General features: G+C 61.3%; 102 protein-coding genes, 2 tRNA genes, 3 rRNA genes and 2 pseudogenes (2 of these 109 cut by a window edge). 36 read left to right on the top strand and 73 right to left on the bottom strand.

Annotated elements, in window-relative coordinates:
- From DYST_RS11180 to DYST_RS11225, 10 genes are all read right to left on the bottom strand, one after another.
- A protein-coding gene (locus DYST_RS11180) for an efflux RND transporter periplasmic adaptor subunit (protein ID WP_239951907.1) crosses the window boundary here: on the bottom strand, positions 1 to 581 show its 5' end (the start). 616 nt of this gene lie to the left of the window's left edge; only the first 581 of its 1,197 coding nucleotides appear in the window; it begins with the start codon at positions 579 to 581; its stop codon lies beyond the left edge, outside the window.
- The gene (locus tag DYST_RS11185) at positions 574 to 3,783 is read right to left on the bottom strand and encodes an efflux RND transporter permease subunit (protein ID WP_239951909.1); all 3,210 of its coding nucleotides are present in this window, start codon (positions 3,781 to 3,783) and stop codon (positions 574 to 576) included. The genes DYST_RS11180 and DYST_RS11185 overlap by 8 nt, the downstream gene beginning before the upstream one ends.
- A gap of 156 nt (positions 3,784 to 3,939) precedes the next feature.
- Positions 3,940 to 5,373 carry a sensor histidine kinase gene (locus DYST_RS11190; RefSeq protein ID WP_239951910.1) on the bottom strand — a complete coding sequence of 478 codons (1,434 nt, stop codon included), beginning with the start codon at positions 5,371 to 5,373 and terminating at the stop codon, positions 3,940 to 3,942.
- Positions 5,370 to 6,071 carry a response regulator transcription factor gene (locus DYST_RS11195; RefSeq protein WP_239952105.1) on the bottom strand — a complete coding sequence of 234 codons (702 nt, stop codon included), beginning with the start codon at positions 6,069 to 6,071 and terminating at the stop codon, positions 5,370 to 5,372. The genes DYST_RS11190 and DYST_RS11195 overlap by 4 nt, the downstream gene beginning before the upstream one ends.
- A 111-nt stretch (positions 6,072 to 6,182) precedes the next feature.
- Complete coding sequence (gene rpoH / locus DYST_RS11200; protein WP_102301921.1) at positions 6,183 to 7,040, bottom strand: RNA polymerase sigma factor RpoH; 858 nt, start codon at positions 7,038 to 7,040, stop codon at positions 6,183 to 6,185.
- A 186-nt stretch (positions 7,041 to 7,226) separates the two neighbouring features.
- Positions 7,227 to 7,928: a uracil-DNA glycosylase gene (ung, locus tag DYST_RS11205; protein ID WP_102301920.1), complete on the bottom strand. Its 702-nt coding sequence runs from the start codon at positions 7,926 to 7,928 to the stop codon at positions 7,227 to 7,229.
- On the bottom strand, positions 7,925 to 8,767 hold the full coding sequence (locus tag DYST_RS11210; protein WP_102301919.1) for a response regulator: 843 nt from the start codon (positions 8,765 to 8,767) through the stop codon (positions 7,925 to 7,927). Before DYST_RS11210 ends, ung begins: the two co-directional genes overlap by 4 nt.
- Positions 8,768 to 8,913: 146 nt before the next feature.
- On the bottom strand, positions 8,914 to 9,900 hold the full coding sequence (gene ftsX / locus DYST_RS11215) for a permease-like cell division protein FtsX (protein WP_239951912.1): 987 nt from the start codon (positions 9,898 to 9,900) through the stop codon (positions 8,914 to 8,916).
- Complete coding sequence (gene ftsE / locus DYST_RS11220; protein WP_102301917.1) at positions 9,897 to 10,574, bottom strand: cell division ATP-binding protein FtsE; 678 nt, start codon at positions 10,572 to 10,574, stop codon at positions 9,897 to 9,899. The genes ftsX and ftsE overlap by 4 nt, the downstream gene beginning before the upstream one ends.
- Before the next feature lie 120 nt (positions 10,575 to 10,694).
- Positions 10,695 to 12,413, bottom strand: a complete 1,719-nt coding sequence (locus DYST_RS11225; protein WP_239951914.1) for a DEAD/DEAH box helicase — start codon at positions 12,411 to 12,413, stop codon at positions 10,695 to 10,697.
- Between the two features lie 501 nt (positions 12,414 to 12,914).
- On the opposite strand from DYST_RS11225, the gene trxA reads away from it, so the two are divergent.
- The 3 genes from trxA (at position 12,915) to DYST_RS11240 (ending at position 16,372) form a co-directional block, all read left to right on the top strand.
- On the top strand, positions 12,915 to 13,241 hold the full coding sequence (gene trxA, locus DYST_RS11230; RefSeq protein WP_102301915.1) for a thioredoxin TrxA: 327 nt from the start codon (positions 12,915 to 12,917) through the stop codon (positions 13,239 to 13,241).
- A gap of 177 nt (positions 13,242 to 13,418) precedes the next feature.
- Positions 13,419 to 15,191, top strand: coding sequence for a transcription termination factor Rho (gene rho, locus DYST_RS11235; RefSeq protein ID WP_239951916.1), 1,773 nt, complete (start codon positions 13,419 to 13,421; stop codon positions 15,189 to 15,191).
- A gap of 413 nt (positions 15,192 to 15,604) precedes the next feature.
- Positions 15,605 to 16,372, top strand: coding sequence for a hypothetical protein (locus DYST_RS11240; protein WP_239951918.1), 768 nt, complete (start codon positions 15,605 to 15,607; stop codon positions 16,370 to 16,372).
- Between the two features lie 36 nt (positions 16,373 to 16,408).
- Here DYST_RS11240 and DYST_RS11245 read toward each other — a convergent pair whose 3' ends face one another.
- From DYST_RS11245 to DYST_RS11260, 4 genes are all read right to left on the bottom strand, one after another.
- Positions 16,409 to 17,353 (bottom strand): GGDEF domain-containing protein, encoded by a 945-nt coding sequence (locus DYST_RS11245; protein WP_239951920.1) that lies wholly within the window; start codon positions 17,351 to 17,353, stop codon positions 16,409 to 16,411.
- A 329-nt stretch (positions 17,354 to 17,682) separates the two neighbouring features.
- Entirely contained in the window at positions 17,683 to 18,174 is a 492-nt protein-coding gene (locus DYST_RS11250; RefSeq protein WP_239951922.1) for an SRPBCC family protein, read from the bottom strand.
- A gap of 19 nt (positions 18,175 to 18,193) precedes the next feature.
- Positions 18,194 to 18,454: a GlsB/YeaQ/YmgE family stress response membrane protein gene (locus DYST_RS11255; RefSeq protein ID WP_102301910.1), complete on the bottom strand. Its 261-nt coding sequence runs from the start codon at positions 18,452 to 18,454 to the stop codon at positions 18,194 to 18,196.
- Between the two features lie 392 nt (positions 18,455 to 18,846).
- Entirely contained in the window at positions 18,847 to 19,476 is a 630-nt protein-coding gene (locus DYST_RS11260; protein ID WP_239951924.1) for a response regulator transcription factor, read from the bottom strand.
- Positions 19,477 to 19,726: 250 nt separating this feature from the next.
- Between DYST_RS11260 and DYST_RS11265 the strand changes: the two genes are divergently transcribed.
- The 4 genes from DYST_RS11265 (at position 19,727) to DYST_RS11280 (ending at position 25,514) form a co-directional block, all read left to right on the top strand.
- Positions 19,727 to 22,441 (top strand): hybrid sensor histidine kinase/response regulator, encoded by a 2,715-nt coding sequence (locus tag DYST_RS11265; protein ID WP_239951926.1) that lies wholly within the window; start codon positions 19,727 to 19,729, stop codon positions 22,439 to 22,441.
- A 188-nt stretch (positions 22,442 to 22,629) separates the two neighbouring features.
- Entirely contained in the window at positions 22,630 to 23,019 is a 390-nt protein-coding gene (locus DYST_RS11270; protein WP_239951927.1) for a LysM peptidoglycan-binding domain-containing protein, read from the top strand.
- Complete coding sequence (locus DYST_RS11275) at positions 22,952 to 24,262, top strand: FecR family protein (RefSeq protein ID WP_239951928.1); 1,311 nt, start codon at positions 22,952 to 22,954, stop codon at positions 24,260 to 24,262. Before DYST_RS11270 ends, DYST_RS11275 begins: the two co-directional genes overlap by 68 nt.
- 28 nt (positions 24,263 to 24,290) lie before the next feature.
- Positions 24,291 to 25,514: a CHASE2 domain-containing protein gene (locus DYST_RS11280; RefSeq protein WP_239951929.1), complete on the top strand. Its 1,224-nt coding sequence runs from the start codon at positions 24,291 to 24,293 to the stop codon at positions 25,512 to 25,514.
- 53 nt (positions 25,515 to 25,567) lie between these two features.
- Here the strand turns inward: DYST_RS11280 and DYST_RS11285 are convergent, their stop codons facing one another.
- From DYST_RS11285 to DYST_RS11305, 5 genes are all read right to left on the bottom strand, one after another.
- A complete protein-coding gene (locus DYST_RS11285) occupies positions 25,568 to 26,149 on the bottom strand; it encodes an OmpA family protein (RefSeq protein ID WP_102301906.1) in 582 nt (193 codons plus the stop codon).
- A 249-nt stretch (positions 26,150 to 26,398) separates the two neighbouring features.
- Positions 26,399 to 26,596 (bottom strand): hypothetical protein, encoded by a 198-nt coding sequence (locus DYST_RS11290; protein WP_102302150.1) that lies wholly within the window; start codon positions 26,594 to 26,596, stop codon positions 26,399 to 26,401.
- A 143-nt stretch (positions 26,597 to 26,739) separates the two neighbouring features.
- Positions 26,740 to 28,413: a methyl-accepting chemotaxis protein gene (locus DYST_RS11295; RefSeq protein WP_239951930.1), complete on the bottom strand. Its 1,674-nt coding sequence runs from the start codon at positions 28,411 to 28,413 to the stop codon at positions 26,740 to 26,742.
- 169 nt (positions 28,414 to 28,582) lie between these two features.
- Positions 28,583 to 28,939, bottom strand: coding sequence for a GFA family protein (locus DYST_RS11300; protein ID WP_239951931.1), 357 nt, complete (start codon positions 28,937 to 28,939; stop codon positions 28,583 to 28,585).
- Between the two features lie 75 nt (positions 28,940 to 29,014).
- Positions 29,015 to 29,542 carry a GNAT family N-acetyltransferase gene (locus tag DYST_RS11305; protein ID WP_239951932.1) on the bottom strand — a complete coding sequence of 176 codons (528 nt, stop codon included), beginning with the start codon at positions 29,540 to 29,542 and terminating at the stop codon, positions 29,015 to 29,017.
- A gap of 126 nt (positions 29,543 to 29,668) precedes the next feature.
- Here DYST_RS11305 and DYST_RS11310 point away from each other — a divergent pair, with 126 nt between their 5' ends.
- Positions 29,669 to 30,505, top strand: coding sequence for an endonuclease/exonuclease/phosphatase family protein (locus tag DYST_RS11310; protein WP_239951933.1), 837 nt, complete (start codon positions 29,669 to 29,671; stop codon positions 30,503 to 30,505).
- A 49-nt stretch (positions 30,506 to 30,554) separates the two neighbouring features.
- Here DYST_RS11310 and rsgA read toward each other — a convergent pair whose 3' ends face one another.
- The 3 genes from rsgA to DYST_RS11325 all read right to left on the bottom strand — a co-directional run bounded on the left by rsgA (position 30,555) and on the right by DYST_RS11325 (position 32,661).
- Entirely contained in the window at positions 30,555 to 31,613 is a 1,059-nt protein-coding gene (rsgA, locus tag DYST_RS11315) for a ribosome small subunit-dependent GTPase A (RefSeq protein WP_239951935.1), read from the bottom strand.
- 379 nt (positions 31,614 to 31,992) lie between these two features.
- Complete coding sequence (locus DYST_RS11320) at positions 31,993 to 32,409, bottom strand: DUF3597 domain-containing protein (protein ID WP_239951937.1); 417 nt, start codon at positions 32,407 to 32,409, stop codon at positions 31,993 to 31,995.
- An 81-nt stretch (positions 32,410 to 32,490) separates the two neighbouring features.
- Entirely contained in the window at positions 32,491 to 32,661 is a 171-nt protein-coding gene (locus tag DYST_RS11325) for a hypothetical protein (RefSeq protein ID WP_239951939.1), read from the bottom strand.
- Between the two features lie 638 nt (positions 32,662 to 33,299).
- Here DYST_RS11325 and DYST_RS11330 point away from each other — a divergent pair.
- Complete coding sequence (locus DYST_RS11330; RefSeq protein ID WP_239951941.1) at positions 33,300 to 36,149, top strand: TonB-dependent receptor domain-containing protein; 2,850 nt, start codon at positions 33,300 to 33,302, stop codon at positions 36,147 to 36,149.
- A gap of 482 nt (positions 36,150 to 36,631) precedes the next feature.
- Positions 36,632 to 36,874 (top strand): TonB-dependent receptor, encoded by a 243-nt coding sequence (locus tag DYST_RS11335; RefSeq protein ID WP_239951943.1) that lies wholly within the window; start codon positions 36,632 to 36,634, stop codon positions 36,872 to 36,874.
- Positions 36,875 to 37,186: 312 nt separating this feature from the next.
- On the opposite strand, the gene DYST_RS11340 is transcribed toward DYST_RS11335, so the two are convergent.
- On the bottom strand, positions 37,187 to 37,540 hold the full coding sequence (locus DYST_RS11340) for a hypothetical protein (protein WP_239951945.1): 354 nt from the start codon (positions 37,538 to 37,540) through the stop codon (positions 37,187 to 37,189).
- A 75-nt stretch (positions 37,541 to 37,615) separates the two neighbouring features.
- Entirely contained in the window at positions 37,616 to 38,146 is a 531-nt protein-coding gene (locus tag DYST_RS11345) for a DUF6630 family protein (protein WP_102301897.1), read from the bottom strand.
- A gap of 246 nt (positions 38,147 to 38,392) precedes the next feature.
- Here DYST_RS11345 and DYST_RS11350 point away from each other — a divergent pair, with 246 nt between their 5' ends.
- Positions 38,393 to 39,115 (top strand): hypothetical protein, encoded by a 723-nt coding sequence (locus tag DYST_RS11350; RefSeq protein WP_239951947.1) that lies wholly within the window; start codon positions 38,393 to 38,395, stop codon positions 39,113 to 39,115.
- 106 nt (positions 39,116 to 39,221) lie between these two features.
- Here DYST_RS11350 and DYST_RS11355 read toward each other — a convergent pair whose 3' ends face one another.
- Entirely contained in the window at positions 39,222 to 40,058 is an 837-nt protein-coding gene (locus tag DYST_RS11355; RefSeq protein ID WP_239951949.1) for a hypothetical protein, read from the bottom strand.
- A 263-nt stretch (positions 40,059 to 40,321) separates the two neighbouring features.
- Here DYST_RS11355 and DYST_RS11360 point away from each other — a divergent pair, with 263 nt between their 5' ends.
- Together DYST_RS11360 and DYST_RS11365 are read left to right on the top strand one after the other, a co-directional pair.
- Complete coding sequence (locus DYST_RS11360; protein WP_239951951.1) at positions 40,322 to 40,927, top strand: hypothetical protein; 606 nt, start codon at positions 40,322 to 40,324, stop codon at positions 40,925 to 40,927.
- Positions 40,924 to 41,232 carry a hypothetical protein gene (locus DYST_RS11365; RefSeq protein ID WP_239951952.1) on the top strand — a complete coding sequence of 103 codons (309 nt, stop codon included), beginning with the start codon at positions 40,924 to 40,926 and terminating at the stop codon, positions 41,230 to 41,232. Before DYST_RS11360 ends, DYST_RS11365 begins: the two co-directional genes overlap by 4 nt.
- A gap of 14 nt (positions 41,233 to 41,246) precedes the next feature.
- Here the strand turns inward: DYST_RS11365 and DYST_RS11370 are convergent, their stop codons facing one another.
- The 3 genes from DYST_RS11370 to DYST_RS11380 form a co-directional block, all read right to left on the bottom strand.
- Positions 41,247 to 41,762 (bottom strand): hypothetical protein, encoded by a 516-nt coding sequence (locus DYST_RS11370; RefSeq protein WP_239951954.1) that lies wholly within the window; start codon positions 41,760 to 41,762, stop codon positions 41,247 to 41,249.
- 8 nt (positions 41,763 to 41,770) lie between these two features.
- The gene (locus tag DYST_RS11375) at positions 41,771 to 42,025 is read right to left on the bottom strand and encodes a hypothetical protein (RefSeq protein WP_239951956.1); all 255 of its coding nucleotides are present in this window, start codon (positions 42,023 to 42,025) and stop codon (positions 41,771 to 41,773) included.
- A gap of 167 nt (positions 42,026 to 42,192) precedes the next feature.
- A complete protein-coding gene (locus DYST_RS11380; RefSeq protein WP_239951958.1) occupies positions 42,193 to 42,612 on the bottom strand; it encodes a tautomerase family protein in 420 nt (139 codons plus the stop codon).
- 153 nt (positions 42,613 to 42,765) lie between these two features.
- On the opposite strand from DYST_RS11380, the gene DYST_RS11385 reads away from it, so the two are divergent.
- Complete coding sequence (locus DYST_RS11385; RefSeq protein ID WP_239951960.1) at positions 42,766 to 43,344, top strand: TetR/AcrR family transcriptional regulator; 579 nt, start codon at positions 42,766 to 42,768, stop codon at positions 43,342 to 43,344.
- A gap of 111 nt (positions 43,345 to 43,455) precedes the next feature.
- Here DYST_RS11385 and DYST_RS11390 read toward each other — a convergent pair whose 3' ends face one another.
- Together DYST_RS11390 and DYST_RS11395 are read right to left on the bottom strand one after the other, a co-directional pair.
- Positions 43,456 to 44,247 carry an N-acetylmuramidase domain-containing protein gene (locus DYST_RS11390; protein WP_239951962.1) on the bottom strand — a complete coding sequence of 264 codons (792 nt, stop codon included), beginning with the start codon at positions 44,245 to 44,247 and terminating at the stop codon, positions 43,456 to 43,458.
- A 75-nt stretch (positions 44,248 to 44,322) separates the two neighbouring features.
- Positions 44,323 to 45,498 carry a hypothetical protein gene (locus tag DYST_RS11395; RefSeq protein ID WP_239951964.1) on the bottom strand — a complete coding sequence of 392 codons (1,176 nt, stop codon included), beginning with the start codon at positions 45,496 to 45,498 and terminating at the stop codon, positions 44,323 to 44,325.
- A gap of 592 nt (positions 45,499 to 46,090) precedes the next feature.
- Between DYST_RS11395 and DYST_RS11400 the strand changes: the two genes are divergently transcribed.
- Entirely contained in the window at positions 46,091 to 47,362 is a 1,272-nt protein-coding gene (locus DYST_RS11400; RefSeq protein WP_239951965.1) for a peptidoglycan-binding domain-containing protein, read from the top strand.
- Positions 47,363 to 47,380: 18 nt separating this feature from the next.
- The gene (locus tag DYST_RS11405) at positions 47,381 to 47,950 is read left to right on the top strand and encodes a DUF4303 domain-containing protein (protein WP_239951967.1); all 570 of its coding nucleotides are present in this window, start codon (positions 47,381 to 47,383) and stop codon (positions 47,948 to 47,950) included.
- A gap of 20 nt (positions 47,951 to 47,970) precedes the next feature.
- On the opposite strand, the gene DYST_RS11410 is transcribed toward DYST_RS11405, so the two are convergent.
- From DYST_RS11410 to DYST_RS11420, 3 genes are all read right to left on the bottom strand, one after another.
- Entirely contained in the window at positions 47,971 to 48,291 is a 321-nt protein-coding gene (locus tag DYST_RS11410) for a hypothetical protein (protein ID WP_239951969.1), read from the bottom strand.
- A 31-nt stretch (positions 48,292 to 48,322) separates the two neighbouring features.
- Positions 48,323 to 49,564, bottom strand: a complete 1,242-nt coding sequence (locus DYST_RS11415) for a molybdopterin-dependent oxidoreductase (protein WP_239951970.1) — start codon at positions 49,562 to 49,564, stop codon at positions 48,323 to 48,325.
- Positions 49,565 to 49,732: 168 nt separating this feature from the next.
- Positions 49,733 to 50,470 (bottom strand): polysaccharide lyase family 7 protein, encoded by a 738-nt coding sequence (locus DYST_RS11420; RefSeq protein WP_239951973.1) that lies wholly within the window; start codon positions 50,468 to 50,470, stop codon positions 49,733 to 49,735.
- 211 nt (positions 50,471 to 50,681) lie between these two features.
- Here DYST_RS11420 and DYST_RS11425 point away from each other — a divergent pair, with 211 nt between their 5' ends.
- Positions 50,682 to 51,644, top strand: coding sequence for an alpha/beta hydrolase family protein (locus tag DYST_RS11425; RefSeq protein ID WP_239951975.1), 963 nt, complete (start codon positions 50,682 to 50,684; stop codon positions 51,642 to 51,644).
- A 121-nt stretch (positions 51,645 to 51,765) separates the two neighbouring features.
- Here the strand turns inward: DYST_RS11425 and DYST_RS11430 are convergent, their stop codons facing one another.
- From DYST_RS11430 to DYST_RS11440, 3 genes are all read right to left on the bottom strand, one after another.
- A complete protein-coding gene (locus tag DYST_RS11430; protein WP_239951977.1) occupies positions 51,766 to 52,596 on the bottom strand; it encodes an SGNH/GDSL hydrolase family protein in 831 nt (276 codons plus the stop codon).
- A 191-nt stretch (positions 52,597 to 52,787) separates the two neighbouring features.
- Positions 52,788 to 53,192, bottom strand: coding sequence for a hypothetical protein (locus DYST_RS11435; RefSeq protein WP_239951979.1), 405 nt, complete (start codon positions 53,190 to 53,192; stop codon positions 52,788 to 52,790).
- 199 nt (positions 53,193 to 53,391) lie between these two features.
- Complete coding sequence (locus tag DYST_RS11440) at positions 53,392 to 54,519, bottom strand: acyltransferase family protein (protein ID WP_239951980.1); 1,128 nt, start codon at positions 54,517 to 54,519, stop codon at positions 53,392 to 53,394.
- A 403-nt stretch (positions 54,520 to 54,922) separates the two neighbouring features.
- Between DYST_RS11440 and DYST_RS11445 the strand changes: the two genes are divergently transcribed.
- Positions 54,923 to 55,153: a hypothetical protein gene (locus DYST_RS11445; protein ID WP_239951982.1), complete on the top strand. Its 231-nt coding sequence runs from the start codon at positions 54,923 to 54,925 to the stop codon at positions 55,151 to 55,153.
- Positions 55,150 to 55,647 (top strand): hypothetical protein, encoded by a 498-nt coding sequence (locus DYST_RS11450; protein WP_239951984.1) that lies wholly within the window; start codon positions 55,150 to 55,152, stop codon positions 55,645 to 55,647. The genes DYST_RS11445 and DYST_RS11450 overlap by 4 nt, the downstream gene beginning before the upstream one ends.
- Positions 55,648 to 55,721: 74 nt before the next feature.
- On the opposite strand, the gene DYST_RS11455 is transcribed toward DYST_RS11450, so the two are convergent.
- A complete protein-coding gene (locus DYST_RS11455; RefSeq protein ID WP_239951986.1) occupies positions 55,722 to 56,411 on the bottom strand; it encodes a CDGSH iron-sulfur domain-containing protein in 690 nt (229 codons plus the stop codon).
- A 170-nt stretch (positions 56,412 to 56,581) separates the two neighbouring features.
- Positions 56,582 to 56,818, bottom strand: a pseudogene (locus DYST_RS11460) (integrase core domain-containing protein); the annotation flags it as partial.
- Positions 56,819 to 57,069: 251 nt separating this feature from the next.
- Here DYST_RS11460 and DYST_RS11465 point away from each other — a divergent pair.
- Positions 57,070 to 59,094, top strand: a complete 2,025-nt coding sequence (locus DYST_RS11465) for a site-specific recombinase (RefSeq protein WP_239951988.1) — start codon at positions 57,070 to 57,072, stop codon at positions 59,092 to 59,094.
- Between the two features lie 94 nt (positions 59,095 to 59,188).
- Here DYST_RS11465 and DYST_RS11470 read toward each other — a convergent pair whose 3' ends face one another.
- The 4 genes from DYST_RS11470 to DYST_RS11485 all read right to left on the bottom strand — a co-directional run bounded on the left by DYST_RS11470 (position 59,189) and on the right by DYST_RS11485 (position 66,108).
- The gene (locus DYST_RS11470) at positions 59,189 to 60,643 is read right to left on the bottom strand and encodes a carbohydrate-binding protein (protein ID WP_239951990.1); all 1,455 of its coding nucleotides are present in this window, start codon (positions 60,641 to 60,643) and stop codon (positions 59,189 to 59,191) included.
- Positions 60,644 to 61,160: 517 nt separating this feature from the next.
- A complete protein-coding gene (locus DYST_RS11475; protein WP_233202308.1) occupies positions 61,161 to 63,983 on the bottom strand; it encodes a TonB-dependent receptor plug domain-containing protein in 2,823 nt (940 codons plus the stop codon).
- A gap of 921 nt (positions 63,984 to 64,904) precedes the next feature.
- Positions 64,905 to 65,288 carry a hypothetical protein gene (locus DYST_RS11480; protein ID WP_239951992.1) on the bottom strand — a complete coding sequence of 128 codons (384 nt, stop codon included), beginning with the start codon at positions 65,286 to 65,288 and terminating at the stop codon, positions 64,905 to 64,907.
- A 10-nt stretch (positions 65,289 to 65,298) separates the two neighbouring features.
- Positions 65,299 to 66,108 carry a hypothetical protein gene (locus tag DYST_RS11485; protein WP_239951993.1) on the bottom strand — a complete coding sequence of 270 codons (810 nt, stop codon included), beginning with the start codon at positions 66,106 to 66,108 and terminating at the stop codon, positions 65,299 to 65,301.
- A gap of 287 nt (positions 66,109 to 66,395) precedes the next feature.
- On the opposite strand from DYST_RS11485, the gene DYST_RS11490 reads away from it, so the two are divergent.
- Genes DYST_RS11490 through DYST_RS11500 form a run of 3 tightly spaced genes read left to right on the top strand, consistent with a single transcriptional unit; the run spans position 66,396 to position 68,578 of the window.
- On the top strand, positions 66,396 to 67,259 hold the full coding sequence (locus DYST_RS11490; protein ID WP_239951995.1) for a DUF4189 domain-containing protein: 864 nt from the start codon (positions 66,396 to 66,398) through the stop codon (positions 67,257 to 67,259).
- Positions 67,260 to 67,293: 34 nt separating this feature from the next.
- Positions 67,294 to 68,001 (top strand): hypothetical protein, encoded by a 708-nt coding sequence (locus DYST_RS11495; protein ID WP_239951997.1) that lies wholly within the window; start codon positions 67,294 to 67,296, stop codon positions 67,999 to 68,001.
- Between the two features lie 16 nt (positions 68,002 to 68,017).
- On the top strand, positions 68,018 to 68,578 hold the full coding sequence (locus tag DYST_RS11500; protein WP_239951998.1) for a peptidoglycan-binding protein: 561 nt from the start codon (positions 68,018 to 68,020) through the stop codon (positions 68,576 to 68,578).
- 116 nt (positions 68,579 to 68,694) lie between these two features.
- Here the strand turns inward: DYST_RS11500 and DYST_RS11505 are convergent, their stop codons facing one another.
- Positions 68,695 to 69,126 (bottom strand): hypothetical protein, encoded by a 432-nt coding sequence (locus DYST_RS11505; protein WP_239951999.1) that lies wholly within the window; start codon positions 69,124 to 69,126, stop codon positions 68,695 to 68,697.
- Positions 69,127 to 69,315: 189 nt separating this feature from the next.
- On the opposite strand from DYST_RS11505, the gene DYST_RS11510 reads away from it, so the two are divergent.
- A complete protein-coding gene (locus DYST_RS11510; protein ID WP_239952000.1) occupies positions 69,316 to 69,744 on the top strand; it encodes a lysozyme inhibitor LprI family protein in 429 nt (142 codons plus the stop codon).
- A 386-nt stretch (positions 69,745 to 70,130) separates the two neighbouring features.
- On the top strand, positions 70,131 to 70,979 hold the full coding sequence (locus DYST_RS11515; protein ID WP_239952001.1) for an alpha/beta hydrolase: 849 nt from the start codon (positions 70,131 to 70,133) through the stop codon (positions 70,977 to 70,979).
- Between the two features lie 70 nt (positions 70,980 to 71,049).
- On the opposite strand, the gene DYST_RS11520 is transcribed toward DYST_RS11515, so the two are convergent.
- The 6 genes from DYST_RS11520 to DYST_RS11545 form a co-directional block, all read right to left on the bottom strand.
- Positions 71,050 to 71,886, bottom strand: a complete 837-nt coding sequence (locus DYST_RS11520; RefSeq protein ID WP_239952002.1) for a hypothetical protein — start codon at positions 71,884 to 71,886, stop codon at positions 71,050 to 71,052.
- 276 nt (positions 71,887 to 72,162) lie between these two features.
- Positions 72,163 to 72,609 (bottom strand): hypothetical protein, encoded by a 447-nt coding sequence (locus DYST_RS11525; protein WP_239952003.1) that lies wholly within the window; start codon positions 72,607 to 72,609, stop codon positions 72,163 to 72,165.
- A gap of 784 nt (positions 72,610 to 73,393) precedes the next feature.
- On the bottom strand, positions 73,394 to 73,765 hold the full coding sequence (locus DYST_RS11530; protein ID WP_239952004.1) for a hypothetical protein: 372 nt from the start codon (positions 73,763 to 73,765) through the stop codon (positions 73,394 to 73,396).
- 353 nt (positions 73,766 to 74,118) lie between these two features.
- Positions 74,119 to 74,862 carry an NrdJb gene (locus DYST_RS11535; RefSeq protein ID WP_239952006.1) on the bottom strand — a complete coding sequence of 248 codons (744 nt, stop codon included), beginning with the start codon at positions 74,860 to 74,862 and terminating at the stop codon, positions 74,119 to 74,121.
- Between the two features lie 214 nt (positions 74,863 to 75,076).
- Positions 75,077 to 75,706 (bottom strand): histidine biosynthesis protein HisIE, encoded by a 630-nt coding sequence (locus DYST_RS11540; RefSeq protein WP_239952008.1) that lies wholly within the window; start codon positions 75,704 to 75,706, stop codon positions 75,077 to 75,079.
- A gap of 114 nt (positions 75,707 to 75,820) precedes the next feature.
- Positions 75,821 to 77,968 carry an adenosylcobalamin-dependent ribonucleoside-diphosphate reductase gene (locus tag DYST_RS11545; RefSeq protein WP_239952010.1) on the bottom strand — a complete coding sequence of 716 codons (2,148 nt, stop codon included), beginning with the start codon at positions 77,966 to 77,968 and terminating at the stop codon, positions 75,821 to 75,823.
- A gap of 346 nt (positions 77,969 to 78,314) precedes the next feature.
- On the opposite strand from DYST_RS11545, the gene DYST_RS11550 reads away from it, so the two are divergent.
- From DYST_RS11550 to DYST_RS11565, 4 genes are all read left to right on the top strand, one after another.
- Positions 78,315 to 79,685, top strand: coding sequence for a Do family serine endopeptidase (locus tag DYST_RS11550; protein WP_239952012.1), 1,371 nt, complete (start codon positions 78,315 to 78,317; stop codon positions 79,683 to 79,685).
- 447 nt (positions 79,686 to 80,132) lie between these two features.
- The gene (locus tag DYST_RS11555; RefSeq protein WP_239952013.1) at positions 80,133 to 81,392 is read left to right on the top strand and encodes a LysM peptidoglycan-binding domain-containing protein; all 1,260 of its coding nucleotides are present in this window, start codon (positions 80,133 to 80,135) and stop codon (positions 81,390 to 81,392) included.
- Between the two features lie 14 nt (positions 81,393 to 81,406).
- On the top strand, positions 81,407 to 82,099 hold the full coding sequence (locus DYST_RS11560; RefSeq protein WP_343214875.1) for an HAD family hydrolase: 693 nt from the start codon (positions 81,407 to 81,409) through the stop codon (positions 82,097 to 82,099).
- A 573-nt stretch (positions 82,100 to 82,672) separates the two neighbouring features.
- Complete coding sequence (locus DYST_RS11565; RefSeq protein WP_239952016.1) at positions 82,673 to 84,052, top strand: leucyl aminopeptidase family protein; 1,380 nt, start codon at positions 82,673 to 82,675, stop codon at positions 84,050 to 84,052.
- A gap of 55 nt (positions 84,053 to 84,107) precedes the next feature.
- Here DYST_RS11565 and DYST_RS11570 read toward each other — a convergent pair whose 3' ends face one another.
- Positions 84,108 to 84,620 (bottom strand): hypothetical protein, encoded by a 513-nt coding sequence (locus tag DYST_RS11570; protein ID WP_239952018.1) that lies wholly within the window; start codon positions 84,618 to 84,620, stop codon positions 84,108 to 84,110.
- 62 nt (positions 84,621 to 84,682) lie between these two features.
- A complete protein-coding gene (locus DYST_RS11575) occupies positions 84,683 to 85,285 on the bottom strand; it encodes a DUF4126 domain-containing protein (protein WP_239952020.1) in 603 nt (200 codons plus the stop codon).
- 177 nt (positions 85,286 to 85,462) lie between these two features.
- Between DYST_RS11575 and DYST_RS11580 the strand changes: the two genes are divergently transcribed.
- A complete protein-coding gene (locus DYST_RS11580; RefSeq protein WP_239952022.1) occupies positions 85,463 to 87,202 on the top strand; it encodes a M1 family metallopeptidase in 1,740 nt (579 codons plus the stop codon).
- A 102-nt stretch (positions 87,203 to 87,304) separates the two neighbouring features.
- On the top strand, positions 87,305 to 87,898 hold the full coding sequence (locus tag DYST_RS11585) for a class I SAM-dependent methyltransferase (RefSeq protein WP_239952024.1): 594 nt from the start codon (positions 87,305 to 87,307) through the stop codon (positions 87,896 to 87,898).
- Between the two features lie 48 nt (positions 87,899 to 87,946).
- On the opposite strand, the gene DYST_RS11590 is transcribed toward DYST_RS11585, so the two are convergent.
- From DYST_RS11590 to DYST_RS11645, 12 genes are all read right to left on the bottom strand, one after another.
- On the bottom strand, positions 87,947 to 90,202 hold the full coding sequence (locus DYST_RS11590) for a carboxy terminal-processing peptidase (RefSeq protein WP_239952026.1): 2,256 nt from the start codon (positions 90,200 to 90,202) through the stop codon (positions 87,947 to 87,949).
- A gap of 26 nt (positions 90,203 to 90,228) precedes the next feature.
- Positions 90,229 to 91,227 (bottom strand): lipoyl synthase, encoded by a 999-nt coding sequence (gene lipA, locus DYST_RS11595; protein ID WP_102301520.1) that lies wholly within the window; start codon positions 91,225 to 91,227, stop codon positions 90,229 to 90,231.
- 10 nt (positions 91,228 to 91,237) lie between these two features.
- Positions 91,238 to 91,906 carry a lipoyl(octanoyl) transferase LipB gene (gene lipB, locus DYST_RS11600; protein WP_239945829.1) on the bottom strand — a complete coding sequence of 223 codons (669 nt, stop codon included), beginning with the start codon at positions 91,904 to 91,906 and terminating at the stop codon, positions 91,238 to 91,240.
- A 127-nt stretch (positions 91,907 to 92,033) separates the two neighbouring features.
- On the bottom strand, positions 92,034 to 92,324 hold the full coding sequence (locus DYST_RS11605) for a YbeD family protein (RefSeq protein ID WP_239945830.1): 291 nt from the start codon (positions 92,322 to 92,324) through the stop codon (positions 92,034 to 92,036).
- A 12-nt stretch (positions 92,325 to 92,336) separates the two neighbouring features.
- Positions 92,337 to 93,569: a D-alanyl-D-alanine carboxypeptidase family protein gene (locus tag DYST_RS11610; protein ID WP_102301523.1), complete on the bottom strand. Its 1,233-nt coding sequence runs from the start codon at positions 93,567 to 93,569 to the stop codon at positions 92,337 to 92,339.
- Positions 93,570 to 93,628: 59 nt separating this feature from the next.
- Positions 93,629 to 94,570: a septal ring lytic transglycosylase RlpA family protein gene (locus tag DYST_RS11615; protein WP_239945831.1), complete on the bottom strand. Its 942-nt coding sequence runs from the start codon at positions 94,568 to 94,570 to the stop codon at positions 93,629 to 93,631.
- Positions 94,567 to 95,580: a lytic murein transglycosylase B gene (mltB, locus tag DYST_RS11620; protein WP_239945832.1), complete on the bottom strand. Its 1,014-nt coding sequence runs from the start codon at positions 95,578 to 95,580 to the stop codon at positions 94,567 to 94,569. Before mltB ends, DYST_RS11615 begins: the two co-directional genes overlap by 4 nt.
- 110 nt (positions 95,581 to 95,690) lie before the next feature.
- A complete protein-coding gene (rodA, locus tag DYST_RS11625; RefSeq protein WP_102301526.1) occupies positions 95,691 to 96,809 on the bottom strand; it encodes a rod shape-determining protein RodA in 1,119 nt (372 codons plus the stop codon).
- Positions 96,806 to 98,821, bottom strand: a complete 2,016-nt coding sequence (mrdA, locus tag DYST_RS11630) for a penicillin-binding protein 2 (protein ID WP_239945833.1) — start codon at positions 98,819 to 98,821, stop codon at positions 96,806 to 96,808. The genes rodA and mrdA overlap by 4 nt, the downstream gene beginning before the upstream one ends.
- A 4-nt stretch (positions 98,822 to 98,825) precedes the next feature.
- Positions 98,826 to 99,311: a rod shape-determining protein MreD gene (gene mreD / locus DYST_RS11635; protein ID WP_102301528.1), complete on the bottom strand. Its 486-nt coding sequence runs from the start codon at positions 99,309 to 99,311 to the stop codon at positions 98,826 to 98,828.
- Positions 99,308 to 100,306: a rod shape-determining protein MreC gene (gene mreC, locus DYST_RS11640; RefSeq protein ID WP_239945834.1), complete on the bottom strand. Its 999-nt coding sequence runs from the start codon at positions 100,304 to 100,306 to the stop codon at positions 99,308 to 99,310. Before mreC ends, mreD begins: the two co-directional genes overlap by 4 nt.
- Positions 100,307 to 100,328: 22 nt before the next feature.
- Complete coding sequence (locus DYST_RS11645; protein ID WP_239945835.1) at positions 100,329 to 101,375, bottom strand: rod shape-determining protein; 1,047 nt, start codon at positions 101,373 to 101,375, stop codon at positions 100,329 to 100,331.
- Between the two features lie 261 nt (positions 101,376 to 101,636).
- Between DYST_RS11645 and DYST_RS11650 the strand changes: the two are divergent.
- Positions 101,637 to 102,573: pseudogene (locus DYST_RS11650) on the top strand (carbohydrate kinase family protein).
- Positions 102,574 to 102,647: 74 nt separating this feature from the next.
- Here DYST_RS11650 and glpK read toward each other — a convergent pair.
- The 9 genes from glpK to DYST_RS11695 form a co-directional block, all read right to left on the bottom strand.
- Positions 102,648 to 104,147 (bottom strand): glycerol kinase GlpK, encoded by a 1,500-nt coding sequence (gene glpK, locus DYST_RS11655; protein ID WP_239945836.1) that lies wholly within the window; start codon positions 104,145 to 104,147, stop codon positions 102,648 to 102,650.
- 80 nt (positions 104,148 to 104,227) lie between these two features.
- Entirely contained in the window at positions 104,228 to 104,788 is a 561-nt protein-coding gene (locus DYST_RS11660; RefSeq protein WP_102301533.1) for a TIGR00645 family protein, read from the bottom strand.
- Positions 104,789 to 104,967: 179 nt separating this feature from the next.
- A 5S ribosomal RNA gene (gene rrf / locus DYST_RS11665) occupies positions 104,968 to 105,080 on the bottom strand.
- Positions 105,081 to 105,208: 128 nt separating this feature from the next.
- Positions 105,209 to 108,088, bottom strand: a 23S ribosomal RNA gene (locus DYST_RS11670).
- A 233-nt stretch (positions 108,089 to 108,321) separates the two neighbouring features.
- Positions 108,322 to 108,397 (bottom strand) — tRNA-Ala (locus tag DYST_RS11675).
- An 11-nt stretch (positions 108,398 to 108,408) separates the two neighbouring features.
- Positions 108,409 to 108,485: transfer RNA gene (locus DYST_RS11680), tRNA-Ile, on the bottom strand.
- A gap of 191 nt (positions 108,486 to 108,676) precedes the next feature.
- Positions 108,677 to 110,221: ribosomal RNA gene (locus tag DYST_RS11685) — 16S ribosomal RNA — on the bottom strand.
- Together the 16S, 23S and 5S rRNA genes with 2 tRNA genes alongside form the textbook arrangement of a ribosomal RNA operon.
- A 769-nt stretch (positions 110,222 to 110,990) precedes the next feature.
- Entirely contained in the window at positions 110,991 to 111,191 is a 201-nt protein-coding gene (locus DYST_RS11690) for a hypothetical protein (RefSeq protein WP_239945837.1), read from the bottom strand.
- Positions 111,192 to 111,307: 116 nt separating this feature from the next.
- Complete coding sequence (locus DYST_RS11695) at positions 111,308 to 111,505, bottom strand: rubredoxin (RefSeq protein WP_102301013.1); 198 nt, start codon at positions 111,503 to 111,505, stop codon at positions 111,308 to 111,310.
- A gap of 96 nt (positions 111,506 to 111,601) precedes the next feature.
- Between DYST_RS11695 and thiE the strand changes: the two genes are divergently transcribed.
- Genes thiE through DYST_RS11715 form a run of 4 tightly spaced genes read left to right on the top strand, consistent with a single transcriptional unit; the run spans position 111,602 to position 115,090 of the window.
- Positions 111,602 to 112,225, top strand: coding sequence for a thiamine phosphate synthase (thiE, locus tag DYST_RS11700; RefSeq protein WP_239945841.1), 624 nt, complete (start codon positions 111,602 to 111,604; stop codon positions 112,223 to 112,225).
- Positions 112,226 to 112,235: 10 nt separating this feature from the next.
- Positions 112,236 to 113,522, top strand: a complete 1,287-nt coding sequence (gene hemL / locus DYST_RS11705; RefSeq protein ID WP_239945842.1) for a glutamate-1-semialdehyde 2,1-aminomutase — start codon at positions 112,236 to 112,238, stop codon at positions 113,520 to 113,522.
- The gene (locus DYST_RS11710) at positions 113,491 to 114,132 is read left to right on the top strand and encodes an HAD family hydrolase (protein WP_239945843.1); all 642 of its coding nucleotides are present in this window, start codon (positions 113,491 to 113,493) and stop codon (positions 114,130 to 114,132) included. The genes hemL and DYST_RS11710 overlap by 32 nt, the downstream gene beginning before the upstream one ends.
- A 58-nt stretch (positions 114,133 to 114,190) precedes the next feature.
- Positions 114,191 to 115,090 carry an ion transporter gene (locus DYST_RS11715; RefSeq protein ID WP_239945844.1) on the top strand — a complete coding sequence of 300 codons (900 nt, stop codon included), beginning with the start codon at positions 114,191 to 114,193 and terminating at the stop codon, positions 115,088 to 115,090.
- 63 nt (positions 115,091 to 115,153) lie between these two features.
- On the opposite strand, the gene DYST_RS11720 is transcribed toward DYST_RS11715, so the two are convergent.
- Positions 115,154 to 115,343: the 3' end of an acetylornithine transaminase gene (locus tag DYST_RS11720; RefSeq protein WP_239945845.1), read on the bottom strand. The gene runs 1,046 nt beyond the window's last position; only the last 190 of its 1,236 coding nucleotides appear in the window; its start codon lies off the right edge, out of view; its stop codon occupies positions 115,154 to 115,156.

The following is a 115,343-nucleotide window of genomic DNA, read 5'->3' on the forward strand; positions in this document are numbered from 1 at the left end:
GCGTACGACTTCAGCGCTTTCAGGCGATCAAGGTTGGCCTGCGAGGCATTGACCTGCGCCTGTTTGGCCGCAAGGTCACCGTTGTACTGGTCTACCGATTGCTGTGAAACCGAATCGGGGTCGGTCTGGCGCAACACCTGCCAGCGCTTGGCCGTGGTCGCGGCAAGCGCGGCATTGGCCTTGGCGGTGGCCAGATCAGCCTGCGCCTGCAGCAGCTGTTGGTCGAGGTCTGGTGTGTCGATGATGCCGAGCACATCGCCCGCCTTCACCGTGGCTCCAATGTCCTTATCCCAGGACTTCAGGTAGCCGCTGGTGCGTGCGTAGATGGGCGCGTTGGTGAACGCATCCATTTGCGCGGGCAGCTCGAGCGGCACCGAGCCGTTGGCGTTTTCCGGCTCGGAAATCACCACGGTAGGAATGGCCTGTTCGTCCGTCCACTGATGCAGATTGCGCGCCTGCACGATGCGCGTCGTGACGCCGACCACCACGATCGCACCAAACACCACGGCGGCGATCACGGCAGCCAGGCGCAGCCGGCGCGGGGACAGATGGACCTCAGGAAGTTGGGTATGTTCAGACATGAGCGGGCACTCCGGCATGGTCAGCCGAATCAGAGTCAGGCGCGTGCTTGTAACGCGCATGCACGATGGAGAAAACGACGGGAACGAAGATCAGCGTGGCCGTGGTGGCAAACAACAGGCCACCGATCACGGCGCGGCCCAGTGGCGCGTTCTGCTCGCCGCCATCGCCGAGGCCAAGCGCCATCGGCACCATGCCGATGATCATGGCCAACGCGGTCATCAGCACTGGGCGGAAGCGGACGAAGCCTGCCTCGCGCGCCGCCAACAAGGCATCGCCGTGGAGGGATAGTCGCTCGCGGCAGAAGCTCACCACCAGCACCGAGTTAGCCGTGGCCACGCCCATGCACATGATCGCACCCGTCAATGCTGGCACCGACAACGTGGTGTGCGTGACGAACAGCATCCACAGGATGCCGGCCAGCGCCGCAGGCAGCGCCGTGATGATGACGAACGGATCAGTCCACGACTGGAAGTTCACCACGATCAACAGGTACACCAGCACGATCGAACCCAGCAGTCCGAACAGCAGACCCGAGTAGGCATCGTGCATGGTCTGGACCTGGCCAAGCAGCACAGTGTTCGCGCCCTTCGGCTTGTCCTTGGCGGTGTCGTCGATCACCTTCTGGATATCACCGGCCACAGCGCCCAGGTCACGGCCCTGTATGGCAGCGAAGATTTCCACCATCGACTGGATGTTGTACTGGCTCACGACGGTGTTGCGATGCGTGCGCGTGATGTCCGCCAGCGCACCCAGCACCTGCGCATTGCCACCGCTCTTGGCCGTGATCGGCAAGTTGTTGAGCTGCGGCAACGAATCGAGCTGGTACTGCGGCACCTGCGCCGAGATCGGATAGGTAACGTTGTTGTCCGGATTCAACCAATACGTGGGCGCCACCTGCGCGGTGCCGGAAAGGTCCGCAATCAGACTGTTGGTCACGTCGGCTTCGGTCAGACCCAGCAGCTGTGCACGCGTGCGGTCCACGTCGATGCGGAACGCGGGCTGCGCCTGCGACTGCTGGAGGCGTGCGTCGACCACGCCTGGGATCTGCCGAACCTTGTTGAGCAGCTCGTTGGCGTACGCGAAGTCCTTGTCGAGCTTGCCGCCGCGGACCTGCAAATCGATCGGCGCAGGCGAACCAAAGTTCAGGATCTGGCTGACGATGTCCGCTGGCGGGAACGAGAACGTCGAGCCCGGGAACGAACGGGGCAGCTTCTCGCGCAGGATCTTCACGTACTCCGCGCTCGGGCGATGCCCCTCCTTCAACGAGATCTGGATGTCACCATCGGACTCGCCGATTTCGCCGGTGTTGTTGTAGATGGTGTTGATCGAGCTGGAGTACTGGCCGATGTTGTCGACTACGGCCTCCAGTTCATCGGGCGGAATCACCTGACGGATAGCCTTCTGGATGTCGGAGAACTCAGCCGACGTGGTTTCCACGCGCGTACCCACTGGCACACGCACGTGCACCAGGATCTGGCCGCCATCGACGTCCGGGAAGAAGTTGCTGCCAAGGCCCGGCAGCAGCGCGAACGACAGCAGCACAAACCCGAGGAAACCGACCACAAACACCTTTCGATGCTCCAGCGCCAGATGCAGTACGCCGCTATAGCCCGCACGGAACTTCTCGAAACGATTCACAAAGCCCTGCTGAAAGCGGCCCAGCACCGTCTTCGGCGCCGGCTGCTCGATGTGCTGACCATGCTCGTCCACCGTCGCGGGATGCGCGTGCAACAGGTACTTCGCCATGGTCAGCACGAGCGTACGCGACAGGATGAAGGAGAAGATCATCGCGAAGATCACCGCCTCCGCCATCGGCACGAACAGGTAGCGCGCCACGCCCGGCAGGAAGAACATCGGCACGAACACGATGCAGATGCAGCACAGCGACACGAATGCCGGCACGATGATCTGCGCCGAACCATCCACGATCGCGGTGATGACATCCTTGCCCTGCTCTAGGTGCCAATTGATGTTCTCAATGGTCACCGTGGCCTCGTCCACCAGGATGCCCACGGCCAGCGCTAAACCGCCGAGCGTCATGATGTTGAGTGTCTGGCCGATGGCCGACAGCGTGAACACCGAACCCAACACCGCGAGCGGAATCGATGTAGTGATGATCAGCGTCGAGCGCCAGCTGCCGAGAAACAGCAGGATCATCAAACTGGTAAGCGCGGCGGCGATGATGCCTTCACGCACGACGCCATCGATCGACGAGCGCACGAACACCGACTGGTCGCCAATCGGCGTTACGGTGAGATTTTCGGGCAACGCATCCTTCATCTGCGCGAGCTTCTCGCGCGCGCCGGCCACGATGGCCAACGTGGAGGTCGAGCCGTTCTTGAGGATGGACAGCAGCGTCGATCGCTTGCCGTCCACGTGCACGATGTTGGTTTGCGGCGGGTTGCCGTCGCGCACGTGGGCCACGTCACGAATGTAGATGGTGGTGCCGTTGACCTCCTTCACTGGCAGGTCTTCCAGCTCCTGCACATGAATGGCGGCGTTGTTCAGCTCCATCACGTATTCGTACTTGCCGATCTTCTGCGTGCCGATCGGGCTGATTTGCTGCTGGTTGGCCAGCGCATTCGCCACGTCCTGCGTGGACAGGCCGCGCGCCTGCAACTGCGCCGGATCCACGTCCAACTGCACCTGGCGCGTCTTGCCGCCGAACGGATACGGAATGGCTGCGCCTGGCACCGTCACCAGCTGCGGACGCAACTGATTGAGGCCAATGTCACCCAGCTGCTGCTCACTCAGGCCCGTGCCGGACAACGCCAGCTGCAGGATCGGCACGGTCGACGCGTTGTAGTTGACGATCAACGGTGGCGTGGCACCGGCCGGCATCTGCTTGAGGATCGTCTGCGCGATGGCCGTGACCTGCGCGTTCGCCGTGGCGATATTCACGCCAGGCTGGAAGAAGATCTTCGTGATGCCCATGCCATTGATCGACTCCGACTCGATATGCTCGATGTCGTTGACGGTCGTGGTGAGCACGCGCTCGAACGGCGTGTTCATACGGCCAGACATCTGGTCGGGCGTCATGCCGGTGAACTGCCAGGACACCGCGATCACCGGAATATTGATCTCCGGAAAGATGTCGGTAGGCGTACGCATGGCCGACATCACACCAAAGATGAGAATGGCCAGTGCAAGAACAATAAAAGTGTAGGGCCGCGTAAGCGCGATCCGGACGATGCCAAGCATGCGGGGGATTTCCGTGCGCGAAATGATGCGTCGCGGCAAATTTTCGCACGCACCGGATACCCTCAGAAGAGTCCGGCGGATGAAGATAATTTCATGTTGCCCAAACCAAGCGCCCTGGCCGGTTGCATGAAGATTTCTTCACGCAACCGTGCACGCTTAGACCGTCATGGGCGTGACTTCCGGCACAGAGCGCGACAGGCAAGTGCCGACTTTCTCATCGGGATCCAGGGCGTAACAGTACAGCGTGAGGCGTGCGCCACTGCTGCTGGCATCAGCGATGTCGAGCGCGTACCCGTGCAGGCGCACGATGGCACTGACGATACTGAGGCCCAGCCCCGAGCCACCCGTTGTACGGCTGTTGTCGCCGCGATAGAAACGACGCGTCACCGCATCGCGCTCGTCGGCCGGTATGCCGGGGCCGCTGTCGACCACATCCACGCGCGGCCCCCGTTTATCCATGCACGCACGCAGGCTAACCCTGCCGCCGGTCGGCGTGAACTTGATCGCATTGCCAACCAGGTTGGCCAATGCCTCGAACAGAAGATGTGCATCGGCGCGCACGGGCGCGAGTTGCTGGATGTCGACGTCGAACGTCTGCCCACGATCCTCCGCCACAGGTGCGTAAAACTCATGCACCTGGCGCAACACCTGCCCCACGTCCACTTCGTCGAAGCAGGCTACGCGATGGCGATCCTCCAGCTCCGACACGCGTAACAGGGCTCGGAATCGGGTCAGCACTTCGTCGATGTCGACGACGCACGATTCCACCAACGCCGCTTCCGGCTCACCGTCAAGCTGCTGCTGCGTGCGGTACAGACGCGCGCGCAGGCGCGTCAGCGGTGTACGCAGGTCGTGCGCGATGTTGTCGCACACACCCTTCACTTCGTTCATCAGGCGCTCGATTTCGCCCAGCATGGTGTTGACGATGCTCGCGAGCTGGTCGAGTTCGTCGCCACGGCGGCTCACCGGCAAACGCTTGGAAAGATCACCCTGGCGAATCGGGTCGGTCGCTTCCTGCAACTGGCGGATCCGCTTCTCCGGACCACGCCGCAGCAGGAACCCGCCGAGCAGACCAGGGATGATGGTCAGCGAAATACCCCACAGCAACGCACGGCGGATGATCGCGCCGATGCCGTCGATGGTGCTGATGTCCTTGGCGATAACCAGGATGTTGCCGTTCGGCAATGTCGTCGCCAGTCCGCGCGCCCGTACGCGCTCTGCGTCCCGATCCGGTCGTGGCAGGCCGTGCCTGAGCAGATGCACCTGGCCATCGCGCAACAGCGACGCCGGCAGATGATCGATGTTGCCGGCGACCGGCTGGTGGTCCTTGTCGAATAGGCCAACGGACATGATGCCGTGCGGATCGATGGCGGCCGCCGCATCAACCGTGGTGGCAAGCCGCGTCGGGTCCGTCGAAGCGATGTAATGCATGCGCTGCTGCAACATCTGGTCAATGACCGTGTTGAGGTAGCGCGTGGTTTCCCACTGGATCACACCGACCAGCACGGCGCACCATACAACGAACAGGGAGCCGTAGATCAGGATCAGCCGTGATGTGGTGGAGTGCCAGCTGTTTGGATGTCCGTTCATGACACCACCGAAGATATTTCGTTAGCGGCCGCGATCATGTAGCCGGTGCCGCGCACCGTATGGATCAGCGCCAGTTGCCCGGTGCCGTCGATCTTTCGCCGCAAGCGCGCGATGTGCACGTCGATCACGTTGGTGCCGGGGTCAAAATGGAAGCCCCACACCGTCTCGAAGATCATCGTACGTGTGAGCACCTGCCCCGAGTTGCGCATCAGGAACTCGAGCAAGCGATATTCAGTGGGTAGCAGCGTCAGCGGCTGGCCACCGCGGTAGGCCACATGACTGACCAGATCCAGCTCGAGATCGGCCACGCGCAGGCGCTGCACGACCGCCTGCGGCTGGCGCCGGCGTAGCAGTACTTCGGCGCGAGCGGACATTTCATCGGGAGCGAACGGCTTGGTGAGATAGTCGTCGCCACCGGCGCGCAGACCACGCACGCGTTCGTCCACGTCGCTCAGCGCGCTGATCATCAGCACAGGCGTATCGCGACCCGCACGGCGCAACTCGGCCACCACGTCGATGCCATCCATGCCGGGCAACATACGATCCAGCGTGATCAGGTCGTAATCGCGTTGCATGGCACGGTCGAGGCCGTCACGGCCATTGGCCACCCACTCGGCCTGCATACCGTGCACGCTGAGCTCCGCGACGATCTCGCGCGCGGTAGTTTCGTCGTCTTCGATGACCAGCACGTGGGGCATGGCAACCATAAAACCTGGAATCCAGTGATAGGGATGCGGGGGCAGCCATGTCCCCGCAAAGCCAAACGGCCCCAATCGGGGCCGTTTGTCATCTTACGCTTACACCGAAGATCAGGCGGCGAAGAGGCCGCGCATCTTCTTCATGGCGTTGGCCTCGACCTGACGGATGCGTTCGGCAGAGACGCCGTACTCGTCCGCAAGATCCTGCAGCGTAGCCTTTTCTTCGTTGAGCCAGCGGCGCTGGATGATGTCGCGTGAACGCTCATCCAGGTTCCGAAGCGCCGTCGACAGCGTATCGAGCTGATTGTCGGCATGGTCGGCGTCGGCCACGTTCTCGTACGGATCCGCGCCTTCGTCGATCAGAAACGCTTCCGGTGCCGGCTTGGCATCGTCCTCGGCGTCAGCCGGGGCTTCGAAGCCGATATCACGGCCAGATAGTCGCGATTCCATCTCGCGCACCGTTGCTTCCGGCACGCCCAGATCCTTCGCGACCACGCGCACTTCTTCGGCGTTCATCCAGCCCAGGCGCTTCTTGCTCTTGCGCAGGTTGAAGAACAGCTTGCGCTGCGCCTTGGTGGTGGCGACCTTCACGATGCGCCAGTTGCGCAGGATGAACTCGTGCATTTCGGCACGGATCCAGTGCACGGCGAAGCTCACCAGACGCACGCCCTGGTCAGGGTTGAAGCGCTTGACGGCCTTCATCAGGCCGATGTTGCCTTCCTGGATGAGGTCGGCGATCTGCAGACCGTAGCCGCTGTAGCCGCGGGCGACGTGCACCACGAAACGCAGGTGCGCCATTACCAGCTTGCGAGCCGATTCCAGGTCTTCTTGTTCGTTGTAGCGACGCGACAGCGTCTGCTCCTCGTCCTGGCTGAGCACCGGAATCCGATGGACCGCCGAGATATACGCATCCAGACTGCCGACGACACTCGGCACCGGCAGGTTGGCGGTCACCAAAGCTTGAGACATGGGTGGAACCTCCTGAATAGGGGATCAGCTTAGCACTCGGATAGTGAGAGTGCTAAAGGCCCCGAAAGGTTCCGGGACCTTTGATGAACTGAATAGTACAGGAATTTGGAACACCTGTCCAGCGAGGCGCCCAGGGGAGGCTCCACAGTGCCTAGTCGGCGGTTCAGCGACCGTGAAAAGGCCGTTTCAGCCGAGTTCTGAGCGCATTGGCAGGGACCAGTCGATCGGTGCGACCCCACGGCTTTCCAGATACCGGTTCGCCGCCGAGAAGTGCCCGCAACCGATAAAACCCCGATGCGCTGACAAGGGAGATGGGTGCACCGAGCGCAAAACGCAATGGCGGCGACTGTCGATCAGCTGGCCCTTTTTCTGGGCGTAGGAGCCCCACAACATGAACACCAGCCCTTCCCGCTCGCGGTTGAGGGCGTCGATGGCGGCGTCGGTAAACCCTTCCCAACCCTTGCCCTGGTGGGAGGCGGCCAAGCTCTGCTGGACGGTAAGCACGGCGTTGAGCAGCAGCACACCTCGGTCAGCCCAAGGCGTCAGACAGCCATGATCCGGCGCCCGAAAGCCCAGGTCCCGGTGGATCTCTTTGAAGATGTTCTGCAGCGAGGGCGGCGCCGGGATTCCCGGGCGTACCGAGAAGCACAGCCCATGGGCCTGATTCGGTCCGTGGTACGGGTCCTGGCCCAGGATCACCACTCGCACCGCGTCGAACGGGGTGTGATCGAAGGCGGCAAAGATCTCAGGACCAGGCGGGTAGATCACCTTCCCCGCCTGCTTTTCGACGCGCAGGAAGTCCCCCAATGCCTGCATGTCGGGCCGGCCCAGATAGTCGCCGACACGCGCCTTCCACGAAGGCTCCAGCTTCACACGATCGTCGGTCACGCCGCGTCGCCCCGCTCGCGCAGGTGCTGCGAAACGCGTAGTTGGAACAGCAACTTGGTCATCAACAGTTTTTCCTCAATGGGCTTCTCGACTAGGTCGTTGGCACCGGCACGCAGCAGCGCGGCTTGGTTGGCCGGATTCTCGTCACCCGTCATCACCAGCACGGGCAGTCGACCCTTGCCATAACCATAGTCGCGCCGGATGCGTTCAAGCAGGTCGCCACCGGTGAGCTCACCCTTCAAGCTGACGTCGGTAAGCACGATGTCGGCACCGACTTTCGCCTGCTCCTTCGCCTTGTCGAGCAGCACCAGCGCATCTTCGACGCTGACCACGTGGTACACGGTAAGGCCGTGCTTTTCCAGAATGCGGCGCGTCGCCAGCGCCACCACTCGGCTGTCTTCCACGTAGAGCACTTCACCCTCGGCGGTGTCGGAGGGTTTCACGTAGCCACGAATGAATTCCGCCAGCGCCTGGAAGCCCAGCGACTTGTCGAAGTAATCGGTAACGTGCTCGCCCAACGTGCGGTTATGCAGACGATCGTCGACGTCGCCGGATACCACGACGACAGGCACGTAGGCCTGCGCCGCAGATTCGCGCACGTGGCGCGCGAGCTCCAGCCCGTCCATGTCGGGCAGCCGCAATGCGATGGTGATGAAGTCGAACGCGCGACTTTCGAGCAGCTCCTTGGCTTCCGCACCGTTGCCCGCACCCACCACGTCACTGTCGGGCAGTTCGCTCTTCAGCACGCGGGCAATCAACTGACGCACCACCTTGGAACCATCTACTACCAGCACCCTGGGCGCCGTCCCTACCGTACGACTGCTGAAACTTCCACTCATCCCCTGTCACCCACGTGTAGGCCGGCACTCCCTGCCGGCAACCTATCGGTGCACCCTCCTAGCGCCCGGAGAGCCCGATCCGGATGCTGCACCATCCCCGCAAACCTTGCATGACAAGCTTGCCGTGGCGTGAGCCGGCGCACGCTTCACGCTGCCTTGCGCAGTTGCCACGCGCTGACCAGGCGAGCGCCCAGCCAGCCGAGCACTGCAGCAGCCACCGGCACGGCCGCCAGCAACCACAGCGGCAATACGTCGATCTGCAGCTTGCCGGCGTAGACCTGGCCCAGTCGCTGAACCGGCTCGGCCAGTGCCAGCTCCACCAGTACCGCAAAGCCCGCGGCGAGAATGCCTGCGAACAAGCCGTACCAGATGCCGGCATAAAGATAAGGACGGCGTACGAAGGCGCGGCTCGCACCCACCAGCATCAGCACACCGATTTCCTCGTGGCGGCTGGCGATGTCCACACGCACGGTGTTGCCAACCACCAACAGTACGGCCCCGGCCAACAGTGCGGCGAGGATCATCACGATGCGCTGGCCGACGCCGAGCAAGGCTTCAAGACGTTGGCGCCACGTGCCGCCATCTTGCACCTGGTCCACACCCTGCATGCCCCGCACGTCGGCGACGAGGTGATCGACGCTATCCGCACTCACGCCAGCCTTGGGCTGTACCTCAAGCACGAAGGGCAGCGGGTTGACGTCCAATGTGTGCAGCGCGCCAGAGAAGCCTTGCATCTTGGCTAGTTCGTCCATGCCTTGGTCGGGCGATTTGACGGTGACGCCGTTGACTTCAGCGCGTTCGCCCAGCTTCTTGGCCATCATGTCCGCCGACGAGACGCTCTGCCCCGGCTGCAGGAACACGCTGATGGTCTGGTTCTGGCCCAGCGCATCACCCATCTTCTGCAGGTTGCCCAGCAGCAGATAGAAGGTCAGCGGCAACGCGAGTGCGATGGCCATCACCGTCACGGTGAGCAAGGTGCCGATCGGACGCGACATCAAGCGGCGCAGGCTCGCCGCCGCACTCCAGCCGTGGTGCTCGCGCCAACTTGCCACTGGCCTGGGCTTATTGCGAATGCCGCGCGACTGGTCGGAAAGCAGCGGGCTTTCCATGGGGAATTCGGGCTGCGTGCTCATAGCACCTCCTGCGCGGCCACGTCAGCGACGAGGCGGCCGTGATCGAGCACGATCACACGCTTCCTCATACGCTTGATCAACGGCAGATCATGGCTGGCAATCAGCACGGTGGTACCCACGTTCTGGAATTCCGCAAACAGGCCCATGATCTCCACCGCCAACGAGGGGTCGAGGTTGCCGGTGGGTTCGTCCGCGATCAGCAGCGTCGGCTTGGCGACGATGGCGCGGGCAATGCCCACGCGCTGCTGCTCGCCAGCGGATAGCGTGGCCGGCAGCTGCCGCTCGTAGGCCAGCAGGCCGACCTTCTCCAGCGCCGCACGCGCACGCTTGCCGCGCTCGCTGGGTGCCATGCCGCCGATCATCAGCGGCAATTCGACGTTGGCGAACACCGTGCGATCCATCAACAGGCGATGGTCCTGGAACACCATGCCCAGGCGGCGGCGGAGTTTGGGGATGCCGGCGCGGCCTATCTTGGCCAGGCTCTGCCCATCCAGCGTGATCACACCGTGCGAGGGCCGCTCGATCAGGCCCAACAATTTGAGCAACGTGCTCTTGCCGGCGCCCGAATGGCCGGTCACAAAGGCCATCTCGCCTGTCGCTACTTCAAAGGAAAGTTGCGACAAGGCCTCGTGGCCACCTTCATAACGTTTACTGACTTGGTCGAAGCGGATCACCGCGCATCCCCGGTCCTGAGATGACAGAAGGATAAGGGATGCGTGCGTGAAGGTCAGTCGGTTTTATCTCGTCGAGCTGCCGCGGATTCAGCCCGCGGCAGTTCACGGCAAGCGGATAGCTCAGCGACCGGTGAAGAAACGGCTCAGTCGACGGAAGAAGCCCACCTTCTTCGGTGCTTCCTGCTCAGCCTGCTTGCCCGAGGTGATGGCAACGTGGCGCGACGGACGCGAGTGATTGTTCTCGGCGTTGCCACGCTCGCGCGGTGGGCGACGCTCGCCGCGCAGCTGACGATTACCTTCCCCGGCCGGGTTGGCGGCGGCCTCGGCGGCCGGCGCATCGCCTTCGCGACGACGGTTACGACCACCACGGCGACGGCGGCGCTTGCGCTCTGCACCATCCGTAGCTTCGCCCTGCGCCGACGCCTGTGCCGGTGCGGTTTCCGTTTTCACCGGTTCTTCAGCGCCTTCAGCAGGCGCTTCATGGCGGGGCTTCCGAGGTCCGCGAGGCTTGTCGCCGCGCGGACGATCGCCACTGCGACCGCTGCCGTTACGCGAACCCTTGCGCGGGGAACCGTCTTTCTCGCGCTGCTCCACCTTGTCGCCGAACGCGGCGCTGTCGGCAGCCACCTCGGCCATGTACTGCGCGTCCTGCTCGCGCGGCTGCGGCATCACCAGCATCTCGGCTTCGATATTGGCCACCGGGATGCGCTGGCCAATATAGGTTTCGATATCCGGCAAGCTCATCGCGTAGAGATCGCAGGCGAAGCTGATCGCGTCGCCCTCGGCACCAAGGCGCGCGGTACGGCCGATGCGGTGCACGTAGTCTTCCGCGTCCTGCGGCAGATCGAAGTTGAAGACGTGGCTGACGGCCGGGATGTGCAGGCCGCGCGCGGCGACATCGGTGCACACCAGAATGTCGAGCTGACCTTCCTGGAAACGCTGCAACAACTTCTGACGCTTCAGCTGCGGCACATCGCCCGACAGCGCGCCCACGCGGTAACCGTAACGCTTGAGGCGATCGGTGATCTTTTCCGCGGCGGCCTTGGTGTTGACGAAGATGATGCTGCGCTCGGCCTTGGTACGGTCGAGCAGGTTGAGCAGCAGCGGCATCTTCTCTTCCTTCGCGGGGAAGTAGACGACCTGGCGCACGCGGTCAGCGGTGACGTTTTCCGTCTCCACTTCCAGCTTCTCCGCGTTGTGCATGTGCTCGTAGGCCAGCTCCAGCACGCGATGGCTGAGCGTGGCGGAGAACAGCAGCACCTGGCGCTGCTCGCGCGCCGGCAGGCGGCGGAAGATGAAGCGCACGTCCTTGATGAAGCCGAGGTCGAACATGCGGTCCGCCTCGTCGATCACCATCACCTCGACGGCGTCGAGGCTGAACACGTGCTGCTTGAAGTAATCGAGCAGACGGCCCGGCGTGGCGATGATGATGTCGCAGCCATCCTTGAGCTGCTGGCGCTGCTTGTCGTAATCGACGCCGCCGTAGATGAGCGCGGTGCGCAGGCCGGTGTAGCGGCCGATGGACTTGGCGTCCTTCTCGATCTGGATGGCCAGCTCGCGGGTCGGTGCGATCACCAGTGCGCGCGGGTCGCTGTCCTTGCGCTCGGCCACGGCCGGCGTGGTCAGCAGGCGATTCATCATCGCCACCAGGAAGGCGCAGGTCTTACCCGTGCCCGTCTGCGCCTGACCGGCGACGTCGCGACCCGTCAGCGCGACCGGGAGGGTCAGCGCCTGGATTGGCGTGCAGCGGGTGAAACCCGCCTCGTCGAGGCCTTGCTGGAGCAGCGGATGGAGATCGAAGTTGGTGAAAAAGGTATCAGTGAGAACGGTTTGGGACATTTTATAGGGAGTATTTTCAGTGCAGGCAGCGCCCAAAGGCGGCCGCCTGGCTCCTTGCCGGTGAGACGCAAACAAGGAACAGGTGGATGGTCGGCGCGACCGGGACGTGGCGGCAGGCGGGATCCATATCGGATCGCGCGTGCCATCGGCACGTATCCCAGATTGGCGCCGGCGAGAGCGGCGGCGTGCGACGGCTCCGCTGGCATAGGTCAAAGGACTGCAAGGCCTAAGCCATTGGCAGTCAAGGAAAAACCCTTTCACCTATGTCAACGGAACCATCCCTGGCCGCCTGTAGAGACAAGTGCATTCATCATGCCGAATGCACCTACAGTCGCCCTTGAATCGCTTGAATCGCGCCCCGAGTTACGATGCAATGGAGGCCTGCCGCAATGGCACCAGACTTCCTTTTGGCACGACCCCGCGCTTCATGGGCGCCCCAGTGTAGCCGATGCTGGGCGCGCGGTCGTGAAAACTCCTATCCGCCTACCTTCGGAGACCCCGGTGAGCGACCTGATTACCCATGTGAGCGACGACGCCTTCGAACAGGAAGTGCTCAATTCCGATACGCCCGTTCTGTTGGACTTCTGGGCAGAGTGGTGCGGCCCCTGCAAGGCTATCGCCCCCATCCTGGATGAGCTGGCCCAGCAGTACGAGGGCAAGCTGCGTATCGCCAAGATCAATATCGACCACAACCAGAAGACGCCCCGCAACTACGGCGTGCGCGGGATCCCAACCCTGATGGTCTTCAAGAACGGCAAGGTCGAAGCCACTCAGATCGGTGCGGTCAGCAAGGGTGCCCTGACTCAGATGATCGACAAGGCCATCTGAGGCCTTTTCAGATCGTTTCAGAAAAAGTTTTCTGAATTTTTCCGGCCGCGGCGCTTTACGTCGCCGCGGACCCGGTGCTAGATTTCATGCGTCCGTCGGGACTGTCCTGTCCCCCGCGCCGTCCGCGCAACGCAACCTTCCCTCCTTTTTTCAACGGCGCCCCGCAGAGGTTTGCCCGTGTCTGATATCGAAAGCAAAGAATCCAACGACGCCAAGAGCGCCGACGCCAAGCCTGTGACTGAACCCCGCACGCGAGCGCCACGCAAGTCCGCCGCATCGGCTGCTGCCGCCGCGGAAAAGGCCAGCAAGCAGTCTCAGCTCGACATGCCGCCGCTGCCGCCTATCGAGCGCGCCGCGCCGCCGGCCTACGAAGTTTCCGCTCCGGCCCCGGCGCCCGCGCCCGCCCCCGCTGCCGAATCGGCAGCACCGCAGGGCGATGGTGGTCAGCGCCAGCCGCAGGAAGCCCGCGAGGGTGGCCAGCAGCAAGGCGGTGCTCAGCAGAACGGCGGCAACAACCCGAATTTCAACCGCAACGACCGAGATGGTCGCGGCCGTCGTCGTCGCCATGAGCGCAACAACCCGCAGCAACGTGGCCAGGGTGGTGGCGGCAACAGCCCGCAGCACCCGCGCAACAACAACGGCCTGCCGGTGGATGACGAGTACGCCGATGCCGGCAGCAACGACCGCCTGATCAACCTGACCGAGCTCAAGCGCAAGAACGCGTTCCAGCTGCTCGAATTCGCCGAATCGCTCGGCGTGCAGGAAGGCGTGGCGCGTGCCCGCAAGCAAGACGTGGTCTTCAACATCCTCAAGGCCCACGCCCGTTCGGGCGGCGGCATCTGGGCCGAGGGCGTGTTGGAAATCCTGCAGGACGGCTTCGGCTTCCTGCGCTCGGCGGACGAGTCCTACCTGGCCGGCCCGGACGATATCTACGTCTCGCCCAGCCAGATCCGCCGCTTCAACCTGCGTACCGGCGACTACATCACCGGACGCGTGCGCCATCCGAAGGAAGGCGAGCGTTACTTCGCGATGCTCAAGGTCGACGACATCAACGGCGATCCGCCGGAGGCGTCCAAGAACAAGATGCTGTTCGAGAACCTGACGCCGCTGTTCCCGCGCAAGGCGTTCAAGCTCGAGCGTGGCAACGGTTCGACCGAGGACATCACCGGCCGCATCCTGGATCTGGTGGCGCCGATCGGCCGCGGCCAGCGCGGTCTTATCGTCTCCCAGCCGAAGTCCGGTAAGACGATGATGCTGCAGAACATCGCGCAGGCCATCCAGTACAACCATCCCGACGTCCACTTGATCATGCTGTTGATCGACGAGCGTCCGGAAGAAGTGACGGAAATCGCCCGTACCGTGCGTGCGGAAGTGATCTCCTCGACCTTCGACGAGCCGGCCGTGCGCCACGTGCAGGTCGCCGAAATGGTGATCGAGCGCGCCAAGCGCCTGGTCGAGCACAAGAAGGATGTGGTGATCCTGCTCGACTCCATCACGCGCCTCGCTCGCGCTTACAACACCGTGGTGCCGAGCTCCGGCAAGGTGCTCACCGGTGGTGTGGATGCCAACGCCCTGCAGCGCCCCAAGCGCTTCTTCGGTGCGGCCCGTAACGTGGAAGAAGGCGGCAGTTTGACCATCATCGCCACCGCGCTGACCGACACCGGCAGCAAGATGGACGAGGTGATCTACGAAGAGTTCAAGGGCACCGGCAACATGGAAGTGCACCTGAGCCGCCGCATCTCCGAGAAGCGCGTGTACCCGGCCATCGACATCAACCGCTCCGGCACCCGCCGCGAGGATCTGTTGATCGAGCCGGACCTGCTCTCCAAGATCTGGATCCTGCGCAAGCTGCTGCATCCGATGGACGAGCTGGCCGCGATGGAGTTCATGCTCGACAAGATGAAGAACACCAAGTCCAACGACGAGTTCTTCAATTCGATGAAGCGCTGATCACCAGTCACCTTCGTCAATGCAAAGGCCGCCCTCGGGCGGCCTTTGTGCTTTTAGGGCCGGCATCCGCGAACCCGACGCTAGACTGTTTGGGCTATTCCCGGCGGGACGCGCGAGCCCCAAAAATGCGCGTGGCCGCACGGTTGCTCCCGCGACCGATTCGGCACGATAGCCGCGCCTGTACGTACGCTGCCTCGCATCCGCTTTGTCCCTTACCGGAGTCGCTGATGTCTTTCGTCGCAACGTCCCGCCATCCGCACGTCGTCCATCCGCGAAAGCGCCGCCTGGAACCACACAGGCAAGGCCCTCGCTACCTGCCTCCGTGCGCTGTACCTAAGTCCTCGCAGACAAGTCTGGCCTGACCCGGGCCCGTCCGGGCCTCAACGCTGCACGACATTCAAAGGAGAGCCCCCATGAAGGCAGTCACGACCCTGCTTGTGCTGACACTGGCTGCAGTTGGCGCACGTGCGGCAGACAACGATGCCACGCTTGCTTCGCGCGAATACACCGATGTCGTCGCACCAGCGGAGCAGGAGGCCTACGAGGCCGGCATCAAGGCATACAACCAGTGTCTCGGCCAACATGGTTTCAAATATGACTGGACCGCGTGGACGCACGAAACCGGCGATACCTACAGCTACACCTACACCACGGCCTCGCTGCCGTGGTCGGCCTTCGATGCCATGCGAACGGCGTCCAAGGCTTGCGACCAGACACTACGGACTGCGGTGAATCCCCACCTTAAAAGCGAAACCAGCGCGTTCACGCAGAAAATCGGCGCACTTAGCCACTTGCCGCAGGGCGCGGCAACCGAACAGCCGTTCGCCGAAGTGAACTACTTCAAGCTCAAGTCCGGGCACGAACCGCAGGAAGCCTTCATGGACGTGATGCAGAAAGTCACGGCGGCAGCAGAGAAGTCTCACTGGAATTACTACTACGCCATCAGCGCGCTGCGCGATGCTGACGGCAACAGCCCCGAGTTCATCATGATCATCCGCTCCGCGAGCTGGGCGGATCTCGGCAAAGAACCGGATGTACCGTTGTGGACCATGGTGGAAAAGGTCTATGGCAAGGACAGCGCACAGGCCATGCGTAAATCGCTCAACGAAGCGTTGCTGTACGAAACCGTCCGCATCGACAGCTACAACGCTGACCTTACGTACAAGGCTAACGGCAAGTGACATTGCCTGGGCCGTCCTCGCGGCGGCCCTAGCCCTTCATTGACGGGGTGGGTATACGCACAGTGTGTTACGCCCCGCCGCCTTTGCCGCATACAGCGCGCGATCCGCGCAATTCAGCAAGGCTTCGCGCGGGCCCAGCTTGGACGGCGGAAGATCGTCCAAGCTCGCCACGCCGATGCTTATCGTCACACAGTCGCATGGGCTGCCTGGATGCCAGATCGCCAGCGCACGGATGTCCTGCAGGATATGACTGGCCACCACCTGCGCTCCCGCCGTATCGGTATCCGGCAGAATCGCAATGAACTCCTCGCCTCCATAGCGGCCCACCAGATCACCGTGGCGACGGATGCTTTTGCGCAAGAGCGCCGCAATGGCACGCAGGCATTCATCACCTTTCTGATGTCCGACGTGGTCGTTGTAAGACTTGAAGTAATCGACGTCCATCATCAGCACCGACAGCGCAGCGCCACTGCGCAAACAGCGACGTGCTTCCGCGGCAAGGGCATCGTCGAGACGGCGGCGGTTGGCAAGGCCGGTGAGGTGATCGTGGCTGGCATGGAACTGCCACAGGCGGCGCGCCTCTTCGGAGGCAACCTCCATGCGCTTGCGGTTCGTGATGTCGATCAACGCCGACGTGATGCCCAGCACGCTGCCGTCGGTGTCACGCACTGCCTGCAACGCTACAAGGAAGTGGCGGCCGTGACAGGCCATCTCACGTTCCTTCAGATCGAAACCGGCGTCGAAGTCCGCAAAGTCTTGCTGCAGTTGCTCGTCCGCACCCGGGAGGTAATCGTTTACCCGGTGACCGACCATGTCCGCGGGGACAAGGCCATGGATAGCCGCGTAAGCCCCATTGGCGCTCGCGTAGTAGCCATCGCGATCGATCACACCAAGCGCCACAGGGATGGTGTCATACAAGGACTGCAACGACGTGCTCAGGGGACCGATTACCATGCTTGCGTCGAAACGCGATGACGCCATGCCCTGCCCCAGACCCTGTGTACGCGCCGAACGGAAGTCCATCGGCCGCCGTCGATGACCGAGCTTTGTATCGGTGGAAAAGGCGCGCCGGCGCGAACGCATCAGGGTGACCGCCCTGCGCGCGCCTCGAGGCCAGCGACTTTGCAGCTTGAAATTTCGCTTCACCATCTCACTTCTCCGGCCCGCGTGATGCGAGGCATCGCTCCGATGGAGCGCCCTCGCTGCAGGTGACGACGACAGCGGGAGCCCGGCACATGTGCCGCAGCTACGCATGGATCGCTTGATGGAGATGGTGCACAACGAACAGTCTGATCGGAATCAGAAAAGTCCTACCGATGGGACGGTGCCGGCTGATTTTCAGGCGTAGCCAGCAAACAATGCCGCAACCCCTCCATCGTCCCAGCCATGTGGCGCTCCAGCATGCGATGGATCAGGGGCGACGAAAGTCTCGCCAGCCACCCCGTGGGAGTGACCTGCACGGAGTGCGTGAGATACGTGCCCTCGCCGCGCGGCGACATGGAGAAATCAAGGGCGACGCGCATGGAGCGACCCGCATAGGTGCATGACAACGTACGCGTTGGCACCCGGGCAACGATGGCGCCTGTCAGCACACCATGCCGCGTCATGCCCTGGTAGACACAACGCAGTGGATCGCCGACGGCATTCTCACCCTCGCGGTATTTCTGCACGCGAATGCAGCGATCCAGCCATCGATGCATCGACGACACGTCATCAACCAGCGCGAACACTTCACCCGGTTCGCGCGGCACGAACACGCTGTGGCGGCGACAAAGAGCCAGGGACAGCCGTTCTTTCACCATCGATGACCGCACTCGAACATCAATGCATGCATTGCTTGAGCACGCGCAGCATGACCAACAACAGCACCGCACCCGCCGTCGCTACGACCAGCGAAATGACGAAGCCGCCACCCACGCTAAACCCAATGAGGTGAGCAACCCAACCACCAAGGCAGGCGCCAAGCACCCCAATAAGGATGTCGATAAACACGCCGTAACCGCTGCCCTTCACCAGCAAGCCCGCAATCCATCCAGCCAGCGCGCCAATGACCAGCCACACCAGCAGACTGTGTTCCGCCATAAATCGAATGCTCCCGTGACATGGACAGGGTCGCCCTCGCGTGAGGACGCGCCCTGGAGGTAACCCGCGTGGTGTTACGCAGAGGCGGCGCCATTCCGCGCCCACGGCTGCATCGTCTGGAACGCAAGCCGTGGGGCGGAGGCCCCGTACATAGATCCCGACAAACCGATCAGGGGTGGCGCGGTTTGTCGCCGGCGTACTCACCGACACATGTCATCCATGGCATGCGGGAAACCTTATGCGGCCGACGCAACGGTGCGGCCACATGTTCGTGGAGTGCATTGGACGATGTGTGGCGGGCCAGCGGAATCAGAACATTCCTACCCTGGTCACGAAATGTGTTTACGCGCGTTCGAGAGGGCGACCAGAACCAGCAGATACCGCCCTAGCAGTTAAAGCAGTCCAATGGACCGGGCGTAGTCATAGAGCTGCTTATCGCTCTCAAGGTTGAGCTTGCGCATCGCATCGCGCTTCTGCTGGCTAATGGTCTTCACACTGCGCTCCAGCCGCCGCGCAATTTCTGACACCGTCAGCCCCTGCGCCAGGAAGCGGATGACTTCGATCTCACGCTTCGAAACCATCGGCTCGCCGCCCGTGGGATACATGCCTTCGATCTGGCGCCGCATGCGCTCGCTGAGATAGCTTCGCCCCGCACGGATCACGTCGATGGCGAGCATCAACTCTTTCGCCATCGCCATTTTGTCCACCACGCCACGCACGCCGACGCTCACCATGTTCTGCACCAATGCGGGGTTGCGCAGCATGGTGAGTACCAGGATGGGCAGTGCCGGGTAGGTTTCGCGCACGCGCTGCAACAGGGACAGGCCGTCATAGCCTTCGATGTCCGCCGGCATAGAGAAATCGGTAATGAGCAGGTCACAGGGCGTTTGCATCAGCAGATCCAGCAATTGCTGCCCGTTGCGCGCCTCGCCAACCACGTCCAGCCCATTGCCGTAGTCGCGGAGCGAGGTCTTCAACCCGATCAGGACGACCGGATGATCATCGGCGATTATGACCCGCACACTTCACTCCTGCTTTTCCTGCCACTGCAAACAGCACATGCCTTACAACGTTCAACCGCAGATACGGCTTGATAGTGCGGTCCGTTTGTGGCTGCCGCGCTTCAAAGGTAGCATGAACCCCCAACCATCCAGCCGCATGGACCTTTCCGCCGACCGGGCCTGCACGATGCTTACCGTCGTTCGTTCCTGCCCGGAATCAGGGCCTGCCACCACCATCGCACCGGGCTGCTTTCACGTTCGGGCTCTGGGCATGCTTGCCCTGCCCTGGTTCGGCAACGAAGCCACCGCGCTTTCTCCGGTCGCCCTGGTCATTACCCTCTTGCTGGTGGCAACTGCCGTGCTGGCCTTCGTGCTGACGTGGCTGCTGCAGGCGCAAGTGCGCCGCAACCGGCAGCTGGCGCAACGCCTCCAATCGGAGCGGGAACTTCAACAGGCCACACTCGATGCGCTGCCGTTTCCCGTGCTGCTGCATGGACTCGACGGCCAGACCGTGGCGGGCAACCGGCTGGGACGCGCACTGCCCGAACGCGACGACGATGCCGCGGCCCTGATCCGCGACGCGTCGTTCGCCGAACAAAAGGACAAGGTATTGCAGGGCGCCACGCTGCGGCAGGACATCAACGTCCCCATGGCCAATGGCGAAACGCACGCTGCGCACCTCTGGATACGCGCCTTGCGCGACGAACAGGAACAGGCGCACGGCTATGCCAGCACCTTGCTGGACGTCACCGAGTTCCGCGATGCCGAGCAAGCCGCACGCCAGACCGAGCAACGCCTCGGCGATATGGCGCGGCGCATGCCGGTGGTGGTGATGGCCATGCGTATCGACCGGCAAGACGTCGCGCATGTTTCCTTCGTCACCGGCGATGCCCGCGCGCTGTTCAGCATCGACGCGGCCGAGCTGCGCGACAGCGACGGCGTGCTGCGCATCGACGCCTTGCGAGAACGCATCCATCCAGACGATTGGCCTGCCCTGCTGCCGCTGCTGTCGCCCGCAACGCATCAGGCCGACCAACGCACGCTGGATTTCCGTGCCTTCGGACAAAGCGGCCTGCGCTGGATTCACGCCACCTTCGCCACGCGTCCGATGAGCGACGGCGACCTGGGCGTGATGGGCTATTTCATCGATACCACCGAGCAGAACCTGCGCAACGAAGCACTGCGCATTGCGCGCGATGTAGCCGAACGCGCCTCCAAGGCCAAGGCGGATTTCCTCGCCGCCATGAGCCACGAGATCCGCACGCCGATGAACGGCGTGATCGGCATGCTGGAGCTGCTTGGCCGCACACCGGTCAACGGCGAGCAGCGCGAACTGTTGCGCGCCGTGGAGGATTCCGCCGGCTCGCTGTTACAGATCCTCAACGACATCCTGGATTTCTCCAAGCTCGAAGCCGGCGACCTTAGGCTCGACGCCACACCATTCGACACCCGCCAATGGCTGGACGGCGCCGTCGGTACGATGGCCGTGGCGGCTCGCGCCAAGGGGCTCGATCTTCGTCTTTTCGTGGATGCCACGGCGGCCGGCCAGTTGCGCGGCGACAGTCAGCGGTTGCGGCAGATCGTCATCAATCTGCTCAACAACGCCATCAAGTTCACCGATCGCGGCAGCGTCGGCGCCATGCTCACCGTGCTGGGCGACAACGGCACGCAACAGCACCTCTCGCTGAGCGTGACGGATACCGGCATCGGCATTGCCCACGACAAGCAGGACACCCTGTTTAAACCGTTCGCACAGGCGGAAGCCTGGACCAGCCGACGCTACGGCGGCACCGGTCTGGGGCTCGCCATCTGCCAACAGCTAGTACAGCTGATGGACGGCAGCATTGAACTGCGCAGCGAAGAAGGTGCGGGCACCACCGTCACCGTACAGTTGCGCCTGCCTGTCGCCGGCCGCACCACCGATGCACCCGCCAGCCTGCACGGCCGGCACGCCATCGTGCGCCTGGCGTCGCCCACCCTCGCCACGTCATTGGAGCAACACCTGCGCGCCGCCGGCCTGAGCGTCGAACGCTGCGAGCCCGCCACGCCCCTGCGCGAAGGCATGGCGGCGAGCCTGCTCTTTATCGATGCCGACGACCGCGACAGCGCCGGCCAGATCCACGCCCATGTGGTGGTCGTATCCAACGAGTCACCCGCGCCGGATCGAGAGGCCATATGGCTCAACGCCCAGCCGCTGACCTGGCGATCGGTGATCGCCACGAGCTTGCGCGCGCTGGAACTGGAAGCACCTGATCACTGGCGCGACCCACTGGCCACCCGCAGTACACCTGCCCTGCGCGGTCGCGTGCTGGTGGTCGAAGACCACGCGGTCAGCCAACGCTTGATCGCCCGCCAGCTGGCCTTGCTGGGCCTGGCCAGCGAGGTCGTGGACAACGGCCATGACGCGCTTGAGATGCTGGCCGACGGCGACTATGCCCTGCTGCTGACCGACTGCAACATGCCCCACATGAGCGGCTACGAGCTTGCCCGCGCGTGGCGCGAGCGCGAGGCGGCAGCGGGTAGTACTCAACGCCTGCCCATCCTTGCCATGACGGCCAATGCCATGAGTAGCGAAACGGCACGGGCGAAAGAGGCGGGCATGGACGACGTGCTCAGCAAGCCGCTGCAGTTGGCCACGCTCGGGCGCAAGCTCGGCGAGTGGCTAGGCGAGCTAGCCACGCCCACCGCCGAGCCTCCGCCACCGGAAGAGCTGCAGGCCTTGCTCGCCCAGGAAACCCGACGCGACCTGGACGACCTCCGGCAGCATGCCGCCCGCGAGGATCTACCAGCCGCCCGCCAATCCCTGCACCGCCTGATGGGCATCCTGCCCTTAGTGGGCGACGAAGCGCTGATCCACGAAGGTGAGCGCCTCCACGAGGCACTGCACGGCCCCGCAGCGGCGGACGCCCTGTCCGGCACCGCCGGATTCGTCGAGCGGCTGGCCCAGCGGCTGGCAAACCCGGATCGCCCCGGGGCCATTTCGTGACGAAGTTGGCAATTTGGTGACCTGTCCGCGACAATAGTCGGGCCGCAAGTCACTGCGTCGCCACGGGAAAATGGATTCCGGCTGGCCGCGCGCGCAGGAGTGACCGTGGCGCAGGGGTGCTAAAGGAGTATCGACGCTTTATGTCACACCGGACCTTCGGGCCTGGCCAGCCTTGGCGCTGGCTATGTATGACTGTGCTGTTCGCTGTCACTGCCTACGTACCTCACGCCTTAGCCGCACCCGCACCCGCCGACTGGAATTACCGCGTACGGCCGGGCGACAACCTGTGGGATCTCGCCGCCCGCTACCTCAAGCCGGACGTACCCTGGCAGAAACTGCAGGACTACAACCAGGTCGGCGACCCGCTGCACCTGCCGCCCGGCTCCACCATGCACTTTCCCGTCGGCTGGCTACGTCAGGGCCCGGCACCGGCCACCGTGGTGGCCGTACTCGGCAGCGCTACCGCGAAGCCCCCCCGGCAACGCGCCGGCGATCCCGGTAACAGCGGGTATGTCGGTGGGTTACGGCACCGAGCTGGACACCGCAGCCGACACCAGCCTCACGCTGCAGTTGGCTGATAGCTCGCGCGTGCTGCTGCAGGCCGATAGCGCGCTCGTGCTGGACCGCCTGAGCGCCTATGGCCGCACCGGCATGGTCGACACGCGCATGCGCCTCAAGCGCGGCCGCCTCAACAGCGACGTGACCCCGCTCAGCGGCAGCGCGGCATGCTTCACCGTCTCCACGCCCAACACCATTTCCAGCGTGCGCGGCACCCACTTCCGCGTGGCCGCCGACGAGGACAGCGGCGACGCTCGCACCGAAGTCGTTTCCGGCCATGTGGACGTAGGCAACAACGCTCGCCACGTGATGGTGGACGGTGGCCGCGGCGTCTCGACCGAAGCGGCCGGCAAGCCCGGCGAACCTCAACCCTTGCTCGCCGCGCCCTCGGTGGATTGCCCGGCGCAACCCATCGGCCAGTCCCCGGCTCAGATCCAGTGGAAGCCGCTGGACCGTGCGGAGCGTTATCGCGTGCAGGTAGCCCTTACCGATCGTTTTGAAGCACTGGTGCTCGATACCGTCGTCGATGGCACACACGCCACATTGCCCAGCCTGCCTGATGGTGCGCACGCCTTCCGCGTACGCGGCATCGACAGTGCGCGAATGGAAGGGCTGGACGCCACCTGCATCTTCACCATTGCCGCGCATCCCCAGCCCCCGCTCATCATCGACCCGCAACCGGGTGCGAAGGTACGCGCCACGCGTCCCGAATTCCGCTGGACGGAAAGCATCGAGGCCGAAAGCTACGCATGGCAGCTTTCCGCCGATGACAGCTTCAGCCAGTTGCTCGGAGACAACAACAACGTGCGCGGCGATCACGTCCGCGCGCCGCAAGCGCTGCCCTACGGCCACTACGTGTGGCGCATCGCCAGCCGCGACAAGGACGGCAAGCTCGGCCCCTATACCAGCGCGATGCCGTTCGATCTCGTGCCCGAGCCACCCGCGCCTGCCCCGGGTGAACCCAAGCACGAGCATGGCGACTTCGTGCTGAGCTGGCCGGGCGGCGCAGCGGGGCAGCACTACCACATCCAACTCGCGCGCAAGCCCGACTTCTCCGATGTACAAGTGGACCAGACGCTAGATGTGCCCGAACTGAGCCTGCGCAAGCTGCCCCACGGCAAGTGGTACGCGCGCGTGCAGACTGTCGACACCGACGGCTACGCAGGCCCGTGGGGTGCCATCCAACGCACCCGTGTACCCTGCACCGCATGCCGCTGGGTAGCCGCCGGCGGTGGCGTGGTATTGCTGTGGCTCGTGCTCTGATGCATCCGTCGCGGAGGTTCTGGCGCCCGTGATCATCGCCGCGTTGCCTCTGCTCAAGCGCGCGCTCGCGTGGGTGGCGGGTTTCGCCGTGGCTGTCCTGCTGATCGCCAGCAGCGCCATGCAACCGCTGGACAACGCGCTGTATGACGCGCACATGCGTCATTGGTCTTACGCCACCAGCGACCAGGTCGTTATCGTCGCCATCGATCCGAAAAGCCTGGCCGCGCTGGGCAACTGGCCGTTGCCGCGCTCCGTGCACGCGCAACTCATCCGGCGGCTCACCGCCGCTGGCGTGCGCGGCGTGGGCATGGATGTGACGATGGCGGAAGCCGACGTCAATCACCCCGACAATGACCACACCTACGCCCAAGCCATCCACGACAACGGCCACGTAGTGATGCCGGTGTTCGCCGAAGCAGCCGAACTCGGCGGCGTGCTGGAAGAAGTGTTACCTGTACCGGAGATCGCACGAAACGCCGCCGCCTTCGGCCACGTCGATGCCTCCAAAGACCCTGACGGCGTCACCCGTGGCGTCTATCTCAAGGCAGGTCTCGGTCAACCGCAGTGGTCGGCCCTCGCGCTTGCGCTGTACGACATCGGCCGGCCTTCGCCGCTGCATCCTCTGCCTGGACTGCACCAACCCAAAGGTACGGCGAACTCGCCCTATGAGTGGATTCGCGACGATTACGTACTGGTCCGCTTCGCCAACAGCGCGGGTGCGTTCAACCAAGTCTCCTATGTCGACGTACTGCAGGGGCGCGTACCCGATGCCCTGCTCAAGGGACGCTGGGTGCTGATCGGCGCCACCGCGGCAGGACTCGGCGACCAGCTCGCCACCTCGGCGTCACGCCCCAACAACCCCATGCCCGGCGTGGAATATCAGGCAAACATTCTGGAGTCGCTAAGCGATGGACGCCTGATCACGCCGCTCAACCTCACTGCGCAGCTGCTGCTTGGCTCATTCGCGCTCGCGCTGCCGCTGGCCATTTACGGACTGCCGGGCATGCGCCGCACGCGCGTACTCGCCGCGCTGAGCCTGAGCATGATTGTGCTCATGAGCCTGCTACTGCTGCGCGCAGCCGGCGTGTGGTGGCCACCGACCGGTTGGATGGTCATTGTTGCGGCCGGCCTCACACTCCACGCGGCTATCCGGCACCTCGAGGCGCGACGCGAACTCAAGCAGGCACGGCTGACCGATGTGACCTGGTGGCAACCGCCTGCCACGGACATCAAGAATTCGGGACGCGCATGACACGAAGGCCGCCCTCGGGCGGCCTTCGACATGGATGCGTTGAACGATCGTGCTCAGGTGCTCCCAGCGAAGTCAGTCACCAGCGACACCCGACGATTGGGCATCCCCTGGTCACCGCTTGCGCCCTTCACCACCTGGCGATTCTTGACCTTGCCGTAACTCACGGCGCGCACCTGGTCAGCATTGAGACCACCGGTCTGCACCAAGTAATCGCGCACCGCCTGTGCACGCTTGAGCGCCAGCTGTTGGTTGTATCCCGCTGAGCCGGAAGGATCAGCAAAGCCTTCCGCCGTAATCACCGCGCTGGTGTGGTGCTCACGCATCACCTTGGCGAAATCGTCCAGTCGTTGCTTGTCCTCGTCGCGCAGCGAGGTCTGATTGGTGTCGAAGTGCGCGATGGTGTCGACGCTGATGCGGCCCTGCATGGCCGTGATCTGCGTGTCGTACTGCGCGAACTTCTGGTGCATCTCCTGCGTGATCGCATCGATCTCCTGCTGTTGCTTTTGATCGTTGCTACGCAACTCGGCGATGGTGGCATCGAAATCGCTTTTCTTGACGTAGCCGGTGCAGCCGCAAAGCGCGACCACGAAAAGACCGGCGACGCTACGACCGATGCGAGAGCTGGTACTTGCCATGCGGTTTCTCCTCTCGTTAGCGGTGCACAAGCACAGACCGTCAGGGGGCGGCTTATGCATGCGCTGAGGGAGTATGCACGGCAGGCGCCAGAGCGGCGCCCATACGTTCAATCGTCGATTTGGACGTCCAATCGCGAAACAAGGACACACGAAGACGGCAGCCCGTTCATGACGGTCCGCACGAAGTTGCACCATGCGCCAAAAAGCCAAAACACCGCATGAACATGGACGTCAGCGATGAGCACGCGCTCAGGGGCGGCCAGCCACCTTACGAAAGCGTCGCTCCTGCACCATCCACATGGCAACGCCGTATCCCGCGCCCGCCAGGGCCCACAGGAACACCGATTGGGGAGCAGCAAGACGTGGATGGGGAAGCACAAAGGTCATGATCAGGAACATGGGCACGCCGTAGCACAGCAGCCCATAGAGCAGCACATAGCGGAGCATCCCCTGCCCCCGGATCCTGGCCCAACGGTCGAATTCCCTTTGCTTCATAACGGCCCCTCGATGCCTCGCCCTGAACGCGGTAAGACACATGGAACGCGCGAGCGCTCCATGCGTTGATCCAACCGCAAAAATTTATTCAGGGACTAGAACTCCGTCCACACGTCGCCGGCGACTGCCATGGCGGGCTCCGCGCGCTGGCGAGCCGGCGCCACCGGGGATGCCGTCGGCGCCGCAATCGCTGGCGCCCCACGAACGACGCGAGCCGCTGCTGGTTCGCGCGGAGCCTCACCCTGCAGGGTGAAGTAGGCCACTTCGTTCACAAGCACTCGCGATAGGTCCAGCGTGTTGCGGCTGGCGGCACTGGCCTCTTCCACCAGCGCGGCGTTCTGCTGCGTCACCTCATCCAGCGTCACTACCGCATTGTTCACCTGCCCGATGCCCGCGGATTGCTCCTCGGACGCCGCTGCGATCACCTCGATGATGGTGCTCACTTCGCGCACATCACCCGCGATGTCGTTGAGGGCGTTGCCGGTACGCTGCACCAGTTCCGCGCCTTCGGACACCTTTTCAGTGGTGTCCTGAATCAGTGCCTTGATGTTCTTCGCTGCCGCGCCGCTGCGCTGAGCGAGATTGCGCACCTCCGTCGCCACCACCGCGAAGCCTCGGCCCTGTTCGCCCGCGCGCGCCGCTTCTACGGCCGCATTGAGTGCTAGCAGGTTGGTCTGGAAGGCAATCTCGTCGATCAGGACGACGATCTCGCCGACTTCTTTGCTCGCCTGAGTAATGGCCTGCATGGCGCCAACGGCCGAGCCGGCGATATCCCGACCCTCCTCCGCACGCTTGCGCATACGCAACGCCATCTCGCGCGCCTGCCCAGCACCCTCGGCATTCTGTTTGACCGTGCTCGACAGTTCTTCCATCGACGCAGCGGTTTCTTCCAACGAACTGGCCTGCTCTTGCGTGCGCTGCGACAGGTCATCGTTACCCTGGGACAGGTCGCGCGCCGCCGACGTTACCTGCTCGGCCACGTCGCGCACCTGCGTCACGATGCCAGCAAGCTGGCGATCCATTTCGTCAAGCGAACGGAGCGTGTCGGTCAGTTCGTCGTTGCCGGTAACCAGCGTGGCATTGTTGAGCTTGCCCTGCTGAATCGCATTCGCAAGCGAACGCGCCCGATCGAGCGGACGGGTCACCGCGCGGATCAATACCATCGCCGCGCCGATAAGTACCGCAATGGCGATCACCAGCACGCCAAGCGCCACCTGCCAGGTGCGATGGAAACTCGCCTCTGCATTCTGTGCCGATTGCGCGGCCTGCTTTTCATTGATGGCCATGAGCTTGTCGATAGCATCCGTAGCTTTGCCCATGGCATCGGCCACCTTGCCGATATGCAACTGGCGCCCCTCTTCGGCCTTGCCCGCGTCCAGCAGTTCCGCCTCATGGCTTACATCCGCTCCGGATGCCTTGATGAGATCGTCAAATTGTTTGGCCACTGCGCGCTCGTCGTCAGCAGACACCATGTCGGGGTAATAGCGCTTCCATGCCGCCATCAGGCTGTCGTGGCCTGCCTTGATTCGCGCCGCCGCATCGTGGTGCGAGGGGTCGATGATGGCGCGATTGAGGGCAAGGCGATCTTCGATGATGGATGCCCGTGCCTGGCTGATCGCCGCCATCGCCTGCACGTTGTTCCGATACATGTCGTCGACCAGCGCATACGTGCTGCGCACGCCGTACAGACCAACCAAACCGATGACCACGGCGAGCAACAGGGCAAGGCCCATGGTCGCGATGATCCTCAAACGAATTGTGAGACGCATGGTGCTGATTTCCCGACAGAAAGGCGGCTACTCGCCTTGAGTGGGTATCGGCGCGGGGTAGGCTTCCTTGACAGGTAATTTCTTGCGGTCAGCGTGACCCGGTTGGCAATCTTTCAGGCCAAACAAAAAAAACACTCAACATCCATGAAGAACACGACGGACAGCGCTGTCAGTCCATGTGTTCGATGCCATCGGGCAGGGTCACCCACGGATGCATGCATTCCTCGAACACGGAGATGCCCGGCGCAGGAAAGTCCGAGCGGGAGAAAGCTCCCACCGGCACACCAATGACACCCTCCACCGAATCCAACCGGTAGTAGACCGTGGCGCCGCATATCGGGCAAAAGTGGAACGTCGCGGAACCACCCGTATCGCCACGTCGCACATACGCGGTGGACTGGCCACGAATGACAACCGCCCCCTCGCGAAACCGCGCCTGCACGCCGAACACGCTGCCGGTGCGACGCTGACACGCATTGCAGTGGCAGATGGACACGCGCAGCGGTTCCTCCGTGGTACGGAGCATGAGCTGTCGGCAACTGCAGGTAGCAACGCGCTGGGGCATGGACGTGAGTCTCTGGCGAAGTGAGTGGCGACGCGATCAGGCGTGATGCAATTCGAGTTGAAAGCCGAAGACCGGCAACATCGCCTGTGCGAAATCCAGCTCGTGTACGCGCTGGAAACCCATGCGTTCGTACATGTCCCATGCAACGCGCATCGCCTCGGTGGTATGCAATACCACTCGACGATGCCCACTCTCGCGGGCAAGCTGGATACAGGCATCCATCAATTGCCTGCCAATACCCTGACCGCGCGCGGAGGGATGGACGGCTAACAGCCGTATACCCGATGCATCGGCCATGGCGAGCGGCAACGCGGCGCCATACTGGGCGATGTCGTCAAAGTAGACCACGCCTCCCAACACCTTCCCTTCGTCATCTACTGCCACTAACACCCGTGCCTTCGGCTTCTGAGTGAAGGTGCCGATGTTCGCCAGCATCTCGTAGTAACGCGGCTGCTCATCCGGCGAGGGAAACCCCGGCAGGCTTCGATAGACGTCCACCATCAACTGACCGAGGGCGCCGAACTCATACGGATGAAGGTCGCGTATGGCCACTGACAAAGACATGTGGATTTCCGAACGTTGGGACGCGCGCACTATACGCGCACAGCCGTTCCGGCAGTGGCTGCCGTATAGACCCGTTCAAATCCAACGCGTGCTACGGTCTGCCCACCGACATCATGGAGCCCGACCGTGTCTCGTCCTTGGCGTATCACCCTGCTGTCCGTTGTACTGGCCCTGGCCAGCCTGCCGCTCGCTGCACAGTCGCTGCGCGTGATGAGCTTCAACGTACGTGTTCCCGTGGAGTCCGATGGACCCAACCGCTGGGAGGCACGACGCGACATCATGGTGCGCACCATCCGCGAACAACAGCCCGACGTGATGGGCACGCAAGAGCTGCATCAGGAACAGGGGGACTACATCGTGGGCAAGTTGCCCTCCTATACCTGGTTCGGCATTGACCGGCGCGGCGGCCACAGTGACGAACACATGGGCGTGTTCTATCGGAAAGACCGATTGACCCTGAAAGACTCCGGCAATTTCTGGTTGTCGGATACACCCAACGTACCCGGCAGCATCACCTGGGGACACCCCTTGCCTCGCATGGTGACCTGGGCACTGTTCGAAGACAAAGCCACGCATCGCAGCTTCTACTACTACAACACGCACCTTCCCTATCAGGAGAAAGACGAACCCGCGCGCGTCAAAGGTGCCAAGGAGATCCTCGGCCGTATCGCGCAGCTACCGGCGAACGCGCCCGTTATCCTCACCGGCGACTTCAACACCGAGCCCAGCAGTCCGACCTATGCGCTGCTCGCCAAGGATCTTGTCGACACGCGCGCTACCGCACCGAAGGTGGAAGGGCCGGAGAAGACCTTCCATGACTTCACCGGCAATCCCTCGGTACGCATTGACTTCATCTTCGAACGCGGGTTCACGCCAACACGCTTCGCCACGGTGACGACCCAGCAAGATGGCCGCTATCCATCCGACCACTTCCCCGTGATGACGGAGCTCGACTGGAAGTAAAGGGTTTTCGCGCCCCGTAGAGCACTATCCAAACGTCAGGGGCGGTGAATCACCGCCCCTGCCTCTCTCGCTTGGCGCGCATCACTTGCTTCGCCATGGCACCAAACTGACGCCCCTGCTCCCGCTGCTCACGCAGTGTCGCCTGTGCGTGCGCAACCTCGCGTTGCAGCTTGCGATAGTTCGACAGACGTCGAGCTTCCAAGACACCATCAGCGATCGCCGCCTCCACCGCGCAACCCGCATCACCTTCGTGCTGGCAATCACGAAAGCGGCACTGCTTTGCGAGTGCCACGATGTCTTCGAACACCGTAGCCAGCTCCGTTTCCCCCGATGCCAAGCGAAGCTCGCGCATGCCGGGCGTGTCGATCACCCAGGCACCCGAGGGCGTCGGGAACATCTCGCGTGCGGTCGTGGTATGGCGACCACGCGCATCGTCCTCACGAATGCCGGACGTCTGCTGCCACGCCTCGCCCATCACGCTGTTGGTGAGCGTCGACTTGCCCACGCCGGATGACCCCACGAACGCCACCGTCTTGCCGGGCGCCAACCACGGCGCCAGTTGCGATACAGAGACTGCGTCCATCGCGTTGAGTGCAATCACCGGTACGCCGGGCATCAACTGCTCTGCCGTGTTCACGTAGTCGGCCACGCCGTCGGCCATGTCCGCCTTCGTGAGCACAATCACCGGTGTCACGCCCGCATCGAGCGCCAGCGTGAGGTAGCGTTCCAGGCGTGACGGATTGAAATCGTCATTGCATGACGACACCACGAACAACACGTCGAGATTGGCCGCAATGGACTGCCGCTGATGGTCGCCACCCGCGGCGAGGCGCACGAGCACCGTTCGGCGATCGAGCAGGGACAACACGCGATCGGCCTCGTGCTCCACCAGCACCCAGTCGCCCACGGCCACGCCCGTATCAGCCTCGGCCAGATCGCGTGGCAACGCCACGGGTGCCTGCCCACGCGAGGACATCACGATCAACCCGCTGCGATGCGCCGCCATCACGCGCGCGGGGTAGCCGGCCTCGAAATCGGCCAACGTCAAATACTGCGCATACTCCGGCTGCCAGCCGAGCTGGTGCAGCGAAAAAGTCTGAGAAGGCATGAAAACACCCTAAAAACGAGAAATGCGACGGCCACACGAATCGGGGCCGAGCGAATCGCCGGGGTGCGAAGCGGGAGTGTTGAAGCGCGCCAGCAGAACGCTGGCGGGACAATCAGAAGCGCGACGACCCGGCGGAGGCTGCAACTACAAGAATCATGGTTCTATTCCTCCTCATGGCTGGGTTGACGGGATGCGCAGAGTATCCACGCGTCGCACGGCTTGCAAGTGCAGGTTTTCGTTAGTCGTTACGTAATAGTGCCTATACGCTTCCGCGAGGCGACACCAGGGATGCACAACAGCCATTCGCGAATTCGCTGCGCCTAAAGAAAAAGGCCGGCATAAACGCCGGCCTTTTGCATCCACTTGTACCACCTGACAATTAGCTGGTGAGGCTGGCAGGCAACGTTCCACCATTGGCCGCAAGTGCCTTCAGTACTTCCTTATGAAGCCAGATATTCATACTGGCCGAGTCGTTCGTATCGCCCGTGTACCCGAGTTCGCCGGCAAGCTGCTTGCGGTGGTCCAGACTGCTATCCATGCCCAGTGCTTTCATCATATCGACGATAGACACACGCCAGTCCAGTTTCTGCCCGCTTTCGCTGACGAAGCTATCCATGACGGCGGCCACGTCTACGCCCGACAGCGGCGTGACCGACGGCGCCGCCGTGGCGGGACTGACGACCTCAGGCGCCACCGGTGCTGCGGGTGCGCTCGTCACGGCCGTCGATGCATCCGTGGAGGTGACAGCATTGGCCTTGCCGAAAAGTTTGCTGACAATGGTTCCGAAAATACTCATGGGTATCGCTCTCCGTAGGTGATGTAACGATCTACGCGCGGGCGTAAGACGACGGGCCAAGCCCTGTTGATGTTCGCGGAGCTAGGCCAGCATAACGGGCAACGCCGCGCCGCCAAGCGTCTTGATGAGTGCAGAGTGCCGGGCGTAGAAAAGGCCGACCTGATCGACAACACCCGGGCTAGCGCGCTCAGCCTGCCCTGCAATCTGCTCCACGTCCGTGACGTTGAGATGACTCGCCTGCTCTGTGGTCACCTGATTCGCGCCAGAAGGCATAAGCCGACCGAGCAAGCTGCCGGCCCCTCGTCATTCTGGATGCTCCTTTCAAACGAAAAGTCCTCATATGCCGTATTAGATATTTCTTGCAGAAGTGCGAAGAGCATCGCCAATGACCGCCAAAGTAGACGCTCGATTCAAGCAAAGTTGAGGCTTATACATGAAGGCATTTTTCACATATCAGATACCAAACGATGCTGATCATCCGCTCAAAAGAGAGAACTTTCAGTCAACATATGCCGGACATTCGTACGGGAACGCCCTCTAGCGGCCGTCTCCTTCCGAACAGTTCGCGTCCGATTCGCAAGCATTAATGCGAAGGCATTGGCTGAAGTTATCAATTCTCCAGACGACTCTCTTGCCAAATAGTGATTTCGCTTTTCCTTCCACACTTTTTAGAAGTAATCCCAGGCCAATTGTTCGATTGACCTACACGGCATGTAGTCCTTTGCCTAAGCAGCCGATGAAACCGTCGATTTGCATGAAACGTCTCCATCGCCAATAACAAAAGCGCGGCCAGCAATTGCGACGGCTGCGCAGGCGCACGGCTTGTGCGCGAACACCAACGCGCCATCCACGAAGGCGTCGACTGGTGAAGATATTGGTGGGGAGACCACATGCGGAAGGAAACGATCACGGTGGCCGTGCTGGCCGCGCTTGCCCTTGGTGGCGCGCACGCAGGCATGGCCATGGCAGCGGAAGGTACACAGGAAGCATCCACCACACCCAACCCAACGGAGACGACGGACGCATCCAATAAGGCCAAACGGCTCGATGTAGTCACCGTCACCGGCTCACTGATCCCCCAATCCCAAGTGGAAACGGCGACCCCGGTGACCACCATCACCGCGGACCAATTGAAGGCACGGGGCTTTACCACCGTGGCCCAGGCCCTCCAGCAGTCATCGTTCGCCACAGGCGGCGTGCAGGGCAACTCCAGCTCGGCCAGCTTTACCCAGGGTGCCGAGACGATGAGCATGTTCGGCCTCGATCCTGGTTACGTGAAGTACTTGATCGACGGTCGCCCCATGGGTGACTTCCCTGCGCTGTACAACGGCAGCAGCGCCTTCAACAACCTCACCAGTATTCCGGCGGCTATGGTGGATCACATCGACATCCTGCCAGGTGGCCAGTCGTCGTTGTACGGCTCTGACGCCATTGCTGGCGTGGTCAACATCGTGCTGAAGAAGAAAGTCGATGCGCCCGTAGTGGACGTTCGCTACGGCTGGTACGGCGATGGCGGCGGCGCCGATCGCCGCATCTACCTCGCCGATAGCTTTGGCATCGGCAAGTTCAACATCACTGTGGGCGCGCAGTACGAAAACACGAGTCCCATCTGGGCCTACGACCGCGACCTGACCAAACAGTACTTCAACGACGGCACCAGTCCGGCCACCGCCTCGCGTGACTTCCTGGTCAACAGTACAACCAAGGTGCGCAACAGCTACGTCGACCCAAACCGGCTGGCACCGGGCGCCTGCAACAGCACCACAGGCCTCTTTGGCGGCGCCGAGGGCTACCAGTACCGTAATAACAGCGGTGGCTACTGCGGCTCGTTCGATTCACCCGGCTACCGCACGCTGAAGAACGACAAGCAGATCACCAATCTGTACACGCATGCCACGTTCGACGCCTCCGACAGCCTGCAGCTCTACGGCGACCTGCTCTACAACTACGATCAGGAGAAATACGCCACGGGCACCAGCTATACGTGGTGGGGCACGTCGGCAGATTTTGGCGCTTTCTACGATCCGAACCTCAAGGACTTCGTCAACCTGCAACGCGGGTTTGCTCCGGAAGAAGTCGGCGGCTACAGCTCTATCATGAACAAGAGTGTCGAGAACTCCTACATGCTCACGCTGGGCGGCAAAGGCGTCATCGGACAATCCAACTGGGACTACGACGTCAACTTCACCCACTCGGACGACCATTTGATCGAGCGCCGATTCGCGCGATGGACCGACGCCATCGATGGCTACTTCGAAGACCACGTCCTTGGGCCGCAACTGGGCACGCGCAACGGCTACCCCATCTACAACCCCAACTACGCCGCGTTCTACCAGCCGGTTCCGGTGTCTGACTTCCGCAGCTTCACCGGCTATACCGACACCCGCTCCAAAACGTGGGACAACATGCTGCGCGGGCAGGTCACCAATGCCTCGGCGTTCACGCTGGGTGGCGGCGACGCCGGTGTGGCTCTGGCGCTCGAAGGCGGCAACCAGGGCTGGGATTACTCGCCAGATACGCAACTGATGGATGGCGGTGTCTGGGGAACCACCGCCGTGCAGGGCGCCGGACACCGTTCCCGTTATGCCGGCACGGCTGAGCTCAACATGCCGCTGCTCAAGGAACTGGTGATGGATGTGTCCGCCCGTTACGACAACTACAAGGTGAACGGCCAGAACATCAACCACCCCACCTACAACGTAGGCCTTGAGTATCGACCGCTGGAATCGTTGTTGTTCCGCGGAAAGTACGGCACTGCGTTCAAAGCGCCGACGCTGCCCGATGAGTTCCAGGGCCCGAGCGGCTACTACAATTCGGTCACCGACTATTACAACTGCGCCCAGGCGGGATACACCGGCGCCAATATCGGCAACTGCCCCAACAAGTACTACAACGCGCAGTTCTTCGGACAGAACTCCGGCAATACCGCACTCAAGCCAATCACCGCGACCGTGTGGAACTATGGCTTCGTGTGGTCGCCGATCACCCACATGTCCTGGAGTGTCGACTACTACCACTTCAATATCGCGAACGAGGTGGATCAGCAAAGTGCCGACCTTCTTTCGCAGCAGGAGTACCTCTGCCGCAGCGGCGGCGCGGACATCAACTCACCCAGTTGCCAGCAGGCGTTGTCACAGATCGTTCGACTGCCGCAGACCAGTTCACAGTATCTAGGCGACATCGATACGATCTACACGCCCAAGATGAATGTCTCGCGGGAAAAGCTCAATGCATTGGTATCCAACTTCCAATACTTATGGAAGCTTGGCGCCTACGGATCGCTGGCCTTCAATGCGTCCTACAGCGACATCCTCAAGCACGAACGACAGTCGTATCCCGGCGACCCGTTCATCGACCTGCTGCGGAACCCGTACTACAGCACCGACTTCAAGACCAAGGCCAACGCCTCGGCAACCTGGAACATCGGCAAGTGGAGCAGCACGCTCTACGTCAACCGCTACGGCAGCACGCCCAACTACCTTGCATCGGTACTCAACAACTACACCGCCGCGGGCACCGGGAAACTGGCGCCATGGTTCCTTTACAACGCCAGCGTGAGCTACTCCCCGATAGACAACCTGGCTCTCTCGTTCGTGGTGAACAACCTGTTCGACAACGCTCCGCCCAAGGACGACAGTTACCCCGGCACCTCGGGCTCGCCCTACAACGGACAGAACTACAACGTGTACGGTCGCTCGTTCTACCTGGAGGCCACGTACAAGTTCGGAAAGGCGAGGTAACGTCTCGACGCTCCAGAAAAGGCCTCGCTCTGGCGAGGCCTTTTCTTTGGTCACTACCGCACCTGAGGCGCTTGCGTCGAGCTATGCGTTCTCTTTAGCGAGTAGCCCGGATAAGCACAGCGCTATCCGGGAAACCACACTTCACCGCGCAGCGCTATTTAGCGCTTTCGCGGGATTGCCCCGGATTGCGCTTTGCTCCATTCGGGCTACTTGCTTGGCCGCCGCTTCATGCGATTCGGCCCTGACGATAGCCAGCGAGTAGCCCGGATAAGCGCAGCGCTATCCGGGAGACCACACTTCACCGCGCGGCACTATCAGGCTTTCGCGGGATTGCCCCGGATTGCGCTTTGCTTCATCCGGGCTACGGTGTTGGCGCGCCACACGACCAAGGGAGTAGCCCGGATAAGCGCAGCGCTATCCGGGAAACCACACTTCACCGCGCGGCACTATCAGGCTTTCGCGGGATTGCCCCGGATTGCGCTTTGCTCCATTCGGGCTACTTGCTGCGGCTGGCGCCATGGTTCCTTTACAACGCCAGCGTGAGCTACTCACCGATAGACAACCTGGCTCTCTCGTTCGTGGAGAACAACCTGTTCGACAACACTCCGCCCAAGGACGACAGCTACCCTGGCACCTCGGGCTCGCCCTACAACGGACAGAACTACAACGTGTACGGCCTCTCGTTCTATCTGGAGGCCACGTACAAGTTCGGAAAGGCGAGGTAACGTCTCGACGCTCCAGAAAAGGCCTCGCTCTCGCGAGGCCTTTTCTTTGGTCACTACCGCACCTGAGGCGCTTGCGTCGAGCTATGCGTTCTCTTTAGCGAGTAGCCCGGATAAGCGCAGCGCTATCCGGGAAACCACACTTCACCGTGCAACGCTATTTAGGCTTTCGCGGGATTGCCCCGGATTGCGCTTTGCTCCATTCGGGCTACTTGCTACCGCACCTGAGGCGCTTGCGTCGAGCTATGCGTTCTCTTTAGATGGCTGTTGCTGAGCGTCGGCTGGCACCAGCGGGTCGCTTCGCCCAACGCGGCCTTATCGGGGAATGGCCAGGCATTCCATGACTTCGATCGAATCACCCGGAAAAATCATAAAGTGCGGATGGCCTTCGAACAGCTTGGCCGCCGCTTCGTGCGATTCGGCCCTGACGATAGTAAAAGCCGTCAGTTCGTTCCTGGACGGCTCGATGCCGCGCGAGGACACGCGCAATGTCTTGCCCAGCGGCGTACCGATCTCGACGATGTCATTCTGGTGGCTGGATACCCAATGGTCCCAAGCCTGTATGCCGGCTCGTTCCCGCTCCTTGCGGTCCGCCTCGTTCAAGGCGTTCCATCCGGACGCCTTGTAGCTCGCCTCGTTACCGATGAATACCGCCAGGTAATTCTTCATGGTTCACTCCGACATGCCGTGGGTGGAAAGAGGGTAACGCGAACCGCATCATCCGCCGGCAACGCCGGGCCATGCTCAGCCCATTTCGTTTCCGCGATGCAGGTGAACGCCCAACTCCGTCGCGAGTTCGCGCATCGGCTCAACGTTACGTGACAGTGTTATCCAGCCGGCAACGCTGTCGTCATCCGTGTCGAGCACCCACAGCGTGTAACCATGCGGTGCAAGCTGGTCATATGCAGTGCCGAGCAATCCGGAGGTATCGGCGTCCGCGTGGAATTCATCCTCGTCGGTGTCGCCACCCCAGTCGATCGACAGGTTCCAGCGGGACGCCAGCTCGTCAATGGCCTGCACCAGCGCCCGCGTGTCCTCAGCCCCCACGTTGAATGCGGACCGCCAATCGGCCACCTGCCCTACCACCTGGGCCACGTCGACGTCTTCATCAGGCGTATCACCCACGACCTCGCGGTAGGCGGTGAACTGCTGGAACGCCGAATCGTCGTCGCCGGGGTTGATCATCAGGAAAAGTTGCCAGACATAGGCATCGAGCGAATCGTCGTCATCGTCGAACGCATGCTCGTGGTCGAAGTCGTCGCTGGAGAAACTCATGGCTCGGCACCTGGGAACGGAACGGTATGGCCTGCCTGGGGCAGGTCTGCGCCATTGTCGGCCCCAATGCCGGCGAGCGAAAGAGCGGGCAAGATGTGAAGGCTCGCCCCACCCGCCTTTTGCATCGCCGCGGAAGGAAGCGCTACCCTGCGCTCACCTCGGCAGGACGCTGACTATCCCCATGAATCTGACTGATTTTCTGCTCTCCTTCCGCGACCTCGTACCTGAACCCGCAGCGGGCCGGCCGTGAAGCGCTTTAGACAAACGATACCGCTCGCCCTACTGCTTGGCCTGTTCCCGCTGAGCAGTCGTGCCGACGTAGGCAGCCTGGGCGGCTTGGCCGTGGCGGCATTCGAGATCGTGACCGTCTTCTGGTTGTGCCTGACCGTCGTCGTGTTTCTACTGCTGCGCAAGCGCCTGTCGTTGCTGAAACGGATCGGCGCAGCGCTGCTGTTTCTGGTCTCGCCGGTGTTGATGCTGGCGTGGGCGCTGTTCAAGAGCTACATGTTCGACGATTACACCAGCGAGGAGACCGTGACCGCTCAGAAGCCCGTGCTGGCTGCCGGCGCGACGTTCCCTGTGGGAAGCATCGCCCATTACGAAGTGAAGGGCAGCCGCATCTCTTTGCACAAGCAGCGCACCTTGCTGGACGTGCATAGCGACCAACCCGTGTCACTGGGCAAATTGCGCATCAACTCGATCAAGCTGGATGAGTACTCCACGGAACTACAGGTAGCCCTGAGCGGCGACCAGTTGCTGGATGGCTGGCCCTGCGCCGGCGGCGACTACACCATCGTAGACCCCGAGCCCACCGGCGTTGAACTCCGCTCATGCTGGTTGTCTGCTGCGCGGGAATGGCAAGGCCAGACGGTGGCGGCTGGCACCTATGTCACGCGCAACGGCGAGAGCAACGAGTGGTTGTTCGCCGTCATGCCAAAGCCCAGCGATGCACCGGCAGATAATCCGTAACGCGGCGCATCCGTTAGATCCAGACGCCCCGAACCCAACATCCGACTGGAACGCTGGGGCCTGGATTCGACTCTACCCGGTGTGGAGCGTGATCCACACCGACAGGTCATTTCACCAGATCAACCATGCTCTGCGCCTCATGCACCAACGAGGCGTACGCGGCCACGCTCGGTAGACGCTGCGCATAGCACTGCAGGAAAGCGCCGTTCGCCTTCTCGTGCAGGTCGCCGAATTGATCGAACTTGGCTTTGTCCGCCAGCTTGGACGCGTGGTAAGCCGACAGCGCTGCGTCGGCTTTCTTGTTTGCCTCGCGATAGGCCGCAGCGCATTCGGGGATATCAGGTGCCGTCCACGACTTACGCAGCAGCACCACGCGCTCGCCGTTTACCACGGCAACCAGGATGCCGTCGGGCGGCGACGGCGCGGGATCGTCCTGCGCGGAGGTGAACAGGATGGCGCGTGCCACCCCTGACGTCCCCTGCGCAACAGGCAGCTCGGCGTACTTGTAGTAATGCGCGTCATCGGAGAACGCCTCGGTATAGAACGTTTCCGAGGTAAACACGCCGGCAAGGCCATCAACGCCAGTCGACGTCGATGGCTTCGGGATATCGGATGAGTGATCGAGCCAATCCCGCAGCAGCGGTAACGTGGTGATCAGCGCGAACGATTTCTCATCCGACGAGCCGACCGCCATGCCGTCCAGTTTCCCGTAGCCTTCCTCGTCGGTGAGGGTATCGACGTAGTACGAACCCTTCGGCGGAAAGCCCCGCAACCGTATTGGCCCCACGATGCCCTGCATCATGCCCTGCAACGTCTGCAACGATGCCTGTATGCGCTCATCCGTCTTCGGATCTTCCAGGTTAGCCACCTTGAACGTTGCAACGGCCTTGTCGCGCGCGGCGACGTAGGCCGTCGTGGCGGCATCTGCCGCATGGGAAGTCATGGATACCAGCACGCACGCTAGTGCGAATCCGGATGCAATCCTGAGCATAGATAACCCTTGTGATGTCGCCCCAAGTGACGACGCATGATGAAGCCGTTTCAGTGTATGGCAGATGTCTCGGCATCCGTGACCGCTACTGCCGCACACCGTTGGAGATTCGCTTTACGATAGGCCAACCAATGAATGGACCCCGGAGCCACGTCGATTTTCCGATGTCGCATCACACACCTGCCGGGCGCCCTACGCATAAGGAGGCAATATTCATGGAAGAGCTCGACATTGGCGACGTGAAGTTCCACATCAGCCGTCCGCCTCGCGTGGATTTCCCTACCTATCGGCGCTTGCAGCGCCTGATGTTAAGCCCGGCACTGGGCACTCGTCGTGGTTTCTTTCGAGGTTTCACTCCCGCATTCCTTATTGCAGCTTTGGTGAGTTTCGTGGGCATTAGCCTGGTGCAACGCCCTGACTACGCCTTCCTTGTCGTCAACGACGGCGCACTCATGATCGATGCGCCACGGCTCTGGCTGTATGCCGTCGGCATCTTCTTGCTGGGTGCGGCGGCGGTTTACGGGTCCGTGCTGTCGCGGTCGCGCCGCATGCTTCGCTATATCTATGAGCAGCGGTTCACACCGATTCTCGATGCGTGGTTCGGCGAACAAGGGCTGCGCATTCGTTGGGGCGAGACCTTGTTCGTTTCACCGTGGTCGGTGGTGGACAGCGTGCACGAGGAGAAGGGCGTCACCTATCTGATCGCTAGCAGCGGCGTGAGCTTGGCCTTCACAGCACAGGCCTTTTCGTCAGCGACGGAGTACGAAGCCTGGGTTGCGTTTGTCCGCCAACGCCAACGCAACCCGCACTCAGCTCCATGAAACAGGCCCTCCGGTTGACGCTCACTGGCTTGGCCTGCGGAGTGATCGGCTGGCCCTGCTGGCTGGCCGCAATCGGGTTCCTTGAAAGCCTTCCCGCCAACGCCAGACCCGACCCCGTGAGCGCCATTGTCACTGGCGCCGCACTGCTGCTTCCGGGGCTGATCTTTCTCGCGTGGCGATTCGACAAGCATGGTGCCAAAGGGCTCGGCTGGGCCGTTCTTGGCGTGTGCCTCGGAACCGTACTGCCCGTCGCGCTGTTTGTCGGACTGCTGATGCTCGTTGGCCCCATGGCACCTCGCGGTTAGCTATCCGCGCGGCCCTAGCACGCGACACCACCTTCGACGCGTAAGGTCTGTGTCGCGCCCTTGTAGGTGATCGTCAGGGTTCCGCTAAGCGACGTGCTATCGGTGTTCTCGTTGGTTACTCCAGACTCCACGGACTCGACCACGCGCAGCGTGTGCGCGGCGTCTTCGAACACGCTCGTCACGCCGTGTTCCCGGCTATCCGAGTGCGACAAGGTCACGCGGACCAGCGCTCCATCGATACGGATAAAGCCCACGCCTTCGGTCTCGCTGCTGCTCTCGCGGAACGTCTCGCCGGACGCCGGCGCAGCGCCGGTCACCGTCAAGCCGGTGGTGCAGCCCTGCAGTTCGCCATCGCCGTCATTCTCGGCCAGAAAACCCACGGTAAAGGCAGACGTGGGCGGCGCCGGCTTCGGCGCGGCGCTTGCGGCTACCGCGGGTGACGCCGGTGCATGCGCTGCATCTGGCGTGGCGGCGTGATCGCTGCATGCGGCAATGGCACCAGCTGCGGCGCACAGAAGCATCAGTGGCACTAGGTTTTTCATTGCGCCGGCATCTTGCCGAAAACGGTAGCCACGGTGATCAGCAGGCTAAGCACGCCAAGCAGCATGCACAATGGGCCGAAGAAGTACTTGGTGAGTTTCATTGCACGCTCTTTCCCCAACAGGGAGATCCAGATGCGCGCCCGTCCGTGGCTAAGCCCCCACTCCGCGACCTTCTCCTTGGTCGACAGCAGAAAACCAAGAGCGAAGAAGGCGATGCCCACCAGCAGCATCACGATGTTCTGAGTAGCCATAACTTGAAGTCCCTTTCCTTGCTTGCGACAGAATGCGATGACGGTGGACGCCCAACCGCCTTACGTAGTTTAGAGACGCCCTCTCCGTCCCGCACGCACCCGGCCCGCCATTTCGTGCGGGCCGGGTGGTATTCCGCCGAGTCTTTCAGACTTTTCCTACATTCCGGTCAAGCAGCGGCCTGGATGGCGGCGCCCAGCTCGGCATTGGTATAGGCCTTGCCCCCGATCCCCCACGCACCGTCGACGGCGTACGTCACATTGACGAAGGTCCGTTCTCGCGGATGCGTGTCGGCTTTCAACTGGTCGATGATGTCGGTGACCTCGCCGATAAAGGCCTGCTTCACCTCGGCATTGGGGAAGGTCACGGTGGGCACCGTCACCTCGATCACGGCAAGCGAGTGGAACCCGCCGCCCACATAGCTTTCCGACTGCTGGCTCACCATTAAATGCCCAATCACGTTGGGCGCCATAAAGGCATTGTCGGTAAGACCGTGAACGCGAAGCAGCGCCTCCGCAACACGCGGCAACACCTCACGCTCGCCCTGGGCGGTAAGCAGGCCCTTGGTAACCTGAATTGAGATAGGCATAGCAACAACTCCTTGGATTCTTGGGATGGATCGAATCAGAGCTCTTGATTCATGCGCCACGGTCGCCATATAACGGTCGTGACGCGGCGATCTTTTCATAACGATCGTTATGTCGTCAATCACCAAATAGTGATCGCTACGTGGAGGCGTGCTATGGCCCATAGGCCCGGTAAGAAGGAAGAAAGCAGGGCGAAGATCCTCAAGAGCGCGGGCCGGGGGTTTCGCAGCCGCGGTTTCGGCGGCTCCGGCGTGGACGGCCTGGCGAAGGACGCCGCCGTCACCTCCGGTGCGTTCTATGCCCACTTCAAATCCAAGGCGGACGCATTCCGTGAAGCCGTGGTCGAGGGACTCGCCGAGCTGAAGGACGGCGTGGAACAGATGCGCGCCCAGTGCGGCGCGCGCTGGCATAAGGAGTTCGTGGACTTCTACCTCGGCGACCGCCGCACCTGCGATCTTGGCGATAGCTGCGCCCTGCAAAGCCTTTCCGGCGAAGTCGCGCGCGCAGATGACGAAACACGCGAGGCTTTCGAGGTTGAACTACGCGGCATCATCGACGCCGTCGCGGGTGGGCTGGAGGGAACATCTAAAGCCAAACGCGAGGAGGCCATCAGCCTGCTCGCCCTGCTCGTGGGGAGCGTCACGCTTGCGCGTGCGGTCAAGGATCCCGCTGTGAGCAACGAGATCGCGGCAGCGGTGCGAAAGAGTGCGCTTGCGCTGCATGCGGCCCCATAACCATGGCAAGGCTCAACGTCCTCCTTACCGATTCCGTGCCAAGCGCCACTGAAAAAAAATTCCGCAGCGATCCCTTGCTCCTCGATGTGCAAAATCGAGGTATCGCCAGACTCAAGCGGATATATAGGGCTTGACCAGCATTTGGAACGTGTGATCGTCCAGCGCATCGGTCACTGGTATTTGATGACTGGCCTGATACCGATGCCAAGCCCCCACCGTCGTTTTCCCCCATAGCCCATCCATCTGCCCTGGATCAAAGCCCTCGTACCACAGACAGCACTGCGCCGTGCGAACGCGAAGGTCTGGGAGTTTGTCCTTCAGTAAGTCAAATTGCCGCTTTACCTTTCGGTCGTACTGATTGGAGGCAAAGCCGGGACCGTTATAGATCTTGGCAAATTTCACCCAGTCCTCTTTCGCGAGCGCTTTGGCCGCACCACTCTCCACCATCTCACCGGCCATCGCTGACGCCTGGCCATCCTCCGCATTGACCATCGACAGAACAAAGCTGGTTACGTCGGCAAAACCGGCCTCCTGATAGTTTCGTCCAAGTGTCTGGCCGATTCCCCATGAACAACTTTGCAGAGCCTTGTCCTGATCGAGCGCGCACGCTTTTGCCAGAAACAGATACTGATCATTAAACGACCCATGATCCTGGTGATAAACCGCCGAGCTGATGTCGGCATTCGTTTCGTCATAGGCGTGATCAGTTAGATTGCTGAAGCAGCGGGGCTCATAGAGAATCTGAGGACGCCTGTCGCGCAGATAACCGCAGTTGGGAAAGTCCGTCTCCACAAAGATGACTGCCCACAAATGTTGGGCACTCACCCCCGCTCGGTCGCAAGCAGCATCGAGCCCAACTAGCGTCAATGGTGTTCCTTTGCCGATCAAGGGCACGATATACATGGCATACCTCCTGGGCTGCAACACAGCAATGCGAAGACAATGCGCTCGCCACGCCGCTGCCCTGCAGCATGGGTCTCACTTATCGGTCAGCTTCCCCACTCCCACAAACTTCGTCGCGGGCGGAGGGGGCACGCTAGCTGGATTCTTCATGAGCTGGTCAACGAAGTTGACCCCTGCACGGGTTTGCTCGCCATTCGCTGAAAACTCGATGGGAACACTCCCCGTGCCGATCGTGTTCGATCCCTCATTGGTAACAAGCGCATCAGCATCAACTTGCGCGGCAAGGCTTCCCTTTCCACTTGAGCTAAATAGCGCCTTGATGACACACCCAGCCGGGGACGGCAGCGGGGCGCCGGTTTCATAGGTGATGCCGTTGCCCGTACCGTGCAACTTCGTCACATCACACGTTGACTGAGATATATCCACTGTCCCCAACTTCACGCCGGCCGTTGATTTGAATGGAATCAAGAGATCCTTGCTCAGGGTGGCACTCTTTCCACTCGCATTTATCAGCGCGACCGTGAGGATTGCATTCGTGCCAGGCGGAACCGCCGTCTTTCCACCAAAATCGGCCGTCACTGAAATACCTGTATTGGCTCCAGAAGGAGCATTCGACGTGTTCGTACTAATGGCCTGCGATATCACGTACTCCGCCGACGCCATGCTGCACAGAGAGTGGATCGACTCAATCTTTGCTACTTCGACAGGAAGTATGATTTTGTCATTGGTCATGGTCGACAGGCCATCCATATACTGCTGGACAGCCACAGCGTAAGAAGTGGTCATCGCCTTGCCGAAGTTCGCCATCGTTGCGTCCGCGAAATAACCGGACAGGTAAGCGTTCTTCGTTCCTGAAGCCACCGTAGCGGACGCGGTCAAGCCATGAACCGTCGTGATGGGCTTTGCCACCGTAGCAAGCGCCGAGAACAGCGTACTGAAGGTGTCCCCTATGAAGTGCGCATCACCTTGCGCTGCATCGACTTTGTTGGCGAAATCGCGGCATTTCAACACCGAGTCGAGCAGAACGGCACCCAGGTAATTCTTCTTCCCTCCCATATCATCGGTCGTGGGGAGAGGTACGCCACCTGGGGGCGCCTTCCCCCCCGCAAGCGTGATGGGATTAACCAGCGCCTGATTGATCGGCGCGGCGGAGATAATGGAAGGATCTTTATTGCTTCTAAAGTAGGAACATCCGGAGAGACCGGAGATCGCGATCAGCAAAAGCACGCTCCACCAGAGAAAGGCTTTCATTTCCGCTCCTTGAGCAAAAATTTCAGACGCCTCTACGCCACCTGTTTGCACAGACAGCACTGACAACGCGGCTACAGCACCCCATTCCATGTCCGTCGTCGAGAAACGGGAAAATCGTTTCGACGGAACACTGGCGGCAAAGGCTACTCCCCGATTCTTGCCGCTTCAATCTGTTACATATCAGATACATATCCCACGCCCTCCGACCATGCCTGATCGCGCCAAGCGCCATCAAGGCTCCGCGAAAGCGAGTGGTCTAATCGAGGCGGCCTTGTTCGCAACACGTCCACTTCGTGACGAGGGACGCAAGAAAGCACCCGAACGGGTGCGCCCGACAGGACGAACTCGCTCAACCTACAGGTGGCATCAGAAAAATCCTACATGTTCAGCAGGAGCCCGGGCTTATGGTGCACACCGGGCGGCCCAAGGCTGTCCCGCGCCGACAACCGCTGTCTTGTCGTGCGCGTACCGTGCTGCTCTGGATCACGGAAGGAATCGTACCGAGGCGGCAAGTCGTTCAAGGAAGTACGAACGGACCGCAACCAGGGCGTGCTTTAACGCTCTCGCGCCGTCGCCAGTCAGGGAGACAAACATGGATGTGATGTCGAGATGCAAGATCATTCGCCTGGTCGCTACGCAGGGAAAATTGCGGGTGTACGAAATGGACGATGGCACCTGGTTGATGGTCTGGAACGGTACGGTGGCATGGCGCAACAACAATCCCGGCAGACTCAAGTTCGCGTTCGCAGGCAGCGCCGATGATCTGCACAGCCATGTAACGCGCACGAGGGAAGAAGCACTCGGCGACGCGCAACGGCGATACCAGGGTTTGATCGATCTTGACCCATGGGGCAATGCCGTCTTCGAGAGCTACGACGCCGGCCGCGAAGCCCAGAAGAAGTTGTTGCGAGAAGGCGTGAAAGACGACACCGTCGAGCAACTGGTCTTGCGCTACTCCGCCCACGATTACAGCGGAAGTACACACCACATCAACCAGGTGGCCATCATTCACGCCACCGCCGCCGCAAGGGGCTCGGACCTGCACGGCAAGATGGTCAAGGACATGACCCCGCTGGAGATCAACGCGCTCGCCGACGGACTGGCGAAGGCCGAATCCTGGAAGGTCGGCGCAGTCGAAATGACTCAACCGCTCAGCGACGAACAGCTGCGCTCTATCCTGGCCCAACACGCTACGCCATCCCCGTACGGCTACGCGCAGCGCCACCACGATACCTGGCGCGAGGGCGATCATGGCCCCGGCGTGGCACAGCTTCAGCAGGATCTGGTCACGCTCGGTGTCAACGCCAAAGATGGGCGTCCGCTCGTGCCCGATCAGCACTTTGGCCCGCGAACGCACGAAGCCGTGGAAGCCTTCCAGCGCTCGCATGGATTGCACGCCGACGGCGTGGCCAGCTCGGCCACCATCAGCGCACTGGCGCACGCGAGAGCGCTTGCCCTGGCCGATGCGCCCAGCCTGCTTGACGCGCGACATCCCGCGCATCACATGTTCAAGCAAGCCTATCAATGCGTGGCGCGCATCGACGGGAGCCAGGGCCGCACGCCGAGCGCACACACGCAGATGTTCGCCGGTAGCCTCACTTCAGCCGCCCTGGGGGTAGGCATGAGCCAGATCGACCACGTTGTTTTGTCGGAGGACACCAGCCTGGGCATCGCCGTGCAGGGGCCGCTCGAATCGCCGTTCAAGCACTACGCGAGCGTGAACGCGATGGAGGCAGCCCAGACGCCGCTCGACGTGAGCAGCCGGCAGGCGGCTGCGCATATGGAGCTCGCTCAGCTCACCCACGCCAAGAACGCGGACGTCTCCCCATCACAGCCCGCCGCCTCATCCGACGCGCCACGCTAAAGTTCAAGGAAAACCGACATGCTTCCGAAAGCTGCCATGAAAGACTTCGACTTTGACCGACTGCATCGGGACATCGTTGCTGCTGCCCGGCAGGCCTTTACCGACGTACTGACCCAGCGCCCCGTCGATGACCTATGCGCCTTTGCCATCTACAGCGACTCGGGTGCCATGACAGTCTGCCCCGCCATGTGCACTACAGGGTTTCTCGCTGAGAAAGCGCGCGACGCACCGGACGAATACCTGTTCTACAAATACTCCCCGTCTGAATGGCCTCTCGAAGGCGCAGGCGCGGAAGAGGCGTTCGGCCGAATCTGCCGCATGCTCCGAGAGCATCTTTTTCATGACATCGACGACAGCGAACAGGCCTTTCATGCGTTTCAGCAACGCTTGATGGAGACCTGCGTGCAGGCACAAGCGGAGCTGCGCGAATCACTCTTCGCGAAACGTGCGGACGACTTTCTTCTGCTAGTCACCATTTCCGACGACGACGAACCCGCACAGGCACTTCAGTCCAGGGTTAAACGTCTGAACAACGCACGGATCGCCGATGAGTTCGACGCGTGGGCACATACCTGGAGCAACGCCTGAGTCGCCTCATGCGTCATCGTTCATTTGCCCTGCTGATCGGCGTTGACTTTGGTGAGGTAGGCGCTTAACACCGCCACCTCGCTGTCCTCGATCGGCGCGCCGTAGGCCGTCCGCATTTTGTTGATCTCCGCCGTCCATTCCGTTTGCGTCAGCGCAGGCTGCTTCAACACCATGCCGGCCGAATGGCAGATAAGGCACTTGCCGGCAATATCCGAACCAAGACCCGGTGGAAACGAAGATTGGCTCGCTGGCAAATCCACCGATACCGAATGAATCGCGATAGGTGCGGGATGCGCCGATTGCGCGCAGGCCAGGTGCATCCATCCCAAAGCCAACGCCATCGATAGAGCAAAGGCATGTCTGATGTTCATATCAGCCGACCTGGACCTTGACTGATTCGATAACGTTGCGCATGAAGCCGCCCGGATTCCAATTGGCCTCTGCGGGTTGCTCGACGCCGTTGGTATTCACCGCCTTCACCATCAAAGTGTTTTCACCCTTGGCGCTAGGCGTGTACTTGGCGTGCCAGCGACGGAAACTGTACTTGCCATGGTCTTGTTCCAGCGTGGATTCCTCCCAGTGCGCGCCACCGTCAGCAGACCACAGCACCTTCGCGATCCCCGCGTCCCCACCGAAAGCGATGCCGCGCACCTGCGTCGCATGACCGGCAAGTACCTTGTCACCATCGCGCAGATTGGTGATGAACGATCGCGGCACCATGCGATTGATCGGCACGCTCTTGTAGCCCGTCTGGCCGGGCACGACAGCCGCATGCGGCGTGTCGGGAATCAGATACGCCTTGGCCATCCAGAAATTCGTATCCGGCTTGTCCAACACCTCGATATCGCTGAGCATCTTCACCCAATAGGTGGAGTACCAGCCGGGCACAATCAGGCGCAGCGGGAATCCATTGAGTAGCGGCAACTGCTCATCGTTCATGCCCCACGCCACCATGACTTCGCCATCCCTCGCGTGGTCGATGTCCAGCGACTTCAGGAAAGCCGGCGTGGCCGGCAACACGCCGCTATCGAGGCCTTTGAAGCGCACCTGCACTGCATCGGCATTCACGCCTGCCTTGTCCAGGATGTCCTTCAGACGCACTCCCGTCCAACGCGCGCAACCCATCGCACCGTTGGCCCACTGCCCGCCAGCTATACGCGGATGGAACAAGCCACGCGAATTACCCGAGCACTGATTGACGGCCGCGATCTCCACCGTTTCGAACTCGCTCATCAATTGCTTGAGGCTCAGCGTGAGTGGCTTGGCCACCTGGCCATGCACATTCAGGCGGAAGCTCTCTGCATCGATCTGCGTGGGTATGTAGGCCAGATGCCAGCGCACGAAGAAACGGTTGTTCGGTGTGAATACGCCCTGGTCGAACACATCGAACGGCGTTTCGAGCATCGGCGGCCGCGTCCGCAACAGCAGCATCTCACCCTTCTGTGGAAAGGCGCGAGTCAGCTCGCGCTGCCCATTGGCGAACGGTAGCTGCGCCGTCGGCGCATCAGCCGCTAACGCTTTGGCGCCACCGAATGCACCGATTGAACCCAGCCACCCGGCCGCGCGCAGGAAACGGCGGCGGGAGGGATCGTTGGCGTTCCACTTCTGATTCATCGCGACTCCCTCTTGCAGTGATTCCGCCCTCCGTGTCACGAAGAAAGCGACAAGCGCGGCTGGCACATATGCTCGATGACATATCCGCCGCCACCCGTCCAAGAGGCGTGAAACGCGCTACCCAATGAAGCCTACGGGGACATTCGGGAGCGCGCCGCCGACTACTTGCTACTGACTGGAAAGAGCAAAGAACTTCACGATACCGGCCGACCCCGATGCCGAATTGTCCTGCAGATAGTTACCTGCCTTGAAGTAAACCGTGCCGCTATCCCAGCTCTGATCGTACGTGAACGAACGCGTCGCGCCATTGACGGTCACCGTCACCACGCGGTCGGACTGGGCGATCCGGTAGTCGATGCGATCGCCCAGCGCCAACCCGTGCGCTAGCGTAAAGCGCTGCTCTGTGCTGCCGGGGCTCGCCTTGACCCCCACCACGATGTCGCCCTTCGACCAGCGGATCTTGAGCGCCTCCGAGCCTTTACCGTCACCGTGAATCTGCCCCACGATAATGCCGCCACTGCTTGGTTGCTGTGTAACGGCCAGCGAGGCGCTCAGGGTGTGCTGGCCGGAGAATGTCCACTCTCGCGTGTCGCGTAATTCGGAGCGCGGGTAATGCGACCCTCGCGTGCTTGCGCCGTTGTCCGGGCAGTTGAACACCATCGCTTGGGCGTCGGCGTCGTAATAGAAATACGCGCTGGAGAAATCACGCAGCGTGGGCTGCTTCACTTCCTCCACACTGTCTCCGCGAGCGACAGGGGTCTGCAACTTGAAGGTCGACAGGTCAACGTGCTGGCCAGGTGCGCCTGATGAAGACACGCCCTCGGCGAGCACTGCGTTTGACAACGCCAACAAGCCAGTCATGGCGACGGCACCTACCCAGCGACCCAACTGCTTCTTGCCTTGCATCGAGCTGACTCCTTGCATCGGTGATCGCGTGATTGCCTGATCGATCAGCAACGCCTGGGTCGCAACGGTGGATGACCGGGCTGTTGGATGGCATTCATGCAGATGTGGGTGAGGCGGAGGGCGCCGGGTTGACTTCAATATTCATCCAGGGGGAATCTGTCAGGTGCCTCACCGACCGATGGACCACAGACAACCACAGCATGGAGATGCTATGAACAAGTCGCTTTTTATCATGACACTGGCCCTGGGCCTTGCCGCATGTTCCAGCCAGAATGGCAGCGAGCTTAGCGCCGCTCACCAAAACGAGCCCTTCGCGGATCAGCACAAGCAATTCCACACGCACATCGTGCGTTCGGTATCGGAAGAAGGACAGGTGCCGACACCGCCGAAGGACAGTGGGTTTACGCTGATTACCTACCCGTCACAGGGCAAGACCCTGCCCGCTTACATTTCTGCAGATCCCGGCGACGGAAAGAAGCACCCGGCCATCATCTGGGTGGTGGGTGGATGGAGCAACGCCATCGACCTGGATAATCTTGTCCATGGTGATTGGGACAACGACCAATCCGCCCTTGCCTTCGCCGATCACGGCATTGTCACCCTGTTCCCCACCTTCCGTGGCGGTAGTAGCGGCACCGGTGCCAAAGAGGCGAAGTACGGCGAGATGGATGACGTCATCGCCGCCTATGACTATCTCGCCAGCCAGCCTTACGTGGATACAAACCGCATCTACCTGGGCGGCCACAGCACGGGCGGCACGCTGGTGATGCTGACGGCGGAGGCGATGGACAAATTCCGTGCTGTGTTCGCGTTCGGCGCCACTGATCGCTTCGAAAAGCACAACGCCACGCAGTTCGTTTTCGATACGAATGACAAGCGGGAATTTAACCTGCGCTCACCCATTCTCTGGCTGAGTGACATCAAGAACCCTACGTTTGTGTTTGAGGGCGACCAGAGCGACAAGGCGCAGTCACTGGAAGCCATGAAAAGCACCACCAAGAATGGCCAGGTGCATTTCTATCTCGTCAACCACGCCGATCACTTCAGCACACTGGCGCCGTTGACAGAAATGCTGGCGAAAAAGGTGGTCGAGGATACCGGCCCGCAATCGAACATCCAGATCACGGATGCCGATGTACAGGCAGCGATGGCGCAGCCGCCGATTCAGCGCTAATGGCTTTGTTCGAACAGGAATCAGGGCGTGATGCCCTGGTTCCTTTCGCACCACTTAGAGCACTAAAGAGCCAGATTGCTTACTCGCGAAGAGAAGCAATCTGACGCTTTGTACGCGCTCTTCAGCGTTGCACGGCGAGCTCCTCATACAACTTGTCGCCCACCAGCTTGTTGACCCAGCTCGATGGATGACTGCTGTAGTAATAGAAATATTTTCTAGGATCGGAGCATGGCGGTGCTTTCTTCTCGCCCAGTGGCTCACTGAAGGCGCAAGGATCTTTGGCATTGACGATGCCGTATGCCTCGGGGTGACTGACGATCTCGTCGAAGTAACTGCCCCACTGGCTGAAGCGCAAATCGATACCCAGCTTCTGGCGCAACGCAGGCACCAGCTTTTCGTAGGCGGGGTTCAACCGCTTCGCTGCGTCGGAGAAATCAGACATCTGGGTGGGTAGCCGTGCCAACACGATATGGCGTGCGCCTACTGACTTCAGTATCTCGATCTGCCGGGTGATATGGGCCACGGAAACATCCAACGGCGTCTTGTCGTCGTTGAGGCCGCCAGCGATGAAGAACAGCGTCTTGTCCGGGTCAAAGGTGATCGACTTGTCACGCACGCGCGCGGCGAAGTCCTGCACCTGATTAATCATGCCCACTTCCAGCATCAGGCCGTTGGTTTTCACGCCTGGATTAAGGCCCGTATCCGCACCCGCCACTGCGAAATCGATGCTTTCGCTATTGGCGTTCTTATCCTTGGAATGCGTGAACGGCAGGTTCATCCGTTGCGCCATGTACGCCACGGAGGTGGGGCCATTACCGGCCAGGTAGCCGGCCCCCATGTCGGAGTAGCTGTCACCAAAGACATAGAGGCGATTGAACTCCGCGCTGGCCATCGCACGTGGAGCCACGACCACTGCACACAGGACAACAAGAAAGCCAAGGACTAGCCGCATGGGATGCTCCGCATGACAAGACCGAACCGGGCAAAGAAAGCCACCGCCCTTGGAGAGGTCGGGTGGCCTGGCAGGTGCTCATGGTGGAGTGAATGACGCCGGGTGCGCACGTGCCGGAAGCTTGGGGTACCCGTGCCGGAGCTCATCGATACCCACCAGGCATACCGCACAGCTATCTCGCCATGCAGGCGCTACGCAGAGGTATCCGCATCCTTGGGCAGGTTGGCGTGGATCCAGCCCGTGATGAAGGCATCCAGCGGCATTCGTTCCGGCACGTCTATAGCGGCCTCACGCACATAGACCGCCGCCGCCTTGATCAGCGACTGCCGCGCAATACTTGACGCCTGCCGCGCCGCCGCCTGCTTCTGGCGCAATTGCACAATATGCGCCGAGGGCTTTCCCGGCTTAGCGTACTTTTGATAGCGACGCAGCTCATCCGCTGCCAGCGTGGTATCCGAGGCAGCCTGCAGCGTGGCCCTGTAGGCCTTCAGCAAGGGAATCAGGGCGGCGGCTTTCGCATCCACCGCGCCCGACTCGCCCGATGTCTCCAGCGCATCAAGAAGCCCGGCGTACGGGAAGGGTGTGGTCGTGGTCATGGGGAGGAAGCCTGAAGCGTGGCCGCTCAGCATAGGCGCGAGCGACAGGTATACGCCAGCCAAAAGCGAGTTCGCGGCACCAGCCAACGGCGCCCACTTCTTCTGCAATGCCTGAAAATGACTTGGCGAAAAATCCACCGGGAGCTGGGCTAGGTGCTCCCTTCGCACGCTGGCCAGCCCTAGCCATGCTCGTCTTCCGTTAAGCCTTGCTCTCGCGAGTTTTCTGCACAGGCCGGCGTGCATGTCGGCCTGCCATGGAGGTCAGCCACGTGTAGACCTTGCGCGGCAGCGACTTGAGACGGAGCACCGGTTTCTCGATCACGTGCCAGGAGAAGACAGACATGGTCAACGCCAGCGGCCACGCGATAAACGCATTGACCAAGCTCGAGGCCCCTGGCACCCAATGAGCCGCGACCTGCTGCATGGGGAAACCCCACAAGTACAGGCCATATGAGTAATCGCCGAAGCGGTTATAGCCGTACCACCGCGTGTTGTACGCGAAGGCAAAGACAAAGCTCATCAAGGCAAGCGCCAGCGCAAAGGGGTAGAGCACGCTGCCATGCGCCAACCATGCGAGCAGCGCCGTAACCGCCGCAACCGGCCAGCCGACATACACCCATGATCGATTGACGAAACAGAACGCGCCAAAAGCGAAGTAACCCGCGGGCTGCACGAAGTCGGCGAGCGGCACCAACGGAATCGAACCCGGCCTGACGATACCCCAGACAACCAAGGCAACGATAAGCACATTGGCCAGATACTTGCGCCCGAGAATGCCAGTAACCCCGACGATCCCCACCCACAAATACATCCGCACTTCCGCCGGCAACGTCCAGATGGACCCATTGACCGCACCGTGCACCTGCTGGTCAGTGAAAACACCGGGAAGGTAGTAAGCCAGGTACTTGCCAAGCTCAATATTCTTGGTGACGTAGTACAGCACCTTATGGTCACGGAGATAGTCCGCGAGCGGCAGGCTAGTGAAGAGGGGGCCAAGCACATACGCCGAGCCCATCAGGCAGAACAGATACGCCGGGTAGATCCGCAAAAGGCGGGCCCAGAGAAAACTGGGCAGATGCTGGCGGCGCAGATAGCTGCCGGCAATCATGAAGCCGCTGATGACAAAGAAGGCATTGACCGCCAGCGCGCCCGAGTACGAGCCCCAGCCCAGCCACAAGAACAGGTCCATCTTGCTGGAGTCGCCGCTGATCGGCGCGCCATGGCCATAAATCACCAGGCTCGCCGCGAGCAGGCGGAGCAGAAGAAAATTATCTTGCGCCTGGGCAGACGCCTCACCTAGCGTCCGCACACGAAAAAAACCCTTCACGGCCACGACTTCCCTATCCATCAAACGCAAGTTATTTCATGAAAGCGCATGATTTTGCCGTGTTTCGTAAGTAATAGACAGTGCAGGCCCGGCCGGGCATCTCATCAGGCCGCCGCCGGAGCGCCGCCCACATTGCGAATGGCTGGCGCTCACCAATAGGCCACCCCGCCAGGCCTTGGCGGATCACTTCTGCCATTCACATTTCCGCGCCGCCAAAGAGGCAGCCTTGGCGGCACGGTCAGCGTGCTTCAGCACATCAAGGGGCTGGCACGACAACGACGTGACCATGCTCATCGGAAGGTGAAGCAGCTCTAGCTCGTGTGTGCGTCAGAAAGCACACGATCCTTCGCGATGGAAGAAAGCGCCGCAGCCCCTTAGTGTTGCCGGGAACAAGGGGAAAGCTATGGACTCGGCGACACTCACCTTTGCCGCGCTGAACGCGCGCATCGATCAACTGCCTAATCACGAAAGCCTATCCACGGCGCCGACCAAACGTCAGCGTTGGGGCTACGTCGTTCGATTTGGCTCGGGCTTTACCGGCCTGCTGGCGATCAAGCCGCAGCTCGACGCCAAACCGGCAACGGTCTTTGCCATAGCAGCCGGGCATCAACCCACAGAGAAGAAGAACGCGTGATCACCTGGATCCTTCGACGCGTGGAACCAAAGTATTTCGTCATCGCGATCTTGTGCCTCGTGTTCGGCGCCCTGGCCACATACAGCGGCACGCGAGAGATGCCTACAACAGGCGACCTTCAATCCATCTCAGGTGTCGTCGATGAAATTTTTTCACGCTGCAGCAGAGGTAACAGCTGTACTCACTTCATCGCGTTGAACACGGGTGATGTCAAATACACGGTGAGCCTCTTCTACTGCCGTGGCGCAGAAACAACATTGCGTCCTGGCGATCACCTGCGTGTCGGCTTCCACCAGGCGGGATGGAGCCGTCTTAGCGGGAGCGCCTATTTTATTGACCGACGCGGCTACCTCGTGTGCAGCTATGACGAAGCTAGCGCCGTGCATGAGCAATCCGAGATCGGCAACTTTCGCATCGGCGTGCTCGCACTAGCTATTGGCGCGATCGCCTTGATCTGGGCTTTCGTCGCTGGTGCGGCGAAAGGTTACAAGTAGGGAGAGGAGGAACGACATACCTCCTCTCTTAGAAGAACTCCACCTACTCCGTCGCGTCGGAAGCAACCCGGTTATCAATCCCTGAAATGAACTGCGGCATGCGTGCCATCGCAGAAGGGCTTGTTCTTAGACTGCCCGCATCGGCAGAGCGTGACCCGGTTACGCACTTCGTACTTGAATCCATCGGCCGAGACAACGGGAATGCCCCCGCGCAACCACAGCGGGCCGCTGCACTTTTCCACTGGGTCTTCGATAAGGCCAATGGAAACCGGCAACGCGGTTTCGACGGACTCCCCGGTTGCGCTGTCCCAAGCCACCAAACGCCCCGACGGACACTGGTTGACCTGGCGGATAAAGTTGGCGCGCACTCGCGGATCGTCCGTCGAAGCCACCTGACTCCAGACCTGTCCATGCGGGTCGCAGAAGCGAGCAAACGCGCAAAGGCTTTCTGCGTCCGTGAGCGCATGCAACGGACCGTTCATCACCTTCGCCTGATCGAGATACGACTGCCGGCTCGCGCGCTCCGTCCCATCAAAGCCGACTTTCTGGTGCGAACCATCGCAGAACGGCTTCGACTGCGACGCACCACACCGACACAGTGCGTACGTGGCGGCGTGATCGATCGGCGGGCCTTCCTTCCAGGCTTCCGAACCACCCTCGGCATCGGCAACGATGGTTTGCTTCGCGAGCGCGATATCGCCTACCACCAGATACGGACCATTCTTGGAAACGGTTACCTGGATGTTCGCCTTCACCCGTGCCATGCCACTTCCACTCTCGCCATGGGACTGCGCTGATTCTTGACCATGAACTTCTACCCGGGATCGTGACGTGAAAATGAGCAAAAAAGCATAGCAGCTACACCAACCTAACTATCTAAGCTCGTTCTCAAAGCGCGTTCGTTCCCCGCTTTTAGCAGTCGTCAAAAGTGGAGCTAAGCGACCAAGGCCAATGTCTGCATCGGCGTGATGCCACTGAGTGCCATGTACTGGCGCGCGTGGTTGTAAGTCCACGGCCAACGAGTGGCCATGTCCTGCACCTGTTCAATCGAGCCGAACCGGGTTCGTGCAAGCCATGCCTAGTGCATTGTCCGGTGGTAGCGATCGACGTAGGCGTTCCGCTGCGGCTTGCCCGTCTGGATGTGGTCGACTCGGATACCGCGCGGTGCAGCGATCAGTGAGGAGCGCACTCTTGCTCCGGTCCTTCCACCGCGCGCGTTTCGACTACACAAAAAGTCCTGAATCGCCGCTGCTGATGCGGCGGCATTCCCAACACACTGGCGCCCAAACGGGGCCGGCGGATCTTCCGGCCCCGCTGAACAGCATGGCGGCTCAACCAGCACGTTTTGTTCCAACGGGAACAGCAACGTAGCCGACGTGGCTCGTCGCATGCGCCCGGATACGATGGAGAAGGAGAGTTGTTGTGGAAGATACGCTTCGCAAGCTGGGCAAGGCCGATGCCGATCCTGTGGTGGTGCTTACACAGTTGGTCGAATGCATCCGCCCCAGGCGGGCGGGTAATCTCAATGTGGCCCGGCAATCGATGTTCGCGCTGTGTTTTCTGCTGGAACAAAACACAGAATTCAGAGCTAACCTGCGCGGGGCGGTCTGTCTTCTGCTGACCGAGCGAAAACCGCTATCGCTCTATACGGAGGCGGGCATCTTCTCCGGCAACGATGTCTTTTCCGAAACGTTGCGTCGCCTGTCTCGCAGCTTCCTTCTGCCTGATGCCGTCGATCTTCACTATCTTCGTGACGTAGTTGCCGTGCTGTTCCACAAGGCCAGCGATCATGTCTGGGTCGAAGGCGTTGAAACAGCGTCGTGGGTCAAGTTGCTGGAAGCATTGCGCTTCGATGAGCTGGAAAGTCCCGGCGATACGTTTCACGTCATGCAGATCGGCGAGGCGTTACGCGTACTGTCGTACCGCATTGCATCCATCGGCCTGGAACCAGAGGTGCTTCGACTGGATACGTCGCTGGAGAGGTCCGCCTCACCGTTCATGGCGCAAAATGTGGAAACGCTGGCCTACGTGGATCAGTTTGAACGTTGGCAGGCAGGTGATAACGAGGCCGCCCCGGATGCTCGCCATCTACTGGTGCTGCTCGACCAGTGCCATAGCGTGGCGGACCGTATTCGTGCCCGGGCGGCACGTGATGGAACCAGCCTGTCCCTGACACTGCAGCTTCAGCGACTTCGGCAAAACCGGTTGCGCGTGGAGGCGCTGGTCGACCTTCTACAGTCGATGCGGGCCGACAGCACGAACACTTGTATGCTTGAACGCGCTGCACAACTCGCTTCCAACTTGATCAGCCAGGAATGCCGCAGGAACGACCTGCGTGCGTACATGCAGCAGAACGTGCAGATCCTGGCGCTGCGCGTCACCGAGAATGCCGGCCATACGGGTGAACATTACATTACGGCGAGCCGCAAAGATTATTTTGCGCTGTTGCGGTCGGCGCTGGGAGCTGGTTTCGTCATCGCTTTCATGGCTTCCTTCAAGATCATCTTCAGCAAGCAGCATTGGACGCCCTTGAATGATGCGATCGCCATCTCGCTCAACTATGGCTTCGGCTTTGTCCTCATTCATATGCTGGGCTTCAGCGTGGCGACGAAGCAGCCGGCCATGACGGCCAACGCAATCGCCGCGTCGATTGATGTGAGCAGCGGAAGCACCAGCGACCTTGAGAAGCTGACCACGCTCATCGCACGAACCATCCGCAGTCAAACGGCCGCGATTCTTGGCAACGTGGTGTTGGCGGTACCAACGGCCATGCTGATCAGCTGGGCGATCATGCGCGTTACCGGGGCACCGTTCGTGGGTAAGGAGAAAGCGATGCACATGCTTGGGGATCTAAACCTGTTCTCCGGCGCCGTCATCTATGCCGCCATTACGGGCGTATGCCTGTTCCTATCTGGGCAAATCGCGGGCTGGTACGACAACCTGTGCGCCTACAACCGCATTCCGGAGCGCATCCTTCAGTTGAAGTGGCCGAGAGCGGTCTTCAGCGAAAGACAGATTCAGCGATGCGCAAACTACGTTCGCTATAACCTGGGAGCGCTAGCCGGCAATTTCTACTTTGGCTGCATGTTGGGCGGCATCTGGGGTATCGGCGTGCTGCTCGATATTCCGCTGGACATTCGTCACGTTGCATTCGCGTCAGCGAATATTGGGTACGCCGCCTCGGCATTGAACTTCTCCATTGCCCCACATGTGCTCTGGTCAGCCATCGCTGGCATTGCCGCTATCGGCATAACCAATCTCGTGGTCAGTTTTACCCTGGCGCTGTGGGTGGCTTTGCGGGCACGGCACGTGTCCCTTCCAAAGCGCGGGCAACTGCGTCGCAGCCTGCTGCTTCGTTTTCGCCGGCATACGCGAGAATTCTTCCTGCCCCCGCGTCGCACAGAGAATGCAGCGGGGATCGAACTGGATAGTGCGGGAACGACCTGATACTCCTCCGTGCTTTCATGGTAGAGGTGCGTCCGGCAGGGCGCATAAAAAAAGCGCCGACCTTTCGGCCGGCGCCTATAGATTCGCTTAGCGCTTACAACTGCGAATTAGTCGTCGCGTTGAACTGTGTGCCCAGATTGGTCTCCAGGTCACCGATCGCATATTCCAAGACTCTGAAGGTCGCTGCACGATCCGTCGCGTTGCCCAGATCCAACGTCGCCGAGCTGGCTACGCCGGCCTGCGTCAATGCCTGATTGAACGCGGTACTCGCCTGCGTGGCGGAGATGTAGGTCCCCACGCCCGAGCTGTTGACGTAGTCCATCGTCTGGAACACGTTGGAGAAGATGCCTTCCAACGTAGCCACGCTGAAGGCCACGTGGTTGTCAGGTGTGGCAAACGTTGTCGCGCTGGTGGTGGGGATCGGGTTGTTGTACAGCTGATCCAGGTAATAGCGAACTTGATAGGGATACTGCTGATAGGTGTCCTGCACGCCCCATACCGAACTATAGGAGTTGACCGATGCCACGGTCGCCGCTGTAGCGGTTGCGCCCAGGCTGCTGTAACTGCCTACCAAGCCACCGTAGTAGCCCTGGTTGTACGCCACGTTCAACAACACATCGAGAAAGTTGTTGGGCAGCGTTTTGAAGTTTGTCAGCGCGTTGTTGTATGCCGGTTGCCACGGCGTTACCCAACCACCGGGTCCCGTGCCGGTGACGATCAGGGACACGAAATCGTTGTAATGGAAGTACGCCGTCAACATCGGCCCGTAGTACTTGTTGTTGAACGATGGCGGCGTCGGCTTGCTGTACTGCGTGGCGGCCGTCGCCATGGTATAGCCGATGTTCTTCTGGATCGCGGCGTAGTTGATCAGCGAGTGCCCTGCCGGGGTATAGGACCCGGACACCATGTCGGCGGCGTAGTTGTTGATCTGATAGGGGCCACCTTGCCCTGCCCCCATGACCGCCGCCTGATTGGGCGAGGGATCAATAAGCGTACTGGTGTCGACGTAGTATTCGGTCGCGATGTTTTCCTGCAGCAACTGCCCAAAGATCGATCCGTACAAGTAGTCCTTGTCGAACTGGATGCCTGGGTCGTATTCCTGCACTAGGTGACCGTACATCACGCCCGCGATGACATTGGACAGGATGAGGTCGGTGTAATTGCCACTCGTCAGGGCGATCTGGTCTTGGGCGGTGCCACTACCCAACAGCAAGTGGAAGCCGATGGTATCTGGCGTGATCACGGGCGGTGGTGGCGGTGGGGGTGTTGTAGAGCCACCGCATGAACTCTGTACCGTCCAGGGCTGCCCACTGCCCGATCCCCCGCTATTCGTGGCTGGATCGTTGCCCTGGGTCCACCAGTTGGCCTGGTAGTTGATGCCATTTTCACTGGCGACATCCCCCGTGTTGTAAACCGTCGCCGCGCTCCACGCAGCGGCGCAGGTGGTGCTCGCATGAGCCGCTTGCAGAGGCATAACGGCAAGCGACGCTATGGTCAGCACAACTTTCGTCACGGCGCTCAAGGAGCTCAGCGTCAGAACAGGATGCATTGTGGATTTCTTCACGCGCATGGATTGCCTCCAAGGTTTGAATGGAACCGAGTAAGGAGAGCTGCATCGTCGATTTCGTGACTGCGTCCGAACCACCTGGAGAGCGCAGTCGCGGTGCATATCCCCATGCGCCACTGCAGGGTCTCGAGGTAAGGCGAGTATTTAGGCGCAATGACAACGTTGTCTATAATGTCCACTTGATAACGTGAACTGGTTAGCGTTGGCCATCGGTGGCCATGGCGACTATGAGACGTGAAGCTGTCCTCCCATGGCAAAGGACAGGCGCGAAACCCGTGAATAGCGCGCAGCGTCATCGCCGGCCTGTCGTTGCCGGCGCGCTTGGAGAAGTAAAAGGGGAAACGCTGCCTGTGCAGCAGGCGTTGCTTCATGCGCGTTGACGCGCAGGTCATCTTTGTCCTGCCTGCGAAGGTTGCGTGCCGCGCGCCATTCCGCGCGGCACGCAAACCTTCAGGCAGAGGAAGCTGGGGTCAGGGACCCGTTCTTGCGGCTTCCGGGATCAATCAAACTTCTGGGTATAACGCAGATAGACAAAACGTCCGTAGTCATAGGACGGATTGTAGGCGTACATCGAATCGGTGTTGTTGCTACTGCCGACTTCAAAGCCACCGTAGAAGTAGGGCCCCACGCGGTTGAAGACGTTGTTTGCGCCCAGCGCAATGGTGGCATTCCACGGCGCCTTCCAATAGATCTGCACGTCGTGGAACGTGATCGATGGAATCTGCGTGATGGGCGTAATACCCACACCGGGCAGGTAGTAGTTAGGCATGGTGCACGGGAAAGCGGAATCCTGCGCGTTGTAGCAGGGCTCCTTCAACGGCGAGTAGTACCGCATGGTCCACTGCGCGCCGAAGTCTTGATACTCCCAGCCCATGGTGAAGTTGGAGCGCAGGCGCCAGTAAGAGCTGAAGCCGGTGTTGTGGCTCACCGGCACACCGGCATATTGCTCAGTGTTGTCATGCGAGTAGTAGGTGGATTTGGAGTCGAGCGTGAACTGGCCAAAGGAGAACTTTGGCAACTTGTAGGAAAGATCGACATCGTAACCGGCGACATCCAGATAGCCTTGGTTCTCTTCGCCGGAGAACAGGCTACTCACCTGGTAGTTATCCGCCGCCGTACGTTGGAATTGGGCGCAGTCGGAAGCAATAGCCAGCTCATAGCAATTGTTGAGCACTTCGTTGGGGCTGATGCCGGAAATGATGTTACGCACGATGTATCTGAAATGATCGACCGTGACGTTCAAGCCCGTGAGATAGCTAGGACTGTAGACAAGGCCGATCTCCGAACTCTTGGATTTTTCCGGCTTGAGATTGGGATTGCCGCCCTGGGTGAACGGTGCGTAGACCGGTGCGCCACCCGGCGAGGTGACGGGCACTTGAGGTGCCGCCTCTTGCATGAAGCCATTGGGGAACTCGTTACCCAGACCGGCCGCGTTCAACGCCGTCTGATTCAATGCGGGTTGTCCGCCGACACCATTGGCGCAGTTCTTGGCTACGGTAGCGTTGTAGCGGGCGAGGCCGTAGGTCACGTCGCAGGGATCGTTGTAGCCCGGATACGTCGTCGAAACACCGCCGAACAGGTCGCCGACCGTAGGCGCGCGAAAGCCCGTGCCATAGCTGCCGCGGACCATGAGGTCATCAATGGGTTTCCAGGTCAGCTTGTACTGGCTGTTGAACGTGCTGCCGAAATTGTTGTACCGCGAATAGCGGCCCGCGATATCGAGGTTCAACGACTGCGCCAGCAGCATGTCCTTGAGGATGGGTATGTTTATTTCGGCCCACGTCTCATTCACGCTGTAGCCGCCCTCCGTAGGCGCGCCGGCAAGGTTGGTGGTATAGCCTTCAGAGGATGGTACATCTGGCGTGTCGTAGCCGGACACGGAACGGTGCGAAGCACCTACCGCAAAGGTCAGGTCACCGGCAGGCAGTTCATAGATGTTACCGCTCAAGTCGACCTGCGGCCCTTTTTCCGAACTGCCGTAATGCTCGTAACCGTTAACAGCGATGTAGTTCAACATCGACTGCGTGTAACCACCCGGCCCCGCCAGAGCATTCAGCGGCACGCAGCCTGCGATGACACTGCCTGGCGTTCCGCACTGCACGGTGCCATTGGACCCCATGAACGACGGGCCCAGCGCGTTCTGAAGATTGGGGAGAGAGAAATTACCGGTTTCGGTAATGGTGCCTTCGTAGCGGGTGTTGTAGTAGTAGGCATCCCAGTTGAACGAATGGTCGCCGATACCAAAGTAGCCCTCTAGCCCAAGGCTAAAACGGAAGTTTTCGACCTTGTTGATGGATAGGCGCGACAACTCACCGACGTAGCGCTGGAAAGCCACATCAGTCGGCGTCTGCCCCGGTGCATTGGTGGGGTTGTAGTAGCTCTGCCCCGACAACATCAGGTTGTCGTACTGCGGTTGCTGGATCGAGAACAGGCCGCTGGTGGAAAGCGGAAAGCCTGCCAACTGATCCGTATTGCCCTGCTCGTTGTAACTCGCGGTAAACGTCGCCGTGAGGTTCTGCAAGATGTCGTAATGCCCCTGCACAAACAGGTTCTTCATGTTTGTGGCACTGAGCAAAGTGTTCGGGGGATTGAGGTTGTAGGTATCGCCCGGATTGGTCACGACGCCATTGGCAGCGTAAGTCGGCAGTTGCTGGAAATGGTAGTCGTTGATGTTTCGTGGATCACCACCGGCATTGAGTATGTTGAGATTGCCGTTGCTGTCGTAGAACTGCCCATAAGGACCGAGGTAAGCGAGTCCGTTCAACGGAAATTTGTCAGTTAGCGGGTACTCGCTATAGGGGCGCCTACCTGCACCGATGGAATCCTGGTCCTGGTATTGCGCTGAAAACATAATCGACCCGCGCGAATAGCTTTTGCCAAAGGTGACACCGTACTGCCCTTGTTTGCCATCGCCGCCAGGAATGTACTGGCCGTTGTAGGTGTCGAGTTCGGCGCCGTTGAAATCCTTTTTGGTGATGATGTTCACCACGCCCGCGATCGCGTCCGAACCATAGGTCGCAGATGCGCCGTCCGCCAGCACGTCGATGTGATCGATGATGGAGGTGGGAATGGTGTCAAGGTTGGTGAAGCCATCGAAGGATGTGCCCAGACGCTTGCCGTCAAGCAGCACCAGTGTGCGTTGAGCGCCAAGATTGCGCAGGTCGACGTACGTGCCACCTACGTCTGGACCGGCTTCATCCGGGTCGGACTTACTGATGTCGGGTGTAGACGCGGACGTAAGGTTCGCCAGGAATTGGCCGACGGTCGCAAAGCCCTGTCGCTGAATATCTTGCGCGGTGATGGTAACGACGGGTTGCGCCATTTCCGTATCCACGCCGCGGATCAGCGAGCCAGTGACCTGTACGGCTTTCAGCGTTTGCGCTTTCTGCGGGTTCGCTGGCGTCGCTGCCTGACTTTGATTTTGAGCAGCAGGCGTTACGGCTTGTTGTGATGTATCGCTTTGCTGTTGCGGAGTTGGCGTAGGCGTAGACGCCCCACCGCTGGGTGCTGCCGTTTGTGCACGAACAGAATCAGGTAAACCCAGCGTCCCTGCAAGAACGCTGCAGATCAAAACTGACAACAGCTTTCGTTTCTGCGGCTTCATGACAACTCCCCTTGTCGTAAAGTTAGCGCAAGCTTCGTTTTGTCCACGGTCACACCGCACTGAAAATTGGAAACTCAGCAATTGACTTCAGGCGGGAGACCGAACAATAACGAGAGATTCACGTAACTTCACCAAGCAAGTATTTTCGACTCGACCACAAACAATCGCGCAGTCTAAGTGTCGATGAAATGCCTTAAATATAGGCATAAGTTGAAGAGTTGCGGCGCAGCAGAAAAGCGAATCCAACTTCATCTTTCGGAAGAAAACATGATGAACGAGCAACCCGGTCGCAAGCTAATGCTGTTCGGGTGCTCAATGTGGTGTGGTGAATCCTGAGCATCGTTGCGCAAGTGGTACTTGCTTCCGCATGTCGTACGCGGACCACACGATGGTGCATCGATGCCTCCAGCAGGACGGCCCACAGAACATCATCCGCACGATGCGCGGAGACCAAGTTAGTGAGTTGCACTAGCGCAACATCGACGGCACGTTGGAGTACTGCTTCGATGCGATCTTCGCGACAAAGAACGCGTCAGCATCACCACAGCGGTGGATTTAAGTGAGCCTGATGATGTACTCAGACGATCGATGGAGCGTGCCGTCCGCCCCACTTCGGTATGAAGCGGTGACGTTCAGCCGTTAATCGTGGAACGCGGCACGATAGGCTTGCTGATCATTCACCATGGCTCGTCGCGCGCGCTGCTCAGTAAGTTGTCGCCACGTCCAGGTGACAACCATGACACCGCGTTTGACTTCACCTTGCGCCATGGCCAGCAGGTAGGCCCCATCGGTGGTTCGGCATATCCAGGAGGCATTGCAGCCGTAGCGCTCTTGCATGGTGGGCGGTCTATAGATCACTTCCAACTTGCTCGCCGGAAGTTGCTGACCACCCACACTGGCGGTTTGATCCGCAAACGAACGAGCCAGTGTGTCGTCGTTACCATCAAGGCTTATGAAGGCAAACACGACGGGTGCCAGCACGAGGAACAGAGCAAAGCCCAGGATGTACCCATATGCCGTCACGGACGATACGCTACGTAGGCACCGGTGCAGGTTCTGCGCTCTGCCGATCAGATACCGGTGCTCTCAAGCGGTCCAGCTCGGCGGTTGATCGCTCCACCTCACGCTGCACGCGCTTGTAGATGCCGCGCAACGCTGGCTTCAGATGATCCAGTGTTTCGCGTGCGGGTGTGCCCAGCAACACGCAGCGAATGGCGTGCATATGCAGGATCTCCGGCTCGGACAGATAACCCTGCTGACGCCACTGCCAGCCCATGGTCTGACCGTCGGAGAACTGCGAAAAGCTGAAGCGCGAGTTGGCGAGGAACAGGCCAAAGCCAAGGAAAACGGCGGCCAGGTCCGTCGCGTGCTCCCATACATCCCAGCCACCCGGCGGCGGCTCAGGACACCCGGCAGTGCGGTAATGCGCCAGCTCGTGCGCAAACGTCGCAACGAGGCTCATCGGGTCACGCACGCGATCCGGGTGATAGGTGATCAGCGCCCCGTCCTCCGTGGCGCGAAACGTACCTGCCGGCGATGACGGGCTGCCCTTGACCAGCAATGCGGGGGCCACGACAGGATTGGGATCTGCCTCCTGCGCCTGCAACACGCATGGCCAATCCGCCATGCCCGCGTACTCCCGCACGCGCGCGAAGATCACCTCCGCCATCGCATGCCCCTGCAAACCTCGCTCAGGGAAAAACTGTGGCGTGGGCTGAACCAACGGGCGCTGCCTGAGAGCGTCCAGCCCGCCGGTGTGCCGTAGCAGCCATCCAAAGCAGTCGAACTGCCAATGGGTGAGTTCGCTGCCTAGAAGCGTTCCTTTGCGAAACCATCCGAACATGGGTCTTCAGCCTCCTTACCGAAGAAATGACCTGGCGCCAACCTGGCTCAACCCAACGGCGGCCAGGGAAAGCACTCTGCCCCCTTTTTGTACAGCAACCCAGCCCTTGGCTGAACCCACAACGTGAAATGCGTCAACCTACAGGCTGCATCAGAAAAATCTTACACGGCGTTTTGATCCGGCCCTTTAAGGTGCTCAAAGGAACCCGATGGCAGGCTCCGTGCCCGCCCTCAACGATTTGCCACGTGCCGCCCCGGGCCACGCGGCTCACAGAAGGAATCGTGTCGATGAAATTCGCGCTTAGCGCCCTGACCACCGCCATCGCCCTGGCCGCCGCCGGGCTGGCCTGGGCCGGTACACCGCCACAGGCGCCCGCCGAAGTTGCCGCCGCCGCACCCGCGGGGATGACCCTGCTGTCGTTCAAGACTAGCGGCACGCAGGCAGGCGCGACCGCAGCCGCCGTCTACGAAACCGCGCCCGACAAGGATGGCGTGCGCCATCGGCAGCTCACCCTGTTCGGCAACACCAACGGCAAGTTCGCCCCTGAAGTCACCAGCGACAAACTCATCGCCTGCTCGACGTGTAGCCAGTACCACGACGACCAGTTCTACCCGGACCATGTCGAGGTTTCGGTTGGCCACGTGCACATTGATCAGTTCGACAGCGGCGAGATGCCATCGACGACCACGTTCGACTTCGTGCAGAAGCAAGGCAAGTGGTACGTGACCAAGGCGACGCGCGACACGTACGAGGCAGGCGAAGGCGATCCGCGCCGGGAAAAGCTGGCCATTCCAGCATCCGGCTTGGTTCAGGACATGGATGGCCGTTGGAGTGTGCCCACCTACTACTCCGCGCTGGCGGTGAACGACGCGACCGGGAAGTTTGCGTTCGAGCACGGCGCGACCACGTTGCTGCAACTCCAGAAGAGCATCGCCGAAGACTGCCAGGGCCCCGGTTGCCGCGTTCTGGTCCAGCAACAGGACGGCTGCATGTCGCTCGTGCGCGACAGCAGCGGTAAATCATTCGGTGCTGGCGTTGCCGACCACGAGGCGAAAGCCGACGCTGTCGCCAAGGCCATGGCCGCATGCAAGGCGGGCGCTGGCAACGCCTGCAAGGAAGTCAGGACGGATTGCAGCAAAGGCATTCTTTGACGGCTGATGGTCGTCATCAATCAAGGAGACAAACATGGACGTCGTGTCAGACAAGAAGATCGACAAACTGATCGCCACGCAGGGCATGACCCGCGTGTACCAACTGGAAGACGGTAGCTGGCTCACCGCACGGGATGGCACGGTGGCCTGGCGCAACAATAATCCTGGCAACCTCAAGTTCGGTTTTAAAGATAGCGTCGACACGCCGGAGAACCGCCTCCCTCGCACCAAGGAAGAGGCACTACACAGCGCACAGACCAACTATAAGGGTGTCGTCGCCCTGGACCAGTGGGGCAACGCCGTCTTCGAAAGCTACGAAGCCGGCCGCGAAGCGCAGAAATCTCTCCTGCTCCACCGAATGGGCGACAAGACGGTCGACGAACTGGTCAAGTCCTATTCCACCAAGGATTACAGCGGTGAAGCGCACCACGACAACCAGATAAAGACCATCTACAGCACCGCGGCGGCCGAAGGCTTCGACCTTCATGGCAAGAAGGTGAAGCAGATGAGCACGGATGAGCTCAACGCACTGGCCGACGGCGTGTCCAAGGCCGAATCCTGGAAAGCCGGCACGGTCGAGAAAACCCCGCCGCTCAATGAAGAACAACTGCGCGCGGCGCTGGGCCCCCCATGCCCACACCAAGGCGCCGACCCACAGCACAAACGCCGCGGCAAGCCACGCACACACGCACGCCCTTCGCCAAGGCGATCAAGGCGCGGCCGTCGGCCAGTTGCAGCATGATCTGGCCGCACTCGGCATGACCTCGCGAGACGGCCACGTCATCAAGCCCGACCAGCACTTCGGCCAGCGCACGCACGAAGCCGTGAAAGCCTTCCAGCTCGCCCACGGCCTGAAGCCGGATGGTGTTGCCGGGGCGGCCACGCTCGCCGCCATCACTCAGGCCAAGGATCTCGCGCAGACCCACACGCCCAGCCTGCTCGACGCGCAACACCCCGCGCATGGCATGTATCAACAGGCTTATCAGTGCGTGGCGCGCCTGGATGAAACGCAGGGCCGCGCTTCCGGCGCACACACGCAGATGTTTGCTGGCAGCCTGACCACCGCCGCCCTTGGGGCCGGCATGAGCCAGATCGATCACGTCGTGCTATCGGACGACGCCAGCCGCGGCTTTGCCGTGCAGGGCCCGCTCAGCTCGCCGTTCAAGCAGTACGCCAGCGTCAACGTGATGGACGCCATCCAGACGCCGCTCGACCAGAGCAGCCAACAAGCCGCCGCGCAGATGAGCGCAACGCCGATAGCCCCTCCGTTGAACCAGAATCTCACTGCCCAGCAGCAGGTGGCCGGGCCCAGCTTGTAACGGCAAGAGTCACGCGGTGAGCAAGTGAAAAGGCGCTGAAGAAGGGTCGGGGTGTATGCCTCTCAGAAAGAGCACTCTGACCCTTTCACCGCTCCTTTTTCACTCGTCGCCCGTGGCTAGGGATCTGCTCCAAACAACTGTCGATAGACCTTCCGCTCCGCCGTTAGCATGTTTCGCACTTGGGCTTCACTGAGCGTCCGCCACGTCCAGTCGATCTGAAGAGGCGTGCCTCCCCAAGTGAAGAAGTCCCGAGCACCCGCCTCCCGCACGCCTTGAGCGATCGCCACGACGTACTGCCCGTCCTCCGCTCGACACAACCAGTTGGCATCGACCTGAACCAGGTCGCCATAGCGGGTTCGTATGGTGTTGTTGGACCAACGATGGAGCACTGATAACCGCGATGCCGGGACCTGCGCACCATTGACTAGCGCCGTCTCTTCCTCGAACGAGCGTTGGAGCAGTTTGTCAGCACTTCTCGCACGACCGGTCAGCTGCAGCAAAGGCAGCAGCATCAGCGCCACTAAAAAGAAAGCGATCAACGGCCCCACGGCATTCTCCACCTAGTGTCACGCGACTTAGGAAAGGGTGCAGGATGGGTCGCGGAACTGAACTGGGCAACGTACTCCACTCTGAAGGAAAGCACCCTGCCGTTTGTTTGCTCTACCGACCCAGCGATTGCCGGCACACCAGCCTGCCAGTAAGGTCCTGCCACGTTCAGCACCATGGAAGGGATACCCGTGTCATTGAAGCCAACGCTTCTACTCTGTGCTTTGCTGATCCCCGCCGTCGTACTCAGCCCCTCGGCGGCGGCAGACACCTATGGCGCCGACATGTCCCATGTATACGGCCTGCACCCTAGCTACGACGCTTGCTTGAGCAAAGCCAGCGACGATACTGCCGCCATAGTGGCGTGCGCGCGAGCGGAGCTCGTTTATCAGGACAAGCGCCTCAACGACGCTTATGCCGCACTCATGGTGAGGCTGGATCCCGAGCGCCAGGCCAAGCTCAAAGCAGAGGAGCTCCGCTGGATACAGTTCCGCAACGACCGCTGCGCCAACACCATCGACGGACTGCAGATTCCCGAGTACCAGGCACCCACGTGCAGAGTCGAAGAATCAGGACGACAGGCGAATCTGCTCGAGTTGAGGGCACGGCTTGCCGAGTAGTCAGCTGCGACCGCAGCTTTTTTCTACTACCGCCCGATTTTCACAACTTCTAAAGATTCCCCTGATGGGGATACAACAATTGATCGCTTAATCTGACCCTGCTCCTGAGTCATATAGATGACCCCCTAGAGCAAGCGACCGCCCTGCTGGCGGAGCACCAACAGCCTACTGAACATGGCTGGATGGACAGATGGGCGGCCACGCAAGGGCCGCCCATTTCCTTTTCTGGGCTTCGCACATCTCATTGCCACGACAAGGCAACGGCTGAGCCGTCTTCCACAAAGTGCACTCGCCCCGTTTCGGCGTCCTACGGGATCACGCTGCAAACACACGCGCGGGAAACAATGACGGCCACCTGCTTACCCGCATGATCGGAGAGCAACGATATGTGGCGATCTCCAACCCTCGCGCTGATGCTCCTGGCGACCCTGGCCAGCCACGCTCAAACCGTGAAGCTGTGGCCCGGCGTGGCGCCCGGCTCGGAGCACTGGACGCAGAAGGAACAAGTGGAGAAGAACACGCCGGTCGGCACGGTGATCATCAACGTTGTTGAGCCGACCCTCACCGCTTATCTGCCTGAGCCCGGCAAAGCCACGGGCGCAGGTGTGGTTATCGCACCCGGTGGCGCGTTTGTGGCGCTGGCCATCGACCGGGAGGGCAACGACGTTGCGCGCTGGCTGCAAAGCAAGGGCATCGCCGCCTTCGTGCTCAAGTACCGCACGATGGAGAAGCGCCTACCCGGCATTCCGGCAAACATGGATATGGATGCGGCAGCGAAGTACGGCATCGCCGATGGCATCCAGGCCATCAAGCTCGTCCGCCAGCACGCCGCCGAATGGCACGTGGCACCCGACAAAATGGGCATCGTCGGCTTCTCCGCCGGCGGCATGCTGGCGAGCGAAGTGCTACTACAAGACGACGCCAGCACCCGCCCCAACTTCGCCGCACTCATCTACGGCGCACCGTTCGGACGCATGCCCAACATCCCCGCCAAACTGCCACCGATGTTCATGGCCTGGGCACAGGACGATCCGATGGCACGAGATGACGTCGCCAAGTTCTACGGTGCATTGCTTGCTGCTGGCAACAAGCCCGAAGCGCATATCTATAGCGCGGGCGGGCACGGCTTTGGCATGAAGCAGCAGGGCACGACCAGTGACCAGTGGATCGATGCGTTCTATACGTGGATGGTGGCGCAGGGGTTCACGGGTGCAAGCGTGGGACAGCTGCGCTGAAGGCTGCTTCTCGCTACGCAGCGGTGAAAAAAGTGCACTCTGACCCGGGGTTCCTTGGCCGCGCCAACGCCTATTTTGACTTGCTGGCCTCTTGGACCGCATTGAGTTGCTTGGTAGCGCCAAGGTCTCCGGCAGCGGCCGCCTGTTTGATCAGTGATGCCGCCTCGGCAGTCTTGCCCTCGGTGAGCTTGGTGTAGCCGAGCCCACTAGTGGCCGATGCTACTTGGTCGTGTGGAAGCGAGCTGTCGGACACGGCCTCCGTGAACGATGCGCTCGCTGCCTGGACATCACCCGTGGCCAGCTTGGCCCAGCCGCATTGCGCCTGATTGCGCTCACGACAGACCGTGTCCGCTGCGGCGGCGGGCTGCGCCGAGGCAAACACTTTATCGATGCTGCTCTTTACAGAGGGTGGCGTGGGGACTATCGCCGCGAACAACTTCGCCCGGTCGCTGTTGGCCACAGCATTGGTCGTGACCTGTGCATGCAACTGGTCGTTGTCGGTTTTCAGCTGCTTCAGATAGTCGCCCAGCTTGGCCACATTCACCTTCACCACGCTATCGGGCCCATCCGGCGAGACATCCACCAGATTGCCGGTGGGTTTGGGCGTCAGGTGGGTTTCGATCAGCGGCGCCGAATTCGAAACTAGCCCTTCCAGGTCTGGCTTGACCTCCACCGAAATGGTGATGCGCGGGTTGTGCTCCCCTTTGAGGTAATCGAGCACAGAGCTGAAGGCACCCGCCACCGCACACACTATCAGCAGGATGACGGCGTACTTCAGGCAAGTTCTTAGCGTGGCGTGTTGCTGCTCGGTGACGCGCTTGCCGATGATGCCGGTAATGATGCCCCCGACTAGGCCCAGCGCAAGCCCGGGCAGCCCGTACTGAAGCAAGGACCCATCGAACGTCATAGCAGCAGCCCCTCTCGGTGCATGCACCCACGGGAGGCGTGGGTGCGCCCCAACGCCAGCCGAGTATCGAAGGAAAGCCCTGGGGTGTCGCTAGGCCCTAAGTCGTAAGTAATGGCTAGTGGACTGCCGACGACGCACGATCAGAAAGAGGTCGCCGCCCGCATGCCACTTCAACTGACGAAGCAACGTGTTTCAGAGAAGAGGCAGTGGAAAAGGGGCGAAGTACATTTCTCTCAGAAAAGCACTCTGCCCTCCCCTTTTGGTTTCGCTGCTGCGCTAAGCCCAGTGCACAAGATCGGGAAGAATTTGCGCGTCGAGCGGACCTTCAATGACAAAAGCCATAAGAAGGAGATTCACGCCCCCGAGATATGCACTGACCACGCGGTGATTCCCATCCAAGAGAAGTACGCCTCCGTCCGGAAGGCCATAGGCCGGAGCCACCACTACGGTCGGCGCTCCTTCCTGGTAGTGAAATCGGTGGCGTTTCTCGAGTGCTTCGCTTTGAGCCGCTGATGAAACGTTCTGCGGCACGGCACCGTGATCGAAATAGTCACAGGCTACGTCGCTGCCATCGAGGTACCACGGAGTAAAGATGCGATTGGCATCTCCCGGCAACTGAAGCTGTTGCAGTCTGATGCTTGGATTCGACGGACTGAGAAGCTGCCAGTTGAGTAACACTTGAATAGGCTTCTCGAAGTGATACTTGAATTCAGCGATGTTCATGCGCCTTCCAAGATTCTCGCTGCAATGAGGGCGTGAGGTGAGCACTCGCTCCCTTCTTCCTATTTGATGCCTTTGCGCCAGCCAAGCAGTGAACCTGACCCGGCTGGCTAGCTAAATAACTACCTTAGGCTCCCGACGCCCCCGTTGACTGGCGCAGCGATCGGAGGTGGTGGTGCAACAGGTGGCCCGGAGGTACGGAAAGGCAAGCTTGTCTTTCCAGATTGTGCATTGAATCTGATCGCCATTGCGAAAGGCCGAGAGCCACTCCACGGAGGCAACGTCGCGTGCTCAAGGGTGTGCGCAAAGCACGTAGTCAGCTCGTTCTGGGGTGCAACGAACACGTTCGAAGGCAGCCCGTCTGCGGAAACCAAAGCCACAACCGTGAACTCAGGAGTGTTGTCGCTGGGAGAGGAGCCAAGGCATTTGCGCAACGCATCTTTGAGGCTGGCCAAGGCGGAGCTTTGCATAAGCGCGTCGTTGTACTGGGAACCATCGGTCGTCACGTCCATGATCTGGGCCATGGCGTTCAACTGGGTGTAGGTAAGTGGACGAACTGGAGCTTCCGCGGATCTAGCTGTCGGCACGTAAATGAGGGCTGCGAAAACCGCGCAACAGGTCAGCGCAATTCCAGCTCGTTTGGCGGACTTCATATGGCCCCTTGTCTTAGACGGTGCGAAAAGCTCGAGAAAGAGACCTTGAGCTCTTTGATCGAAGGAAAGCACTCCGTTCTCGTCCCGAAAAGTGCACTCTGACCCCTGTTTTCGTTTTGCCTTCCGAGTTCTGCTCACAACCGCTGCTGGCCATCTAATCGCTGACGGCCGGCGCAAGCCTGAGGCTTGCCACCAGCACCAGCAATCTGGGTATAGACGCTTCCTTTGACCTGAATGACAGTGCCACCGATGCACTGCTCATCTGGGGCGAGCTGCAATGCCAGGCGACGTTGCTCTGCTTCGGCCATCACTTGCTGCTGACGAGCCCGTTGTCCCGCCAGCAACCGCTCTTGCTGCTGCCGCGCGATCTCAAGCTGCTGCTGCGAGAAATCGTTTAGCGTATGGGTGATGGTTTCCGTGGCGTAGTGAAGATAGATCAAACGCCAAGCCAAACCGCCCACCGTCACCACGAGCGCGACGGTCAATCCCTGCACAAACTTTGGCATCACAGCCCCTCCCGAATCCCCGGCTCATCGTAAGCAAGGCTCCGATGCCTGCGCAATTTGCCTTACGGCAGAGTTCGCTTCAAAAGAACAGGCCGGTCCATTTCCGCTAGTCGCGAAAGGCGGCCCAATATGCCTTCGAAGAAAAGGCGAAAGAAAATCAGAGTGCCTTCTCTCAAAAAAACAACTGACAAATGGGCTCAGGTTCACCTCCGCACAGGTGAGAAGTGAACCTGCCCCCGTTATCTTCACCCGCCCCTAATTTAAAATCACTAAGACCGCTATTTTTCATTAACAAAAAAGGGCGGCACAATTTGCCGCCCTCAATTATCACCATATCGCAGAAAACTACTTATTCAGCCGCACTTGCTATACCCACAATTCAAACAAGTCTGGCACCCATCCATCAGCACCAGCGCCTGGGTGTTGCACTTGACGCAAAGGGTGGCGCCGGGCGGGAAGCCGGTGGCGGATTCGGACTTGGCTTCAGCAGCAGCAGGTACAGCGCTCTTACCGTTGGCAGCGGCCTCGTAAGCAGCTCGCTTTTCGGCAATGAGCTTGCGTGTGGACTCATCCATTTCCGGATCGTGGATGAGGCCGATAGTCTTCATGTGTTGCTCGATCACCCCGCCGATCTCGGCGACGATGCTCGGCATGTAGACGCCGCCGGCTTTGAAGTAGCCGCCGCGCGGGTCGAACACAGCCTTCATCTCTTCCACCAGGAAGGTGACGTCGCCGCCTTTGCGGAATACGGCGGAGAGGATGCGGGTGAGCGCCACGATCCACTGGAAGTGGTCCATGTTCTTCGAGTTGATGAAGATCTCGAAGGGACGGCGCTGTTCGTACTGGGTGCCGGCGTTGAGCACGATGTCGTTGACGGTGACGTACAACGCATGCTCGAACAGCGGTGATTTGATCTTGTAGGTGGAGCCGACAAGCGTCTCGGGACGCTCCAGGCTCTCGTGCATCTGGATGACTTCCGCCTTGGGCGCTTCTTTGGAAGCGGCCGGCTGGGCGGCGGGTGCAGCGGCGGACGCGGCTTTGTCTTCGGGCTTGACGACGTTGTAGCCCTTGATCTTCTTTTCGATCTTGATCGCCATGGTGTGTGCTTCTTTTGAAGTGATTGGCGGCACGCATCAGCTTGAAGTGGCTGGCAAAACCAAGATCTCAGCGGAGACTCGAGGTCCAGAGCGGTAAGGGCACTGGATTCCTGCCTTCGCAGGAATGACGGGACTGAGAGGGTGCCCGGTCTTGATGGCTACTTCGGAACAGACCGGCCCGGCGTTTGCACGCCGGGCCGGACCGTTTTACGACTTACTTACGGCGTGCGGACTTCTTGGCGACCTTGCGGACGGCCTTCTTCACGCTCGCCTTCTTGCTGGCAGTGGACCTCTTGACCGCCTTGGCGGCGGTCTTCTTACCGGCGGCCTTGCGGGCCGTCTTCTTGACTGCGGCCTTCTTGGCCGTCTTTTTGCTGCTGACCTTACGAACAGCCTTTTTGGCGGCGACCTTGCGCACTGCCTTCTTGGCGACCTTGCGGCCGACCTTCTTGGCAGCGGCCTTCTTCACCGCTTTCTTCTTGGCAACCTTCTTGATGGCGGCTTTCTTCACCGCCTTCTTGGCGACCTTCTTGGCAGCAGCCTTCTTGACCGCTTTCTTCACGGTCTTCTTGGCGGCAGCCTTTTTCACGGTCTTCTTGACGGCCTTCTTGGCGGCAGCCTTCTTCACCGTCTTCTTGACGGCCTTCTTGGCAGCGGCCTTCTTCACCGCCTTCTTGGCGGCTTTCTTGGCCGGAGCTGCCTTCTTGGCCGCAGCCACCTTCTTCTTGGCACGAGCCTTCTTGGGGGCGGCTGCCGGGGTCACTTCGACCACGGGAACCTCGACCGGCGCTTCTACGACCGTTACGGTTTCTTCGTTCACTTCAAACTCGGTATCGATGGACATGCGGGTATTCCCCTCCGACGTGGATTTTGGAACTTATGTTGAGCCTTGCCACCGGATATTCGGTATTGCTCTTGGCAGTGGGTCGGTGTCTGCAGGCAGGCACCGGCGCATAGTTTAGAACTTTCCGTAATACCCTTCCTTCAAGGCATCGAACAAATTGGCGGCTGTGTGCATTTCGCCGTCGTACTCCACTTCTTCGTTGCCTTTCAGTTCGACAACACTACCGTCCTCTAATTCGAAGCGGTAGTGGGTGTTCTCAAGATCGGCTTCTTTGACGAGCACGCCCTGGAACGCAGCGGGGTTGAAGCGGAAGGTGGTGCATCCCTTCAAGCCTTGTTTATAGGCGTAGAAGTAGATGTCTTTGAAGTCTTCGTAGGGGTAGTCGGTGGGCACGTTCGCCGTCTTGGAGATGGACGAGTCGATCCACAACTGCGAGGCGGCCTGGATGTCGACGTGCTCTTTGGGCGAGATGTCGTCGGCGGCCACGAAGTAATCGGGCAGCTTGAACTTGGGGTCGTCGGTAAAGGGCACGGCTTCGGCGTTGATCAAGGCGCGGTAGGCCAGCAGCTCGTAGCTGTAGACCTCTACCTTTTCCTTGGTCTTGCGGCCTTCGCGGATCACGTTGCGCGAATAGTGATGGGCGAAGCTGGGCTCGATGCCGTTGCTGGCGTTGTTGGCCAGCGACAGGGAGATGGTGCCGGTGGGCGCGATGGAGCTGTGGTGGGTGAAGCGCGCGCCGGTTTCGGCGAGCTGCTCGACCAGGTTGGGCGCCACGCTGGCTACGCGCTGCATGTAGCGGCTGTACTTGGCGTGGAGCACGCGACCGGGGATGGAATCACCCACTTTGTAGCCGTCGGCGACCATTTCCGGGCGCTTGCGCAGCATGTCGCCGGTGACGGTGTAGTCGCAGGCGAGCACGGGCGCCACGCCCTTTTCCTTGGCGAGTTCCAGCGCGACTTCCCAGCCGGCCACGGCCATGTCGCGGGAGACTTCTTCGGTGAAGGCGACGGACTCGGCGGAGCCGTAGCGCATCTTGAGCATGGTGATGGTGGAGCCGAGGCCCAGGAAGCCCATGCCGTGGCGGCGCTTGGAGAGGATCTCGTGGCGCTGCTGTTCCAGCGGCAGGCCGTTGATCTCCACCACGTTGTCGAGCATGCGGGTGAACACTTTGACTACTTCGCGGTATTCGTCCCAGTCGAAGCGGGCCTTGGGGCCGAAGGGATCGCGTACGAAGGTGGTCAGGTTCACCGAGCCCAGCAGGCAGGAGCCGTAGGGCGGCAGCGGCTGTTCGCCGCAGGGGTTGGTGGCGCGGATGTGTTCGCACCACCAGTTGTTGTTCATCTCGTTGACCTTGTCGATCAGGATGAAACCCGGCTCGGCGAAGTCATAGGTGGACACCATGATCATGTCCCACAGGTGGCGCGCGCGGATGTGGCCGTAGATCTTGCAGGCCACCAGGCCGTCTTCGCGCTCCACGTAGTTTTCGTGGGTGGGCCACTCGCGCCACACGATGGTGGCGGGGTCGTTGAGGTCGACCTCGTCCTTTTCCTTGACGTGTACGGGGAATACCAACGGCCAGTCGTGGTCGTGCTCTACCGCCTGCATGAAGCCGTCGGTGATGAGCAGGGACAGGTTGAACTGGCGCAGGCGGCCGTCTTCGCGCTTGGCGCGGATGAATTCCTTCACGTCGGGATGGCTGACGTCGAACGTGCCCATCTGCGCACCGCGGCGACCGCCAGCGGAGGAGACGGTGAAGCACATCTTGTCGTAGATATCCATGAAGGACAGCGGGCCGGAGGTGTACGCACCCGCACCCGACACGTACGCGCCGCGCGGACGCAGCGTGGAGAATTCGTAGCCGATGCCGCAGCCGGCTTTCAGCGTGAGGCCCGCCTCGTGCACTTTATCCAGGATGTTGTCCATGGAGTCCAGGATGGTGCCGGACACGGTGCAGTTGATGGTGGAGGTCGCCGGCTTGTGTGCCAGCGCGCCTGCGTTGGAGGTGATGCGGCCGGCGGGAATGGCACCGCGACGCAGCGCCCACAGGAAGCGTTCGTTCCAGTGTTCGCGCAGTTCCGGCGTGGCTTCCACGTCGGACAGTGCGCGGGCGACGCGCTGGTAGGTTTCGTCGACGCTACCGTCGACCGGCGCGCCCGACTTAGCCTTCAGGCGGTACTTCTTGTCCCAGATGTCGTAGGACGCAGGCTGCAGCGGAATGGCGGCGGCATCGCGGTTTACGGCTGGTGCACGCATGGTGCTCATCGGCTTCCTGACCTCCCGGCATGGCCTCACGGCCCCGTGTTGGCGTTGTTCTACTCGGCAAAACCGCTCGCATCGGAGGACGAGGGACACGAACGCCCGCGCTTACGCCGATGCCCGCGTTCCCTGCCCGACCCGGTAACCCTCTCCCCCGGGAGAGTCCCGTGACACCAGCTCTTGGGTAAACACCCTGCCTTGTCACACAAGATGTTGTGGTCGCGAACGAAGGTGAAAGTTACCCCTGCCCTTTGCCGAAGTAAAGTAATTTCGTCATGGCGGCGGCTGCGGAACCGGTGACGCCGCGATGAGTCGAACGACGATCGATTCCATTCGTGAAAAAGGAGCTTCCATGTCTGCCCGTTTCGTCCGCCGGTTGGCTGCCGCCGCATTTGTGCTGGTCGCCGCAACGCCCTTGGTCAGCCACGCAACTCTGCCGCCTACGGTGGATGGGCAACCGCTACCGTCGCTGGCGCCGATGCTGGAAAAAGTGACGCCAGCGGTGGTGAACATTTCCACCAAGACGCGCGTGCAGGTGCGCGATCCGTTCTTTGACGATCCGGTGTTCCGCCAGTTTTTCGGCCTGCAGGGTTCGCCGCGTTCGCGCGTGGAGCAGAGCCTGGGCTCAGGCGTGATCGTGGACGCGGCAAAGGGTTACATCCTCACCAATAACCACGTGGTGGGCGGCGCGGACGACATCACGGTGACACTGCAAGACGGCCGCGACTTCAAGGGCAAGCTGGTAGGCACCGACCCGGATACCGACGTGGCGGTGGTGAAGATCGAAGCGACGGGCTTGCAGGCGTTGCCGATGGCCGATTCCAGCACGCTGCGCGTGGGTGATTTTGTGGTGGCGGTGGGCGACCCGTTTGGGCTCGGGCAGACGGTGACCTCGGGCATTGTGTCTGCACTGAGCCGTTCGGGCCTGGGCGGCACGGGCTTCCAGAACTTTATCCAGACGGATGCCTCGATCAACCCGGGCAACTCCGGCGGCGCGCTGGTGAACCTGCGTGGCGAGCTGGTGGGCATCAACACGATGATCCTGTCGCCCTCGGGCGGCAACGTGGGCATTGGCTTTGCCATCCCCACCAACCTCAGCGGCGAGGTGATGCAGCAGCTGATCACCAACGGCAAGGTGAACCGCGGCAACCTGGGCGTGGAAACGCAGGACATCACCCCGCGCATCGCCAAAGTGCTGGGGCTGAAGGACAACAACGGCGCGGTGGTGACGCGCGTTACCACGGGTTCGGCCGCCGACAGTGCGGACATCCAGATGGGCGACGTGATCATCGCCATCGACGGCAAGCCGGTGCGCAACGCGCAGGACCTGCGCAACGCCGAAGGCCTGATGCCGATCGGCAGCGCGGTAAAGCTGACTGTGCAGCGCGGCGGCGCTACGCGCGAAGTCACCGCCAAGCTCGTGCCGGAGAAGCTTGCCACCGTGGATGGCGGCAAGCTGGACGCGCGGCTGGCCGGTGTGACCTTCAGCGAGCTCTCGCAGAACCAGCGCGCGCAGGGCATTCGCGGCGTGGCCGTGGGTGCGGTGCGCGCGGGCAGCCGCGCAGCGCAAGGGGGGCTGCAGGCGAATAACATCGTGATTGGTGTCGGCAACCTGCGCGTGCCCGATCTGCGCACGCTGCAACAACTGGCTGGCGTGAATCCGCGCCAGTTGGTGCTGGTGGTGGCGAGTGACGATGGGGTGCGGTACGTGGAGATTCGTTGAGATGGTGAGCGGGCTCTGATGCAAAGAGCCAAAGTCACTGGATCCTGGCCTTCGCCGGGATGACGGTGAGGAATATGGGGCGAATCTGCTGGCCTGAAGTGGCTCGCCCTCGCTCGCCGAAGACGTTCGCTTTCCCTCTACGTCATCCCGGCGAAGGCCGGGATGACGTGACTTTGCACTTCGTCGCGAGACGCATCAGGTCGCCCCAGCCCGTCGCACCCAAACCTGCGACACTCGCCTTTCCGTGCGATATCCACTAACGGGGCGTGAACGCAACGGGCGATGCGTGGCCGGGGTCGCGCTTTTCCTCGATGCAACCGTATGAATACGCTTGCGGTTTGGCCGTCAGCTGGATGAAATAGCAGGGTTACATCTGCACGCGCGCCCGTTTTCCATACCAGGCGGCTCGCGAACGCCATCATCATTATCTCGGGGTTCTCCACCGCCATGTCACAACGCCTTTCCCGTTTGCTCATTGTTGCGCTGCTTTCCGCATGCGCAGCCTCTGGCGCACTCGCCGCCGGCAAGACCAGCAAGTCCACCAAGAAACCCACCACTCCCCCGCCGCCGGCGCTGGTGTGGCGCGGTGACTACGCTACGGCGCGTGGCGTGGTGGACGACGTGGCCAAGGCATACGAGAAGAGCGGCAAGGGGCGTATCGAAGTCCAGCCGTTCAACACAGCCTCGGGCCTGGATGCCGTAGAGCATGGCCTGGCTGATATCGCCGGCAGCGCTCGCAGCAGCTCAAACGATGCGGAAAGCAATCTGCTGTTTACCCCGGTGGCGTTCGACGCGCTGGTGATGGTGACGCACCCATCCAACAGCGTGCCCAACCTGACCGTGAAGCAGCTGCACGACATTTACCTGGGCAAGATCACCAACTGGCGTGACGTCGGCGGTAAGGACGCACCCATCGACCTGTACGCCGTGGCCAGCCCGGGCGACGGTGTGGAATACAGCCTGCGCCGACTGGTGTTCGGCCGTGGCAGCCAGCCGGTCGCCGCGCCACGCCTTTACGTGAACACGGCCAAGCTGGAAGAAGCCGTGACGCTCGATCCGAACGCGCTGGGCGTGACCACGCTTTCAGGCGTGGTCAGCAATACCAAGGTGCGCATGATCAGCATCGATGGTGTGAGCCCGAGCCTCGCTACGGTCAGCGATGGCAGCTATCTGCTCTACACCCCGCTGTTCCTGGTGACCAACAAGGAAAGCCCGAAGGCCGCGCAGATTTCCGCCTTCATGGATTTCCTGCTGACCGATGAGGTGAAGGGCCTGGCACGTGCACACCACCTGGTGCCCTACGTCGATGCGCCGCAGCTCGCCCAGGGCGACAAGGCTCGCCGCGAGAAGCTGCTGGCCGAGAACGGCATCAAGACGGATGTGGTCGCCGACCCGGTGTTGACGGAAGCTCAGCGTCCGACCCTGCCGGGCGCTGCTGCCGGTGCCACTGCCGGAGCTGCCGACGCAGCCGCCGCCCCGACCGCCGATAAGGCGCCGGACGGCAAGTCGGCGCTGGCCGCCCGCAACGCTGAAAACACTGCCGCCAGCGGTGCTGCTGCTGGCTCGACCTACACGGTCGCCAAGGGTGACGCGCTGTCCACCATCGCCAAGAAGTATTCGGTGACGGTGGCGCAGCTGAAGGATTGGAACCACCTGCCGAGCGACAACGTGAAGGTGGGTCAGGTTCTGCAGGTGACCGGCAACTGATCTTGTTGTCCCACGTGCGCATACGCGCCCTGACGCTCGACCTGGACGACACACTGTGGCCGGTACTGCCGGCCCTGGAGCGTGCGGACCGCGAGGTGGACGCGTACCTGCGCCAGCACTATCCCGACGTCGCGCGCGCATGGCCCATCCCGGCCATGCGCGCGCTGCGTGCCGAGGTCGCCGCCGAGCGCACCGACCTCGCCCATGACTTCACTGCGCAACGCCATATCACCATGCAGCGCGCGTTTACCGCGTGCGGCATCGACGAGGCGCCGCTGGAAACGTTGTGGGAGATCTACTTTTCGGCGCGCAACAGCGTCGATCTCTACCCTGACAGCCTGCCCGCCTTGCAACGCATTGCCGAGCGCTGGCCGGTGGTCAGCCTTACCAACGGCAATGCCGACCTGGACCGCATCGGTATCCGCGAACACTTCGCGCACCATGTGAGCGCGCGTGACACCGGCACACCCAAGCCCGATGCGCGCATTTTCCTCGCCGCTGCTGCGCAGCTGGGCCTGGAGCCTTCCGACATCCTCCACGTGGGCGATGACCCAGAACTGGATGTGGTTGGCGCGCGTGAAGCCGGAATGCGCACAGCGTGGATCAACCGCGCGAGGCATCCATGGCCTGGTGCATTGGGTGCGGCACCGGATCTCGACTTGCGCGATATGAAAGCGCTGGTGGATTGGTTGGAAGCGCAGGGCTGAGGCTGCAATCGCGATAGCCCGGCTTTAAGCCCTCTCCGCCACGGCGCGTTGCGGTGTAGCCCCAGTGTGTAGGCGTTACGCCTGTCGCAATCCGGGCTCCGGAACCTACAGAGCTTCTATTCCACGCAATGCAGAGCGCCTCTGCGCATCACAGGCTGCGGTGTAGCCATACCGCCCATTAAAAAGATCGCCCGGTGCCGAATGCCTCAAGCTACAAGGCTTGTGTTCAACACGGCACCAGGAGCTTTGAAGGCCATTTCTTCGGGTTACTTTTCTTTGGGCCAGCAAAGAAAAGTGACTCGGCCTCCGGCAGGAGGTCGAAACGCCCGCCGCGTAGGCGGCCAGATCGCGATAACGCGACAATCAAGCGATACAGAAGACCCTCGCCGGAATGGCGACCCAGATGAAGCGATATGGCGAGCACCCGCCCCTCACCCCAACCATCTCCCCGGAGCGGAGAGGGAGTAGAGCGCGAAGCCGAGTCCTACCCTCGCCCCAGCCCCCAAAAGCGCGCATCATTAAGCATCACCACGCAGCCAACGCGGCCCATGCCCGTGCCGCGCAAGGAACTTCATGTCTTTCCTGATTGAACGCAAGGCCGGCGATCGCCACAGCATCGCCATCGAGACCACCGACGCCCAGCACCTCGCCGCCACCAAACGCCGCCTTACTGCCGCGCAGCGCCAATGGCTGACGGCGTCTGGCTTTGAAGCAGCACCGGGCACGTTCGCCCTGCTGCCTGACGAAAGCGGCAAGCTGGTACGCGTGCTGGTAGGCGTTGACGCTACCGATGCTGTGAGCGCTTTAGGTGCGCTGCCACGCACGCTGCCGGAGGCCACTTATTACCTCGCCGACGAGGGCGTGCTGAAGGACAAGCTGCAGGCAACGCTGGGCTGGGCGCTCGGCGCGTACGAGTTCACCCGCTATCGCAAGGCGCGTCGCGCGCCGGCGAAGTTGGCTATTGCCGCTGACGATCTCGCCACGCTGCAACCACTGGTGGAAGCCACCACGCTGGTGCGCGATCTGGTGAACACGCCGACAGAAGACATGGGTCCCAAGCATCTCGCCGACGCGGTGAAGCAGCTGGGCAAGACGCACAAAGCGAAGGTGCGCGAGTGGGTGGGCGACGAGTTGCTCGACGCCAATTTCCCCACCATCCACGCCGTGGGCCGTGCCAGCCACCGCTCGCCGCGACTGGTGGAACTGACCTGGGGCAAGAGCAGCGATCCGAAGATTGCCGTGGTCGGCAAGGGCGTGTGCTTCGACACTGGCGGTTTGGACCTGAAGCCGGCCGACGGTATGCGCTGGATGAAGAAGGACATGGGCGGCGCGGCGCATGCCATCGCGCTGGCCGGCCTGATCATGCAGGCGAAGCTGCCGGTGCGCCTGCAGTTGCTGATTCCCGCGGTGGAGAACGCGGTGTCGGGCGCGGCCATGCGACCGGGCGAGGTCATCACCACACGCGCCGGCATCACCGTGGAGGTGGACAACACCGACGCCGAAGGCCGCCTGGTGCTGTGCGACGCGCTGACGTATGCGAGCGAGCACAAGCCGGAATTGATCATCGATTTCGCCACGCTCACGGGCGCGGCGCGCATCGCGCTGGGTCCGGATCTGCCCGCGTTGTTCGCCAACAATGACGATGCCGCCGATCGCGTGATTGCCGCAGGTCGCTCGGTGAACGATCCGCTGTGGCGCCTGCCGCTGTGGCGTCCGTACCGCAAGATGCTGGAATCGTATCTAGCCGACATGGCCAATTCGGGTGCGTCACGCCATGCCGGCGCGATCACCGCGGCGCTGTATCTGGAGCGCTTTGTTCCGGAGACCACGCCGTGGCTGCATCTGGACACCTATGCGTGGAACGATATGGATCGACCGGGCAAGCCGCGCGGCGGTGAAGCGCTCGGCCTGCGCGCGTTCTTCGCGTTCTTGCAGCAGCGCTATAAGCGCTGATCTTCGATCAGAGGCGCGGGCCGGCGTCGCTCAGCGGCGCTGGCGATGTATCCGGTTACGCCACTTTCTTTGACAGCTTGCGCGGCTTCTGCCCACTGTCGTTGCTCTTGTAAGCGGATACGCCGAGGAATTCGGCCAGTTCGACGGCGAAGGCTTCAGCCGCCCGGGTGTCGGCTTGATCGAGCCTGGCGAGCAAACGTCCATTGCCGTACTCGATAAACGTGCGATACCGCAGCTTGTATTTGTATTCCAACGACACCCGCTGCGGTTGCGCAAATGGCAACGACTGTTGCCATCGGGTGGCCCGACCGTCCTTCGCCACCACCAGGGGCGAACGCTCGATAATCCCTTTGATGGCACGATAGAACGCCATCACCGCGACCAATGCGGCGAGCACGAGCAAGCCGAACCAATCGCCGGAGCCGGGAGCAGCGAGCGCCATGGCGGCGACCATCATGCTGGCGAGAGCCATCAACAGCAGGACGGTCAACGCGTCCACCAACGACATCAGCCTCAGGCCGGGCGATGGGCGAACGATGAATGGCTCGGGCGAATCGGTAGGAGTCATGCGTCGTAATGTGCGCAACCGTGCGCCCATCGCGCAACATATTCGTACTGCATGACCCTCTATCACCTGGTCGATTCTGCGTTTACGCCGCGCAACCGCCGCGCCAGCACGCGTAGGCCCCGCAGGATTTTCGGCACCAGCCACAACAGGAACAGCACGAAGATCGCCAGCAGTGCGAGGAAGACGGCCGGGTGCTGCCACATCAAGTACATGCCGCCCAGCCACGAAATGTCTTCACCGACGCTAGCTCCCCAGTTGCTGAAGGGTTCCGGCGAGGTGTTGATCAAGGCCCGCCCGCCGGTCTTAGCCAGATGCGTGCCCGACGTCAGCGTGCCGCCCAGTAGTGCCGCCGCTAACTGCGTGCCTGCGCCGGCATCACGGAACACGCCCCAGGCAAGCAAGGCACCGGCAGGCACTCGGATGAAGGTGTGCACGGTATCCCACACGCTGTCGAACGCGGGAACCTTGTCGGCCAGGAATTCGCCAAGGGACAGCACGCCTGCCGTCACCAGCACCCACGTGTCGGTCAGCATCTGTAGGCCATCCGGCAAGTGCACATAACCCAGCCGCCCGAGCAAGCCGGCGATGAATACCGTGGCGTAAAGGCGAAAGCCGCTAGCCCAAGACAGGCCGCCAGCCAACGCGAGGTTTTGCAGCGTATCCATGAGCGGTCTCCGGCGACGACACACGAACGGCCTGACCAAGCATGCGCGCAGCGCGACCCTTGCCACAACTGCATGATGGACGGATAGGGCGCTGCCCTGCCCCACCATGACTTCCGGCGATGACGATACCGGGCGTGGGGTGTCATCCTGACGGTTTGATCCAATCGAGACCCATCGATGTCGACACCACGCCTGCTCTCGTTCGCCCTCTGCGCTGCGCTGGCCTCCCTCGCCCATGCCGAGGATGCCAAGCCCGCGCCAGAACAGCCGCCGCTGACCGAACAGACGCAGCGCTCTGGCGGGCAGCTTCCGGTGGAGCAACAGCGCGTGAATTTCGATCATGCGGAACTGCATTTCAGCGTCGACCTGGCTCAGCAAAGCCTGGATGCCGAGGCGCGCCTGACCTTCACTGCGCGCGAGCCGGCGGATGTGTTGCTGCTGGATCTGGATCCACACTTCACCATTTCGGAGTTGACCGTTGACGGCAAGGCGCTGTCGCAAGGTCAATGGAGCAATCCGGAAGGACGCCTGCGCATCACGCTGCCCAAGCCGCTGGTGAAGGATGGAAAGGCCGTGGTCGAGATCCACTACGGCGGTAAGCCGCACGTCGCGAAGAAGGCACCGTGGGACGGCGGCTTTGTGTGGAGCCATACGGACGACGGGCAACCGTGGATAGCCACGGCCGTGGAAGGCGAAGGCTGCGACCTGTTCTGGCCGTGCATCGATCACCCGCAGGGCAAGCCTGACCTTGTCGATACCTATGTCACCGTGCCGAAGTTGCTGGCCGCACCGGGCAACGGCGTGCTGGTGGACATCAAGGAGCACGGCGACACCCACACGTATCACTGGCGTGCGAAACACCCGACGACGTATGCCATCTCGATCAACATCGGTCCGTTCGAAGTACTAAAGAGCGACTACCGCAGCCGCTACGGCAATACGATTCCGATGCAGATGTGGTACCTGCGCGGCCATGAAGTGCAGGCGAAGCAGTTGTTCAGCGAATTCCCACGCATGCTCGATTTCTTCGAGCAGGAGATCGGTCCCTACCCGTTCGGCGACGAGAAGATGGGCGTGGTGGAAACGCCGCACCTGGGCATGGAACACCAGACCATCAATGCTTATGGCAACGGCTATCCCCGCAGCGAGTACGGTTTCGACTGGCTGCTGCAGCACGAGTTCTCGCATGAGTGGTTCGGCAACCAGGTGACCAATGCCGATTGGGACGACATGTGGCTGCACGAGAGCTTCGGCACCTATATGCAACCGCTGTACGGCCAGCACTTCTATGGCGACATGCCGTATTTCTCCATGCTGCAGAACGAACGCAGCATGGTGAAGAACGCTTTTCCCATCGTGGCGGACCGCAGCCAGTTCGAGCATGAGGTGTACGACGCCGAGCACGGCCCGGCCAATGACATTTACTACAAGGGCTCGCTGATGCTGCACACGCTGCGGCAGATGATCGGCGACCGGGCCTTCTTCGAAACCGTGCGCCGGCTGGTGTACGGCCGCCCCGACCCGAAGCCGGGCAACTTTGCGCCGCACTACGCCACTACGCGTGACTACATCGATATCGTGAATCAGGTCAGCGGCCGTGATCTTCACTGGTTCTTCGATGTCTACCTGTACGAAGCGGCGCTGCCGAAGCTGGTGACCCGCCAGGAGGGCAACACGCTGCACCTGCATTGGCAGGTGCCCCATGACAAGCCGTTTCCGATGCCGGTTGAGGTGCAGGTGGGCGACAAGCTCGTCACGGTGCCGATGACGGGAGGCGATGCTTCAATTCCCGCGCCCACCGGAACGCTGGTGGTCATCGATCCGCACAGCAAGGTGCTGCGTGACATGCCGCATTTCGCGGAGTACCAGCAATGGAAGAAGGAACAGGCAGAGAAGAAGGCGAAGGCGGCGAAATAACAGGTACTAGCACTACGCGTGCAGCGTGCGCCCAGCGCACCGCTGCACGCGGCGCAGCATACGTGGGACTACACTGGCCGCCCTTTCCGATGGGATGTAGCCATGGATCGCACGACTATCGACACCTACACCCGTGCCGCGCAACAGTACGCCGGCGAGTGGGCCGGCCAGCCGCCACCGGATGATCTCTACGCCCTGCTTCTGCAGTATTTCCGGCCCGGCGGGGTAACGGCGGATATCGGCTGCGGCTCGGGACGCGACGTGGCTTGGTTGAACGCCAAGGGCTTTCTTGCCACCGGTTATGACGCGTCGGAAGGCTTGCTGGCCGAGGCTGCCGCGCAGTACCCGTCCTACGCTTTTCAACATGCCGAGCTGCCCGAATTGGCGGGCGTTCCCCGTGGCAACTTCGACAACGTGCTTTGCGAGACGGTGATCATGCACTTGTCACCTGAGCAGGTAGGCGACGCCTGCCGCCGCTTGGTGGACCTACTCAAGCCGAATGGCGTGCTGTTTCTGAGCTGGCGCGTCACCGAGGGCAACAGTGCGCGCGACGCAGCAGGCCGCCTGTATTCGGCGTTCGATGCCCAGCTGGTGCGAGCCGCCTTGGCAGGCACCACGCTGGCACTCGACGAGGCAGCCACCAACCAGTCCTCGGGCAAGTCGGTGCATCGCATCGTGGCTATACGGCGGGCATAAAAAAAGGCGGCATACATGCCGCCTTTTTTATTTGCCTGAACCGGTGCGTCAGTGCGCCGCCGGCTCCTGCGGCGCCTTCTCAGGCGTCGCCGCTGCGGTGGTGGCACTGATGTTGGAGAACTTGCCGCCGTAGGGCAGTACTTCTGCCGCCAGCTTGGCGTCGCCCTTGATCAGGCCCACCGCATCGAACAGGATGTGCGCGGTCTCGTCCAGCTGCGGATCAGCCGCCTTCTTGGCGTCCTTCTCCTGCTTCAGCTCGCTCTTGAGGCTGCGCTCGTTGGCGTTGAGGCCATCGTCCAGCGAGTCGTTGTCATCCACGTTCACGTCACCGTCGATCGCCTTGTGGCGGGTGCGGAAGTCGGCCTGGATGGCGTCGAGATCCTTACGCTCGGTTTCACGCTGGGCAAAGTTGAGCGAGATGGTGGTCTTGTCGCGCATCTTCCGGTACTGCGCCAGCTCGTCGAGCATCAGCTTCCACGCCGGCGACTTCACCGCGCGGGCATCATGCTTGGTCTGCAGCTGACCGAGGTAGGCCTTCAGGTCAGCGACCGGCTTGTAGTCGGCGGGCGCGATCTGCGTCCAGGGCAGCGCGTTGTCGTAGGTCGATTCGCCGAAATCTTTCTCGTCGCCATTCTTCGGGAACTGGATGTCCGGCGTCACGCCCTTCAGCTGGGTGGAGCCGCCGTTGATGCGGAAGAATTCCTGGATGGTCATCTTCAGCTCGCCAAACTGCGGCTTCTCGCTGTTGTTGCGGGTGAAGCGGTCCAGATCCACCAGGTTCTGCACGGTGCCCTTGCCGAAGGTCGGCTGACCGATGATCAGGCCGCGGCCGTAGTCCTGGATGGCAGCCGCGAAGATCTCCGATGCGGAAGCCGAACCACGATTGACCAGCACAGCCATCGGACCGCTCCAGGACATGCCCGGGTCGTCATCGCCCTGTACCTGCACTTCGCCGCGCGCATCGCGCACCTGCACCACCGGACCCTGGTCGATGAACAGGCCGGTGAGTTCGTTGGCTTCGGCCAGCGAGCCGCCACCGTTGTTGCGCAGATCCATCACCACGCCTTCCACGCCCTCAGCCTTCAGCTCGCCGAGCAGTTTGGCGACGTCGCGGGTGGCGCTCTTGAAGTCTTTGTCGCCTTCGCGGCGGGCGCCGAAGTCGGAGTAGAAGCTCGGCAGGTCGATCACGCCAATCTTGCGGGTGACGCCTGCGTCCTTGATCTCGATGACTTTCTTCTTGGCGGCCTGCTCTTCGATGCTCACCTTCTGGCGGACCAGGCTGATGAGCTGGTGCTTGCCGTCCACGCCGGTATCGGCCGGGAGAATCTCCAGGCGGACCGTCGTGTCCTTCTTGCCGCGGATGTGCTTGACCACGTCGTCGAGGCGCCAGCCGATGACATCGGTCATCGGGCCGCTGGTGCCTTCGCCGATCGCCACGATGCGGTCGCCCACGTGCACTTTGCCCGACTTGGCGGCCGGACCAGCCGGCACGATCTCGCGGATCTGGGTGTATTCGTCGCGCGCCTGCAGCACCGCGCCGATGCCTTCCAGCGAGAGCTTCATGGAGATATCGAAGTTCTCCGCCGCGCGAGGACCGAGGTAATCGGTGTGCGGATCGGTGGACTCGGCGTACGAGTTCATGAAGGACTGGAACGCGTCTTCGCCGTCGAGCTGCTTCACACGGTCGATGTAGCCGGCGTAGCGCTTGTCCAGCGTTTTGCGGATCTCATCATCCGGCTGGCCGGCAAGCTTCAGGCGCAGCCAGTCGTTCATGGTGCGCTCGCGCCACAAGGTGTCGAGCTCCGCCTGGTCTTTCGGCCAGTCCGCCTTCTTGCGATCGTAGTTGTAGCTGTCCTGGGTGTTGAAGTCGAAGCCCTGCTTCAACAGGCCGCGCGCATACGTCATGCGCTCGATCGCGCGCGTGATGTAGAGGTTGAACATCGAGAACGGACCGGACAGGTCCTGGTTCCAGATGGCATCGTCCATCTGCGTCTTCAGGGGCGCGAACTTGGCCAGGTCAGCCTGGGTGAAAAACACCTTCTCGCCGTCCAGGCTATCCAGGTACGCCTTGTAGATCTTCTGCGACATCGCGTCGTCAAGCGGCTTCGCGTCGTAGTGGAAACGCGTGAGGAAGCGCGCGGACAACTGCGCTGCCTGCGCCTGCGTGACGGTGGGCTTGAGCGGCAGCGTGGAGAACTTGCGCGGCGCGTTGTCGCCGGCAAGGTCTGCAGCAGACTGCGCGTGGACACCGACGCCGGTAACGGCGAGGGCTAGCAACAGGGCAAGCGAGGGGCGCAGTTTCATAGAGTCTCGATGGCTAGCCAGTTCGGTTAAGCGTGCTCAGTGACGCCTGCAGCATGAGCCTGCAGGTCGGCGTGATAGGACGAACGCACCAGCGGGCCGGAAGCGACGTGATGGAAACCCATCGCTTCGCCGGCTTCACGCAGGTATTCGAATTCTTCCGGGGTCCAGTAGCGGATCACCGGATGGTGATGCGGCGTGGGCTGCAGGTACTGGCCGATGGTGATCATGTCCACGTCGTGCGCGCGCAGGTCGCGCATGGTTTCCAGCACCTGCTCCATCGTCTCGCCCAGACCCAGCATGATGCCGGACTTGGTCGGCACCTCTGGATGCTGCGCCTTGAAGCGCTTGAGCAGATCCAGCGACCACTGGTAGTCCGCACCCGGACGCACTTCGCGGTAAAGGTGCGGCACGGTTTCCAAGTTGTGATTGAACACGTCCGGCGGGAAATCCTTCAGCACTTCCAGTGCGCGCTCCATGCGGCCCTTGCCGCGGAAGTCGGGCGTGAGGATCTCGATCTTGATGTCCGGCGCCGCATGACGCGTTGCGCGGATGCACGCGGCGAAATGCTCAGCGCCACCGTCGCGCAGGTCGTCGCGGTCCACCGAGGTGATCACCACGTACTTCAGGCGCATGTCGCGAATGGTTTCAGCCAGACGCGCCGGTTCCAGCGGATCGGGCGCGGCCGGACGGCCGTGGGCCACATCGCAGAACGAGCAGCGGCGGGTGCACACCTCACCCAGGATCATGAAGGTGGCGGTGCCCTTGCTGAAGCATTCGTGGATGTTCGGGCAGGAGGCCTCTTCGCACACCGTGACGAGCGAGTTCTCACGCAGGCGAGACTTCAACTGCTGCACGGCATTGCCTTGGGGCAGGCGCACGCGAATCCAGCTGGGCTTGCGCAACGTGGGTACGTTGGTGTCAAAGCCCGCACGATTCAGCCCGATCTTGTCGTTGCCGAGCTGCTTGTCGACGGGAGCGCCGACAACGCTGATCGGAATGGCCTTGGAGGTGGAAATTTCGCTCATGTAGGCAGACTCAGACCGCTACGCGAGCGGGTAGTTCAGGGAGAATGGGAGGTGCAGCCTCGGCGACGAAATCGAACTGGCGGCAGAACTCCTCCACCAGGGCGTCTTCGACGTCCGACAGGCGCGACGGACCGCCCAAGTCTAACACTTGCGTGACCGCCAAGCCCTTGTAGCCACAGGGGTTGATGCGGTGATACGGCTCCAGATCCATGTCCACGTTGAAGGCCAGCCCGTGGAAGCTGCAGCCGCGACGGACCCGCAGGCCCAACGCCGCTACCTTGGCCCCCGCCACGTAGACACCCGGAGCGCCCTCCAGGCGATCCGCGCCGATATTCCAATGACCCAGGGTGTCGATGATGGCCTGCTCGATCTTGTTGACCAGCTCACGCACGCCAACGCCGGCGCGGCGCAGGTCAATCATCGGGTAGCCCACGATCTGCCCGGGCCCGTGGTAGGTCACCTGGCCGCCGCGGTCCACATGGATCACCGGGATGTTGCCCGGCGCCAGCACATGCTCGGTCTTGCCGGCCTGGCCAAGGGTGAAGACGGGGTCGTGTTCGAGCAACCACAGCTCGTCAGGCGTATCGGGCCCGCGGTTGTTGGTGAACTGGCTCATCGCCTCCCAGGTCGCCTCGTAGGGCTGGCGACCGAGACGACGAACTTTGAGCGGCAAGGACATGGGGAATGGCCTGGGAATAGAGCTGATTATTTGCGGCCGTGAGACCACCCTTGCAAGGGCTGGAAGTCATCACAGCCGGGCGGGCCCAGGGCCCGCCAGCGGCCGGAGCGCGAGGCGCCCGGTAGCGTTACAGGGTGTAGCGAATGTCCGGATCGGCGCGCAGCGAGCTGTGCGCCAAGTCGTACTGCTCGCGGTTCTCGGCGCGGAAACTCACCGTCACTGAGATGAAGTTGCCCTCGCGCGAGTCGCGGTGCGATACCGTCTCATGCAGCACGTGCAAGCCGATCCCTTCCAGGATCTGCGGCACGCGGGCCTTCAGATCCGCATTGGCATTGCCCATGGCGGTGATTTCAAACTCGCCGGGGAACTGGAAACCCTGCCCCTCTTTCTGGGCCTCGATGCTCTCGATATCACGCATCACGTCACCTCGTCACTTGGTCTCGTCGGGTTTCTTGTCGCTGTGGAACCACAGCATGATGCTGTCCCACAGGCGACCGAAGAAGCCGGCCTGCGGGGCGTCGGCAAGCGCGATCAGCGGCACATTCTGCACCGGCTGCCCGTCCAGCGTGAGGCGTAGCGTACCTACCTGCTGGCCCTTGGTGAACGGGGCGACCAGCGTGGCCGGAATGTCGAGCGTGGCCTTGAGCTTGTCGTAGTCGCCGCGCTTGACGGTAACTAGCACGTTGTCGGCCACGCCCAGCGGCAGCTGGTTGGACTGGCCCTTCCACAGCTTCGGCGTCGCCAACGGCTTGTCGCCGTCATACAGCTTGTGCGTCTCATAGAAGCGGAAACCGTAACTCATCAACGCCATCGCCGCGTCGGCACGGCTCTTCTCGTTGGTCGAGCCCATGACGATGGCGATCATGCGCGAATCGCCCTGCTTGGCCGAGGCGGCCAGACAGAAACCCGCGGCGGCGGTGTGGCCGGTCTTGATGCCGTCGACGGTCGGGTCGCGCCACAGCAGCAGGTTGCGGTTGTGCTGTTTGATGCCGTTCCACTCGAAGTCCTTGATAGCCGAGATGGCATAGTCTTCGGGGAAGTCGTGGATCAGCGCACGCGAGAGAATCGCGATGTCACGGGCCGTGCTGTAGTGGTTGGCAATCGGGTAACCCGATGCGTTCTGGAAATTCGAGTTTGTCATGCCCAACTGCTTGGCATAACCGTTCATCAGCCCGGTGAACGCCTGCTCCGAACCGGCGGTATGTTCGGCCAGCGCAATGGCGGCATCGTTGCCGGATTGGATGATCAGGCCATACAGCAGGTCCTTCAGCGGCACCTGACTATTGAGCTTGAGGAAACTGGTGGAGCCGTCGGTGCCCGCACCGCCGCCGCGCCACGCGTTCTCGCTGATGTTGACCGGATCGGTCATGTGGACCTTGCCGTTGGCAACCTCGGCCGAGACCACGTAGTCGGTCATGATCTTGGTGATAGAAGCCGGCTCGACGCGCAGATCCGGCTCCTTGGATGCCAGCACCTGACCCGTGGCGTAATCCATCAACACCCAGCTCTTGCCATCCACATCCGGCGGCGGCGGCACGGGTGCCTCCGGCGTCACTGGCCGCGGCACCGGAACGGGCTTGGGCGGCGTCTGCTGGGCGACAGCTGTGCCGACGACCAGGGCGGCCACGGCAAGCGAGGAGAGGGTACGGCGGATCAGGTTCATCGTTCAGTTCGGTCCAATGGCTATCGCGACGCCGGGGCGCCGCAAGAAAACTCAATACGTCAGTCTACCGCGACCTGCGGCCGGGGCAGCCCCATATTCTCGATGCGCGAGGTGACATCGTCGGCCTGGTCGACGCCAGCGAGTGGCCCCACACGCACGCGCTGAATGCTGCGGCCGTTGATTTGGGCATTCACCACCTGTACCGGCGCAAAATTGGCGGCGCGCAATTGCTGCGCCACCCGCTCGGCATTGGTGGCATCCGAGAATGCACCCACTTGCAGGTAAATTCCGGGCCCTGGGCTGGCAGGTTTGGGCGGAGGCGGTGGCGGCGGCAGGGTTTGTGCGGAAAGCGGCTGCGAGGGATCGATGGCGCGCACTTCCACCAGCCCCGTGCCCTTGGGCCACACGCCGATGCGCACGGCAGCCGCGTAAGACAGGTCGATCACGCGGTTTTCGTGGAACGGGCCGCGATCGTTGATGCGCACGATCACGCTCTTGCCATTCTCCAGATTGGTCACGCGCGCATAGCTGGGGATAGGCAGCGTCTTGTGCGCGGCGCTGAACTGGTACATGTCGTAGTCCTCGAGACTCGACGTTTTGTATCCGTGGAACTTGTTGCCGTAGAACGAGGCGATGCCGCGCTCCACGTAGCCGCTGGGTGAAGCCAGCACGTTGTAGGTTTGGCCGAGCACGGTATACGGCGACTTGTTGCCGTAGAGCGCGCGCGGCTCCACTTTCGGCACAGGCTCAGGCAGTTTGGCGATGACTTCCGGCGGCGGGCCGGCAGGCACGCTGTCCGCATCGTCGTGATAGCGACTGCCCTGTGAGCGGCTGATATCGTCGTTAACACCGCCGCGCGACGAGGATGACGAACCGCTGCCGGACGAATAACCGCCCTGCGATGACGAAGTGCCGCGACTCGTGGAGGGACGGGTCTTGCCACCGCTGCAACCCGCCAGCAGCGCCATCAGCAGGAGTGGCAGCGCAAGCCGCCACCTCATTGCGTGGCATCCATCCCGTTCGCCCCTTCCGCAATCGCCTGTGCCAGCTGGTGCACGGCCAGCGCATACAATGGGCTGCGGTTGTAGGTGGTGATCACGTAGAAGTTCTGGAAGGTGAACCAGTATTCCGTGCCGCCCGCGCCCTGTAGCGACTGCAGACTGCTCGCCTGGGCCGGATTGAACGACTGCACAGGTGCATAACCCCACGCCTCGAGTTGCTCGAGCGGCCACTGCGGCTTGGAATCCTTGACGGCAATCGCACGTGCGGCGCCATCGGCCCGCGCCGGTGCCGCCACCGGGCCACCGTTCTGCCAGCCGTGCTTGGCAAAGTAATTGGCGATGCTGGCGAAGATGTCCGGCAGCGAGTTCTTCAGATCGATATGACCATCGCCGTCCGCGTCCACGCCGAAGTCGCGGATGCTGGATGGCATGAACTGGCCCCAGCCTTGCGCGCCCGCATACGAACCCGTGAGTGTGTCGACCGGGCCGGCGAGGTGGTTGTCCGGGAGTTCCAGCAGCGTCTTGAGCTGCTCACGGAAGAACGTGGCGCGCGGCGGGTAGTACAAGCCCAGCGTCACCAGTGCATCAAGCACTTTGTACTTACCGGTGACCTTGCCGTACGAGGTTTCCACGCCGACGATCGCCACGATGTACTCGGGCGCCACGCCGTACTGCTTACCGATGCTTTCTAGCAGTGTGCGGTGCAGGCGATAGAACGCAATGCCATCGTTGATGCGCTGCGGCGTGATGAAGATCGGCCGGTAATCTTTCCACGGCTTTGCTTCGGCTGGCCGGCTGATCGCATCGAGAATGCTTTGCTGCTTCTTCGCACCATCCAGCAAGGCGTTGAGCGACGTCGTGCTCTTGCCCGTGTCGCGGGCCACTTCGCTGACCAGCTGATTCTGTCCGGGATGGGTTTCTGCGAGGGCCGGCATACATGCCGTGGCGAAAAGGAGGCCCAGCGTGGCAACAAGGCGACGAGTCGGGAGCGACGCGGGAATCGAGGGCATGAATGACTTCGCTGTCGGAAATGCTACGGGGCTAGCCTAGCATGCTGACGAGCGAAAACAGGTGGTTTTACCTGCGATTTACGCCTAACCGTACGCGGCGGATGCCGCTGTTACTTGTGAATCTTGCGGTTGGCGTAGATCGACATCAGCACGCCGAAGCCGGTTAGCAGTGACACGGCGGAGGTGCCGCCATAGCTGATCAGTGGCATGGGTACGCCCACCACCGGCAGCATGCCCGCCACCATGCCGCCGTTGACGAATACGTAGACGAAGAAGCTCATGCCGATGGCGCCGGCCAGCAAGCGCGAATAGGTATCGCGTGCTTCCATGGCGATCCACAGGCAGCGGCCGATGATGAAGGCGTAGAGCAGCATTAGACAGGCCACGCCGACCAGTCCGAACTCTTCGGCAAACACAGCGAAAATGAAATCGGTGGTGTGCTCCGGCAGAAAGTCCAGGCGCGACTGCGTACCGTGTTGCCAGCCCTTGCCGAACAGGCCACCGGAACCGACAGCGATCTGCGACTGGATGATGTGCCAGCCATTGCCTAATGGATCCGATTCCGGATCCAGCAAGGTGCGTACGCGGTTGCGCTGGTACTCGTGCAGAAAGTGCCAGGCCACCGGGATCATGCCGCCCACCACGGCGAGCAAGCTGCCGATCTTCCACCAGCGCATACCGGACAGGAACAGCGCGAACGCGCCGGCTGCCGACACCAGCAACGCGGTGCCGAGGTCAGGCTGCTCGGCAATGAGGCCGGCCGGAATACCTATGAGGATGCCGACGGCGATGATGTCCTTCCAGCTCGGTGGCAGCTGTCGAGGGTGCAGGTACCACGCGACCATCATAGGCATGGTGAGTTTGAGCAGTTCCGACGGTTGGAACGACAGCACGCCCAGGTCCAGCCAACGTTTGGAACCGCTGCGCACCTCGCCGATGGCCGCCACCACCAGCAGCAGGAAGACACTGCCCGCATACAGCCACGGCGTCCAGGTACGCAGCACCGACGGCGGAATGCGCGAGATCAGCAGCACCAGCACGCCGCCCATGGCGAAGCGTGCCGCCTGACCACCGATCATCGGGATGTTGCCGCCGCTGGCGCTGTAGAGCGTCACCAGGCCCACGGTCGCCAACGTCATCAGGCCAAGGGCAAGCGGAATGTCGATGCGCGGCCGCTTGACCACGCGCTGTAGAAAGCGGACCAGACGTTCCTGGAGGGCGTCGATCATGGGTTCCCTCCGTCATCGTTCCCGGGCGTGCTGGTGCTTTCGGCTGGCATGGCGGACATGTCAGCTGGCGTGGCGACCGGGGTGTCCTCCGGTACTTCCGGAGCATAGGGCGCGCTGGATGCCGGGCTGGGCGCGGCTTCGTTGTTCTTTGCTGGCACCGGGCCGCCGGTCGAGGCGATCCAGGCTTCCATGATCTTGCGCACGATGGGGCCTGCATCCTGAGCGCCCCACGCGCCCGCCTCCAGCATGGCGACCACGGCGATGCGCGGTGACTCGACCGGGGTGTACGCAATGAACCAGGCGCGGTGGCGCGTGGCCAGGTAGGAAGTGTTCTTGTTGGTGTCGTAATCGTTGCTGCGGCGGGAGAAGCGCTCTGCCGTGCCGCTCTTGCCCGCGACCAGATACGGGAAGCCGGTGAACTGGCCTTTGGCCGTACCGCCGACTTCGTTGACCACGGCCAGCATGCCCTGATTCACCACATCCCAATCGTGCGGCTTGTGGATCAGCGACGGCCCTGTTGCTGGATTGGGTAGCGGCACTGGGCGCTCCTTCACCTGCTGAGTCGCCATGACCAGCCGAGGTGCGTATGGCGTGCCATGGCCTGCAAACGTCGCCGTGGCATGCGCGAGCTGCAACGCGGTGACGTTCCAATAACCCTGGCCGATACCTGCAATGACGGTTTCACCTTGAAACCACGGGTACTTGCTGCGGGTGGCCTTCCATTCGCGTGACGGCAAGATGCCTTCGGACTCGCCCAGCAAATCGATGCCAGTCTTCTTGCCGAAACCCAGACTGCCCATCCAGCCGGCAAGGCGATCAATGCCCATGTCCAACGCAAGCCTGTAGAAGTACGTGTTGGTGGAAAGCTGGATGGCCCGCACCATGTTCACGGTGCCATTACCGCCACGCGTGTCATCGCGATAGCAACGCTGCTGACCGGGAATGCAAAACTCACCCGTCGATAGCACCGTGTCCTCAGGACGGCGCAGGCCCAGTTCGAGGCCGCCCAGCGCAAGGAACGGCTTCACCGTGGAGCCAGGCGGATAGGCGCTTTTGAGCGCGCGATTGAGCAGCGGCGTGTCCTCGGCGGTCATGTAGCCGGTGTAGTCGGCCTTGCTGATACCGTTGACGAACAGGTTCGGGTCGTAGCTCGGCACGCTGACCATGGCCATCACCTGGCCATTGCGCGGATCGATCGCCACGGCCGAGCCCGGGCGCCCCTGGAACGCATCGGTCGCCGCCTTTTGCACGCGCGCGTCGATGCTCAGGTAGAGGTTCTTGCCCGGGGTGGGCGCATGGGTTTCCAGCACGCGCTGCACACGACCGTCGGCGTTCACCTCGACCAGCTCGTAGCCCGGCTCGCCGTGCAGCATGTCCTCATACGAGCGCTCCAGACCGCTGCGGCCGACGTGGCTGGTGCCCTTGTAGCGATCGGCGTCCAGGCGGGCCATGTCGTCCGCATCGATACGGCCCACGTAGCCCACCACGTGCGCAAACAGCGCGCCGTATGGATAGCGCCGCGTGAGGTAAGGCACCACGTCCACGCCGGGAAAACGCCAGCGACTGATGGCGAAGCGGTCGATCTCGTCTTCGGTGAGGTGCAGCTTCAACGGCACGCTGTCGAAGCGGCGGTTCTGTTTGAGCTGCTTCTTGAACGCATCGATGTCGCCATCATCCAGCGGCACCACCTCGCGAATGGCGGCCAGCATGGCCGGCATATCCTTGATCTGCTCAGGCACCACTTCCAGACGGAAGGCTGGCACGTTGTCGGCCAGCAACACGCCGTTACGGTCGAAGATGAGGCCGCGCGCCGGCGGAATGGCGCGCGGCTTGACCCGGTTGTTTTCCGAGCGCAGCGCGAACTCGTCGTGACGTTGCACCTGCAGATAATGGTAGCGCGCCACCAGCACGCCCAGCCCCATCAGGATCAGGGCGAAGCCCACCAGGGCGCGCACGCGGAACAGCGTGGCTTCGCCACGCGTGTCCTTGATGGAGCGTCGCCGCAGTGCCATGGCGTTACTGGATGCGCAAGCGCATGCGCAGGTCGTCCATGAGCAGGAACAGGAACGGCCACAGCATGGCGCCGATGAACGGCGAGATCCACCACGTTGCCGATGGCAACGAATCGCCCGCAAAGGTGCGCACGATCAGCAGCAGCACGCGGTCGTTCAGCAGCAGGGCCAGCACGGCCAGCGTCTGCTGCCACATAGGGAAGAAACGCAGGCGCGAGCGGAACCGCAGGGCGATGAACACGAGCGCGCACATGCGCATCGCGTGCTCACCCAACAGAACGCCGTCGAGCAGGTCGGCAAAAAGGCCAACGATGAAAGCCAGCCCCAGCGTGACGCGATCACCGGATTCAAGCGCCCAATACAGCAGGAACAGGGCCGGCCAGTAGGGCTTGAACGGCTGCAACGGCGCCGGCAACGGAACCAGCATGAACAACACGCTGAACACCAGCGTGCCCACAAACCACAACAGACTGACGCGAGGTTTGCTCACGGCTGCACCGCCGGATTCGTGGTGGCGGACGCGGCGGGCGACGGCACTGCGCTCGGGCGCGGCGGCAGTGCCGTGCTGCTCGCAGATGCTGGCGCCGGGGCGAGATCGGACGGCGGCCCGGCCTGCGCAGCAGGCTCGGGCGGCCCCACGGGCTCAGCAAGGTCATGCAGCAGCAGCACGTTGTCGCTGCGATCCAGGTCAGCAGCCGGTCGGGCTCGACCCTCAAGGAACATGCCCGATGCCGCCGGCTCTACGCTTTGGATCTCGCCCACGGGGAAACCCGGCGGAAAACGCCCGCCCAGGCCAGAAGTCAGCAGCTTGTCACCGGGATGCACATCGGCTGCCATCGAAATGTTCGGCAGACTCAGCAGGTCACCTTCACGCGTGCCGTAGGCCACCGTACGCAGGCCGGTGCGCTCAATGACCACGGGGATAGCGTGGTCCGGATCGGTCACCAGCATCACCAGCGACGTACGCGGCATGACTTCTACCACCTGCCCCATCACGCCGTGGGCGTCGATGACCACCTGCCCTGGTTTCACGCCGTCGTGGGTGCCCAGGTTGACTAGCATGCGGTGGCGGGACGTGCCGAGGTCCACGTCAATGACGCGGGCCAGTTGCACGTTGAGGTCAAGGCTGTGTTGCGTGTCCAGCAGTTGCTTCAGGCGCTGGTTCTGCTCAGCCACAGCTGCCATGCGGTTGAGCTTGGCGTTGGCCAGCAGCAGGTCTTCGCGCAGACGCTGGTTCTGCTCGGTGAGCAACTTGCGGTCGGAAAAAGCAACGCTGAGAGAACGCATGCCTGCCGCCGGCAGGCTGGCCAGCCGATACACGGGCTCGACCAGCACCGAAGTGGTGTAGCGCAGGCGCCAGATCCAGCCGTTCCGATGGTCGAGCACCATCAGCACCATGGCCAGCGCGAGATAAATGATGAGCCTGAGCGTACCGGCGACAGTGCCGGCAAACAGGGGCGAGGATTCCTCGCGCGCAAGCGCCATGGCCTGACCCCTGTCGCTAGGTTTACTCAGGAGCGAAGAAGTCGCTGCCGTGCTGATCGATCAGCTCCAGCGCCTTACCGCCGCCACGGGCCACGCAGGTCAGCGGTTCGTCCGCCACCTGCACGTGCAGACCGGTTTCCTCGGAGATAAGGCGATCCAGGTCACGCAGCAGAGCACCGCCACCGGTGAGCACGATGCCGCGCTCGGCGACGTCAGAGCACAGTTCCGGCGGAGTCTGCTCGAGAGCCGACTTCACCGCAGCCACGATGCCTGACAGCGGCTCGTGCAGTGCCTCCAACACCTCGTTGGAGTTGATGGTGAACATGCGCGGCACGCCTTCGGCCAGATTACGGCCGGAGATCTCGATCTCCTTCACGTTCGTCTGCGGGAACGCGCAGCCGATTTCCAGCTTGATGCGCTCGGCCGTCGACTCGCCGATCAGGGTGCCGTGATTGCGGCGCACGTAGTTGATGATGGCCTCGTCGAAACGGTCGCCACCCACTCGCACGGACTGCGAGTACACGATGCCGTTAAGCGAGATCACAGCCACTTCGGACGTGCCGCCACCGATATCCAGCACCATGGAGCCGCGGGCCTCATGTACCGGGATGCCGGCACCGATAGCGGCGGCCATCGGCTCCTCAATCAGGAACACGTCACGGGCACCGGCGCCTTCGGCGGATTCCTTGATGGCGCGGCGTTCCACCTGGGTCGAGCCGCAGGGTACGCACACGAGCACACGCGGGCTCGGCCGCAGCATGCGCGACTTGTGCACCTGCTTGATAAAATGCTGCAGCATCGCCTCGGTCATCGAGAAGTTAGCGATCACGCCGTCCTTCATCGGGCGCACCGTGGCGATATTGCCCGGCGTGCGACCTGGCATCTTCTTTGCGTCGCTACCGACGGCGGCCACGGCACGTGGGCCACCCGGACCGCGGTCCTGGCGGATAGCCACCACCGACGGCTCGTTCAGGACGATGCCCTGACCCCGCACGTAAATGAGGGTGTTGGCCGTGCCGAGGTCGATCGAAATGTCGTTGGAGAAAAATCCGCGAAACTTCTTGAACATGGGTCCGCCGCGCGCCGGCTATAGCTAAAAAGTAAGCGCGCCAGTCTCAGTCAGCAAACCACGGAATCGCAAGGACAATCTCGTTAAGAAAGCCTTTGTTTTACGCTGTGATAGACGGTTTTCTAGGGCTCCTTCTCGAACGACAGAGTCGCAAGAAAGTCGCAGTTGGACCCGGTTATCAGTATGATCGGGAACTTTGAGCCAGGCTGGCGCGTGCGCCACCCGGACTGCCATCCATCTGCCAGGGAATATCCTCGCATCATGTCTGCCGTCATCTGCGGATCACTCGCCTACGACACCATCATGGTGTTCCAGGACCAGTTCAAAAATCACATCCTTCCGGATCAGGTCCATATCCTGAACGTGTCGTTCCTGGTCCCGCGGATGCGCCGCGAGTTCGGTGGCTGCGCCGGCAACATCGCCTACAACCTGAAGTTGCTCGGTGCCGACCCGGTGCCGGTGGCCACGGTGGGGCAGGATTTTGGTCCCTACCAGGCTCATATGGAGAAGTGCGGCATCCGCCTCGATTACGTGCGGGTGTTCGATGACCAGTTCACGCCGCAGTGTTTCATCACGACGGACCTGGACAACAACCAGATCACGGCGTTCCACCCTGGCGCCATGCTCAACGCGCACACCAACCATGTGCGCGACATTCCGGACACGACCTTTGCCATCGTGGCACCAGACAGCCGCGACGCCATGCTGCAGCACGTGGATGAATTCGCCGCACGCGGCGTGCCCTTCATCTTCGATCCAGGCCAGGCGATGCCGTTGTTCGACGGCGCGGAATTCCGTTCGATGATCGAAAAGGCCACGTACGTCATCGTCAACGACTACGAGTCGCAGCTATTGCAGCAGCGCACCGGCTGGAGTGCGGAGGAGATCGCCTCGCGCGTGAAGGCCTACATCGTCACGTTGGGTCCGCGTGGTTCGCTGATCCATACGGACGGCACTACCCATGAGATCCCCCCCGGCGCGCGAGCGTCAGGTGGTGGACCCCACCGGCTGCGGCGACGCGTACCGCGCCGGCCTCATCTTTGGCATCATGAAGGGTAAGGATTGGGCGACCGTGGGCCGCATGGCCTCTTTGATGGGCGCACTGAAAGTTGAGCATCCGGGCACACAGAATCAGCACTTCGATTACGCGCAGTTTTCGACGGAGTTCAAGGAACAGTTCGGCTACGCGATCGACTGAAAATGGCCGTCCATACGGCTATTCATTCGATATCGCACGGCAAAAAGAGGCCTCCTTCGAGAGGCCTCTTTACTTCAGTCAACGCGAAAACCGATGGTGGCCTCGACCGCATTCCGCCACCCGCGATATAGCCGATCGCGTTCAGTTTCCCGCATGATCGGCGTGAATCGCCGGTCCACTTGCCACAGTGCCGCGATCTCCTCACAGCTCTCCCAAAACCCCACCGCCAACCCTGCGAGATAGGCGGCACCAAGCGCCGTGGTTTCCTGTACCCGCGGACGGAGTACAGGAACACCGAGCATATCGCTCTGGAACTGCGCCATGAAATCATTGGCTATCGCGCCGCCATCCGCACGCAGTTCCTTCAACGCTAGGCCCGCGTCCGCCTCCATGGCCATCAGTACATCCCGTGACTGGTAGGCCATCGATTCGAGCGCTGCGCGTACGAAGTGCTCCTTGCTCGTACTTCGGCTCAAACCAAAGACAGCGCCACGCACATCACTACGCCAGTACGGCGCGCCCAGCCCGACAAACGCTGGCACCACGTAAACGCCTTCACTGGAAGCGACGCGCTCCGCGTAGGCCTGTGAATCCGAGGCCTTGCCCAGCATCCGCAGGCCATCACGCAGCCATTGAATCACCGAGCCCGCGACGAAGATGCTCCCCTCGAGGGCGTAGTCGACACGATCCCCTAGCTGCCAGGCGATCGTCGTCAACAACCCGTGCTTGGAGGGGACCGCCTGCTCGCCCGTGTTCAACAGCATGAAGCAACCAGTGCCGTAGGTGTTCTTGGCCATACCGGGACTGAAACAGGCCTGCCCGAAGAGGGCAGCCTGCTGATCGCCTGCGACACCCGCGATCGGTAGGCTCGCACCGAAGAACTGTGTGGGCGCGGTATGGGCGTAGATCTCGCTGTTGGAGCGCACGTCGGGCAACATTGCGCGAGGGATGTTCAACATGGCGAGCAGGTCGTCGTCCCAGCAACGGCGATGAATGTCGTAGAGCAGGGTACGGGCCGCGTTGCTCACGTCCGTCACGTGCGCCGAACCGCCGCTAAGGTTCCAGATCAGCCAGCTATCGATCGTTCCGAACAACAGCTCACCGCGTTCCGCGCGTGCCTGCGCTCCCTCGACGTGATCGAGTATCCAGCGCAACTTGGTTGCTGAAAAATAGGCATCGATCAGCAAGCCCGTGCGCTCACGCACAAGCGGCTCGTAGCCATCACGGCGCAGTTGCTCGCAGATCTCGATGCTCTGGCGCGATTGCCAGACGATCGCGTTGTGAATGGGCTGCCCAGTGGCGCGATCCCAGACCACGGTCGTTTCGCGTTGATTGGTAATGCCGATCGCCGCGATGTCCGAAAGCTCAATCTGCGTATTGGCGAGCAGCTCGGTCACGGTGACCAGGACACTCGTGAGAATGTCGCGCGGACTGTGCTCGACCCAGCCCGGCTGGGGAAAGATCTGCGCAAACTCGCGCTGTGCCACGCCAACGACTGAAGCCGAGTGATCGAACAGGATCGCGCGGGAGCTGGTGGTTCCCTGATCCAGGGCAAGGATGTAACGCTGCTTCACGCCCTTCCACTCCCGCACGCGATGGATAACACGTTAAGCGTAGCAACATCGGCCCCGCATGCGCGGGGCCGGAAGCAGCGTCAATGCGTGGCGGGCTTGCCGCTGGGCTGCATGATGCGATCGATAAAGGCCAACGCAAGCGCCGACACCACGAACGCCAGATGCAACAGCAGCTGCCATTTGATCGTTTCGGCATCGAGGGAGGCGGCCTTGATAAAGGTCGCGAGCAGGTGGATCGATGAAATGCCGATGATCGCCATGGCGAGCTTGACCTTGAGCACCGTGGCATTCACGTGCGATAGCCATTCCGGCTGATCAGGGTGGTTCTCCAGCTTCAAGCGGGACACGAAAGTTTCGTAGCCGCCAACGATCACCATCACCAGCAGATTAGAGATCATCACCACGTCGATCAGACCGAGCACGGTCAGCATGATGGTCGTTTCGGCGCTGTCCGCCGATGCACCCGGCGCGATGTGGCCCAGCAGCGTTGCATCGACCAGATGCCACAGCTCACGGAGGAACTGTACGACGTAGATAGCTTGGGCAACGATCAGGCCGAGATAGAGCGGCAGCTGCAACCAGCGGGAAGAGAAAATCAGATAAGGGAGCGGACTAGGGCGGCTCTTTTCCGGAGTCGTCATGTACATCACGTTGTCAGAATGGGACTACGGATGATCGCAAATTTATGCGGCCCAGGACATCTAGTCACGCTTGAGCGTTCAGGAGAGCGAGCGCCGATCCATAGTCGCGGCGTGTGATGTTTTCCTTTCGCGCAAAGACAAACGCCTTCCCGGATGGGAAGGCGTTTGAGGGATAAAGCCCCTGGCGGTGACCTACTCTTGCATGAGGATTCACACTACCATCGGCGCAGCTGCGTTTCACTTCCGAGTTCGGGATGGGATCGGGTGGGACCACAGCGCTATAGCCGCCAGGGAAAGGGTGGGAACAGCGCATAAATGCGCCAGTTCCGCAGAGGGTGTAAACGAGTGACAAGCGTTTGGTGAAATTCGAACTAGATGTTTCGTCGAGACGATAATGTCTGCGAAGCGTCTTGGGGTTATATGGTCAAGCCTCACGGCTCATTAGTACGCGTAAGCTCAATGCATTGCTGCACTTCCACACCGCGCCTATCAACCACCTAGTCTTGATGGTGCCTTAAGGAGACTCGAAGTCTCGGGAGATCTCATCTTGAGGCGCGCTTCCCGCTTAGATGCTTTCAGCGGTTATCGCTTCCGTTCGTAGCTACCGGGCAATGCCATGGGCATGACAACCCGAACACCAGCGGAACGTCCACTCCGGTCCTCTCGTACTAGGAGCAGCCCCTCTCAAATCTCCAACGCCCACGACAGATAGGGACCGAACTGTCTCACGACGTTCTGAACCCAGCTCGCGTACCACTTTAAATGGCGAACAGCCATACCCTTGGGACCGGCTACAGCCCCAGGATGTGATGAGCCGACATCGAGGTGCCAAACACCGCCGTCGATATGAACTCTTGGGCGGTATCAGCCTGTTATCCCCGGAGTACCTTTTATCCGTTGAGCGATGGCCCTTCCATACAGAACCACCGGATCACTAAGACCTACTTTCGTACCTGCTTGATCCGTCGATCTCGCAGTCAAGCACGCTTATGCCTTTGCACACAGTGCGCGATGTCCGACCGCGCTGAGCGTACCTTCGTGCTCCTCCGTTACTCTTTGGGAGGAGACCGCCCCAGTCAAACTACCCACCACACACGGTCCCTGATCCGGATTACGGACCTAGGTTAGAACGTCAAGCACTTCAGGGTGGTATTTCAAGGATGGCTCCACCGAAACTAGCGTCTCGGTTTCATAGCCTCCCACCTATCCTACACAGAAGAACTCAACGTTCAGTGTGAAGCTGTAGTAAAGGTTCACGGGGTCTTTCCGTCTTGCCGCGGGAACGCTGCATCTTCACAGCGATTTCAATTTCACTGAGTCTCGGGTGGAGACAGCGCCGCTGTCGTTACGCCATTCGTGCAGGTCGGAACTTACCCGACAAGGAATTTCGCTACCTTAGGACCGTTATAGTTACGGCCGCCGTTTACTGGGGCTTCGATCAAGAGCTTCGCCTTGCGGCTGACCCCATCAATTAACCTTCCAGCACCGGGCAGGCGTCACACCCTATACGTCCACTTTCGTGTTTGCAGAGTGCTGTGTTTTTGATAAACAGTCGCAGCGGCCAGGTTACTGCGACCCTCCAATGCTCAGTCACGCACGTGACCACATCGGAGGGCGCACCTTCTCCCGAAGTTACGGTGCCATTTTGCCTAGTTCCTTCACCCGAGTTCTCTCAAGCGCCTTGGGATTCTCACCCTGCCTACCAGTGTCGGTTTACGGTACGGTTTCTCTGTAGCTGAAGCTTAGTGGCTTTTCCTGGAAGCGTAGTATCAGTCACTTCGTCCAAAAGGACTCGTCTCGGTGCTCGGCATAAAGAGGGCCGGATTTGCCTAACCCTCATGCCTACCGCCTTTCCCCGGGACAACCAACGCCCGGTAGACCTAACTTTCTCCGTCCCCACATCGCACTACAGACAAGTGCTGGAATATTAACCAGCTTCCCATCGACTACGCATTTCTGCCTCGCCTTAGGGGCCGACTCACCCTGCGCCGATGAACGTTGCGCGAGGAAACCTTGGGCTTTCGGCGTGGGGGCTTTTCACCCCCATTATCGTTACTCATGTCAGCATTCGCACTTCCGATACCTCCAGCAAGCTTCTCAACTCACCTTCACAGGCTTACGGAACGCTCCTCTACCGCGCACACAAAGTGTGCACCCCGAGCTTCGGTGTATAGCTTAGCCCCGTTAAATCTTCCGCGCAGACCGACTCGACCAGTGAGCTATTACGCTTTCTTTAAAGGGTGGCTGCTTCTAAGCCAACCTCCTGGCTGTCTATGCCTTTCCACATCGTTTTCCACTTCAGCTATAACTTGGGGACCTTAGCTGCGGGTCTGGGTTGTTTCCCTTTTCACGACGGACGTTAGCACCCGCCGTGTGTCTCCCGTACATTCTGTCCTGGTATTCGGAGTTTGCCATGGTTTACTAAGCCGCGATGGCCCGCTAGCCATAACAGTGCTCTACCCCCAGGAAGATTCATACGAGGCGCTACCTAAATAGCTTTCGAGGAGAACCAGCTATCTCCGAGTTTGTTTAGCCTTTCACTCCTATCCACAGCTCATCCCCATCTATTGCAACAGATGTGGGTTCGGTCCTCCAGTGCGTGTTACCGCACCTTCAACCTGGCCATGGATAGATCACTCGGTTTCGGGTCTACTGCCAGAGACTATGCGCCCTATTCAGACTCGGTTTCCCTTCGCCTCCCCTATACGGTTAAGCTTGCCACTGACAGTAAGTCGCTGACCCATTATACAAAAGGTACGCAGTCACCCTTGCGGGCTTCCACTGCTTGTACGTATACGGTTTCAGGGTCTATTTCACTCCCCTCTCCGGGGTTCTTTTCGCCTTTCCCTCACGGTACTAGTTCGCTATCGGTCAGTCAGGAGTATTTAGCCTTGGAGGATGGTCCCCCCATGTTCAGACAGGGTTTCTCGTGCCCCGCCTTACTCAATTTCATCTCTAATGCCCTTTCGCCTACGGGGCTATCACCCGCTATGGCCGGCCTTTCCAAACCGTTCGGCTAAAACACTAGAAACTTTTGGGCTAGTCCGCGTTCGCTCGTCGCTACTGACGGAATCTCGGTTGATTTCTTTTCCTCCGGGTACTTAGATATTTCAGTTCCCCGGGTTCGCCCTGCATGACTATGTATTCATCATGCAGTACTCCTTGCGGAGTGGGTTTCCCCATTCGGACATTGCCGGATCAAAGCTTGTTGCCAGCTCCCCGACACTTTTCGCAGGCTGCCACGTCCTTCATCGCCTCTGACTGCCAAGGCATCCACCGTATACGCTTGGTCGCTTGACCATATAACCCCAAGTCGCCTCGGGGCCGATAACGCATCACTTACGAGGTGATGATTATCGATGTCCAAACAACGCGTTCGCTTAATTGCCTCAACGACACATCTCGGTTCGGTTTCGAACCAAAACGCTTGTCACTCGTTTACTTTGTCAAAGAACACAAGAACGGCCACAATGCCGCCTCGTTTCTAAATCTTTATGTGTGCGCTGCCTTCATTTCACGTCGTGCCACCAAAATGGTGGAGCCAGTCAGGATCGAACTGACGACCCCCTGCTTGCAAAGCAGGTGCTCTCCCAGCTGAGCTATGGCCCCAAGTGATTCAGTGGTGGGTCTGGGAGGACTCGAACCACCGGCCTCACCCTTATCAGGGGTGCGCTCTAACCACCTGAGCTACAGACCCGGGAACCTTTGCATCAACAAAAAAACCTCGCCCACGACGTTACCGTCGAAGCGGGGTTTCTTTGAAGAAACCGACCAGGGATGGCCGGTCTTGCTTGTCGCGGCAAATATGCCGCGTGAAGCAATACTTCGCGTGAAATAAAGTGCAGGTGTCTTGTGTGGACGTCTTGCGGGGAGAAGATGTCGTTCTCGAAAGGAGGTGATCCAGCCGCACCTTCCGATACGGCTACCTTGTTACGACTTCACCCCAGTCATGAACCACTCCGTGGTCGTCGTCCCCCTTGCGGTTAGACTAACGGCTTCTGGAGCAACTCACTCCCATGGTGTGACGGGCGGTGTGTACAAGGCCCGGGAACGTATTCACCGCAGCATAGCTGATCTGCGATTACTAGCGATTCCGACTTCATGGAGTCGAGTTGCAGACTCCAATCCGGACTGGGATCGGCTTTCTGGGATTGGCTCCACCTCGCGGTATTGCAACCCTCTGTACCGACCATTGTAGTACGTGTGTAGCCCTGGCCGTAAGGGCCATGATGACTTGACGTCATCCCCACCTTCCTCCGGTTTGTCACCGGCAGTCTCCTTAGAGTTCCCACCATTACGTGCTGGCAACTAAGGACAAGGGTTGCGCTCGTTGCGGGACTTAACCCAACATCTCACGACACGAGCTGACGACAGCCATGCAGCACCTGTGTTCTGATTCCCGAAGGCACTCCCGCATCTCTGCAGGATTCCAGACATGTCAAGGCCAGGTAAGGTTCTTCGCGTTGCATCGAATTAAACCACATACTCCACCGCTTGTGCGGGCCCCCGTCAATTCCTTTGAGTTTCAGTCTTGCGACCGTACTCCCCAGGCGGCGAACTTAACGCGTTAGCTTCGACACTGATCTCCGAGTTGAGACCAACATCCAGTTCGCATCGTTTAGGGCGTGGACTACCAGGGTATCTAATCCTGTTTGCTCCCCACGCTTTCGTGCCTCAGCGTCAGTGTTGATCCAGATGGCCGCCTTCGCCACTGATGTTCCTCCCGATCTCTACGCATTTCACCGCTACACCGGGAATTCCACCATCCTCTATCACACTCTAGCTATCCAGTATCCATTGCCATTCCCAGGTTGAGCCCGGGGATTTCACAACAGACTTAAATAACCGCCTACGCACGCTTTACGCCCAGTAATTCCGATTAACGCTTGCACCCTTCGTATTACCGCGGCTGCTGGCACGAAGTTAGCCGGTGCTTATTCCTCAGGTACCGTCAGCCCCACCGGATATTAGCCGGTAGTATTTCGCTCCTGATAAAAGTGCTTTACAACCCGAAGGCCTTCTTCACACACGCGGCATTGCTGGATCAGGCTTGCGCCCATTGTCCAATATTCCCCACTGCTGCCTCCCGTAGGAGTCTGGACCGTGTCTCAGTTCCAGTGTGGCTGATCATCCTCTCAGACCAGCTAGCGATCGTCGCCTTGGTAGGCCATTACCCTACCAACTAGCTAATCGCACATCGGTTCGTCCAACCGCGCAAGGCCCGAAGGTCCCCTGCTTTCTCTCGTAAGACGTATGCGGTATTAGCGTAAGTTTCCCTACGTTATCCCCCACGCTTGGGTAGATCCCGATGCATTACTCACCCGTCCGCCACTCGCCACCCATAGAGCAAGCTCTACTGTGCTGCCGTTCGACTTGCATGTGTTAGGCATGCCGCCAGCGTTCAATCTGAGCCAGGATCAAACTCTTCACTTAAGTTTTCGACCTCATGACCACCCGAAGGCAACCACTCGATCTATCTTTCTGAAGCGTTAGTCCTAACCATAAAACGTCAAGCTTTTGAATTGACTCTTAGGTTAGACGCTTGCATATATGGACATTCAATCATCCACGCAAGACGCCCACACAAGTCACCTGCGCACACTGTCAAAGATCTCAATCACTTGCGGTCCGTTTCCGTTTCCGCTTCGGAACATTTCGTTCCGAGTGAGCCGCTTATCTTACATCGTTTTTCCTGTCCGTCAACACCTTCAGCGAAATCTTTTTGCTTCAGGCCTTTCGGCAGAACCCTGTGAGGAAGAGCTTCTCGTCAGGGCAGGAGCGGGATAATAGCTTGGCCCCCCAGAGTTGGGAAGGGGGGAAGCACGTTTTTTTCACATTGATGACACACGCCCGCGTGTGGCGTTCGTAAGCGCACGTGCTACCAAGGTATTTCTGAAATTGAGCGCTCGTATGACAACGGGCCGAGGGCTTCAATGCGGTCGTCTCCGCCCGGGTTCACATGAAATCCAGGCCATGAAGCTCCGTGATCAGCGCCTCTCCTTATATGGAGTTCGCCATGATCGGCGCGGCCCCTATACCGTTGCCATAGAAGTCAACTCCGTCGGGAAGCCGAGTCTCAACGTGCTTTTCTGGCAGCCAAGAGCGCCGTGCACGTAACAGGCTCGCATTAGAGTGGCAAAGAAAACGGCCAGCGGATCCCGGCGAAGGACGCAGCCGCTATTGGGCGCTCCCTATCGGGGCTTTATGTCCCCGAGCGCCTAGGCGGGATGGTGGCGTACATTGGCGCCCGGGTCGTGAACGTCGGCGCGGCCGGCTCGGCGTGGTGGTCGTTGGCCGCCAAGTCATGCCGGCATGGAACGCCGACATGATAGGGAATGAGGTCTTCGGGACTGAGCCTGTCCAGGATGTCCCACTCATCTTCGAACGGAATGAACTGCTGCATGGTGCTGCTCCTGCCTGGGTTGCCCACCTTTTCCGGCTTGCAGGAGCATCTAAACAAACGGCCCGGTCCGTACGATGACGGAATCGGGCCGTTTCAGGGCAACGCGAGGATCAGGATCAGTCGATTTCGATCATCTCGAAGTCTTCCTTGGTCGCGCCGCAGTCCGGGCAGGTCCAGGTATCGGGAACATCGGCCCAACGGGTGCCGGGCTCGATGCCTTCGTCGGGCAAGCCCAGGGCCTCTTCATAGATGAAGCCACAGACGACACACATCCATTTGCGCAGGGTGCCGGTTTCGTTGGTGCTCTGATTCATCGTGAACTGCTTGATATGGACAATAAGAGGTTCATTCTCGCAACTCCCCCCGCCGATGCGAAAGCGTATGGCGCCGCTTTTCCAGGACTGATTGGCATGCATACAAAACTCCAGGGCCGAGGCCTTTATGTCATTACCGACGGCCCTCGCCGCGATCTGCTCGAAACCGTGGCGCAGGCGCTGGCCGGCGGGGCCCGGTTGCTGCAATACCGGGACAAGACGACCGATCATTCGCGCCGGCTCGATGAAGTCCGAGCGCTCCGTGCCCTATGCGCTGCCCGTGACGTCACCATGATCGTCAACGACGACGTGGAGCTGGCGCGCGCGGCAGGTGCAGCAGGCGTACATCTGGGCGAAGACGACAGCAATGTAGCCGCCGCCCGCGCAGTACTTGGCGAGGGCGCCATCATCGGCGTGTCCTGCTACGACTCGTTGGAGCGCGCCCGCGACCTGGCTTCCGCCGGTGCCGATTACATTGCCTTTGGCGCGTTCTTTCCATCGCCCACGAAGCCGCATGCACGCCGTGCTTCGTTCGACCTGCTGCGGCAGTCCGCCACGCTCGGCGTGCCGCGAGTGGCGATCGGCGGCATCACACCAGACAATGGCGGCTCACTGATCGATGCCGGCGCCGATTACCTGGCCGTGATCTCGGCCGTCTTCGGCGACCCGGACGTCCGCGGCGCCGCCGAACGCTTCGCCCAACTCTTCACTTCGCATTGAGATCCCCACGATGACCACCAATCACGAACTCTTCCAACGTGCGCAGCAGCTGATGCCCGGCGGCGTGAACTCGCCGGTGCGCGCCTTCAAGTCGGTGGGTGGCGAACCATTCTTCACCGCGCGAGCGGATGGCCCATATCTGTGGGACGTCGAAGGCAAGCGGTATATCGACTACGTCGGTTCGTGGGGGCCGATGATCGTGGGCCATAACCACCCGCACGTGCGTGAGGTCGTTGAGAAGGCTGTGAAGAACGGCCTCTCGTATGGCACGCCCTGCCCCGCCGAAATCACCATGGCGGAAACCATCACCCGCCTGATTCCGTCCATCGACATGGTGCGCATGGTCAATTCGGGCACGGAGGCCACCATGTCGGCCATCCGTCTGGCCCGAGGCGCGACGGGGCGCAACCTGATCGTGAAGTTCGAGGGCTGCTACCACGGCCACGGTGACAGCTTCCTGGTGAAAGCCGGCTCGGGCGCGCTCACTTTCGGCGTGCCGACCTCGCCCGGCGTGCCGAAGGCCAATGCTGACCTGACCCTCACACTCACCTATAACGACCTCGACGCCGCGGTGCGCTTGTTCGACGAGCACGGCCACGACATCGCCGGCCTGATCATCGAACCGGTGGCAGGCAACATGAATTGCATCCCGCCGAAGGACGGCTACCTGCAGGGCCTGCGCGAGCTGTGCACCAAGCACGGCGCGCTGCTGATTTTCGACGAGGTGATGACTGGCTTCCGCGTGGCACTTGGCGGCGCGCAAGCGTATTACGGTGTGACGCCGGACCTGACCACCTTCGGCAAGATCATCGGCGGTGGCATGCCGGTGGGCGCGTATGGCGGTCGCCGCGACCTGATGCAGCAGATCGCACCGGCCGGTCCGATTTACCAGGCGGGCACGCTATCGGGCAATCCAGTGGCCATGGCGGCAGGCTTGGCCATGCTGGAGCTTATCCAAGCACCGGGTTTCTACGACCAGCTAGCCGCACGCACGCGCCTGCTCACCGACGGCCTGCAGGCTGTGGCGGACGGCGAAGGTGTTGCGTTCAGCACCAATCGGGTGGGCGGCATGTTCGGCCTGTTCTTCACCAAGGAAAAGGTGGACAGCTACGCACAGGCCACGGCAGCGGACACCGCCATGTTCAACCGCTTCTTCCACGGCATGCTGGAACGTGGCGTCTATCTCGCTCCATCCGCCTTCGAGGCAGGCTTTGTCTCCAGCGCCCACAGCGAGCAGGACATCGCCGATACGCTGGAAGCCGCCCGTGGTGCGCTGCGCGCGACACGTGCTGGCTGAGGTGACGCTGCGCTGCATCCTGTTCGACTTAGACGAGGTCCTGGTGGACTACGACCGTTCGGTGCGCGTGAGTCATCTGGCTCACGCCATCGGCTGCGCGCCGGAGGCCGTACAGGAGGCGATCTACGGCTCGGGGATCGAGGATGCCGCCGATAGCGGCATGCTGACGGCGGCGTCCTATCTCGACGCACTGAGTGCACATCTCGCCCGCCCAGTCACGCTGGACGCCTGGATGGCAGCGCGCCGAGCCGCCACGCAAATACGGGAGGACGTATTGGAGCTGGCCACCGCACTGGCCACGCGGGTCACCGTGGCGATCCTTACCAACAACGGTGTGCTGATGGCGGAACAGCTGCCGCGGATCGTTCCGGCGCTGTTTCCACTCTTCGAGGGGCGTGCCTTCGCCTCGGCACAGTTCAGCGCCCGCAAGCCGCAGGCACAGGTCTACACGAGGTGCCTGGATCGGCTCGGCGTGCCCGCCAATGCGACGCTGTTCGTCGACGACAATCGAGACAACGTTGACGGCGCTCGTGAGGCGGAGCTGGTGGCGCATCACTATCGCGACCTCACCGGGCTGAAGACCGCGCTCGCCAACTTCAGCCTGATCTGATCCAACCTTCCCGATGCGGGCGCTATGCTGCCTCCCATTGCGACAGGGAGCCCGCCGCATGAGCAAGCAACCGCCCTTCCCCTTCGATTCCGTCGTGGCACCAGCTACAACCACGGGCTGGCGTGCCCGCTGGTTCCACATCATCTTCAGTCATGACGATGCACCGGGTCGCCTGTTCGACCTGATCCTGATCGTGGCAATCCTGTCGAGCATCATCGTCACCATGCTCGATACCGTGATGGACCTGCATGCTCGGTTTGCGCATCTGTTCTACGTGTTGGAGTGGGTCTTCACCGTTGCGTTCACGCTGGAGTACGCGATGCGCCTGAGCGTGGTAGCGCAACCGCGACGCTACGCCTTCAGCTTCTTCGGTGTCGTGGACCTGCTCGCGGTATTGCCGACCTACGTGAGCCTGGTGGTGACAGGCAGCCAGTACCTGCTCGTGATCCGGGCGGTGCGCATTCTGCGCATCTTCCGCGTGCTTAAGATGACGCGCTACGTGGGTGAGGCGGATCTGCTGTGGGGCACCCTGGTTAAGGCGCGTCGGAAGATTTTCATCTTCATCAGCACGATCCTTACCCTGGTACTGATCTTCGGTGCGCTGATGTATCTGGTCGAGGGGCCGGAGAACGGCTTCACCAGCACCCCCCGCGCTATGTACTGGGCGGTGGTGACCATGACGACGGTGGGCTTCGGCGACATCACCCCACACACCACACTGGGTCAGATACTCACCTCGCTGATCATGCTGGTGGGCTACAGCATCATCGCGGTACCAACCGGCATCTTTGCCGCCGAACTGGCCGCGGGCATTCGTGACGCCCGCCAACATTCCGCTTGCCCGGCATGCAACCTGCAGGCGCATGAGGTGGATGCGAAGTTTTGCCGGAGGTGCGGAGAATCGCTGGCGGGACCGATGCAGCCCAGCACCGCGGATGAACACGCAGACCAACAATAAGCGCAGAAACTTATTACGCGAAGAGTGCGCTTCTCCAGGGGAAGCGCACCGCCGACGGGTCGTTCAGCCCGCGATGAAACTGCGCAATGCGGTCTCAAGACGCTGCAGACCTTCGGTGACATCCTCGTCGCTAATGTTGAGCGCGGGCACGAAGCGCAGCACATCCGGACCCGCCTGCAGCACGAGCAGACCGTGTGCCGCCGCGTGATCAAGGATAACGCCGGCGTTGCCCTTGTTCGCCTCATTGAGCACG

Source organism: Dyella terrae (assembly GCF_022394535.1).
In the GTDB taxonomy this organism is placed as follows: domain Bacteria; phylum Pseudomonadota; class Gammaproteobacteria; order Xanthomonadales; family Rhodanobacteraceae; genus Dyella.

What these genes read in the sequence shown, in the direction of transcription:
- DYST_RS11185 (WP_239951909.1), bottom strand. Translation starts at nt 3,783, where the DNA reads ATGCTTGGCATCGTCCGGATCGCGCTTACGCGGCCCTACACTTTTATT.
- DYST_RS11190 (WP_239951910.1), bottom strand. Translation starts at nt 5,373, where the DNA reads ATGAACGGACATCCAAACAGCTGGCACTCCACCACATCACGGCTGATC.
- DYST_RS11195 (WP_239952105.1), bottom strand. Translation starts at nt 6,071, where the DNA reads ATGCCCCACGTGCTGGTCATCGAAGACGACGAAACTACCGCGCGCGAG.
- rpoH (WP_102301921.1), bottom strand. Translation starts at nt 7,040, where the DNA reads ATGTCTCAAGCTTTGGTGACCGCCAACCTGCCGGTGCCGAGTGTCGTC.
- DYST_RS11210 (WP_102301919.1), bottom strand. Translation starts at nt 8,767, where the DNA reads ATGAGTGGAAGTTTCAGCAGTCGTACGGTAGGGACGGCGCCCAGGGTG.
- ftsX (WP_239951912.1), bottom strand. Translation starts at nt 9,900, where the DNA reads ATGAGCACGCAGCCCGAATTCCCCATGGAAAGCCCGCTGCTTTCCGAC.
- DYST_RS11225 (WP_239951914.1), bottom strand. Translation starts at nt 12,413, where the DNA reads ATGTCCCAAACCGTTCTCACTGATACCTTTTTCACCAACTTCGATCTC.
- DYST_RS11240 (WP_239951918.1), top strand. Translation starts at nt 15,605, where the DNA reads ATGAAGGCAGTCACGACCCTGCTTGTGCTGACACTGGCTGCAGTTGGC.
- DYST_RS11245 (WP_239951920.1), bottom strand. Translation starts at nt 17,353, where the DNA reads ATGGCGTCATCGCGTTTCGACGCAAGCATGGTAATCGGTCCCCTGAGC.
- DYST_RS11250 (WP_239951922.1), bottom strand. Translation starts at nt 18,174, where the DNA reads ATGGTGAAAGAACGGCTGTCCCTGGCTCTTTGTCGCCGCCACAGCGTG.
- DYST_RS11255 (WP_102301910.1), bottom strand. Translation starts at nt 18,454, where the DNA reads ATGGCGGAACACAGTCTGCTGGTGTGGCTGGTCATTGGCGCGCTGGCT.
- DYST_RS11265 (WP_239951926.1), top strand. Translation starts at nt 19,727, where the DNA reads ATGCTTGCCCTGCCCTGGTTCGGCAACGAAGCCACCGCGCTTTCTCCG.
- DYST_RS11270 (WP_239951927.1), top strand. Translation starts at nt 22,630, where the DNA reads ATGACTGTGCTGTTCGCTGTCACTGCCTACGTACCTCACGCCTTAGCC.
- DYST_RS11275 (WP_239951928.1), top strand. Translation starts at nt 22,952, where the DNA reads ATGTCGGTGGGTTACGGCACCGAGCTGGACACCGCAGCCGACACCAGC.
- DYST_RS11285 (WP_102301906.1), bottom strand. Translation starts at nt 26,149, where the DNA reads ATGGCAAGTACCAGCTCTCGCATCGGTCGTAGCGTCGCCGGTCTTTTC.
- DYST_RS11290 (WP_102302150.1), bottom strand. Translation starts at nt 26,596, where the DNA reads ATGCTCCGCTATGTGCTGCTCTATGGGCTGCTGTGCTACGGCGTGCCC.
- DYST_RS11295 (WP_239951930.1), bottom strand. Translation starts at nt 28,413, where the DNA reads ATGCGTCTCACAATTCGTTTGAGGATCATCGCGACCATGGGCCTTGCC.
- DYST_RS11300 (WP_239951931.1), bottom strand. Translation starts at nt 28,939, where the DNA reads ATGCTCCGTACCACGGAGGAACCGCTGCGCGTGTCCATCTGCCACTGC.
- DYST_RS11305 (WP_239951932.1), bottom strand. Translation starts at nt 29,542, where the DNA reads ATGTCTTTGTCAGTGGCCATACGCGACCTTCATCCGTATGAGTTCGGC.
- rsgA (WP_239951935.1), bottom strand. Translation starts at nt 31,613, where the DNA reads ATGCCTTCTCAGACTTTTTCGCTGCACCAGCTCGGCTGGCAGCCGGAG.
- DYST_RS11320 (WP_239951937.1), bottom strand. Translation starts at nt 32,409, where the DNA reads ATGAGTATTTTCGGAACCATTGTCAGCAAACTTTTCGGCAAGGCCAAT.
- DYST_RS11330 (WP_239951941.1), top strand. Translation starts at nt 33,300, where the DNA reads ATGCGGAAGGAAACGATCACGGTGGCCGTGCTGGCCGCGCTTGCCCTT.
- DYST_RS11340 (WP_239951945.1), bottom strand. Translation starts at nt 37,540, where the DNA reads ATGAAGAATTACCTGGCGGTATTCATCGGTAACGAGGCGAGCTACAAG.
- DYST_RS11345 (WP_102301897.1), bottom strand. Translation starts at nt 38,146, where the DNA reads ATGAGTTTCTCCAGCGACGACTTCGACCACGAGCATGCGTTCGACGAT.
- DYST_RS11355 (WP_239951949.1), bottom strand. Translation starts at nt 40,058, where the DNA reads ATGACTTCCCATGCGGCAGATGCCGCCACGACGGCCTACGTCGCCGCG.
- DYST_RS11360 (WP_239951951.1), top strand. Translation starts at nt 40,322, where the DNA reads ATGGAAGAGCTCGACATTGGCGACGTGAAGTTCCACATCAGCCGTCCG.
- DYST_RS11365 (WP_239951952.1), top strand. Translation starts at nt 40,924, where the DNA reads ATGAAACAGGCCCTCCGGTTGACGCTCACTGGCTTGGCCTGCGGAGTG.
- DYST_RS11375 (WP_239951956.1), bottom strand. Translation starts at nt 42,025, where the DNA reads ATGGCTACTCAGAACATCGTGATGCTGCTGGTGGGCATCGCCTTCTTC.
- DYST_RS11380 (WP_239951958.1), bottom strand. Translation starts at nt 42,612, where the DNA reads ATGCCTATCTCAATTCAGGTTACCAAGGGCCTGCTTACCGCCCAGGGC.
- DYST_RS11385 (WP_239951960.1), top strand. Translation starts at nt 42,766, where the DNA reads ATGGCCCATAGGCCCGGTAAGAAGGAAGAAAGCAGGGCGAAGATCCTC.
- DYST_RS11390 (WP_239951962.1), bottom strand. Translation starts at nt 44,247, where the DNA reads ATGTATATCGTGCCCTTGATCGGCAAAGGAACACCATTGACGCTAGTT.
- DYST_RS11395 (WP_239951964.1), bottom strand. Translation starts at nt 45,498, where the DNA reads ATGAAAGCCTTTCTCTGGTGGAGCGTGCTTTTGCTGATCGCGATCTCC.
- DYST_RS11400 (WP_239951965.1), top strand. Translation starts at nt 46,091, where the DNA reads ATGGATGTGATGTCGAGATGCAAGATCATTCGCCTGGTCGCTACGCAG.
- DYST_RS11405 (WP_239951967.1), top strand. Translation starts at nt 47,381, where the DNA reads ATGCTTCCGAAAGCTGCCATGAAAGACTTCGACTTTGACCGACTGCAT.
- DYST_RS11410 (WP_239951969.1), bottom strand. Translation starts at nt 48,291, where the DNA reads ATGGCGTTGGCTTTGGGATGGATGCACCTGGCCTGCGCGCAATCGGCG.
- DYST_RS11415 (WP_239951970.1), bottom strand. Translation starts at nt 49,564, where the DNA reads ATGAATCAGAAGTGGAACGCCAACGATCCCTCCCGCCGCCGTTTCCTG.
- DYST_RS11420 (WP_239951973.1), bottom strand. Translation starts at nt 50,470, where the DNA reads ATGCAAGGCAAGAAGCAGTTGGGTCGCTGGGTAGGTGCCGTCGCCATG.
- DYST_RS11425 (WP_239951975.1), top strand. Translation starts at nt 50,682, where the DNA reads ATGAACAAGTCGCTTTTTATCATGACACTGGCCCTGGGCCTTGCCGCA.
- DYST_RS11430 (WP_239951977.1), bottom strand. Translation starts at nt 52,596, where the DNA reads ATGCGGCTAGTCCTTGGCTTTCTTGTTGTCCTGTGTGCAGTGGTCGTG.
- DYST_RS11435 (WP_239951979.1), bottom strand. Translation starts at nt 53,192, where the DNA reads ATGACCACGACCACACCCTTCCCGTACGCCGGGCTTCTTGATGCGCTG.
- DYST_RS11445 (WP_239951982.1), top strand. Translation starts at nt 54,923, where the DNA reads ATGGACTCGGCGACACTCACCTTTGCCGCGCTGAACGCGCGCATCGAT.
- DYST_RS11455 (WP_239951986.1), bottom strand. Translation starts at nt 56,411, where the DNA reads ATGGCACGGGTGAAGGCGAACATCCAGGTAACCGTTTCCAAGAATGGT.
- DYST_RS11470 (WP_239951990.1), bottom strand. Translation starts at nt 60,643, where the DNA reads ATGCATCCTGTTCTGACGCTGAGCTCCTTGAGCGCCGTGACGAAAGTT.
- DYST_RS11475 (WP_233202308.1), bottom strand. Translation starts at nt 63,983, where the DNA reads ATGGCGCAACCCGTCGTTACCATCACCGCGCAAGATATTCAGCGACAG.
- DYST_RS11485 (WP_239951993.1), bottom strand. Translation starts at nt 66,108, where the DNA reads ATGTTCGGATGGTTTCGCAAAGGAACGCTTCTAGGCAGCGAACTCACC.
- DYST_RS11490 (WP_239951995.1), top strand. Translation starts at nt 66,396, where the DNA reads ATGAAATTCGCGCTTAGCGCCCTGACCACCGCCATCGCCCTGGCCGCC.
- DYST_RS11495 (WP_239951997.1), top strand. Translation starts at nt 67,294, where the DNA reads ATGGACGTCGTGTCAGACAAGAAGATCGACAAACTGATCGCCACGCAG.
- DYST_RS11500 (WP_239951998.1), top strand. Translation starts at nt 68,018, where the DNA reads ATGACCTCGCGAGACGGCCACGTCATCAAGCCCGACCAGCACTTCGGC.
- DYST_RS11515 (WP_239952001.1), top strand. Translation starts at nt 70,131, where the DNA reads ATGTGGCGATCTCCAACCCTCGCGCTGATGCTCCTGGCGACCCTGGCC.
- DYST_RS11520 (WP_239952002.1), bottom strand. Translation starts at nt 71,886, where the DNA reads ATGACGTTCGATGGGTCCTTGCTTCAGTACGGGCTGCCCGGGCTTGCG.
- DYST_RS11525 (WP_239952003.1), bottom strand. Translation starts at nt 72,609, where the DNA reads ATGAACATCGCTGAATTCAAGTATCACTTCGAGAAGCCTATTCAAGTG.
- DYST_RS11530 (WP_239952004.1), bottom strand. Translation starts at nt 73,765, where the DNA reads ATGCCAAAGTTTGTGCAGGGATTGACCGTCGCGCTCGTGGTGACGGTG.
- DYST_RS11535 (WP_239952006.1), bottom strand. Translation starts at nt 74,862, where the DNA reads ATGGCGATCAAGATCGAAAAGAAGATCAAGGGCTACAACGTCGTCAAG.
- DYST_RS11540 (WP_239952008.1), bottom strand. Translation starts at nt 75,706, where the DNA reads ATGTCCATCGATACCGAGTTTGAAGTGAACGAAGAAACCGTAACGGTC.
- DYST_RS11545 (WP_239952010.1), bottom strand. Translation starts at nt 77,968, where the DNA reads ATGAGCACCATGCGTGCACCAGCCGTAAACCGCGATGCCGCCGCCATT.
- DYST_RS11550 (WP_239952012.1), top strand. Translation starts at nt 78,315, where the DNA reads ATGTCTGCCCGTTTCGTCCGCCGGTTGGCTGCCGCCGCATTTGTGCTG.
- DYST_RS11555 (WP_239952013.1), top strand. Translation starts at nt 80,133, where the DNA reads ATGTCACAACGCCTTTCCCGTTTGCTCATTGTTGCGCTGCTTTCCGCA.
- DYST_RS11565 (WP_239952016.1), top strand. Translation starts at nt 82,673, where the DNA reads ATGTCTTTCCTGATTGAACGCAAGGCCGGCGATCGCCACAGCATCGCC.
- DYST_RS11570 (WP_239952018.1), bottom strand. Translation starts at nt 84,620, where the DNA reads ATGACTCCTACCGATTCGCCCGAGCCATTCATCGTTCGCCCATCGCCC.
- DYST_RS11575 (WP_239952020.1), bottom strand. Translation starts at nt 85,285, where the DNA reads ATGGATACGCTGCAAAACCTCGCGTTGGCTGGCGGCCTGTCTTGGGCT.
- DYST_RS11580 (WP_239952022.1), top strand. Translation starts at nt 85,463, where the DNA reads ATGTCGACACCACGCCTGCTCTCGTTCGCCCTCTGCGCTGCGCTGGCC.
- DYST_RS11585 (WP_239952024.1), top strand. Translation starts at nt 87,305, where the DNA reads ATGGATCGCACGACTATCGACACCTACACCCGTGCCGCGCAACAGTAC.
- DYST_RS11590 (WP_239952026.1), bottom strand. Translation starts at nt 90,202, where the DNA reads ATGAAACTGCGCCCCTCGCTTGCCCTGTTGCTAGCCCTCGCCGTTACC.
- lipA (WP_102301520.1), bottom strand. Translation starts at nt 91,227, where the DNA reads ATGAGCGAAATTTCCACCTCCAAGGCCATTCCGATCAGCGTTGTCGGC.
- lipB (WP_239945829.1), bottom strand. Translation starts at nt 91,906, where the DNA reads ATGTCCTTGCCGCTCAAAGTTCGTCGTCTCGGTCGCCAGCCCTACGAG.
- DYST_RS11605 (WP_239945830.1), bottom strand. Translation starts at nt 92,324, where the DNA reads ATGCGTGATATCGAGAGCATCGAGGCCCAGAAAGAGGGGCAGGGTTTC.
- DYST_RS11610 (WP_102301523.1), bottom strand. Translation starts at nt 93,569, where the DNA reads ATGAACCTGATCCGCCGTACCCTCTCCTCGCTTGCCGTGGCCGCCCTG.
- DYST_RS11615 (WP_239945831.1), bottom strand. Translation starts at nt 94,570, where the DNA reads ATGAGGTGGCGGCTTGCGCTGCCACTCCTGCTGATGGCGCTGCTGGCG.
- mltB (WP_239945832.1), bottom strand. Translation starts at nt 95,580, where the DNA reads ATGCCCTCGATTCCCGCGTCGCTCCCGACTCGTCGCCTTGTTGCCACG.
- rodA (WP_102301526.1), bottom strand. Translation starts at nt 96,809, where the DNA reads ATGATCGACGCCCTCCAGGAACGTCTGGTCCGCTTTCTACAGCGCGTG.
- mrdA (WP_239945833.1), bottom strand. Translation starts at nt 98,821, where the DNA reads ATGGCACTGCGGCGACGCTCCATCAAGGACACGCGTGGCGAAGCCACG.
- mreC (WP_239945834.1), bottom strand. Translation starts at nt 100,306, where the DNA reads ATGGCGCTTGCGCGCGAGGAATCCTCGCCCCTGTTTGCCGGCACTGTC.
- DYST_RS11645 (WP_239945835.1), bottom strand. Translation starts at nt 101,375, where the DNA reads ATGTTCAAGAAGTTTCGCGGATTTTTCTCCAACGACATTTCGATCGAC.
- DYST_RS11660 (WP_102301533.1), bottom strand. Translation starts at nt 104,788, where the DNA reads ATGACGACTCCGGAAAAGAGCCGCCCTAGTCCGCTCCCTTATCTGATT.
- DYST_RS11690 (WP_239945837.1), bottom strand. Translation starts at nt 111,191, where the DNA reads ATGCAGCAGTTCATTCCGTTCGAAGATGAGTGGGACATCCTGGACAGG.
- DYST_RS11695 (WP_102301013.1), bottom strand. Translation starts at nt 111,505, where the DNA reads ATGAATCAGAGCACCAACGAAACCGGCACCCTGCGCAAATGGATGTGT.
- thiE (WP_239945841.1), top strand. Translation starts at nt 111,602, where the DNA reads ATGCATACAAAACTCCAGGGCCGAGGCCTTTATGTCATTACCGACGGC.
- hemL (WP_239945842.1), top strand. Translation starts at nt 112,236, where the DNA reads ATGACCACCAATCACGAACTCTTCCAACGTGCGCAGCAGCTGATGCCC.
- DYST_RS11715 (WP_239945844.1), top strand. Translation starts at nt 114,191, where the DNA reads ATGAGCAAGCAACCGCCCTTCCCCTTCGATTCCGTCGTGGCACCAGCT.